General features: G+C 39.0%; 75 protein-coding genes and 1 riboswitch (1 of these 76 cut by a window edge). Of the genes, 51 read left to right on the plus strand and 24 right to left on the minus strand.

Features of this window, described 5'->3' with window-relative positions; translation table 11 throughout:
• On the plus strand, positions 1-627 hold the 3' portion of the coding sequence (locus KK060_RS00465) for an EamA family transporter (RefSeq protein ID WP_254151430.1). 270 nt of this gene lie to the left of the window's left edge; the window shows 627 of its 897 coding nt (coding positions 271-897); the start codon falls outside the window, past its left edge; its stop codon occupies positions 625-627.
• A 3-nt stretch (positions 628-630) separates the two neighbouring features.
• Here the strand turns inward: KK060_RS00465 and KK060_RS00470 are convergent, their stop codons facing one another.
• The 3 genes from KK060_RS00470 to KK060_RS00480 all read right to left on the minus strand — a co-directional run bounded on the left by KK060_RS00470 (position 631) and on the right by KK060_RS00480 (position 4,169).
• A complete protein-coding gene (locus tag KK060_RS00470; protein WP_254151431.1) occupies positions 631-1,734 on the minus strand; it encodes a glycosyltransferase family 2 protein in 1,104 nt (367 codons plus the stop codon).
• A 118-nt stretch (positions 1,735-1,852) separates the two neighbouring features.
• On the minus strand, positions 1,853-2,824 hold the full coding sequence (locus KK060_RS00475) for a glycosyltransferase family 2 protein (RefSeq protein ID WP_254151432.1): 972 nt from the start codon (positions 2,822-2,824) through the stop codon (positions 1,853-1,855).
• Entirely contained in the window at positions 2,811-4,169 is a 1,359-nt protein-coding gene (locus KK060_RS00480) for a homoserine dehydrogenase (protein ID WP_254151433.1), read from the minus strand. The genes KK060_RS00475 and KK060_RS00480 overlap by 14 nt, the downstream gene beginning before the upstream one ends.
• Before the next feature lie 366 nt (positions 4,170-4,535).
• Between KK060_RS00480 and KK060_RS00485 the strand changes: the two genes are divergently transcribed.
• Positions 4,536-5,585, plus strand: a complete 1,050-nt coding sequence (locus KK060_RS00485; RefSeq protein ID WP_254151434.1) for a DUF4407 domain-containing protein — start codon at positions 4,536-4,538, stop codon at positions 5,583-5,585.
• Positions 5,586-5,627: 42 nt separating this feature from the next.
• Here KK060_RS00485 and KK060_RS00490 read toward each other — a convergent pair whose 3' ends face one another.
• Entirely contained in the window at positions 5,628-6,707 is a 1,080-nt protein-coding gene (locus KK060_RS00490; protein ID WP_254151435.1) for a glycoside hydrolase family 18 protein, read from the minus strand.
• Positions 6,708-6,892: 185 nt separating this feature from the next.
• Between KK060_RS00490 and abc-f the strand changes: the two genes are divergently transcribed.
• From abc-f to KK060_RS00525, 7 genes are all read left to right on the plus strand, one after another.
• Entirely contained in the window at positions 6,893-8,767 is a 1,875-nt protein-coding gene (abc-f, locus tag KK060_RS00495; protein ID WP_254151436.1) for a ribosomal protection-like ABC-F family protein, read from the plus strand.
• A 368-nt stretch (positions 8,768-9,135) separates the two neighbouring features.
• Positions 9,136-10,476 (plus strand): T9SS type A sorting domain-containing protein, encoded by a 1,341-nt coding sequence (locus KK060_RS00500; RefSeq protein WP_254151437.1) that lies wholly within the window; start codon positions 9,136-9,138, stop codon positions 10,474-10,476.
• Between the two features lie 1,033 nt (positions 10,477-11,509).
• Complete coding sequence (locus tag KK060_RS00505) at positions 11,510-12,283, plus strand: DUF4184 family protein (protein ID WP_254151438.1); 774 nt, start codon at positions 11,510-11,512, stop codon at positions 12,281-12,283.
• Positions 12,284-12,484: 201 nt separating this feature from the next.
• Complete coding sequence (locus tag KK060_RS00510; protein WP_254151439.1) at positions 12,485-13,708, plus strand: hypothetical protein; 1,224 nt, start codon at positions 12,485-12,487, stop codon at positions 13,706-13,708.
• A 45-nt stretch (positions 13,709-13,753) separates the two neighbouring features.
• Positions 13,754-14,302 (plus strand): condensin complex protein MksE, encoded by a 549-nt coding sequence (locus KK060_RS00515; protein ID WP_254151440.1) that lies wholly within the window; start codon positions 13,754-13,756, stop codon positions 14,300-14,302.
• Positions 14,280-17,957: an ATP-binding protein gene (locus tag KK060_RS00520; RefSeq protein ID WP_254151441.1), complete on the plus strand. Its 3,678-nt coding sequence runs from the start codon at positions 14,280-14,282 to the stop codon at positions 17,955-17,957. Before KK060_RS00515 ends, KK060_RS00520 begins: the two co-directional genes overlap by 23 nt.
• Before the next feature lie 44 nt (positions 17,958-18,001).
• The gene (locus tag KK060_RS00525; protein ID WP_254151442.1) at positions 18,002-19,270 is read left to right on the plus strand and encodes an Hsp70 family protein; all 1,269 of its coding nucleotides are present in this window, start codon (positions 18,002-18,004) and stop codon (positions 19,268-19,270) included.
• A gap of 53 nt (positions 19,271-19,323) precedes the next feature.
• On the opposite strand, the gene rsgA is transcribed toward KK060_RS00525, so the two are convergent.
• The gene (rsgA, locus tag KK060_RS00530; protein ID WP_254151443.1) at positions 19,324-20,385 is read right to left on the minus strand and encodes a ribosome small subunit-dependent GTPase A; all 1,062 of its coding nucleotides are present in this window, start codon (positions 20,383-20,385) and stop codon (positions 19,324-19,326) included.
• A 335-nt stretch (positions 20,386-20,720) separates the two neighbouring features.
• On the opposite strand from rsgA, the gene namA reads away from it, so the two are divergent.
• From namA to KK060_RS00595, 13 genes are all read left to right on the plus strand, one after another.
• The gene (gene namA, locus KK060_RS00535) at positions 20,721-21,788 is read left to right on the plus strand and encodes an NADPH dehydrogenase NamA (RefSeq protein WP_254151444.1); all 1,068 of its coding nucleotides are present in this window, start codon (positions 20,721-20,723) and stop codon (positions 21,786-21,788) included.
• Between the two features lie 84 nt (positions 21,789-21,872).
• Complete coding sequence (gene ade, locus KK060_RS00540; RefSeq protein WP_254151445.1) at positions 21,873-23,492, plus strand: adenine deaminase; 1,620 nt, start codon at positions 21,873-21,875, stop codon at positions 23,490-23,492.
• A 1,016-nt stretch (positions 23,493-24,508) separates the two neighbouring features.
• A complete protein-coding gene (locus KK060_RS00545) occupies positions 24,509-25,009 on the plus strand; it encodes a YfiR family protein (protein WP_254151446.1) in 501 nt (166 codons plus the stop codon).
• Positions 25,010-25,016: 7 nt separating this feature from the next.
• Positions 25,017-26,990 (plus strand): GAF domain-containing protein, encoded by a 1,974-nt coding sequence (locus tag KK060_RS00550; RefSeq protein WP_254151447.1) that lies wholly within the window; start codon positions 25,017-25,019, stop codon positions 26,988-26,990.
• A gap of 187 nt (positions 26,991-27,177) precedes the next feature.
• Positions 27,178-27,753 (plus strand): penicillin-binding protein activator LpoB, encoded by a 576-nt coding sequence (locus KK060_RS00555; protein WP_254151448.1) that lies wholly within the window; start codon positions 27,178-27,180, stop codon positions 27,751-27,753.
• Positions 27,754-27,820: 67 nt separating this feature from the next.
• Positions 27,821-29,230 (plus strand): COG3014 family protein, encoded by a 1,410-nt coding sequence (locus KK060_RS00560; RefSeq protein WP_254151449.1) that lies wholly within the window; start codon positions 27,821-27,823, stop codon positions 29,228-29,230.
• Positions 29,231-29,419: 189 nt separating this feature from the next.
• Positions 29,420-30,469, plus strand: a complete 1,050-nt coding sequence (locus KK060_RS00565; RefSeq protein ID WP_254151450.1) for a hypothetical protein — start codon at positions 29,420-29,422, stop codon at positions 30,467-30,469.
• Between the two features lie 224 nt (positions 30,470-30,693).
• The gene (gene gyrA, locus KK060_RS00570; protein ID WP_254151451.1) at positions 30,694-33,291 is read left to right on the plus strand and encodes a DNA gyrase subunit A; all 2,598 of its coding nucleotides are present in this window, start codon (positions 30,694-30,696) and stop codon (positions 33,289-33,291) included.
• 51 nt (positions 33,292-33,342) lie between these two features.
• Positions 33,343-34,530 carry a tetratricopeptide repeat protein gene (locus KK060_RS00575; protein WP_254151452.1) on the plus strand — a complete coding sequence of 396 codons (1,188 nt, stop codon included), beginning with the start codon at positions 33,343-33,345 and terminating at the stop codon, positions 34,528-34,530.
• Between the two features lie 89 nt (positions 34,531-34,619).
• Entirely contained in the window at positions 34,620-35,663 is a 1,044-nt protein-coding gene (locus KK060_RS00580) for an oxidoreductase (protein WP_254151453.1), read from the plus strand.
• A 111-nt stretch (positions 35,664-35,774) separates the two neighbouring features.
• On the plus strand, positions 35,775-37,130 hold the full coding sequence (locus KK060_RS00585; RefSeq protein WP_254151454.1) for a 3-keto-disaccharide hydrolase: 1,356 nt from the start codon (positions 35,775-35,777) through the stop codon (positions 37,128-37,130).
• 17 nt (positions 37,131-37,147) lie between these two features.
• A complete protein-coding gene (locus KK060_RS00590; RefSeq protein WP_254151455.1) occupies positions 37,148-38,524 on the plus strand; it encodes a Gfo/Idh/MocA family protein in 1,377 nt (458 codons plus the stop codon).
• A 6-nt stretch (positions 38,525-38,530) separates the two neighbouring features.
• Complete coding sequence (locus KK060_RS00595; RefSeq protein WP_254151456.1) at positions 38,531-39,556, plus strand: DUF6807 domain-containing protein; 1,026 nt, start codon at positions 38,531-38,533, stop codon at positions 39,554-39,556.
• Positions 39,557-39,577: 21 nt separating this feature from the next.
• On the opposite strand, the gene KK060_RS00600 is transcribed toward KK060_RS00595, so the two are convergent.
• Complete coding sequence (locus KK060_RS00600; protein WP_254151457.1) at positions 39,578-40,603, minus strand: LacI family DNA-binding transcriptional regulator; 1,026 nt, start codon at positions 40,601-40,603, stop codon at positions 39,578-39,580.
• A gap of 116 nt (positions 40,604-40,719) precedes the next feature.
• Here KK060_RS00600 and KK060_RS00605 point away from each other — a divergent pair, with 116 nt between their 5' ends.
• From KK060_RS00605 to KK060_RS00620, 4 genes are all read left to right on the plus strand, one after another.
• On the plus strand, positions 40,720-41,328 hold the full coding sequence (locus tag KK060_RS00605; protein WP_254151458.1) for an RNA polymerase sigma-70 factor: 609 nt from the start codon (positions 40,720-40,722) through the stop codon (positions 41,326-41,328).
• An 82-nt stretch (positions 41,329-41,410) separates the two neighbouring features.
• Complete coding sequence (locus tag KK060_RS00610) at positions 41,411-41,641, plus strand: hypothetical protein (RefSeq protein WP_254151459.1); 231 nt, start codon at positions 41,411-41,413, stop codon at positions 41,639-41,641.
• 23 nt (positions 41,642-41,664) lie between these two features.
• Complete coding sequence (locus KK060_RS00615; protein WP_254151460.1) at positions 41,665-42,483, plus strand: SDR family oxidoreductase; 819 nt, start codon at positions 41,665-41,667, stop codon at positions 42,481-42,483.
• 239 nt (positions 42,484-42,722) lie between these two features.
• Positions 42,723-43,928 (plus strand): DEAD/DEAH box helicase, encoded by a 1,206-nt coding sequence (locus KK060_RS00620; protein WP_254151461.1) that lies wholly within the window; start codon positions 42,723-42,725, stop codon positions 43,926-43,928.
• Positions 43,929-44,093: 165 nt separating this feature from the next.
• Here the strand turns inward: KK060_RS00620 and KK060_RS00625 are convergent, their stop codons facing one another.
• From KK060_RS00625 to KK060_RS00640, 4 genes are all read right to left on the minus strand, one after another.
• Positions 44,094-44,432, minus strand: a complete 339-nt coding sequence (locus tag KK060_RS00625) for a phage holin family protein (RefSeq protein ID WP_254151462.1) — start codon at positions 44,430-44,432, stop codon at positions 44,094-44,096.
• Positions 44,433-44,440: 8 nt separating this feature from the next.
• Positions 44,441-44,665, minus strand: coding sequence for a YtxH domain-containing protein (locus KK060_RS00630; RefSeq protein WP_254151463.1), 225 nt, complete (start codon positions 44,663-44,665; stop codon positions 44,441-44,443).
• 109 nt (positions 44,666-44,774) lie between these two features.
• On the minus strand, positions 44,775-47,192 hold the full coding sequence (gene tamL, locus KK060_RS00635) for a translocation and assembly module lipoprotein TamL (RefSeq protein ID WP_254151464.1): 2,418 nt from the start codon (positions 47,190-47,192) through the stop codon (positions 44,775-44,777).
• Complete coding sequence (locus KK060_RS00640; protein ID WP_254151465.1) at positions 47,170-52,197, minus strand: translocation/assembly module TamB domain-containing protein; 5,028 nt, start codon at positions 52,195-52,197, stop codon at positions 47,170-47,172. Before KK060_RS00640 ends, tamL begins: the two co-directional genes overlap by 23 nt.
• Before the next feature lie 208 nt (positions 52,198-52,405).
• Between KK060_RS00640 and KK060_RS00645 the strand changes: the two genes are divergently transcribed.
• The 3 genes from KK060_RS00645 to KK060_RS00655 are packed head-to-tail and all read left to right on the plus strand — an operon-like array spanning position 52,406 to position 54,965.
• A complete protein-coding gene (locus KK060_RS00645) occupies positions 52,406-53,158 on the plus strand; it encodes an MlaE family ABC transporter permease (RefSeq protein ID WP_254151466.1) in 753 nt (250 codons plus the stop codon).
• Positions 53,158-53,940 carry an ABC transporter ATP-binding protein gene (locus KK060_RS00650; protein WP_254151467.1) on the plus strand — a complete coding sequence of 261 codons (783 nt, stop codon included), beginning with the start codon at positions 53,158-53,160 and terminating at the stop codon, positions 53,938-53,940. Before KK060_RS00645 ends, KK060_RS00650 begins: the two co-directional genes overlap by 1 nt.
• A gap of 11 nt (positions 53,941-53,951) precedes the next feature.
• On the plus strand, positions 53,952-54,965 hold the full coding sequence (locus KK060_RS00655) for an MlaD family protein (protein ID WP_254151468.1): 1,014 nt from the start codon (positions 53,952-53,954) through the stop codon (positions 54,963-54,965).
• A gap of 856 nt (positions 54,966-55,821) precedes the next feature.
• Here KK060_RS00655 and KK060_RS00660 read toward each other — a convergent pair.
• A complete protein-coding gene (locus KK060_RS00660; protein ID WP_254151469.1) occupies positions 55,822-56,976 on the minus strand; it encodes an AI-2E family transporter in 1,155 nt (384 codons plus the stop codon).
• Between the two features lie 138 nt (positions 56,977-57,114).
• Between KK060_RS00660 and KK060_RS00665 the strand changes: the two genes are divergently transcribed.
• Positions 57,115-57,912 (plus strand): TerC family protein, encoded by a 798-nt coding sequence (locus tag KK060_RS00665; protein WP_254151470.1) that lies wholly within the window; start codon positions 57,115-57,117, stop codon positions 57,910-57,912.
• Between the two features lie 56 nt (positions 57,913-57,968).
• Here KK060_RS00665 and KK060_RS00670 read toward each other — a convergent pair whose 3' ends face one another.
• Entirely contained in the window at positions 57,969-58,268 is a 300-nt protein-coding gene (locus KK060_RS00670; protein ID WP_254151471.1) for a hypothetical protein, read from the minus strand.
• Between the two features lie 48 nt (positions 58,269-58,316).
• Between KK060_RS00670 and KK060_RS00675 the strand changes: the two genes are divergently transcribed.
• The 3 genes from KK060_RS00675 to KK060_RS00685 all read left to right on the plus strand — a co-directional run bounded on the left by KK060_RS00675 (position 58,317) and on the right by KK060_RS00685 (position 60,284).
• Positions 58,317-58,844 (plus strand): DUF4142 domain-containing protein, encoded by a 528-nt coding sequence (locus tag KK060_RS00675; RefSeq protein ID WP_254151472.1) that lies wholly within the window; start codon positions 58,317-58,319, stop codon positions 58,842-58,844.
• 25 nt (positions 58,845-58,869) lie between these two features.
• Positions 58,870-59,757, plus strand: a complete 888-nt coding sequence (locus tag KK060_RS00680) for an SRPBCC family protein (RefSeq protein ID WP_254151473.1) — start codon at positions 58,870-58,872, stop codon at positions 59,755-59,757.
• Between the two features lie 107 nt (positions 59,758-59,864).
• Positions 59,865-60,284: a PRC-barrel domain-containing protein gene (locus tag KK060_RS00685; RefSeq protein WP_254151474.1), complete on the plus strand. Its 420-nt coding sequence runs from the start codon at positions 59,865-59,867 to the stop codon at positions 60,282-60,284.
• A gap of 49 nt (positions 60,285-60,333) precedes the next feature.
• Here KK060_RS00685 and KK060_RS00690 read toward each other — a convergent pair whose 3' ends face one another.
• Entirely contained in the window at positions 60,334-61,068 is a 735-nt protein-coding gene (locus tag KK060_RS00690) for an EcsC family protein (protein WP_254151475.1), read from the minus strand.
• 134 nt (positions 61,069-61,202) lie between these two features.
• Here KK060_RS00690 and KK060_RS00695 point away from each other — a divergent pair, with 134 nt between their 5' ends.
• Positions 61,203-63,515, plus strand: a complete 2,313-nt coding sequence (locus KK060_RS00695) for a penicillin-binding protein 1A (RefSeq protein WP_254151476.1) — start codon at positions 61,203-61,205, stop codon at positions 63,513-63,515.
• 9 nt (positions 63,516-63,524) lie between these two features.
• Here KK060_RS00695 and KK060_RS00700 read toward each other — a convergent pair whose 3' ends face one another.
• A complete protein-coding gene (locus KK060_RS00700) occupies positions 63,525-63,857 on the minus strand; it encodes a hypothetical protein (RefSeq protein WP_254151477.1) in 333 nt (110 codons plus the stop codon).
• 560 nt (positions 63,858-64,417) lie between these two features.
• Between KK060_RS00700 and KK060_RS00705 the strand changes: the two genes are divergently transcribed.
• Positions 64,418-65,083 carry an alpha/beta hydrolase family protein gene (locus KK060_RS00705; protein ID WP_254151478.1) on the plus strand — a complete coding sequence of 222 codons (666 nt, stop codon included), beginning with the start codon at positions 64,418-64,420 and terminating at the stop codon, positions 65,081-65,083.
• 217 nt (positions 65,084-65,300) lie between these two features.
• Complete coding sequence (locus tag KK060_RS00710; RefSeq protein ID WP_254151479.1) at positions 65,301-65,519, plus strand: KGG domain-containing protein; 219 nt, start codon at positions 65,301-65,303, stop codon at positions 65,517-65,519.
• An 80-nt stretch (positions 65,520-65,599) separates the two neighbouring features.
• Here KK060_RS00710 and malQ read toward each other — a convergent pair whose 3' ends face one another.
• Positions 65,600-67,117 (minus strand): 4-alpha-glucanotransferase, encoded by a 1,518-nt coding sequence (gene malQ / locus KK060_RS00715; protein ID WP_254151480.1) that lies wholly within the window; start codon positions 67,115-67,117, stop codon positions 65,600-65,602.
• 15 nt (positions 67,118-67,132) lie between these two features.
• Positions 67,133-69,265, minus strand: a complete 2,133-nt coding sequence (gene glgX / locus KK060_RS00720; RefSeq protein ID WP_254151481.1) for a glycogen debranching protein GlgX — start codon at positions 69,263-69,265, stop codon at positions 67,133-67,135.
• A gap of 136 nt (positions 69,266-69,401) precedes the next feature.
• Here glgX and treZ point away from each other — a divergent pair, with 136 nt between their 5' ends.
• From treZ to KK060_RS00735, 3 genes are all read left to right on the plus strand, one after another.
• Positions 69,402-71,219: a malto-oligosyltrehalose trehalohydrolase gene (treZ, locus tag KK060_RS00725; RefSeq protein ID WP_254151482.1), complete on the plus strand. Its 1,818-nt coding sequence runs from the start codon at positions 69,402-69,404 to the stop codon at positions 71,217-71,219.
• Positions 71,220-71,221: 2 nt separating this feature from the next.
• Positions 71,222-73,909 (plus strand): malto-oligosyltrehalose synthase, encoded by a 2,688-nt coding sequence (gene treY, locus KK060_RS00730; RefSeq protein WP_254151483.1) that lies wholly within the window; start codon positions 71,222-71,224, stop codon positions 73,907-73,909.
• A gap of 101 nt (positions 73,910-74,010) precedes the next feature.
• The gene (locus tag KK060_RS00735) at positions 74,011-74,208 is read left to right on the plus strand and encodes a cold-shock protein (RefSeq protein WP_254151484.1); all 198 of its coding nucleotides are present in this window, start codon (positions 74,011-74,013) and stop codon (positions 74,206-74,208) included.
• Positions 74,209-74,274: 66 nt separating this feature from the next.
• On the opposite strand, the gene KK060_RS00740 is transcribed toward KK060_RS00735, so the two are convergent.
• Positions 74,275-74,685, minus strand: a complete 411-nt coding sequence (locus KK060_RS00740; RefSeq protein ID WP_254151485.1) for an OsmC family protein — start codon at positions 74,683-74,685, stop codon at positions 74,275-74,277.
• A gap of 252 nt (positions 74,686-74,937) precedes the next feature.
• Here KK060_RS00740 and KK060_RS00745 point away from each other — a divergent pair, with 252 nt between their 5' ends.
• On the plus strand, positions 74,938-75,801 hold the full coding sequence (locus tag KK060_RS00745; protein ID WP_254151486.1) for a universal stress protein: 864 nt from the start codon (positions 74,938-74,940) through the stop codon (positions 75,799-75,801).
• Positions 75,802-75,847: 46 nt separating this feature from the next.
• On the opposite strand, the gene KK060_RS00750 is transcribed toward KK060_RS00745, so the two are convergent.
• On the minus strand, positions 75,848-77,488 hold the full coding sequence (locus KK060_RS00750; RefSeq protein ID WP_254151487.1) for an ABC-F family ATP-binding cassette domain-containing protein: 1,641 nt from the start codon (positions 77,486-77,488) through the stop codon (positions 75,848-75,850).
• Positions 77,489-77,503: 15 nt separating this feature from the next.
• Between KK060_RS00750 and KK060_RS00755 the strand changes: the two genes are divergently transcribed.
• From KK060_RS00755 to KK060_RS00765, 3 genes are all read left to right on the plus strand, one after another.
• Positions 77,504-78,130, plus strand: a complete 627-nt coding sequence (locus KK060_RS00755) for a DinB family protein (RefSeq protein ID WP_367397449.1) — start codon at positions 77,504-77,506, stop codon at positions 78,128-78,130.
• Between the two features lie 121 nt (positions 78,131-78,251).
• Entirely contained in the window at positions 78,252-78,422 is a 171-nt protein-coding gene (locus KK060_RS00760) for a flavin reductase (RefSeq protein WP_254151488.1), read from the plus strand.
• Positions 78,423-78,432: 10 nt separating this feature from the next.
• Positions 78,433-78,804 carry a flavin reductase family protein gene (locus tag KK060_RS00765; protein ID WP_254151489.1) on the plus strand — a complete coding sequence of 124 codons (372 nt, stop codon included), beginning with the start codon at positions 78,433-78,435 and terminating at the stop codon, positions 78,802-78,804.
• 44 nt (positions 78,805-78,848) lie between these two features.
• On the opposite strand, the gene KK060_RS00770 is transcribed toward KK060_RS00765, so the two are convergent.
• Positions 78,849-79,772, minus strand: coding sequence for a helix-turn-helix domain-containing protein (locus KK060_RS00770; RefSeq protein WP_254151490.1), 924 nt, complete (start codon positions 79,770-79,772; stop codon positions 78,849-78,851).
• A gap of 9 nt (positions 79,773-79,781) precedes the next feature.
• A complete protein-coding gene (locus KK060_RS00775) occupies positions 79,782-80,666 on the minus strand; it encodes an NmrA family NAD(P)-binding protein (RefSeq protein ID WP_254151491.1) in 885 nt (294 codons plus the stop codon).
• A 288-nt stretch (positions 80,667-80,954) separates the two neighbouring features.
• On the opposite strand from KK060_RS00775, the gene KK060_RS00780 reads away from it, so the two are divergent.
• Together KK060_RS00780 and KK060_RS00785 are read left to right on the plus strand one after the other, a co-directional pair.
• Positions 80,955-81,704: an SDR family NAD(P)-dependent oxidoreductase gene (locus KK060_RS00780; RefSeq protein WP_254151492.1), complete on the plus strand. Its 750-nt coding sequence runs from the start codon at positions 80,955-80,957 to the stop codon at positions 81,702-81,704.
• Positions 81,685-82,368, plus strand: coding sequence for a TetR/AcrR family transcriptional regulator (locus KK060_RS00785; RefSeq protein WP_254151493.1), 684 nt, complete (start codon positions 81,685-81,687; stop codon positions 82,366-82,368). Before KK060_RS00780 ends, KK060_RS00785 begins: the two co-directional genes overlap by 20 nt.
• Positions 82,369-82,450: 82 nt before the next feature.
• Here KK060_RS00785 and KK060_RS00790 read toward each other — a convergent pair whose 3' ends face one another.
• Positions 82,451-82,726 (minus strand): hypothetical protein, encoded by a 276-nt coding sequence (locus tag KK060_RS00790; protein WP_254151494.1) that lies wholly within the window; start codon positions 82,724-82,726, stop codon positions 82,451-82,453.
• 765 nt (positions 82,727-83,491) lie between these two features.
• Between KK060_RS00790 and KK060_RS00795 the strand changes: the two genes are divergently transcribed.
• From KK060_RS00795 to KK060_RS00815, 5 genes are all read left to right on the plus strand, one after another.
• Complete coding sequence (locus KK060_RS00795) at positions 83,492-84,295, plus strand: SDR family NAD(P)-dependent oxidoreductase (protein WP_254151495.1); 804 nt, start codon at positions 83,492-83,494, stop codon at positions 84,293-84,295.
• 152 nt (positions 84,296-84,447) lie between these two features.
• Positions 84,448-84,556, plus strand: a riboswitch (TPP riboswitch).
• A 79-nt stretch (positions 84,557-84,635) separates the two neighbouring features.
• Entirely contained in the window at positions 84,636-85,073 is a 438-nt protein-coding gene (locus KK060_RS00800; RefSeq protein ID WP_254151496.1) for a PRC-barrel domain-containing protein, read from the plus strand.
• A gap of 107 nt (positions 85,074-85,180) precedes the next feature.
• Positions 85,181-85,849 carry a BON domain-containing protein gene (locus KK060_RS00805; RefSeq protein WP_254151497.1) on the plus strand — a complete coding sequence of 223 codons (669 nt, stop codon included), beginning with the start codon at positions 85,181-85,183 and terminating at the stop codon, positions 85,847-85,849.
• A gap of 24 nt (positions 85,850-85,873) precedes the next feature.
• On the plus strand, positions 85,874-86,815 hold the full coding sequence (locus tag KK060_RS00810) for an NADP-dependent oxidoreductase (RefSeq protein ID WP_254151498.1): 942 nt from the start codon (positions 85,874-85,876) through the stop codon (positions 86,813-86,815).
• A gap of 21 nt (positions 86,816-86,836) precedes the next feature.
• Positions 86,837-87,502 (plus strand): phosphoribosyltransferase, encoded by a 666-nt coding sequence (locus KK060_RS00815; protein ID WP_254151499.1) that lies wholly within the window; start codon positions 86,837-86,839, stop codon positions 87,500-87,502.
• 17 nt (positions 87,503-87,519) lie between these two features.
• Here the strand turns inward: KK060_RS00815 and KK060_RS00820 are convergent, their stop codons facing one another.
• Entirely contained in the window at positions 87,520-87,807 is a 288-nt protein-coding gene (locus KK060_RS00820) for a hypothetical protein (protein WP_254151500.1), read from the minus strand.
• Positions 87,808-87,831: 24 nt separating this feature from the next.
• Entirely contained in the window at positions 87,832-88,104 is a 273-nt protein-coding gene (locus tag KK060_RS00825) for a heavy-metal-associated domain-containing protein (RefSeq protein ID WP_254151501.1), read from the minus strand.
• A 519-nt stretch (positions 88,105-88,623) separates the two neighbouring features.
• Here KK060_RS00825 and KK060_RS00830 point away from each other — a divergent pair.
• Positions 88,624-91,125, plus strand: a complete 2,502-nt coding sequence (locus KK060_RS00830; protein ID WP_254151502.1) for a glutaminase family protein — start codon at positions 88,624-88,626, stop codon at positions 91,123-91,125.
• 522 nt (positions 91,126-91,647) lie between these two features.
• Here the strand turns inward: KK060_RS00830 and KK060_RS00835 are convergent.
• The coding region (locus KK060_RS00835; protein WP_254151503.1) for a hypothetical protein at positions 91,648-91,833 on the minus strand (186 nt) is incomplete at its 5' end.

Here is a 91,833-nt window from a genome sequence, read left to right on the forward strand (position 1 = left end):
AATTGGCTCACCTTTATTCATATTGTAAATCATATAAACATCAAGACAGCATCTTTTTCTTACCTTATATGTCCGGTTATAACAGCGGTGCTCGGTTATGTGATTATTAAGGAGAGGCTCACCTCCCTTCAATGGTTATCAGTGGCATTGTGTGCAGTCAGTTGTGCACTAATGGGGCTTAGTTCTTTTGTTGAGTTAGGGTACAGCTTCCTAACCGCATTTACCTATGCACTATATTTGATCACCCAACGTAAGAATCAAGGTTTTGACAGAATGATTATTTTAGGAGTACAAATTCTATTCTCCCTTGTTATTCTCTCTTTCTGTTATCCATTACTTATCCATGCAGTTCCATCGGATCCTAAGTTCTACATCATCATCTTTGTAATTGCAGCTTTTTTTACGGTATTACCCTTATTTTTAAATCTATTTGCGTTGAATAAAATAAATTCGGCGACCATCGGCGTTCTTATGTACTTAAATCCCCTCGTAAATTTTAGTGTTGCCTTTTTCGTATTTAAAGAAACCATTAGTGCGTTACAAGCATTAGGATATACGATTATTGTTATAGCCTTGGTGCTGTTTAACTTGCAAAACATTAAAAAGCTACAGACGTCTTTGAGGTAATACTCAAACGTTTCCTGTAGTGATCTTTTTTTCCGGGATGTATAACCGCCCACTCCATAAAATTGGAAGATTAAACAGATGTCCCACTGCGGCCCAGCAGCTCAAAGTTAAAAACAGCATAAAAGAAACCGGAAATACAATCAATCCCGAAATCGTAAAATTTCCAAGCTTTGGCTGAACAAGCGCAAAACATATTAATGTAAGAAGTAAAGGGATCCAGGAGGTCAACTCGAATGGGAATAGATTTGCTAAGTTTAATGTAAGCAAAGGAAGAAGTGTATAGAAAAATACGGAAGGTTTCAGCTCTCGTATACCAAGCCGTAGAATGCGGAGCCAACCTTTGATAAAAGCCTCAAAAGATTCGTACATTTGAACTTCACACAATTTAACTCCTGCGAACATTGAAAATTTCCCTTTGTTTGCAATTACGAGTTTAGCGAGAGAGGCATCATCAGCAACTTCATTGTGAACTGCGACATGGCCACCAATTTTGTGGTAAAACTCTTTCTCAAGAAGTAAATATTGTCCTAAGGCATAAGGGTGGTCAATACTTATCCTGTCGTACGGAGATGCACCAGCATGAATTAAGCAGAAGAAAGGACCTAATAGCTTTTCCCACCACAGTTTATTAATATGAAAAGGAGGGGCGGAAATCATCTTGCTCTTTGTTTTTTGAAGAAATGCTACTGCTTTTTTCAAGCTATCTGGTTTATGGATAGTGTCAGCATCGGTGAAAAGAATGTATTTGCCCGTGGCACTCATTGCCCCAATATGGCATGCCCAACTTTTACCTACCCATCCGTGTGGCTTAGGGGGTGTGCTGAGTACTTTAACTGGGTATTGTTCTGCAATTTGCCTGGTATGATCAGTTGATCCATCATCAACAACAATGATCTCAACAGCAGGATAATCGAGATGTAGAAGCGAGTCTAGTAGTTTACTGATCTTATTTGCTTCATTTCTGGCAGGAATAATAAGAGATACCGAAAATACTTCCTTAAGTTTCAATGACCTTTTAGAAAACTGGTTAATGATGTAAGGCCAGAAGCGGATCCAAACACCTACCACAGCAACATAAGCTAAAATCTCCGACACATTGTTCTTCATCTGACATCACGTTTGTATATAAATAGTTTGCGAACCAAAATGATGCCTGGTAATATTCAATAAAAAAGGTGCTTGCAAGCTGCAAACACCTCTTCGGTTGGTTTGGGTAATAGTCTCTTTAATTTTGCAATGATGGTTCTTTTTTCACTGTTATATGAGACGTTGGGATTGCCGTATTGTTTACACTACTATCTTCAACATTCTCTTTAAGCCCATGTCTCTTTCTCCAGATCCTGATTTGCTTTCCTTTCTTATTCCAGAATTTTAACATGGCAGGATCCATCTTCATCTTGAGCATCATCTTTCTCAATGGATTAGTAAAAATCCATATCAAGCGTTTGCCTTTAGGAAATGAGTTGATGCTATATTCAGCGCGAATTAACATTGCGGATAATTCCCGGTTAATAAACTCGGGTTCGTTTCTTAGCCTTTCCATATAGAGCGGCTGAGGACCTACATCATGATAATTCTTCTCATCCCACAAAAACTTGAGTCCGGTAACGGATGGAACAATTTCAAACTTCATCCCTTTGTACTGCGCTTGCCTGAAAAAGTCTACTCTTGGATATGAATAAGTTTCGTTTATATTTTTCCAATAGCCTATTTCATTTACTACGTCTTTTCTATGAATAACAGCAGTTGCCTCCGGAGGAATTGGCATGTCAGGTAACAATGGAATATCTGGTCTTGAATAAGTAAATGAATAAACCCATTGTATGATCGAGAAGGCAAAGTGCGCCTGTGTTTTTTCAATGTGGTTTACCAATGCTTCAAGGTGATTAGGCAACCAGATATCGTCGTGGTTCAGATATGCGATATATTTGCCTCTGGCACGTTTTATACCTTCATTGTTCGGCTTGGACTGATATCCAGAATTCTTTGGAAGGTTATACCAGTTAATTCTAGGATCAGTAAAGGATTTCACTACCTTTTCTGTGTGATCAGTACAAGCATCACCAACAATCCATACTTCAAAATTCTTAAACGTTTGCCATAAAATACTTTCAATAGCATACCTTAATGTTTCAGCACGATTGTAAGTGGCTACAACTACGGTTACAAGCGGCTCTGCTGGACTAGTGTTGTGCATATTGTAAATTTTTGTCGATTGTACTTACAAGATCGTCAGAAACTTTAATTCTATCTGATGGCCTTGATTTTACGTTGATTGCATCAAAGTATAATTTAAACGCAGGGTCTTCAGGATTATACTCTACATCGTCCAGGCTGATTCTTTCATTTTGAGCGATATCACGTTTTAGTTTTAATCCATCATTTAATAAAATGGGAAGTCCTGCTTCTTTTTGGTCTCCTAAATTCTCGATTAAGCCATAAGAGTTGTAACCTCCCATACCATCTAAGGTTTCACCCGCCTTAAGGTCTTTCTTTGCATAGGTAAATACATTCGTCTTCATACCATAGATAGGCTGCAACCTTGCAGTATGATCAAGATATGCTTGCGCTACGCATTCCATAGCTTCTAAAGCACCTAGGTGGTACGGTCTGTAGAATAAGTAGAATGGACCAGGGCCCGTGTCAGGAGGGAACCAATCCAAGGTATATTGCATGAATTTATCTTTGGTGTGTCCTATCACAAACACTCCTCCTTTAGGTTCAGCACCCAACAGGTAATCTACCAACGGTGTTTTACCATCCCAAAGTTTTTCAAAGTCATACAGCTTAAAGATATCATGTACTTTGGCAGCTTTATGTCCGTACATTCCAGGAATGGCTGTCCTGCCATTGATTGCATTCGCTAACACAGCCATCTCAACACACAGCTTCGAACCGTCTGTATAGGATGAACACATCTTATGGTCTAGTGATCGCTTGTCAGCTTCGGGGGCAATCTTTGTGGGATTTGTATAAAGATCATGAAAACCTTTAATGTTTCCTGCCATTACTACATCAAATCCCCAAAGGGTTATATCATCGATAAGTTTTTTAATTACAGTAGGCTGGTCTCCGTCTGCACATGTATACACAACGCCTGCATCGTTTGCCATTTCAAGTAACAGAGGTCCATACATCATCTCTGCTTCATAATTCATCATTACAACGTGCTGATGATTATTAATGGCCTTCATAGCATGAACAGCTCCCTGATATACAGCATTTGAAGCTTCTATCATAACATTTATTAACCCACTGGACGATATAATCTCTCCGTTGTCGGTAACAGCAACTCTGCCTCTCTGAATTGCATAATTCAGGTCATCAACGTTGTTCACAATATCATAATCAAAATTCAACCACTTCGCACAATCGATGGCCTTCTTTAAATTAATATCAGCAATGGCAACCGGTTTTATTCCTGGAGTCAAATTGCACTGAAAGACTAAACCTTTTCCGATAGATCCGATTCCAATAATTCCAACTTTAATATCCTTATCCAAGGACATTAACCTGTGCCTGAGGGTGGTCATTTGATTCATAGATTAGTAGATAAATTAGTATTTAACAAAATGTTAGTGAACGAGCGTATGGTGTTGGAGTGTTTGTCGACGGTCATTAAATATTTATGCCCGCTCGTAATTTTCAATAGTTGGTTAAATAGCCGACATAATATTTTCCAATGGGGATTTTTTTGAACAACTGTTAATTCGTCGACACTAAAGACGTTTAGAAGTACGATTTGAGTTACATTAGGCGGCTATAAAGTGCATTTGTGAACAATGCAGTGTACGTCTTCATGACACTTAAAATTTACAGCTTCGCTGAATGTCTTTAAAATCATGTTTTAAAACATGGCATTTATCTTGAGTAGAGCAATACCTTTATAACAAACACGTTAGCAATAAATGCAAAAACTTACCTCTTTCTTCTGGTTCTGTTCAGGCGCAGAAGTTTCACTATTAAAGAAGTGTCCCACAGAAACAAGCAAGTATGTTAGTATTGGTGCTACCGTTTTCTTTACGGGTTTATTTGCGGCACTTGCTGCCGGTTATTCTCTTTATACTGTTTTTGACAACGCATTGACTGCCATTTTTTTTGGCATGTTATGGGGATTAATGATCTTTAATCTCGACAGGTATATCGTTTCAAGTCTACGCAAAGCGGGTAGGGCAGGTAAAGAGTTGCTAATGGCTACACCTCGCATTGTACTTGCCGTGCTGATCTCTATTGTAATTGCTAAACCTCTCGAATTAAAAATTTTTGAAAAGGAGATTAATCCTGAACTGGTGCTAATGGAGCAGGAGAAGTTTGCTCAGCAGGAAGGACAAATTAATTTAAAATACGAACCGAGTCAGGATAGTTTAAAAAACGAAATTACCATACTCAAAGGCGAGATTGAGAAACAGACACTAAAGCGCGATGAACTGGCGCGCATTGCACAGGAGGAGGCAGACGGAACAGGAGGGAGCCGTAAGCGCAATCTTGGGCCAATATATAAAGTGAAAAAAGCGGATGCTGATAAAGCAGAGCAGGAACTAAGATTACTATCAGAGCAAAACAATCAATTGATTGCTCAACTGCAGCGTCAAATCGAAAAAAATAGTGAGTTGATGCAAAAGGAAATAGCATCACTTGACAGATCAAGAATTAATGGTCCTGCTGCTAGAATGGAAGCACTGAACAGGATTACAAAAGAAAGTAGCGCAATATGGCTTGCCCATTGGTTCATTATGCTTCTTTTTATCGCACTCGAAACCTCACCTGTATTTGTCAAACTCGTATCTTCAAGAGGTCCTTATGACAACTTATTGAAAATGGAAGAGCATGGTTTCTATGCGAATGAAGTCGAGTTTCTTGCAAAGACAAATTCTGAAGTCAAGGAAAGATCGTCCAACCTCGGATCTACTGAAGCCGAATTTGTAAACGACAGACTAAACCAGATTTTAAGCAAATAACAAAAAGCGTTATCTTTCGCTTCGATACATTAATTGCCCGTACTACTTCTTAAACTTATATATAGCGTCTAATAGGCCGTCTTTATATGTATCAAGGCTCAATTCCCAGAACATAATGCCGTCAAGTCGTTGATCAATCACATATTGCGTTTTGTGTGTTATTGATTTCACGTCATCAAAGGTTGCGAAGAGTTTTTCAGAAGAGTTATAAGCATAAGGAGCCTTAGCTTTTTCGTCCCAGAAAAAAGTGAAGCCGTTGTCTTTCGAAAGTAGCTTCGGGAATTCCTTAAAGTCTATACTGGTTCTAAATTTTCCTGATTGATACAGTCCGTTGTCTGTTGCAGGCACATTCTCCCAAACACGGGCATAAAATGCAGCGCCTATCACAATTTTATTTCGTGGTACTCCTAACTTTATCAAATACTGAACTGCATTGTCCGTAGATTCGAACTGCTTGTCTCTTGAATATAATGCTGTGTGATGTCCCGTAACTGTAGAGTAACCATTAATTAAATCGTAGGACATAACATTTACCCGATCCATTTCTTTCATTACTTCTTTCCATTCAACAGATTCGACTAAGAATTTTTGAAACCCTCCCGCAGCAAAACTTATTTCATATTGTTTACCGAGCGTTTTTCTTAATTGTTGTGCTAATGCAGTAAAGTTCTTTTTATCCTGAGGTTTATATTTATGTCCAGGATACCCTTCAATGGTAGGATATTCCCAATCTAGGTCTATTCCATCAGTATGAAAGTATTGACTTAACACGAGAACAGATTCGGAAAATTCTTTTCTCGATTTTTCCGTGGAAAACACATCCGAGCACGTAGGGCAACCGCCCCATCCTCCTAGAGATACAATTATTTTAAGTCTTGGATGCTTTTGCTTTAGTGCTACAAGTTTCTGAAGCGTGGTTGAATCTCTTCTGTTGTCTACTGTTAGCTTATTCCCTTTTAAATGGCAAAAGCTAAAAATTATATGTGTTAGCTTGTCAGCGGCGAGGCTGTCAACCTTTTCAGGATTTCCCATATAATACGCTATAACTGTAAAGTTATTCTTTTGGGAAAACGACAGTGTTGATGCTGAAAACAAAATGAGGAACACAAAGATATACTTCATTTATTAGCGGATTTTGGATTTCGGATTTTAACATGCTTATGTTCTTCAATTAACACTTAATTTATTTGATAAGCGGGTGATTTCTTTCAAATTCATGTCACTGTGTTATGTGCACATGAATTTAAAACCACAATATGCTTTTATATGCTTTTTAACCTACCTTTGCGCCTTAAATTTTTACGATAGTGAATTACCTTTCTGCTGAATCTGTTTCCAAAACTTTTAATGATCGCTGGCTCTTTAAAGATATCACCTTAGGTATTTCTCAGGGAGAAAAACTTGCATTAGTAGGTAATAATGGTGTTGGGAAGTCGACGTTACTAAAAATTCTAACCGGCGAAATTCAGCCAGACCAAGGCAAAGTAAGCGTGCGGGAAGGTATCAGAACCGGCTTCTTAATACAACAACCAACAGTTGACAATAACCTTACGGTAAAGGATGTATTGTTTAATGATGATAATGAGATCGCAAAGGTTGTTAAAGAATACGAGGCTTGTCTTCATGATGCTGATACACCTGCTGAAAAAATGCAGGCGGTCCTGGAGCGTATGGAAGACCTTAAGGCATGGGACTATGAATCTAAGGTTCAGGAAGTAATCGGCAAGCTTGGTGTGCCCGATATGGATAAGAAATTTGGTGAGCTTTCAGGCGGGCAAAAGAAGCGCATATTCCTAGCGCAACTGTTGTTGCAGGAACCTGATCTCATCATTATGGATGAACCAACAAACCACTTGGATCTTACGGCTATTGAGTGGCTTGAAACATACCTGTCTGGCCAGAATATTACGCTGATCATGGTGACCCACGATCGCTATTTCCTTGATAATGTCGCTTCAGAGATTATTGAAATAGACCGAGGGCAACTATTCAGATATAAAGGCAATTACGCCTACTTCCTCGAAAAAAAGGCAGAACGTGAAGAAATACTTAAGGCCGAGGTGAGTAAAGCTAGAAACCTTTTGAAGAAGGAACTTGATTGGATGAGAAGGCAACCAAAAGCTCGCGGAACCAAAGCAAAGTATAGAATCGACGCCTTTTATGAACTTCAGGAAAAAGCTAACCAGGACCTTCGTAAGGAAAGGCTTGAGCTTGATATAAAAGAAGCAAGACAAGGAGGGAAAATTCTGGAAGTAGATAAAATCTTTAAGTCTTACGGCAATCAAAAGATCGTTAGCAATTTTTCGTACATATTTAAGAAGCACGATAGAATAGGCGTGGTAGGAAAAAATGGTGTCGGTAAATCGACGTTTCTCGATATGCTCACCGGAAAGCTAAAACCAGATTCAGGAGAGATTATACCAGGTGTTACAACGAAGTTCGGTTATTTTACCCAGGAGGCTATCAGCCTTAATCCTGATAACCGATTGATAGAAGAAGTAAAATCTATTGCAGAATTTATCACGCTGTCAGATGGTACTCAGGTTTCAGCATCCAAGTTTCTTGACTCATTTCTTTTTCCTCCTGAGAAACAGTATAACTATATAAATAAATTAAGTGGTGGAGAAAAGAAGCGCTTACAGCTTCTGAAGCTCCTGGTTACAAATCCAAACTTTCTTATTTTGGATGAACCCACCAATGATTTTGATATTGACACTTTAAACGTACTTGAAGACTTTCTTGAGAAGTTCACCGGGTGTCTCATTCTTGTTTCTCACGATCGCTACTTTATGGATCATCTCGTGGATCAGCTTTTTGTTTTTGAAGGGGATGGAATGATCAGGCAATTCAATGGTAACTATACTGACTATCGTGATTGGGTAGAAGAAGAGGAAGAAAAAGCAGCAAGCAAATCAAAACCATTGTCACCCGTAAATACGGCTCCCCAAGCACAGAAGTCTAATGAGAAGAAGGCAAGCTATAAGGAAAAGCAGGAGTACGAAAAATTGCAGTCTGAAATCACAGATCTCGAGAAAAGGAAAGAGGAGATAACAGAAATGTTTAATAGCGGTAACAACGATCATCAGCAACTTACCAAGTGGTCTGAAGAGATAAAAAGAATAACAGAAGAAATCGATACTAAAACGTTAAGGTGGCTTGAGCTGGCAGAAATAATTGATTAAGCTCAGCTAAATTAATACATGAAAATGTGGTTCAATCCTTTTCGAGCAGTTGGACCACATTTCGCTTTTTCTTTATCCTTGGTCCCCCTAATATTTCCCACATATTCTTATCTAGAGACGAATTCTCATTTATATAAGAAATTTCCCAATTTCAGCTATTTTTTCCAAATTTAGGACTAATTCTTTCTTTGGCTGGGTTGAACATTTGTCTAGTTACTCAGTAAAATAATTTTATTTTAACTTAAAAACGTCAATTAAAGGACCATTTGACGCTTTTTTTTGGGAAGAACTAGACTACAATCTTAATGATTTGTAACCATTTTCTGATTTGGATGGCTTCTTGAACTATACCGGCCAAACAAGCAGAAATGAAAAGTTCTAACATCATCCGCTCCTTTGCCATCATTGCAAGTCTGATTTCCGCTACTTTTTCCTATGGTCAGAATTATACTTCATCAAACAACGGATTATGGACAGCAACATCAAACTGGTCGGGTGGTTCAATTCCTGCAACCTCGGGCCAAAGTTGGGGTACAATTAATATAAACCATAACCTGACTCTAAACGCTGACTATTCCTTTTCCGGGGCTACACTTAACATTGCCTTAGGAAAACAATTGGTGGTGAACGGAGACTTCTCGATTTCAGGAGGTGCAACAGTAAATGTTTATGGAACTTTAGCAATCACTGCTGATGCAATACTTAATGCTAATTTCCGTATCTACCCCGGAGGCTCAGTTAAAATCCATGGAAATACTACAGTAGTAAATTCAACATATCTTACAATCGGTACTAGCGTAGCACCTCCTCCGTATGCTGATTTCGTAGTAATGGGAGGTTTGAGATCTCAATCAAGCGGTGATGTTACTGTAAATCAAAATGCAAGGGTAGCAATTTTTGGAAGCGTAACAGATGACGGAACAGGGGGCACATTGTTCACAGTAAACAATGGAGGGCAAGTATACATTGACGATGGAATTTCCTTTACTGGTGGTGGAAATAAAATTATTAACAACAATACGACAAATCCTTATGGACTTTATCTTAACGGGCCTATTACCAATAATACAGCAAATGGTTCAACTACAACCAACAACAGAGGAAGTAAGGCTACAATGGAAAGCACTAACATACCTTTTACAAATTGGGTAAATTCCATGTCCGTATTACCTGTATCATTACTCTTCTTTCAACAGGCGAATAATATCACTGAATCAGTAATGCTAAGATGGGCAACAGCGATAGAAAAGAATTTCAATTATTTTGTTATTGAAAGATCTACAGATGGAAAGAAATTTGAAGAGATAGCTACTGTTAAGGGAACAGGTAATAGCAAGATAAGAATAGATTACAACTTCGAGGATAATACCCCCATAATTGGAAAGTCGTACTACCGTCTTAAATCAATTGACTTTGATGGTTCTTTTGAATACTTTAACATAGTAGCGGTTAATTTTGAAGGAAGCAGAGATGTAACCGTATCACCTAATCCAAGTAATGGATCGTCAATTAACCTTGTATCAAACTTTAAAGCTTCTTCAGAAGTAAAGGTTCAAATCCTTAATAATGTAGGAACAGTGCTGCACGAAGAAATAATAAATGATTTTAATAACAGAATCAATATCCAGAACGAACTAAAGCCAGGAACCTATTTAGTACGTGTTGCTACTAATGGGTTTGCAAAAGTAATAAGAGTAGTTGTCGATTAGTAACCTTAATGGTGTATTGTTGCCTATCCGATCTTAATTCTTCCTGGTTTGAACTATTACTTATTATAGTTTAACTATACACTTTAAAACGCAGGTATCATTTTATTATTGCTGTGTGCCTTTTTTCTTTGATTTTTGAAGGCAATTTCCTATATTAATAAAGCCTGTCTTATTCGTCAGTGTCAGACATCAAAGCTAAACGATACGTTTTTAAGGGCAATGAAGGAGTGCCGAGAGAGTGCACAAAGAGTGCAGGAAGAGTGTAGCAAACCTGGAAGAACCCTTTACCTCGTCCCGAACTTGCCTATAGGAAAGCCTAATCGAAATTAGATTACTATAGAAAGACAACTCCTTTACAGGAATTTAAAATTCATCATTCGTCCGTATGTAACCCTTTAATTAATTACAATCTTTTTTGTTAAAGATATACTCCGGTCTTAAGAGTATAAATTCCTTTCGGTAATGGGTTATTAAGGACTAATTTCTCGATCGTCAATCGTTATCTCCGTAGCGGCAGCTATATTACTACCTGCAAGGTCCATACGCCTCTGTTCCGCTGTCACTAACCATAAATATCTCATATCCCAGATATGGAGCTTGTTTCGCTAAAAATAGCGACCCTAGGTGGTATTGTAGTCGTTCAGGCTGTTGGTCCTGTATCTGTAGTTAAGCTGTAACTTTTCCCGCCAGGTAAAGGTAGGTCTAATAAGTACCTGTGGTAAGCAAAACAGCTTCCACGATACGTGCATAGTAAAATGATCAGGTAATCAGATACTTAATATAAACTGAAGACTATATAACCGTCTCTCTTATAAAGAAATTCGGGTGCCCGTTATGCATTTTTACTTACGTACTCGTGCATATTCAAAGTAAGAAAGATACAATAAGGTTATCCAAGTTATGTTTAAAGACATAGGCTGTGAGGTAGTTCATTTTTAAGTTTGAAGCATTGCATAGTCTAAAATGAGAAAAACGATACTTTTGTGGTACGGTTTTTCTCATAAACAAAAGGAACCCTGGTAATAGACTAAGTATGCCTTTTACTCCTGCTCATGCAGCAATTGTTCTTCCTTTCGTAAGGAAAAATGCTTCCTATTTGTCAGCTACAGCTTTAATTATCGGAAGTTTTGCTCCCGATTTTGAATACTTCTTTAACTTCACCATTAGGAAAGTTCACGGTCATACAGTGGCTGGGTTATTATATTTCGATCTTCCTACAGTTATACTGCTTTCGTTTTTATTTCATGTTGTCGTGAAGAAGAACCTGCTAAACAACCTTCCTATATTTTTTCAGGAGCGTTTCCAGCCAATGCTTCACCATAATTTTATTGCGTATTTCAAAAGTAACTGGATGCTGTTTTCTGTATCTGCTATCATTGGCTCAGCATCACACATATTTTGGGATAGCTTTACTCATGCCAATGGCTTTTTTGTTCGGCATCTCCCCTGGATTTATGAAAATACGCGCATACCTTTTCGTGGTGTTAATTATACATTGTGGTATGCACTTCAAAATTTAAGTACGGTAGTCGGCCTACTTATCATTATCGTGTTCATAAGAAATATGCCTGTGTCCAAATCTTATTTAACAAAACCCGATTGGAGATATTGGTTTTGGACTGTAATAATTATAGCTATTGTAACTTCCGTACGTTTTGCAATAAAATCTTACAACGGCAATCCTGTTATTGTTATAATCACACTCATATCAGCTTGCTGTATTGCCTTCGTTTTAATGGGCTTATTTTATAACAAGAGTCTTGATAAGGAAGATCATTCAGAATCGCAGATGAAAGAAAGATTTTAAAAATATTCATAGCCTAGCATTTAGTAATTCCTTAATTGCCAGAGAGTAATAAAAACGAGGCGGGCAACGTGATAGTAATTAAATGAAGGCCAAACAAAAACATTTTATCGTACCCGTTTTTCTTCGTAAAATAGTGGGTTTATAGACCACTTACTTCGCAAAATTTGCTCGCAACAGCGTTGTAGTAAACGTTTTATTTAGTTGAAGACTCCGTTAACCATAAAAGATCTTGTAAACCTTCTGTATCAGAACAGAACGGTCATCGAAATGCTTTTTGGAAATAAGGATTCAATCAATAAGTCGGAAATTCTTGCACGTGACGACATGACGGACGAGAAGCTCGAAAAGCTGGTATTGTATGAAATCATTCACGAGAACAATAACATAATTGGTCTTGACGATCGTATCACTACTTTCATCGAAGAGTTTCTTGAAATCGGGGAAGTTACTACAAGTTTCATTAATGATAATATTCAATCACTAAATGAAAATCTAAAGTATTATCGCATAGATAGCAATCCGAAATTCCTCAGGAATATTAAGAGGTCTTTGAAGAGAATCCATTCAACCACGTCACGTGAAGTGATGAAGTTGCATAAGAACATAGATGATACATATAAGAATCAGGATAATTACTTAATTAAGCTTGAGGAGCTAGACAAGTATAAGCGCAAAAGAGATGATATAATTAACCTGATCAAAGAGTCAGAACAAATTATTTCGGAAGCACAAGGATTTTTTAATACGATTGTAGACGCTGAATTAAATTCTATTGTACTTGACCTGCGTTATGTACTTGTTCGTAATCGTGATTATCTGAACGAGATTCAAGCACAGATAATAGATTACATTAACCGAATACAATATCAATCTGAGATCTATAAAAAGATTCAGCGATTGAAAGAGTTAAAAGACTATGAGGAGCTTAAGTACAAAACTAATTTTGTTGATGTAGTAGCAGGTACAAAGGCGCTGATGTTTCAAAAGCGTAATCCGTTGAAGTCTAAGTTGTCGCTTGATTTTCTGCATACAGACCAGGGTTATGCAATTACACAGAAAGTGGCAGCCAAGCTTCACTTGTTAAGGAATAACCATCGTAAACCCGCGGGCAAAATGGCGGCGGGGTTTGATGATAATAATAGAGAAGAGTCTGCTAGCTTAAACATTGCGGGGCTTGTTGATAAGTTCTTGCAAAGCGATATGGATCTTTTTCAGTTTGTTCTTAGCTATAAATTTCCTGAAAAGGTAGGAGAGCTTAGTCTCGAAAAAAGAATATCACTATTTGTCGGTATTTCCATCGACTATGACAGTAAACTTTTTATTAATGGGAGGATTGCAAAGATGGATTATGTAAACGAGAAGAATCAGAAACTGAAGCTAGGGTATGCCATTATAAAGCCAGCAAAAGGCACTAAGGTTAAGTAGTAGATGAGTCTTTATTTGAATGTTGCGTAAGGTTTTAAGTTATATATGAACGTTCCAAAGCAGACACCTGAAATATTCGCGATACTAAGCAGAGGTAATTTTATTTCGTCCAACGGAAGTAAGGGAAAGCTATTCGACGTAATTAGTTATGAAGACAATTACAATATTCTTAAAGAGTTTTTTAGCCATACAGGCTATACACTTGAGCAGGGACATAACTATTTTTATTTCAGCCAACCCGAAGAAGCAAATCTCATTATGGAAAAGAAGCTTGAGCAGTTTGCTTATTACATAGATGTAATGGATTTCTTTTCATCAATGGATACAAAACCTACTGTAGGAACAAGATACCGTGTAACGCAGATTGCCGAGGAGTGTTTTTCGAACGAAAGGTTAAAGCAGAAACTATATGCTTTATCCAGAAGAGAGAAAATGGTTGATAAAGTGGCAGAGATCGCAGGTGATTTGGCACAGGCCGGTTTTTTTGAACAGGAAGATGAAGATACATACAAGGTTATGGACGCCATTCATTACCTGGAAGAGGTTATCTCACTAATAACTATTGAAGACGATGGAGAGCAGAAGAATCCTTAACAGGATTATTTTTATCAATATAGCCAATACTGACTATAGTAGTGTAGAAATAGCAGGTAACACGTGTTTTGTAGGCACAAACAACATGGGTAAAACCACGTTGCAACGCGCTATACTTTTCTTCTACAGCGCCAATACACGTGGGCTTGGAATTTCTTCTTCACAGAAGACATTTGAAGACTATTACTTTCAGTTTCCCAATTCTTATATCATTTATGAAATTGCTACAGAAGAAGGGTTGTTCCATGTAATGGTGTATAGAAATAACAAACTTTTTTACCGTTTTGTAGAGAGTGAGTTTGTACAGGATCATTACATTGTAGATAATGAAGCTCTGCTGCCCAAGGCTGTTGTAGCAAAGTTTAACGAGCACCGTATACACTATAGCGACCAGATTGAAACATTTGAACGTTATCGAAATATCATCTATGGTGCCGATCCCGATAAGAAATACAAGAAGTTTGCCCTGATGAAGGGGAACGCCAACTATCATAACATTCCCCTTGCAATTACTTCCATATTCTTAAGTTCTGAATCTGTAATAAAGGCTGAATTTGTTAAGGAGTGTATCGCTAACTCTATCAGTTCAAAACATACAACGATAGAACTAAAGACTATTGAGCGGCAATTAAGACAGTTCACAGAACGCTATCACGATATCGAAACTTTTTTCAGAAAGGAAAATGCTCAGCGAAGTGACTTAATCAAAGATAATTTCTCCTCTATACAGCAACTTAAAGTTAAGCAGCGTGCCCTTGCTTCAGAGCTAGGTGGTGCTTTAAAATATGCAGCGCTACAGAAGGATACCATTGGCTTGCAAGTAGCGGAAAAGAAGGATCTGTTGGTCGAGCTGGAGTCTGAGTTCAGGGAAAGAGAGATAGCCCATCAGGAACAGAACAAGGAAACCAACCAGGAAATTGGCGCGCTCAAGTCAAAGCTCAAAGAGGCTGATAAGAAGTTAAAAGAGTATGAAGAAAAGGGAATTCACGATTTACTGCGTGAGGCGGAAGAAAAGGAAAAGCTTCAGGTTGAATTACAAGCCAGAGAAACAGAGTACGCGACACTAACTGCTGGCTTTAGTGATGTAGAACAACAGTTCAAGACATTATTTAATGCACTTGAAAATGAACGGAAGGAGTTTGAACACGTGCTCAGCTCGCAAGGCTTGCAATTGGATAAGAAGTACCATGAGGATAAAAATGCATTGCGAGATGCTTATAGAAAAGAAGAAAGTGAATTGAAGGAGAGGCATGCAGTTGATGCTGATCGCATCCGGCAACTTAAGAATCAAAAGGAACTTGATAATAAAGATGCTGAGTTCAGGGAGAAAGAAATAAAACGGAAGAGGTACTTCGATCAGGAGGTTACGATGTTAAAAGGCCATTTGGAGGAGATCTCAAGAAGGAAGTTTGAGCGTACGTCTGCATTGGCAGTTAGAAATAATAACATAGATTCACTTCGAAAAGAAGGCGATCACATACGAGAAAAAAATCGCATTACTTCAGAGCAATATATTGAAAGGAACAAACAGGAGATTGCAGTACTCGAAGAGAAGATTAAAACTATTGATGAAAAACTTTCAGTACATCAGCATGCATTGTTTGGTTATCTGCAAGATAATTATCCTAATTGGTTTGAAACCATAGGAAAGGTGGTTAACGAAGAGCTGCTTTTTAATAAAGAGTTAAATCCCAAGCTTATCAAAAAGGGTATAGAATCGTTGTACGGTATTCAGCTTGATCTCTCTCATGTTAAAGTGTATTCAAAGACACTCGAAGAATATGAACAAGAGAGGACGGGCTTACGCGAACAAATCGTGGCACTGAATCATGCCTTCCTTGAATTCAGAGAAGAGCAGACGAGGGAAGAGCAAAGCAAGTTGGCGTCTATAGGGAAAAAGACTGCACAACTGAAAAGCGAAATAACACAGCTTGAGTATGAGGCAGCCCAGGATGAGCAAAAAGAGAAGCAATATAATCTTGACCTTCACGAGTGGCAGCGAAAAGGAGAGGAGCAAAGAGAAAAAGATGCGGTACAAATTTACACTTATCGAGATAACCTCGACAAAGAGATAAACGAGCTGAGACACCAGCTTTCTGAGCTTGAATCTATATTAAAAAAGGGTTTGTCTGATCTGCAGGAGTCGTTCAACGAAAAACTAGCAAAGCTTAATAAAACATTCGACAAGGAAATTGAAAAGATCCGCGACCAGAAGGAAGAGAAGTTAGGGGAGTTTGACGAGCGCAAGGCACAACTTCAGAAGGAAAAGTCAGCGGTACTGAAAAAGAAGGGCATTGATGATACGCGTATTAAAAAACTGAAAAAGGATATCGATGAGATAAAAACAGCATTACGAAATCTCGATAAGCATGCAGAACTTCTCAACGACTACAGAAAAGATAAGCGTGAGCTGTTTGACCACATGGATGATTTCCGCAAGGAGAAAGAAAGGTTAGACGCACAGATCAAACAGTCGGATGCTTTATTTGCACAGGAGCGTGAGTTGTTTAGTAAGCGAAAGAAGCAAATGGAAGATGAAACACGTGCGCTTGCTGAATCACTCAAGAAGTACGTTGATGGATTGGAGCATTTTGAGAGGCACTTTCGTGACAGAACATTATATGATCGTTTGCGCCATATCATTGATCCAGCGCCTGCTGAGTATGCAGAGGCTGGTATAATAGGTCTATGTTCGCAGCTGTTGGCAAACGACACTGAATTTCACAATCAGTTTGAGAAGTTCAGAAACAATGTGAGTGAATTTGCTGGAAGATTCCGTCCTGATAACCACCTTAACTTTAAGATCAACCCCGGAGCGGGAGAAGGCGAGTATGAGCGGTTTGCTGCCTACCTCCAGGACTTCTACAATGAAAACAAAATTCAGATTTCAATAGCTGAAGTAGCTAAAAGCCACGGTATGCTCATCGACGCGATATCCAGCAAGATGAAGGCGTTGACTGAGCATAAGGGAAGGATTAATAAAATGATCAATAAAATGGAAGCCGATTTTAGTAAGGCTTCTTTTGAAGGGTCTAAGCTTATCGAATACATCAAACTTAAATCTGAAGACAGTGAGAACAAAGTATTGCGTAAGCTTCAGAAGATCACTGAATTCAGGGAGCAGAATCCGTTCCTTTACGGTGAGGCAAACCTGTTCAATACGAATAACAAAGCCAAGAGTGAGATCGACAAGAAATCAGTTGAACTTTTGAATGACCTTCAGAAGACTATAAGCGAAGAGAAGAACGAAGAAATCCGTGTACAGGATCTTTTTGAGTTGCGCTTCAGGATAAAAGAAGGCAAGAACGATACGGGCTGGATTGAGAAGATAGATAAAGTAGGTTCTACCGGTACTGACATGCTTGTAAAAGCAGTAATCTACATCACCTTACTCAATGTATTTATTAAAGAGTCTACTGAGAAAACAGCGAGAAACTTTAGTGTACATTGTATTATTGATGAAGTAGGGCAGATATCAGCACCATATCTTAAGGAGCTTATAAACTTTGCTGAAGAAAGAAATATTTGTCTCATCAATGGACTTCCAAATGAAAGTAAGTTGGAAACACATTACAACTATACTTACAAGTTTAGGAAAGACGCTAACGGATTTGTGAAAGTAGTGCCATTGTTGACTATGAGTATTGAACCGTAACATGCTGATGTTTTCTGGTTGTTATAGTCTATGTTTTTTAATTAATGATTAATAATCCAATGACCATCTCCTGCGGAATAGATTTCGGGACGTCAAATTCAAGTATAGCAATAGCACAAGATGGAATAATAAACCTGGTGCCGGTTGAAGATGATCATGTAACTATACCAAGTGCTTTATTCTTTCCTCGCAAGCAGAGCAATCCGGTATTTGGAAGAGCTGCAGCCAAAATGTTCTTCGACAAGAAGGAAGGCCGCTACATGCGTAGCTTAAAACGTGTTTTAGGTACAGCATTGATGAAGAATGGAACCTCCATTAACGGGAAGGCCGTTAAGTTTGAAAAGATCATCAGTGCCTTTCTTCAAAATATACATGACAAGGCCAACGCTCAGGCTGGTGAGGACATTGGAAATGTAGTTATGGGGCGGCCAGTGCATTTCATTGATAATGACCCTGAAGGTGATAAAAGAGCACAAAACGAACTCGAAATTATAGCCAAATCGGTTGGGTTTAAAAATGTTTATTTTCAGTACGAACCGATAGCTGCTGCCTTTGCCCACGAGGTTAAGATAGCGGCAGAGAAGCTTGCCATTGTTGCAGACCTTGGTGGTGGTACATCTGACTTTACCATCATTCGCCTTTCTAATAAATACATCGCTAAAACTGAAAGAACTTCTGACATTCTCGCAAATACCGGTGTGCGGGTTGGCGGTAATGATTTTGATAAGGATATCAGTTTAACGTCCATCATGCCAGAGCTGGGATACAAGAGCACTTTTGGAGAGAAAAACCTGGAAGTTCCTGTTAAGCTCTATCATGACCTTGCTGAATGGAGTAAAGTTAACTTTCTGTATACGCCGAAGATCATCACGCAAGCACGCCAGTTGCTTCATCAGTCACACGATAAAAAACGCTTCGCGAGAATAATCACAGTACTCGAAAAAGAGATGGGACATGCATTACTTGCTTCTGCTGAGGAAACTAAGATAGCCCTTACCTCAGACGAGGAACATGCTGCAAATCTTGATTTTCTTGAAAGAGATTTCTTCGTTAATATTACTCGTCAGCGATTTGAAGATGCCATTCAATATGAAATAGAAAAAATATCGAACTCGGCCGTTGACTGTATTAAACAAGCTGGGATAAAGGAGGGAGATATTCAATTCGTTATCCTTACCGGAGGTTCTACAGAAGTACCCGCAATTCAAAGTTTATTCAGAGAGCTTTTTCCAAATGCTTCCATAGCGGATGACAATAAATTATCCAGCGTTGGACTGGGGTTGGCTTACGACAGTTACAGAAGATTCAAATAGGCTACATAATAAATAGAGATGCAAGCAACTTGCTTACATCTCTAGATGTGTAATTAGTATTTATTTCTCTTTCTGTAATCTTTAGCCTCCCTGGTTATCTTCCCAAACTGTTTGTTAAGCCTTTTCTTATCTTCTATCCGAATCTCAAATCTTCTCTGCTCTTTCAAAAGTTTGACATAGCTTTCATATATCTCCAAAGGAAGTGCCCCCATATTTACTGCGTCCTTCACAGCACAGGCTTCTTCGTTTAAATGTCTACAATCGGAATATCGGCATTGAGCTGATAACGCTTCCAGTGCAGGGAATAACGAGTTTGTATTTACACCTTCTTCAGAGGTCAGTCCAAATTCACGCATGCCCGGAGTGTCGATCAGCAAGCTTCCATTAGGAAGTAGGAAAAGATCACGTGTTGTAGTGGTGTGTTTTCCTTTACTATTAGCCTTGCTTGTTGCATTCGTTTTTTGCATTTCATTATTCGTAAGACTGTTGATTAAAGAACTTTTACCTACGCCCGAGGAACCAATTAAAATGTAGGTTTTTGCTTCTTTCAGCGAATTCAAAATCCTATCAATTCCGAGACCGGTTAGAGTACTGCAAAAGAAGATTTCGCAGTTCCGTTGTAGTTTTAACACTTCTTCTTCGTACAATCGCATATTTTCTACAAGATCTGCTTTATTTAGAATAACTATTGGTGTGATGTTACATGCTACTACTTGCGTCAAATATCTTTCTAAACGCATAATATTATAATCTCTGTCCAGCCCTTGAACAATAAAAGCATAGTCAACATTGGCAGCCAATATTTGCTTCTCTGTTTTATTTCCGGGAGTTTTTCTTGACATAGAATTTTTGCGGGGAAGTATATCAATAATGTATCCTGACTTATCATAATCCAGGAAATAAACCCAATCCCCGACTTTAGGTAAATCCTCATTTTCACTTCCGTATAAAAGTTTTCCGGAGAGCTCTGTTTCTAGTTCCCCGTTCTCTGTCATTAGATAGTATTTAAATCCTTTAATAGAAATAACTCTACCTATAGAATGATCTTGTTGATGATATAAATTGAATTTCTCCTGATGGAATGAGTTCCAGCCGTATTTTTTAAGTGATGACATTAATTAAAAAATTAAAGGGTGTTGAAATGGCTACGTTAGAACATAGCTTTTACAACATTGTTGTTAAACAATAATTAAAGAGGAAAGAATTGATAAACTGCAGCAGTAATTAGGCTGCAGACACTACAATCATTCCGGCAGGAAAACGATATGAAGATTGTGAAGTCATATTAACAGAAGCAAAAGTAATAAAAATTATTTCAACATAAGATGCATTCTGCATCTAAAAGGTTTTCTGTTGGCTGAGTCCATTTTTCTTGAGGTATTTTCATGCTTTCTATTACTAATGGAATTTTAATTTAATTTGCTGCGTCTTTGTTTAAACGCTATCATTTATGTCTAAACTTTTCGAAACACTTCAGATAAAATCAGTCACATTAAAAAATCGTATCGTAGTCTCGCCCATGTGCCAGTACTCGGCAGTAGACGGCTTTGCCAACGATTGGCATCTGGTGCATTTAGGTAGCAGGGCGGTAGGTGGAGTTGCCCTTATTATCCAGGAGGCCACAGCTGTTTCTCCTGAGGGGCGTATCACTCCAGATGATCTGGGGCTTTGGAAAGATGAACACAAAGAAAAGCTTAAGAGTATAACTGCATTTATACATTCTCAAAACTGTTTGTTTGGGGTACAACTGGCACATGCCGGCCGTAAGGCAAGTCATTCTTCTCCATGGAAGGGCAGTAAGTTGTTAAAAGCAAATGAAGGTGGCTGGCAAAATGTTGCCCCTTCCGCAATTGCTTTCGGTGATGAAACTCCTCCTGCAGCATTAACAAAAGAAGGTATCCAAAAAGTTATAGATGACTTTAAAAAGGCAACGTCAAGAGCTTTAGAAGTTGGATATGATGTTATTGAAATTCATGCTGCTCACGGGTATTTGCTTCATGAATTCCTTTCTCCGTTGGTGAATAAAAGAGAAGATGAATATGGAGGATCTTTTGAGAACCGCACAAGACTATTACTACAAGTTGTTGATGGTGTTAAACAAGTGTGGCCGCAGGATAAACCTTTATTTGTAAGGATCTCTGCTTCCGATTGGGCGGAAGGTGGCTGGGATATAGATGAGTCTGTTCAGCTTGTTAAGACATTAAAGCAAAAAGGTGTAGATGTAATTGATTGCTCTTCAGGAGGGGCAGTAAAGCATCAGAAGATTTCAATAGGGCCGGGCTACCAGGTTCCTTTTGCTGAACGTATTAAAAAAGAAACACAAATAACTACAGGTGCCGTTGGGTTGATCACCACGCCGGAACAAGCAGAAGAGATTTTAACATCAGGAAAAGCAGACTTCATACTTTTAGCGAGGGAATCACTGCGCAATCCTTACTTTCCTATGCATGCCGCCAGTGTGCTTAAGGATGACATTAAATGGCCAGTACAATACGAGCGCGCAAAGTTGCATCCTTAATGAGGACAACAAAGTATGGGGTGGCATGTAATAGTTATGGTGTAAATAGATCGTTTAAACAGTACATCTAAACAGTTTATCGCATTGAAAATTTCAGGTCACATCATTGATATACTTGCACGAAGGATATTTAAAGGAGAAGTTGAGTTTGAGCATGGCGTTATCGTTTCTGTTAAGGAAAAGGACAACGTAGAAGATCTGTACTTGCTTCCAGGATTTATAGATGCCCACGTGCACATAGAGAGCTCAATGCTTGTGCCTTCAGAATTTGCAAGGATGGCCGTAGTGCATGGTACTGTTGCCACAATTTCTGACCCACATGAGATTGGTAATGTGCTGGGTGTAGGGGGTGTCAATTACATGATAGAAAATGGAAAGCAGGTACCCTTTAAATTTCATTTCGGTGCACCCAGCTGTGTGCCTGCTACGGGTTTTGAAACTGCGGGAGCTGCTATTGGTAAAGAAGAAGTTGATGCCCTTTTAAGGCAACCGGAAATCTATTACCTGGCTGAAATGATGAACTGGCCTGGCGTTCTGTTCAACGATGCATTGGTGAAAGAAAAGATCGCGTTAGCGCATAAATACAATAAGCCTGTTGATGGACATGCACCAGGATTAAAAGGTGAGCAAGCCAGGCAGTACGCCGCTGCAGGAATTACAACAGACCATGAGTGCTTTACTGCTGAAGAGGCGCTTGATAAGCTGAAGTATGGCATGAAGATTCTGATCAGGGAAGGAAGTGCAGCAAGAAATTTTGAAGCGTTGTATCATCTCATCGATCAGTATGAAAATGAAATTATGTTCTGCTCCGACGATAAGCACCCCGATAGTCTTGAAGAAGGGCATATTAATACATTGGTGAAAAGAGCCCTCGCAGGAGGAATGGATTTATTTAAAGTGTTAAAAGCTGCGTGCATCAATCCCATACATCATTATAAAATGAACGTCGGCATGTTACGTGTGGGTGATCCTGCTGACTTTATTGTAATTAACAATCCTGATCAGTTTGATGTGTTGAAGACTTATGTAAATGGTGTACTGGTAGCGGAAGATGGGATGACTAAAATAGAAAGGGTTAATATTCCTGTAGTTAATAATTTTTCAACAAACCCTAAGAAGGCTACTGACTTCGCTCTTCATGCTAATGATAAATCTATAAGAGTAATTGAGGCACTGGATGGGCAACTGATAACCAATGAACTTGTTGTTGATCCGAAAATTGAAAACGGATTTGTTGTTTCTGATATAGAACAAGACATTCTTAAAATTATTGTTGTTAACAGATACCACGATGCACAACCATCAACAGGTTTCATTAAAAATTTTCGCCTCCGCTCAGGAGCAATAGCTTCTTCCGTTGCTCACGACTCTCATAATATTATTGTTGTAGGTGTTGATGATGACGCTATCGCGAAAGCAGTAAACATGATTATTCAATCAAAAGGAGGCGTTGCTGCTGTAACTGAACAAAATTCTATGTTTGTACCACTGCCAGTTGCCGGTCTTATGTCTGTTGAAGATGGTTATAAAGTAGCACAGGATTACAAAAGCATCAACAAGTTCGCGAAAGACATGGGATGTACACTTCGCGCTCCATTCATGACGTTGTCTTTTATGGCCTTGTTGGTAATACCATCATTGAAACTGAGTGACAAGGGTTTGTTTGATGGAAACACTTTCCAGTTTAAGGGTGTACTAGTATAGTAACACAGTACCGAGTTCCTCCAATCGAAAATAATCCGCATGTAACGTATTTCCGTTCTCATTGTAACACCAAGGATTTCTTCTGTCCAAGAAAGGACCTCCAATCTTATTGTTTTTTACGTCTTCTCACAGCGTGTTTGCTTATAGTTTACGCATACGTCACGTTTTAAAAGCCTTATAAAGGTTTGGGCGGACATTTCCTGTTGCACCAACTCGAACGGTTTAAAGCACCTACAAGGTGACTATCAAATGTATAACCTTAGTGTTTGTTTGCTCAAAGCACCTGGTTCAGCACATCTTATTCCCATTTGAATGGGGTAAAAGCTCTATTTCCCGCGGAATCAACAAGTATGTTTCTTATAGATAACCTGAAGATAATTCGTAGATAACCCGTATCTTATAAGGTACGGGTTATCTACGGCTTATGTACGGGTTATATACGGGTTATCTACGGATTATCTAGGTCTGATCATGGTCTGAAATAGGGCCCATTGCTGTGAGAAGCATAAAATTTGCGGTTCTGGCAATTCAAGGGCTAGAGCCAAAAAAACAGGAGGGGAGCTAAGGGGTAAACCATCAAAACTTTTGTTTCTGGCTTTGAGGAGTTTCCTGTTGAAGAATGAAGCTGGTCTTTTACGGGAAGAAAGCGGCGAATGAAGGAGTGCGTTTCTCCAACATTCTTGTTTGAATACACATCGCTCTTAGTTAAGAATGCAAGATCAGGAAGGACGTAAGTCGTGTTGGGAACTAGGTGTATTGTAATACTTTGATATTGAGTGTGTCAACTTTTGGAAGGAAATTTGTTATGTCCAGTCCGGCGTTTAGGTTATCAAAATCCTTTTGAGTATTTAATCTGATTGGGTAAATTGAAACCAATGTTTGAACGCAATAAAAATGACTAAAGCAGGTAGTATAAGCCGGATGTTAGAAATAGGTTAATTTTCAACGTTTTTAGCATATAAAGGCTTTATTTTTGTTTTGGTTTATTAAGAAACACTTAATCAATGAACCCCACCATGAAAAAAAGTGTACTTCTGGTTTTTTTTGCTTTGGCTGCAACAATGGCCACTGCCCAGAACCATAAACTTCACACCGTATTCATATACTCTTTTACGAGGTACGTGATATGGCCTGATGCCTACAACCAGGGTGATTTTGAAATTCTGGTTTTTGGAGATACCCCGATGGCAAATGCGCTAAAGGAAATGGCGCAATCCAAAAAAGTAGGTGAAAGATCTATTAAAATCACAAAAATCAACAGTGCTTCAGAGATCAGGAAATGTAACATGGTTGTTATCCCGGAAGGAAAGTCGGGGATATTGAATGATGTTATCACGAAAGTAAACAACCAATCTATTTTAATAATTACGGAAGAGCCAGGCATGGCATCTAAGGGAAGTAATATCAATTTTATTGAAAGAGATGGAAAACTTGCTTTTGAATTAAACCAGGGGGCATTAACACGTCAGAATCTTAAAGTTGCCAACGAGCTTTCGAGGTTGGCGATCATTATTTAAACTAGTTATGGAAGAAAGACAAAATAAGAAGTTTCGGTTTAGGCTTACAATAGGTAATAAGATTATTGGAAGCTTCGTTATCCTGATTGCACTTTTCATCGTTGTTGTTTCAATTATTTTTGGCAACGGTAACAGTATTGATAACGTAGTGAAGGGATCAAGAGATATTTACAGACCTTCTAAAGATGCCGTTAATGAATTTATTTTAATTGTTACAAAGTCCAGGATGCTGGTAACCAATTGGGTTTATCTTCAGACAAACTCAGAAGATAAAAGTGCCCTTCGCCAGCTTCAGGATACTGATTACCCTGCACTTCGCAAGCGTATTCAAAATCTTTCAAAGAATTGGGATGAGGATCAGAGGCTTCGTATGGATACAGTTTTCAACGACTTTGATTCATTGATCACAATTCAGCGTGAATCTATCATGGCTAACCTTCAGAGTTTTGAGAATTATGAAGATCCTACCATCAAGTTTATGGCTGAAAACTCAATCGAAAGTGAAGTTATTCCACTTACGAATGCCCTTATTGGTAAGTTAAGCATAATTGCTAAAAAGCAAAGTGATATTACTGAACAGTCAGATACTGAAGTAATTGCTTCGATAACAACGTTGAAGACGCTTACCGTTATCTTAGGTGGTGTGTTCCTTGCTATCGCGCTTATTAGTGCAATTTACCTGGTGATTTCAGTTACTAAGCCTGTTGCCTTCTTAAAAGCAATTGTTGTAAAACTTGGTCGCGGTGAGCTTGTTGAAGAAAAACGCGCTAAGTTTAATAATGACGAGATTGGTGATATGGCAGTGGCCATGGATAGTCTTGTAAGTGGATTAAAGGCAACCACATTGTTTGCTGAAAATATTGGTAATGGAAATTATAACACTGACTTTAAGCCGCTTAGTGAGCACGATGTGTTAGGTAATGCACTTATAAACATGCGTGATAACCTTGCCAAAGTTGCTGAAGATGATAAAAAGAGGAACTGGGCTACTGAAGGTCTTGCGAAGTTTGGTGAAATACTACGTACCAATAACAGCGACCTGATGAAGCTGGCTGACGAGATTATCAGCAGTTTGGTTAAGTACCTGAAAGCAAACCAGGGCGCCCTTTACATTATGGATGATAGTGGTGATGCTGAAGAGGCTACCATGTCAATGAAAGCTTGTTATGCATGGGATAAGAAGAAGTTTCTTAACCACAAGATATACCGAGGAGAGGGACTTGCAGGACAAGCATGGCAGGAAGGAGATATTATTTATCTGACAGACGTACCTCAAAGTTATATTAAGATTACCTCAGGTCTGGGTGATGCAAATCCTACCAGTGTATTGATCGTTCCGCTTAAAGTAAATGATCAAATCTATGGTGTTGTTGAAATTGCATCTTTCAACTTATTCCAGGACCATGAAATGGAATTTGTACAGAAGATTGCAGAAAGTATTGCTTCTACAATATCTTCTGTGAAGATCAATGCGAAAACGCAGAAGCTTCTTGAAGAATCTCAAGAGATGACCGAGCAGATGCGTGCGCAGGAAGAAGAGATGCGTCAGAACATGGAAGAGCTTCAGGCAACGCAGGAAGAGATGCAGCGCAGCCAGGGCGAAACAGAAAGCACTATGCTTGCAATAGATGGCGCATTAGCGGTAGCAGATTACGCCACTGACGGAACGTTAACAAAAGCAAATAGTAACTTCCTAGACATATATGGTTATGCGCAGGACGAAGTAGTGGGAGAGCACCATAGAATTCTGGTTACTAAAGAAGAGAAGAACAACGAAGAGTATCGTCAGTTCTGGCGTGACTTAGCATCTGGCTATCCTAAAAAAGGTACCTTCAGAAGGATAAACAGAAAAGGGGAGATCATTCAAGTTCACTCCAGCTTCTCACCGGTTAAGAACAGAGGCGGTGATGTTATCAAGATCATGGAGATCACTTATGAGATCAAAACCAGCAAAGTATTGAACGACCTTCAGACAGTTTAGTTGATTATGAAAATTCCGAAAAGGGTTTGCTTCGAGGCAAACCTTTTTCATTTTATAGAAGCCTGGGCTGTAACATAAAAGTATGTCAGCCGTTATAAGAATGGTTAAAAAACCACTAACGGATTTCTTGTTGTAATATTTCGAGTATTTCGGCAAGATTTTTGAGTTTCGATCACAAACTTCTACTATGATAAGATTTCTATTTGTTGCTCTCCTGGCTACTTCCTTTGCTTGCCAAACACGTAAGGTGACCAGAATTGATCCCTCTACAGAAATAGACTTGAGCGGCCGTTGGAATGATACCGACTCGCGGAAGGTGGCAGATCAAATGATCTACGACCTATTCGATTCTGATAAATTTAAAGATTATAGCAAGCAGTTAGGCAGGAAGCCTGTTATTGTAATGGGGCTTATCCGAAATAAAACCTCTGAACACATTGATGCTGAAAACTTTGTAAAGAAGTTTGAGTACGTTATCCATAATTCTAACGCGGCGGATATTGTTGAATCCGATGAGTTTCGTGATAAACTGAGAGTTGAGCGTACACAACAACAGGATTTTGCTGACCCGGCAACAGCAAAGTTATTTGGGAAAGAGCTTGGGGCAGACATCATGTTATTTGGCGAAATCACTTCAGAGGTTGACACCTACAATAAAAGGCGTGTTGTTAACTATATCACTACGTTATTTCTTACAGACATAGAAACCAACAGGCGTGTTTGGTACGGACAGAACGAGATAAAAAAGTATGTGAAGAACTAGAATAGGGGGAGTCTTAGATAAAATTGTCCTTGTTTTAGTAACGATAAAATAGAAAGCTTATTAAGGAATGAGAACCACGACATTTACTTCCGTACGTCTTATGCGCATCTCATTTCTTTTTCTCTTATGCTGTACTTCGTGCGCTACTTACTATCAGCAGAATTATAATTTCAACTCGGAGTTTGAGAAGGGCGATTTAAAAAAAGCACTTCAAACGTTACAGTCTTCTGAAAAGCAGGGAGCGAGTAAAAGCAGATTCATCTATTATGTAAATAACGGATTGCTACTCTCCATCCTTGGCAAGTATGAAGAAAGTAATTCGTATTTTGAAAAGGCCTTTCTTTTTGGAGAGGATTACAGAATCAATTACCTGGATGAAGCAGCCTCTTTTTTTACCAATCCGCATGCAGTAACTTATAAGGGCGAAGATCATGAGCACCTGATGCTGCTGTATTTTAAAGCGCTTAACTTTTTGAAAATGAATCGCCCGGAAGATGCCCTTGTAGAATGTCGGAGATTAAACATCAGGCTCAACCAGTTGAGTGATAGGTACAGCTCAGAAAAAAAGTATCAGCGCGATGCGTTTGTACATACGCTTATGGGTATTATATACCAGTCTACCAAAGATTTTAACAATGCTTTTATTGCTTACAGAAACGCGGTTGAGATTTATGAGAATGATTATGCAACCATGTTTGGGTTGACTGTACCAGAGCAGTTAAAAAAGGATCTGTTGAATACTGCGTGGTGGACAGGTTTTAAAGATGAGTTTGAGAGATTTAAAACCAAATTCAACATGCCTGATTATGAGCCAGTGCAACCCGAGGCCGAGCTTGTTTTCTTTTGGCATAATGGCTTGGCACCCGTGAAGAGTGAATGGAGCATTAACTTTGTTATAACACACCACGATGACTTCGTAGTGTTTTCAAACGATGATATGGGCGTTTCTTTTCCTTTCCAGGTTGAGAAGAAGAAAGACCGGTCAGACGTGGCGAGTCTTGAGGTATTTCGCGTAGCATTTCCAAAGTATGTAGAAAGGCCATCATATTTTCATAATGCAAAGTTGGAGATGGACAGCATGAGCTTCCCGCTTGAGCAGACTGAGAATATAAGCAAGATAGCTTTTTATAGCCTTCAACAACGCATGATGCAGGAATTTGGGAAGGGCTTGCTTCGTGCTGCGATGAAGAAAGTGACAGAACACAGTGTTAGAAAAGAAGACGAAACAATTGGGGCTTTAATAGGTCTGGTAAATGCTATGACGGAGAAGGCGGATACCAGAAACTGGCAAACCCTTCCGCATGCTATTTACTACTCGCGTGTGCCTCTTAAAGAGGGGGAAAACAATGTTAAATTTGTTCTGGACGATAAGACAGACTATAGTTTCACGTATAAGGCTTCAAGAAATCAAACCCTCTTTCATACCTTTTCATCTCTTGAGACATCTTCCGTCCCTTACAGGCTCGTCGGAAACTGAGAGGAAGGAAGATATGCCTTACTTTTATAAAAAGCGTCTGGTTCCGTGAATCGTGCAATAATTTAGTTGGCTATGCAGTTATAGTACATGTTGAGAACAGGTGGAAACACCCTGTTTTTAGGATCGGATTATTTTTTGCATTAAATTTAACCTTAAAATGCCTTTAAATTAAGGCTAAGAGCTAAAGTAGTGAGACCTAGGCACTCTATCTTTCTGCGTTTAATTATTCTGGCTTTGCTTGCTAGTTTCATTAGCAACCGGTCTTCTGCTCAGTATAAAAAGGAGCAGGATGCCACTATTCCTTTAGATTACTTTTATATTGAAAAGCAGAACACGGGTGCCTTGCGTAATCTTCTGTCTAAAGTGCATTGGGGGTTAAGTACGGGTTATGCCAGCACTGCCTTTAAACATGACCTTGCCGGTTTTGGAATAAGACAACGCACGTCTTCGTCTTTGCCTGAGATTTTCAATTCGGGAAATACTTCGGCCGCTTACTCGAACTGGATTAATAATGTTGTTCCTTCGGATACAATTATAACTTCCCCTGTTTTTGCTGTTGATTCAGATACTACGGCTTTGGGTTTCAGAAGTAGCACCTCCAGCATTCTGCTTAAGGCTACTGTTCATGTAGAAATAAATCGGTTTAGAATTGGGGGAGGATATTCGTTTGACTATACCCGCATTGGTGATTTTAAACCCACTGCCTTTAAGGATGACATAAATCCTTATTCCCTTGAGAAAAAAGGGATTTTTATGAAGCACTATTTTGCCATGATTGGCGCCAGTGTCTATCGCTATTATGATTATCTTTTTGTGGTCGATGCCAATATAGGTGGTTATAGTATGGGCAAATCATTTAACAAAAGCCTGATGCAGAAAGGCGTATACATTAACCTGGGTGTTACTATTGAGAGAGAAATGTCGGAGTACTTTAAATTATTTGTAAGACCATCTTATGAAATCAAAGGTTATAAGTTGAGCATACCGGAAACCAACCAGGAGATATCGCATCGCTTAAATGCCTTTTACGTTAACATAGGCGCTACTTATCGTCTTCCTGAAATAAGGAGGTGCTTCTTAAAATCCTGTCATGCCCAGATTAACCATGCACATGGCAATAAAATATACCGGAGCCGCAGGCATCCTATCTACAAAAAGCAGAACCCTCACTATGGGGAGAACTACCCTAACCTTCTAAAGTATAAGGGTAAGAATAAAAACAAGCTTAATCCCTATTAACATTACCGGAAGGGGTCTGGCGCCCGTGTAAATCGAACATTTTTGAAGGTATTTTCTGACCCTCCGTATTCGGGAAAAAGTAAGCAGTTACTGTTTAAATCAATTACAGTGCTTAGGCAAAATTAAGGTGTATAATCCTTGAAGTTTAGACTTTAAACTTTGAACTTTTTGCTATCTTGCACGGCTTCAAAAACAGCGATTTTTCTATAAAAATTACATAAATAATGGCAGAAGAAACAGGTGGAGTGCCACCAGGCAGGCAGAGTATAATTCCTATCAATATTGAAGACGAAATGAGAGGTGCCTACATCGATTATTCGATGTCGGTAATCGTATCCAGGGCACTTCCTGACGTTCGCGATGGGTTAAAACCCGTGCACCGAAGAGTGCTTTATGGGATGCTCGAACTGGGGGTAAATTATAACAAACCCTATAAAAAATCTGCGAGGATTGTAGGGGAAGTTTTAGGTAAATATCACCCGCATGGTGATGCTTCTGTTTATGATACCATGGTGCGTATGGCTCAAGACTGGTCTTTGCGCTATACTTTGGTTGACGGCCAGGGTAACTTTGGATCTATAGATGGAGACTCAGCTGCTGCCATGCGTTATACAGAAGCAAGGCTTCGGAGAATTGCCGAAGAGATGCTTGCTGACATTAATAAAGATACTGTAGATTTTCAGGGCAACTTTGACGACTCGCTGAAAGAGCCTACGGTACTACCTGCAAAATTGCCGAACCTTCTCCTAAACGGATCTTCAGGTATTGCCGTTGGTATGGCTACCAATATGGCTCCTCACAATTTAAGGGAAGTTGTAGATGGTATTGTTGCCTACATTGATAACAGAGATATTACCATTCCTGAGCTGATGAAATACATTGTCGCTCCGGATTTTCCTACAGGTGGTATCATCTATGGTACCTCTGGCATTCAGGAGGCCTTCCTTACTGGCCGTGGTAGAATTGTAATGCGGGCAAAAGCTGAGATCGTTACAAACGCTAATGGCAAAGATCAGATTGTAGTTACAGAGATTCCGTACATGGTTAACAAAGCCATGATGATCGAGAAGACTGCAGCCCTCGTTAACGAGAAAAAGATAGAAGGCATATCAGATATCCGCGATGAATCTGACCGTGAAGGATATCGCGTAGTATATGACCTGAAGCGTGATGCCATCCCTAATATTGTATTAAATAACCTTTTCAAATACACACAGCTTCAGACGTCTTTCGGGGTAAACAACGTTGCCCTGGTGAAGGGTCGGCCGCAAACGCTGAACCTGAAGGATCTGATCAAATACTTTGTAGATCACAGGCATGAGGTTATTGTAAGAAGAACAAAGTTTGAGCTTGCAGAAGCTGAGCGAAGAGCCCACATTCTTGAAGGATATCTTATTGCGCTTGATCATCTTGATGAAGTGATCGCCTTAATCAGAAGTTCAGCAGATCCCGATATTGCCAGAACTGGTCTTATGGAAAGGTTCGGCCTATCAGAAATACAGGCGAAAGCAATCCTTGATATGCGTTTGCAGCGTCTCACCGGCCTGGAACGGGATAAGATTCAGCAGGAATACAAGGAGGTAAAAGCCCTTATTGATAGACTTAATGACATTCTTGCAAATGAGCATCTCCGTATGCAAATCATTAAGGATGAGCTCATAGAAATAAGAGATCGCTATGGTGATGAGCGCAGAACACAAATAGTTCACAGCGATGATGACATCACTGTTGAGGATATGATCCCGAATGAAGAGATGGTAATCACCATTTCAAATCAGGGATATATTAAACGCACTGTCCTTTCGGAATATAGAACACAAGGCAGGGGAGGCGTTGGTTCCAAGGGCGTAAGCACCAAAGATGACGATTTCACAGAGCATTTGTTCGTTGCTCAGGCGCATAATTACCTGCTTATCTTTACAGATATGGGTAAGGTGTATTGGAAGAAGGCATATGAGATTCCGGAAGGAAACAAAACTTCCAAGGGAAGGGCCATTCAAAACCTTATCAACATAGAGCCTGGGGACACAGTAAGATCTATCATCAATGTAAAGAACCTTCAGGACGAGGATTACACCAATAATAATTACGTAATCCTTTGTACAGAAAAAGGTATTATCAAGAAGACATCGCTTGAAGCGTATTCAAGACCACGTGCAGGTGGTATTACTGCCATTACCATACACGAAGGAGACCGCCTCATCAATGCTTCAATGACCAATGGAAATAATCATATCATTATAGCAAAAAGTGAGGGGAACGCCATTCACTTTAACGAATCGCAGGTACGCCCAATGGGAAGGACTGCAGCAGGTGTAAGGGGTGTTACCCTTGATTCGGATAATGATAAGGTAATTGGCATGGTTTGTATATCAAGAGAAGATGCGAACCTGCTGGTTGTATCGGAGAATGGTTATGGTAAACGGTCATTAATAGATGATTACAGGATAACAAATCGTGGGGGTAAGGGCGTAAAAACGCTTAACATTACAGAGAAGACTGGCAAAATTGTTGCGATTAAGGAGGTTGTGGATGAAGACGACCTGATGATAATAAACCGCTCAGGCATTACAATTCGCATTAAAGTAAGTGAACTTCGCGTAATGGGCCGTGCTACGCAGGGTGTTCGCTTGATTAAATTAAATGATGACGACAGAATTTCGTCCGTTGAAAAGATTCAGAATATTGAAGTTGAAATCAAGAACGAGTCAGAAGCTGGTCAAATAACTAGTATTCTTCCGGCTGCTGAATCGGGGAATGATTCCCCAGATATTGATGAAAATACGGACAGTTCTGAGGGTGGGGAAGAGAACAATGAATAGGAGTAAATTAAAAACTACTTAATATAAACCTATAAACTTAATTATATCATAATGAAACGTATAACACTTTTAATGTTGATGCTGGCAGGTTTTGCATTGCATGCTCAAAAACAGGCAAAACCTAATTTAAATAAAGCACTCAACCTTTATCGTGAGGGGAAATTAGCTGAAGCCAAAGAAATATTAGATGCTGCCACTACTTATGAAAAGACGATGAACGATGGCAAGACCTGGTATTATCGCGGTCTGGTTTACGCAGCATTGGATACAACTTCAAATGCCCAATTAAAATCCCTTGATCCGGATCCTTTAAAAGTTGCTATAGAATCTTTTGCTAAGGCAGATCAAATGGCTGGAAAAAGTGAATACTTTATCACCGGGAAAGACGGAGTTCTGCCAATAACAAAGACAACACAGATTCAAACATTGGCTAACTATTATCTGAACAAAGGAGCTCAACTTTATCAGGATGAAAAACTTGAGGAGGCATTAGCAAACTTCGAAAAGACACAAGCCGTTTACCCTCAAGATACAACAGCTTTCTTCTATGGTGGTTTTGTTGCAAATTCTTTAGAGCAGCATGACAAGGCTATCGCTAACTTTGAAAAGTATATTGAATTAGGTGGAAAATCTCCTGACGCTTATTCTTTGTTGATCAATATTAACAGTGGCCCTAAAGAAAATAAGGAGAAAGCTTTGGAGTATGTTCGTAAGGCTAAACAAGTCTTCCCTGCTAATTCAGACTTCCCTAAAGTTGAAATAGGTTTGTTAATAGATCTTAACAAAGTTGAAGAAGCTAAAAGCGGTCTTGAGAATGCGGTAAAATCTGAACCTGATAACAAGATCTATCATTTCTACCTTGGTTATGTAAACTCTAAATTAGAGAAGTGGGATGATGCGAAGAAGAATTTTGAGGCTGCATTAAAAGTAGATCCAGCATACTTTGATGCTCAATACTATCTTGCTCAGATTTATCTTATAGAAGCTGACAAAGTAAGAAGTCAGTTGAAGAATTTAGGCATATCAGCCGCTGACAAGAAGAAACAAGCTGAACTTGATAAGGAGCTAGTAAACAAATTTAAAGTAGCCCTTCCTTATTGGGAAAAAGCTGAGCAGCTTAAAGGAGATGATGTAGATGTACTTGATCGCTTAAAAACAATCTACTATTATCTGGGCGATGATAAGAACCAGAAGCGTGTTGAAGCAAAGCTTAAGACACTAGGTGCTGAAGGTGAATAATTAATTCGTATAAAGCATTAAAAGGCCATCCTGATAAAACGGGATGGCTTTTTTGTTTTATAAAGTTATATTAAAGCAAATATTAAGATATGAATGTGAAGCCCCTTAGCACTGCGTTACTTTCTTATGGTATGTCGGGTGAGATTTTTCATGCTCCTTTGCTTAATACACATCCTGGTTTTTCAATCAGTGCAGTATATCAGCGCAACGCGTCGAAGCAATATATTCCAGGTCTTAATGTTGTCCATTCGTTAGAGCAGATTCTTCAGGATCCAACAATAGATTTAGTAATAGTAAATACGCCTAACCATACACATTTTCAATTTGCGTCAGAGGCATTAAAGGCAGGAAAGCATGTTATTGTCGAGAAGCCATTTACGGTAAGTGTATCAGAGGCAGATAAACTTATTATGTTGGCTCAAAAGCAAGGTAAGCTTCTCTCTGTTTTTCAAAACAGAAGGTGGGACGGCGACTTTCTTACCGTGCAACGTATATTACAAGACAAGATGCTGGGACGTGTCGTTGAATTTGAAGCACATTACGATAGATACCGGAATTATATTGAACCGAATACATGGAAAGAAGAAGAGGCGCCCGGTACAGGAATACTTTACAACTTAGGTTCGCATATGCTTGATCAGGTTATTGTTCTTTTCGGTATGCCCGCTTATGTAGATGCACGCATTGGTACGCAAAGAACAGGGGGAAAGGTAGACGATTATTATGATATAAGACTTGAATATTCAAGTCTGAATGTGATCGTTAAGTCAAGCTACCTTGTTCGTGAGCCGGTTCCCAGGTATACTATTCATGGCACGAAGGGTTCTTTTATAAAGTATGGTATTGACCCCCAGGAGCAGGACTTAAAGGAAAAGAAGGTGCCGGGAAGTGAAGGATGGGGAAAAGAAGACAGACGCTGGTGGGGTAAAATCAATACCGAGTACGGAGATATAAGGATAGAGGGTGACTTCGAGACCGTTCCCGGTAACTATCTTGCCTTTTATGATAATATCTTTGAAGCAATACGTTCGGGTGTGCCGCTTATGGTAAAACCTGAGCAAGCAAGAGGTGTCATCTACCTCATCGAATGTTGTATCGAAAGCAGTAAGACACGTAAAGCAATTAAGGTTTGATTGCGAAAAAGTAGCCATTGCTTATTAGCTTGGTAATATTTCCCGGCTTGCCATGTAAGGGTAAGCGCATATTAAAACGTCATCTTTTTATAATGTAATTAATATTTGTTCATGCGAGGTAAAGTAAAATTTTCAATTCTTGTTCTGCTATGTTTTGTGGCGTTGAAGTCTAACGGACAGCAATGGACTAACTTATTTAACAACAAAGACCTTAAAGGGTGGAAACAACTTAATGGAAAAGCATTGTATGAGGTTAAAAATGGAGAGATCATTGGTACTACGGTTTTTAACGAACCAAATTCTTTTCTCGTAACCGAGGCAAATTATGGCGACTTTATTCTTGAACTGGAGTTTAAACTGGATGCAGAGATGAATTCGGGTATTCAGTTCAGAAGTGAGAGTAAAGCCGAATATCAGAATGGAAGAGTTCATGGATATCAGATGGAAGTTGATCCATCGTCGCGGGCATGGACAGGTGGTATTTACGATGAGGCAAGACGTGAATGGCTTTATACTATGGAATATAATCCTGAAGGCAAGAAAGCCTATAAGAAGAATGGATGGAATAAGGCAAGGATTGAGTGTATTGGTAATGTAATAAGGACATGGATTAACGGAATACCAACAGCTCACCTGGTAGATGATATGACTCCGAAGGGGTTTATAGCATTACAAGTTCATTCGATAGGGAAGCAAGAGGAAGCTGGGCAGAAGATCCGTTGGAGAAATATCAGGATACAGACACAGAATCTGAAAGCCAGCCCTTTAGATAATATTTTTGTTATGAACTTGGTGCCCAATACTATTTCTGAACAAGAGAAAACTCATAATGTAAGGTTACTGTGGGATGGTACAACCACAAAAGGTTGGAGAGGTGCTTATAAGGATACGTTCCCACAAAGGGGATGGGAAATAAAAGATGGGATATTAAGTGTTGTAAAATCTGCAGGAGCAGAGTCTGCAAATGGCGGGGATATTGTGACAGAGGGAGAATACTCATTCTTTGACCTTCAGTTTGAATTTAAACTTACCGAGGGAGCAAATAGCGGGGTAAAATATTTTGTAACTGAAAAAGAAGGAAATACAGGTTCAGCAATAGGTTTGGAATACCAGATTCTCGATGATGAAAGGCACCCTGATGCAAAAATGGGAGTAGTAGGAAATCGAACATTAGCTTCTTTATATGATCTTATTCCATCCGTTAAAATTAAACGAGGACTACATAAGATCGGGGAATGGAATAATGGACGAATAGTAGTCTATCCGGACAACCGTGTCGAACATTGGTTGAATGGCTATAAGGTTGTTGAGTATCAAAGAGGCGGACCAATTTACCAAGCATTGGTAGCAAGAAGCAAGTATGCTCAGTGGGAGAAGTTTGGAATGGCTGAGAAAGGACGTATTCTATTGCAAGATCATGGCGATCAGGTTTCATTCCGCAGCATAAAAATTAAAGAATTGAAATAGTTTCTAATTACCCAATTATGGAAGACATTAAAGATCAAAATAACACCAGACGTGATTTTATTAAGAAGTCAGTATTGGCTACTGCGGGAGCATATTTAGGATCGCTTTCATTTAGCCCAAAAAGTTATGCTAACATTCTTGGTGCAAATGATAAAGTAAGAATCGGCGTTGTTGGATTTTCTGATCGTTTTAAAACTTCACTCTTGCCTGCATTCAAGGCTAGTTACCAGGAGTTAAACTTCGATATTGTAGCTGTATCTGATATTTGGAAAGTAAGGAGGGAAGAAGGACAGCTGTATTTGAAAGAGCAATTTGCTCATGATATTAAAGCCTTCAGGAACAACGAAGAATTATATGATTCGAAATCAGTAGATGCCGTAATAATCAGTACAGCAGATTTTCAGCATGCGCTGCATGCAATAGAGGCCGTTAAGGCAGGATGTGATGCTTATGTCGAAAAGCCTTTTGCAGAGACAATGGAGGATAATCGTGCTGCGCTGAAGGCTATTAAAGAGTCAAAGCGAATAATTCAGATAGGATCGCAAAGAAGAAGCGGCACCAATTATCACGCCGCTGCAGACTTTATTAAAAGTGGTAAGTTTGGACCTATAACTATGGTAGAACTTACATGGAACGTTAACCAACCGGGACGTTGGCGACGCCCGGGGCTTGTTGAAAAAATGCGAGAGGCAGATACTGATTGGAAGCGTTTCTTAATGAACAGGCCTTTTGAAGCTTTTGATGCACGTAAGCATCTTGAATATCGGTTATTCTGGCCATATTCCTCAGGGCAACCAGGGCAGTGGATGAGCCATCAGATTGATACAGTACATTGGTTCACGGGATTAAAACATCCTCGTAGTGTAGTTGCCAATGGAGGGATTTACATGTGGAGGGATGGCAGGAAGAACTGGGATACAATGACAGCCGTGTTTGATTATGGTCCAGCAGATGATTTGACATCTGGTTTCCAGGTAACCTTTGCTTCCAGGATGCATAATGGAGATGAAAATCCTAAAGAGATTTATTACTCCAATGGTGGAGAGTTGAATCTTAATACCAATATGGTGACTCCAACTGGCGGGCTTCAGCTGCATCATGCACAAGCGATGAATATGCAGGCTAATCTTTTGCCTACACAAAGTCTCGCTGCTAATTCTGTGAAAACTGTTTCATCTGCTAATACAGGAGGGGATGTTACTACTACAGCACATATGCGGAATTGGATGGAATGTGTTAGAAGCAAAAAGGAAACAAATGCACCTGTTGAAGCAGGTTATTCTCATTCTATTGCCTGTATTATGACGAATGCAGCTGCAAGAACAGGAGAAAAGGTTGTGTTTGATGAGAAGAAACAGGAAGTTATGGCTGGAAATAAAGTGTTTAAGTATTAAGAAACTGTGAGAAGCATCATCGTAATATTTCTTCTCCTAAAGGTATTACCTACTCATGCGCAGAAGGGGTTCTCATTTGTTGATAGAGAAATTCAAAAGAAGGTTGATATTCTTCACAATGGAAAGCTTATTACTTCCTATTGTTATTTTGACTCTACAGAGAAGCCCATTCTTTTTCCTGTAAAGACCCTTAATGGTGTTACTATAACCAGGGGTTATCCGATTGCGCCGAGAGCTGGAGAAAGGACAGATCATCCCCACCATACAGGTATCTGGTTTAATTACGAGAGCGTAAATGGGCTAGATTTTTGGAACAATAGTTTTGCCATTCCTGAGGAGCGTAAACATCGGTATGGGTCTATACGCCATGTCAGTATCCTTGATAAGTCTATTAAAAAAGAAAGGGCATTTCTTAAAACTAAGTCTAACTGGGTAGATCAGAAGGGTAATGTTCTGCTGGAAGAGATTACAGAGTTTACATTTAGTAATAAGAATGGAGTTTTGGTAATTGATCGTGCAGCAACACTTACGGCTAAAATGAGTGAAGTAGTTTTTAAAGATGTTAAGGATGGAATGATTGCCATAAGGGTAGCCAGAGAGTTAGAGATGCCCTCTTTACAACAGGATAAGTTCGTTGATGCTATGGGAAATGTGACAGACGTACCTCTATTGAATAATAAAGGCGTTACAGGTGTTTATATAAATAAAGAAGGTGTAAAAGGTGATGACGTTTGGGGTAAACGTTCTGCATGGACTTATTTAACAGGTGAAAAAGAAGGCGTAACAATTAGCATCGGTATAATCGATCATCCAAAAAATATTGGTTACCCTACCTACTGGCATGCGCGAGGTTATGGGTTATTTGCTGCCAATCCGTTAGGACAAAAGGTTTTTAGTAATGGCAAAGAAGAAATGAGTCTTAGACTGACAGAGAATAAGTCCATTACCTTTAAATATAGATTTGCTATTAAGGAAGGATCGGTCATTAAGGCCGAGGAAATGAATCAATTATCAAGTGATTTTTTGAAGTAACATATTCTACCCTTTGCTATCTTAAAGTTGTGGTTGTTTTTGTGTTGACTCACGAATAATTAATTTGCTTTTTACAATCCGCTTTTCTGGTTTTAATTCAGGGTGACGAATTTGATTTATTAAAACTTCTGCTGCAGCCATTCCTATGTCATAAGCGGGATGGTCAATACTACTCAGAGAGGGTTCGACAAAACGGGAAATGTTTTCATTATTGAATCCAAGTATAGCAATGTCATCAGGAATTCGAAGTCCGCTTTTTTTCAGGATGTGCATCATCTCTACAGCAGCGAAATCATTAATGGCAAATACAGCATCCGGTCGTTGCGGTAGATTCAGCAGATAGCGTGTGTATTCTTCAACCTTATCACTTTTATAACTTGAATGTATAATGTAAGAGTCTTGTACCTCAATGTTATGTTGTTTTAAGGCGTCCAGGTAGCCGTGCAATCTGTTCTTACTATTATTCAAATGGTGAGGACCAGCAACGTAAGCGATCCGTTTACAACCTTGAGAAATAAGATGATTTGTACCTTCGAATGCAATTTCGTGGTTATTGGTAATGATCTGAGAAGTTTCAAGGTCTTCTGAAATCCTGTCAAAAAACACCATAGGAATACCCTTTTGCTGGAGCGCAGCGAAGTGTTCAGATTGATCAGTCTCATGTGATACGGAAATGATAACGCCATCTACTCTTCCGGACATAAGTGAGTGGATATTCTTCTTTTCGATGATGTAGGATTCATCGGATTGGCAGATCATAACGTTCATTCCTGCCATGTCAGCACGTTTTTGAATACCACCTGTAGCACGAGCAAAAAAGCCATTAACTGTTTCTGGAATGATTACTCCAATTGTATTGGTTCTTTGTTGCTTTAGATTTATAGCTAAAGCATTAGGTTCATAATTAAGAGATCTTGCCAGTTCAATTATCTTCTTCTTTGTGTCAGGGTGAATATCAGTGCGACCACATAAGGCGCGGGATACAGTTGATTTTGATATACCCAATGTTTTGGCAATATCCTTAATTGTGACAAGTTTCTTTTCCATTCATCAAAGATATCCTTTTATACCATATCCCGGGAACGGTCTCGAAAATTTTTGTTGTTACCGAATAGATTTTATGAAATAAAATGCTGAAAATTATACATATCAAACGATAAAGTATGAGTTTACACGTATCATTAGCTCGTTTACAGGCACACCCTAGTGAAGTTAAATTCCCGGGAAATACTCCGGTTCAAAACGATATGGAGTCACTGTTTAACAGGGTGATTGGCAATAGTGATTATGATGCCTTTCAAATGTTGTTCTTGAAAATGTATTCACCATTGTGTCAATTCTGTGTAAAATTTGTAGGTGTAAACGAGGTAGCGGAAGAACTTGTTAGTGATGTGTTTTATACGATCTGGAAAAACCGAGACCGCATCATTGTAGCGTCGCCCAAGGCTTATCTGTTTACAGCAGTGCGCAATAGGGGTTATGACTACTTGAGAAAAGTAAAAAGATCTGAGTGGTGTGATTTAGAGAGAGCATCGGATGTAACGGATAGTAAGGACAGCGGGGATGGTTTAATTGAAAAAGAGCTGATCGAACAAATCGACTGCGCAGTGGCAAGTCTTCCTAAACAATGTCGTTTGATATTTGAATTAAGCAGAGATCATGGAATGAAGTACAAGGAAATAGCCTCTATGCTTAATATTGGTGTAAAGACAGTCGAAACTCAAATTGGGCGAGCCTTAAAGCATCTGCGTAAAACCATACCTATTAATTAGGTATTCTAAAAAATCTATTAATATTTCTTTTGGATTAAGGGTAATACCCTGCAACTTCGTCTTTTCTATGTATCAAGTGCAGATGAAAAGACTAACAAATCATCAATGGTCCCTGCTGGGGAAATATCTAAAAGATGAAGCTACGCCTGCCGATCTGGTACAAATCGAAACTTTGTTTGAACAATTTCCGGGATTAAAAGAAGAGGTATTACATTTGAATGTAAAACCAAATAATCAGAGCACTTCGGACTTTGATGCTGAGAGGGCTCTGAAGAAAATGCATGAGCGCTTTAAAAGAGAAAATTTAATATAACCTCTAAAATCCACATCTAATCAATGAAAAAAGATTTATTCAACATTCAGGGACAAACTGCGATTATAACAGGAGGAACCGGTGTACTTGGAAGTGCAATGGCTCAAGGTTTAGCCGATGCAGGAGTTAACACCGTTATTCTAGGAAGACGAAAGGATGCAGGTGAAGAAGTTGTAAAAGCAATTGAATCGAAAGGTAAGAAAGCTTCATTTATCCAAGCTGACGTTTTAAGCGAGGCGGATCTGCTTGCTGCTAAAGAACAAGTCCTTAAAACGTTTGGAAGTATTGATATTCTCTTAAATGCAGCCGGAGGTAATATGGCCGGAGCAGTGATAGCTCCCGAAAAAACTTTCTTCGATTTACAAATGTCCGAATTTGAGAAGGTTGTTGACCTTAATTTAACAGGTACAGTTTTACCTACTAAGATCTTTTCTGAAGAGATGGCAAAAAGAAAGAAAGGGGTTGTAATTAACATTGCTTCCATGGCATCATATAGACCGATTACACGTGTTGTTGGTTACGCTGCCGCAAAGGCTGCCGTGATGAACTTCACAGAATGGCTTGCTATTGAAATGGCTAAAAAGTTTGGAGAGGGTATTCGTGTAAATGGTATTGCTCCCGGATTCTTCCTCACAGAACAAAACAGATCACTTCTTACTAATCCTGATGGAAGTTATACCGCGAGGGGAGAAGCAGCGATACGCCACACGCCATTTGGAAGATTTGGAGCTCCCGATGAATTAATAGGTGCATTGTTATTCCTATGTTCTGATGCTTCTAAATTCGTAACAGGGGTTACTATTCCTGTAGATGGTGGTTTCAACGTGTTTTGTGGGGTTTAGCCCTCTTATATTCCTTTTAAAGTTATCCAATCTATAAAATCTGCTAGGTCATTGAATAGCAGATTTTTTTATTTAAAAAGCTGTCCTTGGGTACTTTACATGCCCGAGATCTGAATACGAGATAAACTTTTATTCATAATATTAAGTTATTAACACGCATCCATACTGCATTTAATAAATTAGCGGTATCTTTATTTGTATTATAGTGGCTTCAGGCCGCATTTTTTTAAGCAATTACAGTGACTTTTAGAGATTTTGATTTTGACGAGCGATTGCTCGAAGGCCTTGATGCCATAGGTTTTGATAAACCCACCCCAATTCAGGAAAAAACCATTCCGCTTGCTTTAGCAGGACATGATCTGATTGCCTGTGCCCAAACCGGTACAGGGAAGACAGCTGCCTATATTCTTCCTATTATTAATAAATTAATTAAAACAGAAAATAGGCATCTCAATACGTTAATTATTGCACCTACACGAGAGCTCGCATTACAAATTGATCAACAGGTTGAAGGCCTGGGATATTTTGTTGGTGTAAGCTCAATCTCAATTTTTGGAGGTAACGACGGCGCCACCTGGGATCAGCAGCGCAAAGCGATGGAAAGTGGTGCTGATATAATTATTGCCACACCAGGAAGGCTAATTTCGTTTATTGCATCTGGTAAAATTGATTTTAGCCATCTTGAACATTTAATTCTAGATGAGGCAGACCGAATGCTGGACATGGGATTCTATGATGATATTGTTCGGATTATCAGTTCGCTTCCTAAGAAAAGACAAACATTGCTCTTCTCAGCGACAATGCCTCCTAAAATCAGAGCACTCGCGTCTAAAATATTAACCAATCCACAAGAAGTAAATATCGCGGTATCAAAACCTGCGGAAGGTATTCAGCAGCAAGCCTATGTGGTTTATGATGCTCAGAAGCCAACGTTATTAAGACATATACTTTCCAGTTCTGATGACCAAAGCATTATCATCTTTTCAAACTCAAAGGAGAATGTAAAGAAGCTGGGTTATGAGATTTCAAAAGCTGGCGTATCAGTTAAAGCGTTTCATTCAGATCTTGAACAAAGTGAACGTGAGGCGATATTAAATCAATTCAGGAACAGACAACTTCAGGTTCTTATTGGTACTGATATCCTTGCCAGGGGAATTGATGTTGAGGGGATAGGACTTGTTATTAATTATGAGACCCCTTTGGACGCCGAAGATTATATCCATAGAATTGGAAGAACTGCGCGTGCGCAAAAAACAGGGACAGCGATTACGTTTATTAATGAGAAGGATCAGAACAAGTTTGTTCGAATAGAAAAATTGATAGGTAAAGAAATATCTAAACTTCCATTACCTACAGAAATTGGAGAGGGGCCAGTCTTTAATCCTGTATTGAAGAAAAGCAGACCTTTTAACAAAAGAAGAAACTTCAAAAAAAAGACCAAATAGAGGTAAACCGTGAGAACATTAGATAAGAGACGCAGTAAGTATAACTTCTGTTTTATGTAATGTTTTTTGGTGTGTTAAACGGCCCATCAACACCTTGCCATAAACATTACGTCGTTTTCGCAAAAGCTAGACAAACTTCGTCTCCACCAGATATTCCTTCGAAAACTATAACGTTTCTCTTAGTTGATTTTTTGTGTGTTCCATTTTGTGCTTATCGTTGGCATTCCAGATGTACATGATTACACCGACGATTAAATAGAAACCTGCTACAATTGCAAACCCTGCAAACTCGTTGTTCATTGATTGATTAATTGCGACTGCTGCAGTAATACTAATGAATAACAAGAATAACAAAGAGCAGAAAACTACTACTGCCATTTTAAGAAGGCTTGCCATTGCTTCCTGCGCATCTTCTTTGATATTTTCTTTGAGGTGCTTTACTTCCTGCTTCGCGTAACGGAAGGGAGCTATAACAGCACCTGCTGCTTTATAGAATAAATCCATTGCCATAGTTATGATGATAAAGTATAACGTTCTACAGGATCAACGGAAGTGGTTGAAACAAGCCCATCTTCCTGTAATTTTTTGAGTTGTTTTTTGGCCAGAGCCTGATCAATCATACGATCAGCTTCTTCTCTGATTCTTCTCCGGGTAACTCTTCCCGACTCCGGTGCAATCAATAATCCAAGGACGACACCCATCCCAATTCCTAAAACAAACATAAAACTCGTCTTCATGTTTCTGCACTTTTGAATATTATTACTTATTAACGTACACAATACGTCATAATAATTGTATGCCGACTTGGGAGGAAAACTTTACACACCATAAAAAATCTATGTGAAATTAGAATGGATAACCAATGGCAATATTCAATATAAGGTTATCACCTCTCCATTGGCTGCTTCCAAAGTCGATTTTGTCAAATACCCACCTTTCCCCGGCAGGTTCCCATGGCTTCCGCAACGGGAAGGCTAAGTCAAAACGAAGTACGAAGAAGTTGAAATCAAAACGAAGACCAACACCGGTACCTACTGCCAGTTCATTCAGAAATTGGCTTCTTTTGAATTGCCCTCCCGGCCTGCTAGTATCATTTCTAATTAACCATATATTACCTGCATCTACAAATAGTGCTGTTTTGATTGTTTTGGTAAGATCATATCTGTACTCCACATTACCTTCAATCTTAATATCACCGCGTTGATCAATAAAGAAGTTTCTTACTGTCTCTTCATTTTCACCTTCACCGTCACCTTGTGTTGGTGGGTTTACAATCGTCTCATCGTTTAAAACGTAATAAGTACCAGGACCAATGGTGCGGGCTGGAAATGCCCTTAAGCTTGTTGAGCCTCCAATTGCAAATTGCTTTATGTAAGGCATTGTTACTGAATTTCCATACGCGTACCCAACACCGGCGTTAAGCCTTGTAACGATCATATTCTTTTCGTCCATTTGCCAGTAGTACCGCGCGTCGATTTCACCTCTGGAAAACTGGGAATATGTTGACCCTAGTATTTTTTCACCTTCGTTATTGACGTCCTGCTTGAAATTCTCGCCTTGTAAAGCGTGAATTATATTTCCAGCAAGATCCGCGCGGAATGTGAAAAAGAAATGAGATGGTTCGTAAGTTTGCTCGCGATATTTCTCAGTACGTTCCTGGTTGAGTTGTGTATTTAGCGTATAGACATAGCGTAACCCTGGGATGAATTGATTGTCAAATGATCGACGCAGAAAAGGATTTTTATCTAGTATAGCGTTAAAGTCATCAGAAATACCCGAAGTTTGAACAAAACTTAAATCTATAGGATAGAACTCATGACTTTTGAGTGTATTTTCCCTCCAGGTGTATCCATAAGATAGATTGAAAGAGTTTAAGCTAAAGTAGTTTATACGCTGTTGAATCCGGGTGGCTAATGTTACGTGAGTTGAAGGCAGGTAACGTCTTCCTGCATAGTTAATATTGAAAGGCACAATTAACCGTGGTGCTGATAATTTAGCTTCGCCTCCTAATTCCAATGCATTAAGTGGCGTTTGCTGCTTCCTGCTAATTTGTACTTCATAACCTGACGAAAGTGTAATGTCTAAACGCTCGGACCCACCAAATGCATTTCTATTTGTGAAAGTGACATTTAATCCAGGGCCTACGAAGTTGTTTGATTTAGAAGTAGCCTGAAATTCTGCCCTGATGGATTTTTTTAAAAAAGGAGTGAGGTAAATATTTGCATCAAGCGTGGCGGAGTCTTGTTTAGATTCCAAAAATTTGATGTTTACAAATTTAAAGGCTCCTAACGTCATTAAGTGACTGATCGTATACTCCCGATCTATGGTTCTATAGGTATTTCCTTCTTTGAGGTTAATAACTCTGGTAATTGTATGAGGCCTGAAAATGTGATCACGGTCAAAATAATTGTATCCATCTACTCTCGTTGAGTCAAACCTTAATTGTGTGGTGTCTGAGGTTAGGTTGTAGTTGGGAAATACATTTATCTGTCCGAGTTTATACTTTCTTTTAGCTTTTGCAGGAACACCGCTTTCAAGCATTAGTGTAAGGTCCACTTTATTTCTTCCTACCGTACTATCAGCTTCAAATATCAGGTGCCGGTCGTCAAAATAATAGAAGCCTGCATTTTCCATTGCTTCTTCCAATCTTGTAAGTTCAGCTTGTAAGCGATCGAGGTTATAACGTTGCCTTCGCTTGAGGTAAGAGTCTTTCATTACTGAATCAATATTGGCGAACAACGTATCCATTTTCGGTGTTTCTATTTTTCTTAACCTATAGGGGCGATGCACATAGGCGGTAAAGAGTACTGATCCTTTTTTACCATCTATTTCAGTTTTTGACTCTACCTCTGATTGAAAATAACCATTATTGATAAGATGACCCTTTAATAGGTTAGCCGTTTTTTCAGGGTTTACATCGCTCATGTATACCGGTGCCTGTCCTATTTTATTTTTTATAAAGCGCTTTAAGCCTTTTTTAGGTTCTCCCATTTTGTAGTACACCCATAACGCAGGGCGCATCCCAAATATGGATGTATTTGGTTTTGGATTTACATTATTATATAATAGTTCCTTTATCTTGTTCTGCGCCCTCACTCTTCCTGAAGGAATCAGTTTTACTTCTGACTTCGTGTAGAGTACCTGGTTTTCAGGTACCAGCTTCAATGCGCTGCAACCAGAAAAAAAAACACTGATAATTACATATAATACTGGACTTAGTATATGGGACTTAACAGATACACTACTTCTTATTTTCTTTTTCATTTGCTTTAAACAACTCACTTAATGTATTGTAATCTTTTATATAAATAAGTCCGGCACCTGTTTCAGTCAGCTCTCCATCTACAATATCATAGTTGCTGTTTCTAAAACCTGTGATTCTAATTCGGCCATCATCGGTGAGCATATATTCCAATGCTAAATCACCAATGTAGTCAGAGGCTTTACGATTACTGTTATCGCCTTCTACATCTACATTGCCAGCTACCTTTACTGTCAGTTTATCATTAAGCAGACTTTTTGATAAACCAAGCTCAAGTTCAGTGTTGTTTTCTGCTTGCCCCGAGCTGTAGTCTTCCTGCGATTTTACATCAAAACTCAGTTCTACACCACGGACGTTTTGCGAGAGGCGATTGAGCTGACTGGTTAATATTTTGCTTACGCTGGAGCGCGCAGTACCTTCAAGACCGCCACCGCCAGCTTCACTTTCCAAGGGATTATCAGAAATAAAGCGCTTAAGAATAAGCAGTGCAAATACTTGTTTATTTAAATCTGATTCTCTCGTGTTAACATCCTGAAGTTTAGAGTAAACAACACCATTCAATGCGTTTCTATCCTTCTCAAGCATATCGAGTCGGAAACTAATCTCTGGCTTCAGCAGCTGCCCTTGGATGTTGAGGTAGACTTGAAATGGGAATTTTTGTTTGTACTGATTCATCAGTGTCTGGTTGCCTGCGGGAATCTGCACTGCTACTAAATCAATAGGAGAGGTCTCAACTTCGAAGATGGCACTGAGGTCCATGTCAGCATTTAATGGATCTCCTGTAAAGGTAAGGGTGCTACCTCTTGCTACAGAAAACTCGCGCTTTACAAACTTGTAGAATGAGAGGCTGTACTTTCCTTCTGTTATCTCATATCTGCCCGTTAAATCCATATTACCAGTAGGATCCATTTCCAGTGTCAGCGTTGCATTTCCTTTTAATCCAGAAAGCTGATCTCCCGTGGTTGGATCAATAATAACATTAAAAGTTTCTTTGTCTGTTAATTCAATTTGTGCCGTCAGATTAATTCCTGTGAAAGTAGACTTCACAGTGTCTGCCGGGTTGATTGATTTCATGAAAGGATCGTTACTGAAAGTTTTGTCTTTAAAGCGTACAATACCTTGTTGTTCCATAACACCTGCTTCAGTTTGAGGTACTATGTATGTTAGATTGCTTTCGTCACTTAGTCCTATCCGAACATCAAGATTGGGTTGATCCATATTTCCGCGGATGCGTATTACTGCATCTACATCTATTTTTCCATAGAATAAATCGTTATCCTTTTCAGTAGTATTCAGGAGTCTGAAATTAGTGGAGGTGAAGTCTAAGTTAAAAGCGAAATTTTTATAATCCGTAGTCTGAATCATTCCATCCAATACAGCTGTATTTTTTCTTTCATCCTGTAATTCAAAGCTATCAAAGGAAATTCCCTGAGGGGTTAAACCAATAGTTTCATTTTTCAAGCTAAAGGCAGTTTTTACATAAGTGGAGTAGAAGGACATGTCTCGGAGATTGAGTGATCCATTTATTTTTGGTGCTTGCGGGGTACCTTCAATTTTTATATCACCTGTAAGAAAGCCTTTTAAGTCTTTAAGCTGGCCCATGGTTAAAGGTTCAACAGTTGTAAGGTTGAACCTTTCAATAGTAGTAATAACGTTCATGGACGGCTGATCACCCGTTATATAATACCCATTAGCATTCAGGTTGTTCTCTTTGCTTCTAACACCAAACTTTAAGTCAAACCGCTCAGCGCTTTTTCTTCCAACAGCCAGCGAGATATCTCCCCAGGGTATATTAGCAATGTTAAAGTTCCGTATGCCGACGTCAGCAGTAAAGGTCATGTCGGCTGTATCAGGAACGATGTTAATATCGCCATGAAGTAACCCTGTGATGGTTTTATTTTGTGCTACCATGCTTACAAGGTGTTCGAGATTTAGTTCACGAAAACCTACAAATAGGGTAGAAGCTGCATCCTTTTTAGAGTCGATAATTATTTGTTCTTTTCCTTTTTGTATTATTACATTGTGAGCAAGCAGTTTTGGACCACCAAATTGGAAGTAGTTGTCTTCCGGTACAGACCAATCTGTATAGTTTAGCTTCACCTGGTTAGGAAGTAATTTGAATTGATATTTGTCTTTCAGACTCTGAAAAGTGCCGCCAATCAGGTATTTGGTCTGATCCAATGAATCGAGAATAACAAGATTAGTCAATATTGAATTATTAGCTACCGTGCCATTGAACTCCAGCCCATCAATGCGCATTGAGTCCAGGTTAATTTGATCTACAATAACATTGTAGTTGAGGGCACTGCGATCTGAGTTGGCGCTGATGAGAAAGGACTTCACGCCAATATTTGCGTATTGTATCTTCGAGAAATCAATCTTCATGTCCAGCTGTCTGGCTTCACTATCAAACTCACCGCGTATTTCTCCAGGAACAAATGATGTAAGCTCTGGCAGGAGAACATCGGTAAGCAGCTCTGTTTTTTTGAGCTTTAAATTAAACCTGAAGTTTTGTGGGCCTGAATCTTTCTCTGATTTTTTATCTGCGACAAGCGCTGTATCCTTAAGTGAGTAATAGGTTCCAAAGAATTCCTGCAACACATCACCCATTTCAAAAATGTTAAAGGTACCAGCAAATTTTCCTGAGAGAAGATCGGATTCAATTGCAAGTTCGGAACGTCCTTTCTGGTCGATGGAGGCGAAGAGGAGAGAGTCAATTGCATACAGGGTCTCTCCGTTAAATACGGCTACTTTTCTTAGTCCAAAATTTCCGTTTAATGATTTGAAGTCTGGCGTGGCCATCTTGGTACTTAAAATTCCCCGCGCCTTTAATGGCCTTTCGGCAAGGTTCAACGCTTTAAAGTCGGCGTTTTTTAAGTCGAACGTTATGTTAAATCGCGGAACTTCATTCTTGTAATTAAGATCTGCGGCCAGAACGAAGTCGAGGTTTTTATCCTGAAGTTTTGCCGTGCCGTTGTAGACATTCTGGTTTATCTTGCCATCAACTACAAAGTTTGCGTAGTGGTATCCTTTGAAGTCGAAGCTTTTTACATTTGCTTTTACAGTACCATTCATTTCTTCAGGTGACAAGCCTTGAGCATCGGCATTTGCCTCCAGATTTAGCTTGCCTATAGTTTCTGGTTGTTTAAGAATTTTTCCGACGTTAAGTTCTTTTACGTTCAGGCTTGCGTTATAGCCTCTACTAGCGGAGGCTGAGTCGAGATTTAGTTTGCCTTTAAAATCTATTTCTCCCACGCTGCTGGTAAGTATGGTATTAAAGTTTGACTTAGTCATGGAGCCGGCATAGGTGCCATGAAGATTTATCCATTCGGGAAGATCAATTGAGGATGGTATCAGTGGGTCTGGAAGTATTCTGCCGATATCATTTTTTGTTGTATAGAACTTGTCGAGAAAGATGTCCATCTTTAACTTACCTGCATCAGGAAGCCCTGTAATTGTTCCTTTTGTTCTCAGATAGGTATCAGCGAAAGCTCTTAATGTGAGATGATCTATTTTGATGTTATTAACTGCTCCGTTTACAGAAGCATCTATGAACACTTTTGATGCTGATGTTATTTTTAATGGAAGGCTATCCTTTAGCATTGGGTTAAAGTAGAGAAGGTCTCTTAAGCCTACTGAGGTATTATTAATGTTAGCGTTAATAGTAGCTCGTGGGTAATCGTCTGCTATAGTTTCTAAGGAAGCAAACGTGGCATCGGCATTCATTTCAAATCGACTGTTTCCCGTGAGTAAAAGCAAATCGTTGATAATCACGCCGTCTTCTCTTAGATTAAGTCCTGCCTTGAAACTCTCAATCATAAAACCACTGCGCTCACGAAAGGCGAGGTTATTTAAATCGCATTTCACTTTGGTACCATCAAGGGCAATATCTTCTGCATCTATCTCCAGGCCAGAGATCCAAAGGTGATTGAAATCCATTGCACCCGATGTTTGGCTCTTGGTGAAATCATAGAACTGGATACTGTTTCCTGATAGTTCAAGAGAGCTTAGTGTAACTTTCCATGGCGTGCTTTTTTCGGCTTGCTTTTCACGTGCAGGCTCAGGGTCATACTGATTTTTGGTGTTAACAACAGCAACGGGACGCTGGTGATAAGAGATGAAAGTATTTTCGAGCAGGAAGTTGTCGAGGTCAATTATCTGTCCCTTTAAGTCAACCTTGTCTGTTTCTAATGATGACCGCCCCAGGTCCATTCGAATGAGTTGGCCGAGTGCCTGTTGATGGAAGTTTGCGTGAATGTTTTCAAGGTTTACTTGTCCTACACCTATATCATAAGTAATTGGTTGATTTTCCTCTGCTACTTCCTCAGTAACTTCCGGTTGTTTGGTTTGCAGTACGCTTGCTGTAGTATTTTCAAGATTAATTTCATCTACAACTATTCTCATTCGGTCGAGATCGAACTCATCCATTGAAACTTCGAAGAGCCCAAGGTTGAGATCTGCAATATTACCTGTGAGCAGATCGTGGTACCTGGCTTTGATGTTCTGCAGCGTGATGTCTTCTATGGAGAATTTCCATCCAGGCGCATCTTGTTGTGTCGTATCTGGCACCGATGTAGAGTCGCTTACGAAAGCGTTAAGTATATAAGTAAAGTTGTAGGCGCTGTCGGCTTCGGGTCTGCTTATGTAAGCTTTGGTATTTTCAAGCGTAAGGTCATTAAGTTGAATCTCCTTTCGGGTTAATGCCCAAAGATCAGTATCAATGTCCAACCTACCCATGTATAGGAGTGTATCCCTTTTCTTATCTTCCAGGTATAACCCTTCAACAACAATTGTTTTAGGAAATCTAATGCTTACTTTTTGAAGCGAAACTTCTGTTCCTATTTTCTTTTCCAGAAAAGAAATTGCTTCCTGTGTTATTTTTGTTTGAATTGGTGGAAGCTGAATAAGTAATGTTATCGTTGCAAGTAGTAGTACGATTGAAAAAAATATCCATCCAAAAATCTTAAGAATCTTAACAAAGATTCTTTTTGTGTTGTGCTCCTTCATTGAATGCCCCTCTTGGCTAAATCAACAAAGGTTAATCAAAATCTCATGCCTGATTAATCATGTCGGTAAACAGACATAATCAATCTATTCGGTCAGTGTGTACTAAATTCTACAAGGAGGCTTTCAAACAGTTATATCGTTCCACTAACATGTAACTTACCTGCTGGCACATGAATAGATTCCTAAAGAGCTATTCATTCTAAGTTCGATGGATATAAAAAAAGGTTTAGTACAAGTAGCTGAAGTATCTACTTTTACCAAGAGGGTATTTCGGGATTTTTTCTTCCCCCCGTATGAGGTGAAAGAGATCATCCGGCAATGTTTTATGATGGGAAACAAGTCGTTGTTTCTAATAACGTTTACTTCATTTTTAGTTGGGATTGTTTTTACAAAACAATCAAGGCCCTCACTTGCGTCGTTCGGTGCCGAATCGTGGCTACCGTCGCTCGTTGCTCAAGCTGTAGTGAGATCCCTGGGGCCACTTGTAACAGGATTAATCTGTGCAGGCAAACTTGGATCTAATATAGGAGCGGAGCTTGGGAGTATGCAGGTAACTGAGCAGATTGATGCGATGGAGGTATCTGGTACACGACCTTTCTCTTACCTGGTTGTGAGCCGCATTACTGCTACAACATTGATGCTTCCCCTTCTTGTGGTATATTCGGATATACTTTCGTTGCTGGGATCATTTCTAACAGTGAACATCTATAACAACACGAGCTTCCAACTCTTTTTTAATGAAGTAGCTGTTAATATCACTTATACTGATATTTTCTCTTCTTTAATTAAGTCAGCCTTTTTTGGGTTCGCAATTGGATTAGTCGGATGTTATTCAGGATATCATTCCGATAAAGGTACTACAGGCGTTGGAAAGGCTGCTAATACTTCAGTGGTTGTTTCGATGATGCTGATCTTTGTTATAGACCTGCTGTCCATTCAATTTATAAATCTCTTCCGCTGATGTTAGCAACAAAATCAAATAACGCACCAGCTATTGAGCAATCACGAACGGACAACGTAGTTGTTTCTATTCGTAATTTGAAGAAGGCATTTGGTGACAGAGAAATATTAAACGGTGTTGACCTCGATCTCCACGAGAGTGAGAACCTTGTCATACTTGGCAGATCTGGCACAGGTAAGTCAGTTCTTATCAAGTGCATGGTGGGTTTAATCGTACCGGACTCAGGTCAGATAAACGTGCTTGGCCGTGACGTGTTTACGTTGAGTGCAAGGGAAATGAATGAGCTAAGATTGCAAATCGGCTTTTCATTTCAAGGCAGTGCACTTTACGATGCAATGACAGTAAGAGAAAACCTGGAATTTCCGCTGAAACGTAACCTTGGAATATTTGAAAAGAGAAAGCTTGACGAGATGGTAATGACAGCCCTTGATGATGTTGGACTTGCACATGCGGTCGATCAATGGCCGGCAGAGCTTTCGGGCGGTATGAAGAAGCGGATAGGTATAGCGAGAACACTTATCCTCAAACCTAAGATCATGTTATATGATGAGCCTACGGCAGGATTGGATCCAATAACTTCAATGGAAATTAATGAACTGATACTCTCAGTAAGAGAAAAATATAAGACATCCTCCATTATTATCACACACGATATCAGCAGTGCGAGAACCACTTCAGATAGAATTATCGGACTTATTAATGGTAAAAATAAAATAGAAGGAACATTTGAAGAACTAAAAAATGCAAGGGATCCGGATCTGGAACCATTTTTTAAATATTAAAAGAAATCATTATGGAACGTAAAGAGATAGCGCAGCAAGTTAAAGTAGGAGCTTTTGTTCTGGGCGGACTGGCATTGTTTATAATTTCAGTCTTTTATGTTGGTGCCGAAAATAATATACTAACAAGAACCTTCGATATATCGGCAGTATTTAAAAATGTTGAAGGTTTAAAAGAAGGAGATAATGTGTGGTTCTCTGGCGTAAAGGTTGGAACTGTAACCGATGTTCGTATTATGTCTCCTGGTAAGGTAGTAGTTCGGTTGGCGTTGAAGAACAATCAGCACGAATTTATTTCTAAAGATGCAACTGCCTCTGTAGGATCAGACGGGCTGGTAGGTAACAAAATAGTAGTGATCAGGCCGGGCAATATTAATAACGGTGTGGTTGAAGACGGTGATACCATTAATACACTGTCACCCGCCGATACACAGGAGTTAATAAATATTGCGAAAGATGTAGGTGAAAATACACGTTCCCTTACTTCAGATTTGCAGTTAATTGCAAAACGCGTAAATGATGGCCAGGGTATAATAGGAGAGTTGTTTAAAGACGGAGCACTTGCCAAAGATCTGAGAGATGCAGTTGCAAGCTTGAAGAAGACCGGTGATAATTCAGTAAGGGTTTCTTCTGAACTTAACTCACTATTGGCGGAGTTGCGTACAGGCGATGGTCTGTTGCCAACACTGATTCATGATACCAGCTATGCAGATACATTTACACAAGCTTTAGCAAATGTTAGAGAAGTGAGTAAGAATGCTGAGGTAGTTGCCCAAAACCTTGGAAGCCTCGCCGAAAAAATGAACAACGAAAATAACGCATTAAACGTGTTACTCGGAGATTCTGCTTTTGCCTCTAAATTACAAACCACCATGGTGAATGCAGAGCAGGCTTCTGCGAAGCTTGATCAGAACATGGAAGCACTACAGCACAATTTCCTGCTCAGAGGTTATTTTAGAAAGCAGGAGAAACGCAAAAAGAAAGAAGCTGAGGCTGCATCGTCTGCTTCCTCTAAAGGCGGGGAATAAGTAAGTAATAAATATAATTAAGGTTAGCTTTCTTGCGAGGGCTAACTTTTTATTTACATATCCATTTTATCTAAATTTTAAAGTGCAATTTCCTTTACGATTACCACCTTACTGTGTTCTATCAAGAGAGCCTTTATAACACAGTGTCATACCCGGTGCGCATGTAGCCAGCAATGGCTGCGGCATAGGCATTAGGAACACATAGCTTTTTAGCCTTCTGCCGATAGTAAGCTTTTTTTCTCGGATAGGTAAGTAGTTGTTTAGCAAATCTTGATGCCTCCTTAAACTTAACTCTGGTAGTTTGTTGTGATTCGCTCTGCTTTTTAGGAAAAGATGGTTTTGACGCATGATGGTAGGCTTACCTATTTGCCCTAAACATGATTTTCCCTAAAGAGCCTCGCACCTTCAATAATGGAATTTGTTTCTATTCTAGTCATAGTCCTTTTTTTCGGGAAACTTAACTTACAGTTTTGACAAATAGTGTCAAAAACCAGGCGCTTCAGGATTTTTATTGCAGAGGTATAAGTAAATTGTGTTTAAGGAAATGGTAGCAATAAGTGTTTTAAGTGTTTGTTCCGCATTCTCTCCACTTTTTCTGCTCTTATGCTCCACTTTCTGAAGATAACCAGAATTAAGAAAAAGTACTGTGGAAATGTTAGAAAGACGAGTTGTGCAATGATTGAAATGGATCTTTAAGATATTAAAAGGGTTTTGAGAAAGAGCGTAGAATTCTTATTTTATTGCTTTATGTGGTTATTGATGATTGCTACGATGCCAACGCTTGATTAGCATTTGTTACCTGTTCTAAATAGTAAAATTAACCCTCTTGGAACCTATGTGAGATAAGTTGCGTGTGTTATTTATTGTGTAGTTCCTTCTGCTTGTTGTGCCTTTGTCTTGATCTTTCTTTAGCGCGACTAATTGCTCTTCTCACAGGATTTTTTCGGTCTTCTTCTGCTGTGGTTTCATCCCCAATTAAAAGAGCCCATGGTTTAAGATGGTCAACCCGTTCAAATATCAATTTCATAACCGCAAGTGCTGGTATTGCCAGAAACATGCCTGCGATGCCGGCCAATGCTCCACTGATAACAACACCAAGAATAATGGCTAGGGCATTTAGCTTTACTTTATTGCCTACAATTAATGGCATGAGTATGTTGTTGTCAATCAGCTGAACGCCACTAAGAATTGCAACTACCCATATTGCGTCGACCGGATTTTGAGAAGACATTAGTGTAACGATCATGCAGAAGATGTTTGCTATAAGCATACCGATGTATGGTACAATGTTCAGTATGGCAGAAAGCAGTGCAAGGAATACGGCGTACTTAATACCCAGGATAAAAAATCCGACGGTATTAAGTGCGAATACTATACAAAGCTCGATAAGAAGGCCAGTAATATATTGTTGTGATATTACCTGAGACTCGTGTAGTACGTCACTAACCTTTTCTTTATTTCCATCTTTGAAGATCTCAATCATAAAACGTTTGATCATGTCTTTATGATATAGAATGAGAAAAGTGTATATAGGTAAAAAGATCACATAAGATATTACTTCTGTTAATGTAACAAAAGTTCTACCAATTAACTGAGGGCTCTGTGTCTTCATCTTTTCAGCTGTATCGCTTAAGTATTCTTTCTGCGCACGCATTCCTATATTAAAGTTTTCAAATACCCATTGGTGCGCAGACCAAAGAAGTTGATTAAATCTCTTTTCCATCGCAGGAAAATCTGCAAGGAAGTTTGCAATCTGGGTTGAAAAGAAATAGACGACAATGCCAAGGATGCTTAGCGATACAAGAAGCGATAAAACGATGGAGGGTATTTTGCCTACACCCAATCTTTTAAGGAATTTTGTTATTGGTAGTAGAAGGGTGGCAAGTAGTATGGCAAAGAAGAATGGCATTATAATTCCCTTGGCCAGGTAAATGCCAGCGGCTAAAACTGCGATACTAATAATGGTTAAACCAAATCGTAAGAAGAAGGGTGATTCCTGTGGATCGCTCATAGGATACTCCCGCTAAAAAGATATGCCACCTTGTGTAAATTCATCTACACGGTTTCGGTAGATATTACGGATGTTCTGATTCAATATTCTTGTTTATGTATATGGTATAATCTTTACTCTTATTTAATAAAAACATTTATGGCAGAGCTGTTGACTACCGAGGGAATAGTAAGTCTTTTAACCCTAACGTTCCTTGAAATTGTATTAGGAATAGATAATATCATATTTATTTCAATAACATCAGATCGGCTACCGGAAAAGGATCAAAAGAAGGCACGAACCTTAGGAATATTGCTAGCCTTGTTTGTAAGAGTTGGGTTGCTGATGACAATAAGTTGGATCATCGGTCTTAAAGATCCATTTATTACTTTCGGTGAATTTGAATTAAGCTTCCGTGATCTTATTCTGATTCTTGGCGGTCTATTTCTCTTGGGAAAGAGCTCGTCGGAGATACACGCTAAACTGGAAGGAGAAAATGAAGAGCATAGCTTTTCAAAGAAGCTTACGTTAAATTCAGCAATCATTCAAATTGTACTATTGGATGTGGTATTCTCTTTTGATTCGATTTTAACGGCTGTTGGGCTGGTAGATAGCATTGTAATTATGGTTATAGCAATTGTTATAGCCTTAGGAGTAATGTTAGCGTTCGCAAATAATATCAGTGCTTTTATCAATAAACATCCAGCGATGAAGTTGCTTGCCATATCTTTTTTAATGATGATAGGTCTTGTACTGGTTGTTGAGGGCTTTCATGTTCATGTACCTAAAGGATACATTTATTTTTCGATGGCTTTTGCTTTAGGTGTTGAGTTTTTGAATATGAAGATCAGGAAACGTCAACAACCTGTAGCGCTTAAGAATCCAACCATGAGAGAAAACATAAAGATATCAGCAGACGATAGGGATCCTGTAAAAAGAAAACATAGAAACAATTAAAACTTAATTACATTATGAAGAATCCATTCTTATTATTATTTGCGATAATGCTATTCTCAATGACAAGTTGTGAAGTTATTGGGGATATATTCGGTGCTGGTTTTTACACAGGCATGTTCGTAGTAGTTGCTGTTATTGTTCTTATTATTTGGCTTGTAGTCAGAATGGGGCGACGTAGGTAGGACGTGCTTTACTTCAGTTCTTGTGTAATTACCTACCCAGGCCTTTCCTTTACCTGAATGTGGCTTTTTTGAAGTTGCTTTGGCAACTTTTTTCTTATCGAGATAAAACGTAATACAACTACATTTCTGTTTACTTGAGCCAAACCATGCCTGACGCTTGCAACAGTTAAGCATACAATTTTAAATGGTTTGCGAAAATAATGTAAAACAAATTTAAATTGTATGAAACTGAAGGGTATGATGATGGTAACGAGCCTTATGGCTCTGTCTTTTTGCTGGGTAGGATGTGATGATGATGACGATGATGACTCACTATCGCAACAAGACAAAACTTTTATTGAACAGGTATCAATGGGGAACAGAGCCGAAATAGAATTAGGCCAGCTTGCCGCTACCAACTCAACAACGGCTGATGTACGCAACTTTGGCTTAAGCATGGCGTCTGAACATCAGACAGCGCAAGATGAGCTACGTGAGCTTGCAGATGATAAAGATGCTACATTTAAAAATGAACTTGATGCAGAGCATCAGGCATTAAAGACCCGCTTATCATCTTTAACTGGTTATCAGTTTGATACTGCTTATATAAACAGCCAGGTTCGCGATCACCAGAAAACGCTCACCATTTTTAACACACAGATAAGTTCAGGAAAAGATCGACAGGTTAAAGATTATGCGAACAAATATCAGCCGCATATTCAAATGCACTTTAATGAAGCCACTGAAATTAAGAATTCATTAGGTCAATAAAATCACTTGAAAACCAACCCTAAAAATGATGGAACCAGGAGTAATGACAGACACAATGGGTGAAAGCGATGTAAGCATGCTTACACCCGCAACAGGATCCAGTAATATTAACGTTGGGTCGACTGAGCGAATTGCCTCTGTACTACTAGGCGCAGCAGCTACTGTATATGGATTAAGAAATCTAGGTTCATTAAGTGGAATTGCTATGACCATAGCAGGAGGGATGCTTGTTTACAGAGGTGCCTCGGGGTACTGTATGATAAACAATGCCATCGGAAGAAACACGGCCAGTAGGAAGACACCAGCAATGGAGGTGAGGGGCACGTTCACTGTCAACAAACCAAGAGCAGAAGTTTACGCTTATTGGAGGCATCTTGAAAATCTGCCTCAGTTCATGAAGCATCTTGAAAATGTTACCGTGAAAGATCAAATTCATTCAACATGGGTAGCGCGTATACCGGGGGGAGTTGGATCAGTAACATGGGAATCTGAAATTACAGAAGACAGACCAGGAGAATTAATAACATGGTCTTCATTACCTGGTTCAACAGTTGATAATGCAGGCGAAGTTCGGTTTCAGGATGCACCCGATAATATGGGCACCGAGATTAGAGTAAAGATCACCTATAGATTGCCAGCAGGAGATGTTGGGACTATTGCCGCAAAATTGTTTAGCCCTGTGGTAGAGAATATGATAAAAGAAGATTTAAGAGGCTTCAAAAGTATTCTTGAAACAGGTGAAGTTCCAACCGTGGTGGACCAGTTGTTGGGCAGCGAGCCTGATAAAAGTAAGGTTAGGAAAACAAAACAATCTCAATCTAAAAAGAGAACAACTGATTATACTACAAGTGACTCACCTATCGACCAAAACACTATTCAGACTTTCGAAAACAATATGTTAGAAAGGGATTGACAGGTTGAGTTAACTAGTATTTCTTAAGAGGGATTGCAACATGCGAATCAGCAAAACAATCCCTTAGAGATATCGCACTTATCAGTAGGGACAAAAAAGGAGGAGTTATGAGTATGTTAGATAAATCATATGAGGTAGATAACCAAACAGGAACGAATCAGGAAGGACCTGATGCCAATCGCCCGTTACGAAGGCTTACTGCAACTTCAATTATAGGCGATAAGATTGAAAATCCCGAAGGAGACGATCTTGGAAGAATTGACAATCTCATGATTAATGTAAGGTCAGGTAAAATAGACTATGTTGTGATAGAGTATGGTTCTTTTCTTGGCTTAGGTGGAAAGCTCTTTGCGATACCATTTAGTGAGCTACGTCCGGCCCCTGGCCGCAACGTTTTCATACTCGATCGCGATGAAGAATATTTGAAAAATTCTCCCGGGTTTGATCAAACACATTGGCCCGACACTAATGACCATACTTATTATGGTGATGTAGATTTATACTGGGGTTATTCTGCAGTTCCTTAACTTCTTTAAGAACATTTTCTTAGGAGGCTGTCTTACCGGGCAGCCTCTTTTATTTTACTTCCTGCATTAACCGGATGCGATAAGCATTCATGGCTGTTGTTCCAAGTTTATCTGTTAGCTTGTGGTTTACAACAGCTCCCACCGCTGCGCCTATTCCCGGCACAAGTTGCAATAGCTTTGCAATATCAATGTAGTCTCGATATTCCTGTTGAAATTTCAACCAATCGAAACCATGAATATCTTCAGGAAGCCGTTTCTCGTATTTTTCCCAATCATTAATTAATTCAAAAACACTATTCCTGTGACTTTGGCTTGAAAAGGTAAGCTCGAAGATGTAAAGGATATAAATCCGCTCTTTGAGATTTCGTACATCATATCCATATAATGAGGCAATTTCGAATAGCATTTTCATTTTCAACGCAAGCCAGATTGGGAAGTCAGCGAGCCCTAACAGAATACCGCCGGCACCTGTTACCGCGCCTTCTGCTGCCGCTGTGTTTCTATAAAATTTTATCCTTTCTAATACCCTTAATTCTCTTTGTTCCAAGGTCCGGTCATTAACCACTTTTGCTGTGGTGAATGTAGCTCCAAAAATAACAGCCCTTGTCATCTGTTTTATAGCAGTAGTAAAAGCATTATGGATTTTTTCGGGTATCAGGCTATTAATTCTGACTTGAATTTTTTTGGCCACGTTTTCTGCAAAGCCTGGAGGCTTTTCCATACGGCATTTCCACATGCTCAATTCAAGTGATGCTTTTTCCTGATATGTCATTTCACGCCCCATCGAAAGAAGTTTAACAATGCGGATGCCAGCAACTTGTAGAAGTTTAGCGTCTTTTAGGCAGCCTTAAAGCTGCTTTGGCCTAAAAGCTGGCAGCCGGAACAGAATTTTATGTTGTATGCGAATTAATAATATTTATGAATTTTAGTTGGCAGAGAATTAAGAACGGAATTAAAACATTATATCCAAGAAAAGACACTCTCAACATAATTACACGCACAGCGCTGTACGGATTAATAGGAGTACTGGGTTTTGCCTTGGTGCTTGTTACACTTGTATGGATAGGATTTTTTGGTCAATTGCCATCTAAAAGTGATTTGAAGGAAATTCAACATCCATTGGCTAGTGAAGTATATAGTTCTGATAGTGTTTTGCTGGGAAAGTACTATATACAGGATCGATCTCCTGTTGAGGGAAAAGATATACCTGAATCTTTAAAAAAGACACTTGTCGCAACTGAAGATGTGCGCTTTTACCGACATCATGGCATTGATGTAAAAAGTCTTGGACGTGTTTTAGTGAAAAGCATCCTGCTTCAAAACGAATCTTCGGGAGGTGGAAGTACTTTAACGCAACAGCTTGCTAAGAATCTGTTTCCCCGGAAGTCATACGGGTTTCTTTCATTGCCTATTAATAAGGTCAGGGAATATATTATTGCATGGAGAATCGAGAACGTATATTCGAAAGATGAGATTATTGTTCTGTACTTGAATACCATCCCTTTTGCTGACAATACATATGGAATTAAAACTGCAGCAGAAAGGTTCTTTTCTGTTCCTGTAAAATCCCTTACCTGGGATCAGTCTGCCGTGCTTGTAGGAATGTTAAAGGCAACGCACCGTTATAACCCACGTCTTTTTCCTGAGCGCGCTTTGCAGCGTAGAAATGTGGTATTGGCTCAAGTTGCTAAGTATGATTACATAACTGACTTAGAGAAAAAAGCGTTACAGTCAAAACCGCTAGGGCTTCGTTATAGTCATACTGCGTCACATAATATTGGATTGGCACCCTATTTCAGGGCTTACATTCAAAGAGAATTACTTCAATGGTGCAAGGAGAACAAGAAAAAAGATGGTACTCCTTACAATTTATATAAAGATGGTTTGAAAATATACACCACTATCGATTCGCGCATGCAGGCATATGCAGAGTCAGCAGTGCAAGTTCAAATGAAGGCCCTTCAAGCAAAATTTAAAGGGCAAATTAGCAGAAAGCATATTGATGGCATCGCGAAATCTGTTCTCAAAAACTCGAAGCAATTTCAATTGCTGAAAAATGAAGGGCTATCTGAGAAACAGATTATGGACAAGCTCAACAAACCAGTGAAGACTAAAATATTTACCTGGGAAGGAGAGAAGGAAGCTACAATCAGCACATTTGATTCGATAAAACATCACTTACAATTTCTTCAGGCTGGCTTAATTGCAATGGAGCCGCATACAGGTGATGTCAAAGTTTGGGTAGGTGGGATAAATCATCAGTACTTCAAGTACGATCATGTTCGTGAAAGTACAAAACGCCAGGTAGGCTCAACGTTTAAACCTATTTTATATGCTGCAGCACTTGAAAAAGGAATAGGCCCGTGCTCGTATATCTCAGCCAGGAAAACAGTTTATACTAACATGGATGATTGGTCTCCTGAAAACACAAGTGATGAGACTTATGAGATGAAGTACTCCATGGAAGGAGGACTTGCAGGATCAGTAAATACAGTATCGGTTAAGCTGTTGGAAAAGACAGGAATAAATAATGCAATTGTAACTGCAAGAAAGATGGGAATTAACAGTGATCTTCCTGCAGTGCCTTCAATAGCATTAGGCACTCCCTCCATTTCTGTCATGGAGATGGTCGGTGCTTATAGTGTGCTGGCCAATGGCGGGCTTTATGTAAATCGGAAATATCTTACCGCTATTATCGACAGAAAAGGTCGTGTTCTTGAGGATTTTGACAATGACTTAAAACCAGAACGTGCAATTTCGAAGGAAACCTCACAGATGATGGTACATATGCTGAAAAGCGTAGTTTCTGAGGGTACAGCTTCTTCATTAAGGTCTCGGTATGGATTGACGAACGATATTGCCGGTAAGACTGGTACCACGCAATCTAATGTAGATGGTTGGTTTATTGCGATCATGCCTAAGCTTGTAGTAGGAGCGTGGGTGGGGGCAGATGACCCAAGAATGCATTTTAGAAGTACATCGCTTGGTCAAGGTTCAGCAACAGCGCTACCTATTGTTGCACGCTTCGTTCAAAAGGCAAACGAAGATAAAAAGCTTAAAGAAATTATGCAGTCGCGGTTTGCACCACTGCCGGAACATCTCTTATCGCAGTTAGACTGTAAGCCATCAAAGTCTAACCTCAATATCTTTGAAAAGATCTTTAAGAAAAAGAAGAAGGTTAAAATAACTAAGTTTAAAGGAGCAAAGCGGAAGGGAGATTCAGGGAAATAAAAAAAGAGCCTATGCTACGGCTCTTTTGGCTTCTTCAATTAATGCTAAATCTTCTGCGGTAAGTTCGATAGATCGGTCCTTCCTGTTCTGTGCTTCAATAAACGCCTCAAGACTAGGATAGAACTTGAGCCTGTATTTCCATACCAGTTTGCTTCCGATCGCTTCTTTAAATTCTCTTAAAGCAATCTTTTCGTCTACCCAATAGAGGTCATGTACCTCGCCAACAGTATACACAGTGCCTGTGTATCCTGGCATTACTTTTAGGTTGCTGTCGACTATCTTTTCTCTGACTTCTTCTCTGAAATCTGACTTACCTGTGATATATAAAGTTGTCCAACCCATGGTTAGTGTTATACAATTTCTAAATTTGCAGAACGTGAAGTGTTAAATTTTATATAGAGATTCGTTCGCCTAATAATATTTCTTCTATTACTCTTTCTTTAAAAAATAGATACAAATTGTATCTGCGAAACATATGCGTTAAAAATCTTCACGTGTATAAATACGCATCTCGTGGTGCGAAGTTACATAGTTAGAACTAATAATTAGAGGTGCAGTCACAGCGTTGTAAGATTATATTATTGCAATCGTTAGCAAATATTTAATTCGTGTTAACCTTTCTTTTAACCTGATTTACAGCCGCTTAATGACACGCAAGCATACTTTTTAAACCTTAGACATCTTGTGATGCAGATAAGTAAATGAAGAGCGAATCAATGTTTGTTGCGTATCAACGTTGAAGCACTTTATAGTTACAATTAACACCATTACTACAGTTGTTATTTTCCGAGGAGCGCTGTGTATCAAAAAGAGATCATCAATTAATACTATGTTATCAAAGCAGAAATTCAATCTAAGCTTAGTTTTGTACGTTATAATAATTAGTATTTAACTTTTACGATATGGAAATCAAACCCCTTCAAGTTAATATTAGTGATTCAATCGGAGCAGTGTCTGCAGAGATTACACTACCTAGAGAAATGCGAGTAGTGATGACACTAGCCCACGGCGCAGGTGCAGGTATGAATCATTCATTTATGGTGAAGTTAACAAAAGCTTTGGCAGAAGAGCATATTGGAACCGTAAGATTTAATTTTCCTTATATGGAAAAGGGTAAGAAGATACCTGACATTGCCGTGGTGGCAGAGAAAACTGTTCAAGAAATTTTAAAGCATGTATCATCATTGTATAGTCATATCCCTATCGTTGCATCAGGAAAATCCTTTGGGGGGCGAATGACGTCTCAACTGTTAGCAAAGAATCCATTACCATTTGTGAAGGCGATTGTATTTTTTGGATTTCCCTTGCACCCTTCAGGTAAACCGGGAACGCAGAGAGCAGAACACTTGAAAGAAGTTAAAATACCAAAATTATTTTTACAGGGAACCAACGACCTTCTTGCAGAGTTTAGTTTAGTGAGTAGGGTGTGTGATGAATTGATTAATACTACATTGATTCCTATTGAGAATGCAGATCATTCTTTTAAAATAAGGAACAAAGACGCCATTGTTGACTTGTCGAGAAAAACGTCTGAATGGTTATACGGTTCAAATATTTTGTCTGCGTAAACGTTCCGTTAGTACTTCAGGCAATATCCTTGAATAGGGCAAAGTGATGAATACAGTCCTCAATTTGTACCTTGATGTTTATCATAATCAACATTTTACATCGTTTATAAAAGGTAACCAGCACGGCACCTTATTTTTTATTAGACGGATGACTTTATAATTAAATTAAAGCACAACAAAAAAGATTAATGTTCAACTATAATGAAGGGAGTAGAGTATGGAATCTAAAGAAGGCAATTCTAGCAGAACCGCGAATCGCGGATTCGCTTCTATGGATCCTGAACAGCAACGCGCTATCGCCAGAAAAGGTGGGGAGGCAGTGAGCCGTAACAGGGAGCACATGGCACAGATCGGAAGAAAAGGTGGAGAAGCTAGCGGAGCTAATCGCAAGAGTAAAGCAGCTAACCGTTCTAATGAGAACGCACAGCAAGGCTGATTTGTAGGCTTATGGTATAATAAGAGGTTGTAGTAATACAACCTCTTATTGTTTTAATATAATTCTAATCTTTAATTTGTTTAGATTCTGTTGTAAAGCATTATCCATTCAGCAAGTTCTTCCGCTAGCGCTTTAGAAATCTGATTATTCTTTAATCGCCAAAGCCAGTTGTTGTCAACAGATGCGGGGGTGTTAATTCTTGCAGTTTCATCCAGTCCTAAGATGTCCTGCATGGGTATTATGGCAATGTTTGCAACGGAAGCATAGGCTAACCTGGTAAGTTCAATGTGAATATTATGTTCATTCACCTTTTTACCAAGGTAAAAGTTTATATTTTTTTGTTCTGTCTTACCAATATCCTTTCTGTACCAACCCCTTGTAGTGTTATTATCGTGCGTTCCTGAGTACACAATAAAATTAGGTGTATAGTTATGAGGTATATAAGAAGATTGCCCTACGTTGTCACTAAATGCGAATTGGAGGATCTTCATACCCGGAAACTTGTACTTATCCCGAAGGTTGTAAACAGGTTCATTAATATCTCCCAGATCTTCTGCTATAAACGGTAGATGTCCTAACTCTTTTTTTACAGTATTAAAGAAATCAGATCCAGGACCACGTTTCCATTGGCCATTCTTTGCTGTCTTCTCAGAGGCGGGAACTTCCCAATAATCGGCGAATGCCCTGAAGTGATCAAGTCTTACGACATCAAAAAGTTCTATATTCTTTTTAAGTCGTTGAATCCACCAATCGTACTTATTTTGTTTTAATACCTTCCAATTAAATACAGGCATTCCCCATAGTTGGCCATCTTCATTAAAGTAGTCTGGTGGAACCCCCGCAATTCCTTTAGCATTAAGATCGTTGTCTAATGAAAAGATATCAGGATGAGACCAAACATCAGAAGAGTCATAACTCACATAAAAAGGAAGGTCACCAAAAAGCAGGATATTAAACTTTTCGCAATGGGCTTTAAGTTCTGCCCATTGCTTAATGAAAATGTATTGTAGCCACTTGATGTAATCGATAGTTCCTTTATTGTCTTCCTTTATTTTCTTCAGGGAAGCACTCTTTCTAAATTTAAACTCATCGGGCCATTCATACCAAGGCTTTCCTTTAAACTGCTGCTTCAAAGTGGTGTACAGCGCAAAATCGTTTAACCAAGATGCCTCTCTTTTCACGAAGGTTTCAAAAGCGTTTAACTCCTTCTTTTTACGCACAAAACTATTGTATGCTTTTTTAAGAAGTTTTGCTTTCACAACTTCGGCTTCTTCAAAGTTTACTTTACCACTGTTTTTTACTGCTGCTTGGTCAAGGTCATTTTGCGATAGCAAACCATCCTCCATTAACTTGTCAGGACTAATCAGTAATGTGTTGCATGCAATACTGGAGTTTGCGCTGTAGGGAGAATACCCTTGTGCCTTCTCTATAGGACTAAGCGGCAGTAACTGCCAATATGTTTGTTTAGATTGGTTCAGGAAATCAATAAATTTATGTGCTTCAGGTCCTATATCTCCAATGCCATACGGAGATGGCAATGAAGTTATATGAAGCAAAATCCCAGCGCTTCTTTTATCAAAAGGTTTTTTGCTTTCCATTTTAAGTAGTAATAGTTAAGCTTTGTCTAACGGATGATGCAAAATGATAATTGAACGACCTTCAACAACGATATTCTGTTCGGGGCCATACTTTTCTTCAGAACCTCCGATTATATTCTTATGTGTATCCAGTATCTTATACCATTCCTTCCCATATTTTGAAGGAGGAAGTTTATATTCAAGAGCTTCATGATGCGCATTGAATATTACATAGAAGTGATCATCTGCTATCTGCTCTCCTTTACTGCCTACAGCATGCAAGCCCTTCCCATTAAGAAATACGGCTAAGGATTTTGCAAATGAATTATTCCAATGTTCTTCTGTCATTTCTGTGCCTTCAGGAAGAAACCATGCGATGTCTTCTACTCCTACACCCTTAATTGGTTGACCTTGAAACCAACGTCTTCTGCAGAATACAGCATGGTTTTTTCTAAGTTCAATCAACTTCTGGGTAAACTCCAATAACTGTGCGTCTGCTTTTGACCAATCTAACCATGAAATTTCGTTATCCTGGCAATACGCATTATTGTTTCCGTTTTGAGAACGACTTATTTCATCACCTGCAACAATCATCGGCACACCCTGAGATATAAACAATGTGGTTAAAAAGTTCCGTTTTTGCTTTTGCCTTAGTTCTATAATAGCAGGATCATCAGTTGGACCTTCGGCACCACAATTCCAAGATCTGTTATGGCTCTCACCATCCTGGTTGTTTTCACCATTGGCATCGTTATGCTTCTCGTTATAAGAAACAAGATCATGAAGTGTGAAGCCATCATGTGCAGTAATGAAGTTTATACTTGCAGTAGGTCGCCGGTAGTCACCCTGATATAAGTCCGGGCTTCCGGTGAAGCGCGCTGCAAATTCTCCCAACATACTATCCGCCCCGCGCCAGTAGTCTCTGACACAATCGCGATACTTACCATTCCATTCAGACCAACCTGGAGGGAAATTACCAACCTGATATCCACCTTCACCAATGTCCCAAGGTTCGGCAATGAGTTTTACCTGAGAAATGATCGGATCCTGGTGGATGATGTCGAAGAAAGAACTTAAGCGGTCAACCTCATGAAGTTCGCGGGCAAGTGTTGCCGCCAAGTCAAACCTAAAGCCATCTACCTGCATTACTTGTATCCAGTAACGGAGGCTGTCCATCATTAAACGAAGTACGTTCGGAAGATTGGCGTTTAGGGTATTACCAGTTCCTGTATAATCCATATAATATCGTTTGTCTTCTGTTAAACGATAATAGGATGCATTATCAATACCTTTAAAGGATAGGGTTGGCCCCATGTGATTTCCTTCTCCCGTATGGTTATACACAACGTCAAGTATAACTTCAATACCAGCGCGGTGAAGCTCCTTTACCATATTTTTGAACTCCTCTACCTGGCAACCAGTTGTTCTGCAACTTGAGTATCTGATATCCGGTGCAAAGAAGCCAATTGAGTTATAGCCCCAATAGTTAGTTAAACCTTTTTCCTTTAAATGTCTGTCAGCAACAAAATGATGGACAGGCATTAATTCAACTGCAGTTACCCCCAATTTTTTCAGATAGTCAATAGTTACGGGGTGGGCAAGCGCTGCATAAGATCCCTTAATTCCATCAGGTATTTGGGGATGTAGTTGAGTAAAACCTTTTACATGTGTTTCATAGATTACTGACCTATGATAAGGTATTTTGGGTTGTTTAACTCCTTCCCAGTCAAACCTGTCGTCAATGACAACACTCTTCGGTACAAAGGGAGCGCTATCCAATTTGCTAAAACTCAAATCCTCATCTGGATGACCTATTTCATAGCTGAACAAAGCATCACTCCAGTCGATCGTTCCGGATATCGCTTTTGCATAAGGATCAATCAAAAGTTTGTTGGGATTAAATCGATGTCCTTGTGTAGGTTCATAAGGTCCATGTACACGGTAACCATAAAGTTGACCGGGTTTACAATCAGGAATATAGCAATGCCATATCTGATGTGTGCGCTCTTTTATCTTTAATCGTCTTGATTCGGATTTACTTTCTTCATTATCGAAGAAACATAATTCTACTGCTGTAGCATTCTCAGCAAAAAGGGCAAAGTTTACTCCATTGCCGTCATAGGTCGCGCCTAGCGGATAAGGACTGCCGGGATAAATATTAGTGCTCAAAGGTTAAGATTATAAATGTTGAACACGAGACCAAAGTAAAAATCTGTGCCCTTCAGGCGGTGTATATCGTTTACTTCCGGGTGCTGCTGTTTACAAATGGCATGTAATTTTAAAATCTAAAAGAAAAACGTAATCGATGAATTACATAGCTAAGCCTGTTGGTTCTTTCTATAAAGATAGTGCATGTGAGTTTGTTGTCTGGGCACCCCAGCGCGAACAAGTAAGTTTAATAATTAATGATAAGACATATCCATTAAGAAAAGATGATTTAGGATATTGGTCTGCTACCATCAAAGAAGCTGGTCCGGGAACTCAATATAAATACCAGCTTGATGGAGATAAGATATTGCCAGATCCGGCTTCCCGTGCTCAAACCCAAGGTGTTCATGGTCCATCATCTGTAGTGGATCCCGAATTCAACTGGAATGACTCCGATTGGATGGGAATACCGTTAGGTGAAATGATCATGTATGAATTACACGTTGGTACATTTACGAAGGAAGGAACGTTTGCATCCATTATTCCTAAACTTCCATATCTGAAGGATCTGGGGGTTAATGCAATAGAGCTGATGCCTGTTGCTCAGTTTCCCGGATCACGAAACTGGGGTTATGACGGTGTCTATCCGTTTGCCGTTCAGGATAGTTATGGAGGAGTAAAAGGTTTAAAGGAACTTGTAAATGAATGTCACCGGCAAGGTATCGCGGTTGTACAAGATGTTGTTTATAATCACTTAGGCCCTGAGGGCAATTATTTATCTGAATATGGGCCTTACTTTACCGATAAGTATAAAACAAACTGGGGCAAGGCCATTAATTATGATGATGCCTGGTGTGACGGTGTTCGCAGCTACTATTGGCAAAATGCGCTGATGTGGCTGGATGAATTTCATATTGATGGTTTGCGATTAGATGCTGTTCATGCGATATGGGATGTGAGCTCAAAACATTTCATTGATGAATTGCGAATGAAAGTGAGACAGCTCGAGCAAGAAACAGGTAGAAAAAAAGTGTTGATCGCAGAGTTTGATCTGAATAACCCTAGATATATCAGTTCACCTGAAAAAGGAGGTTACGGTTTAGATGGCCAGTGGGTAGATGAATTTCATCACGCACTTCGCTCTTTAATAACCGAAGATTATAGCGGCTATTATGAGGACTTTGGAACTGCTAAACATCTTGCAAAAGCATTTAAAGATTCCTATGTGTATACTGGTGAATATTCGAAGCATCGAAAGAAGTTCTTCGGCTCATATCCTGAAACTAATACCTTCGATCAATTCGTAGTCTTTTCTCAGAATCACGATCAGGTTGGAAACAGGATGCTGGGCGACCGGCTCACGCATAACATATCTTACGAAGCCTTAAAGCTTGCCGCAGCAGCTGTTATACTATCTCCCTATGTTCCTATGCTTTTTATGGGTGAAGAGTATGGAGAGAAAAATCCGTTTCAATATTTCATAAGTCATACAGATAAAGAGCTGGTTGAACTGGTAAGAAAAGGAAGAAAAGAAGAGTTCTCTTATTTTAAATGGGAAGGTGAAGTACCAGATCCTCAAGGAGAGGAAACGTTTAAACAATGTATTCTTTCCTGGAACTATGAAAAAGATGAGAAGTCGAACACGCTTCTTTCATTTTATAAAAGGCTCATTTCTATAAGAAAAGGAAGCAGGGCATTACAGAATAAGCAACGGCAGTCATTAAATATTTTATTTGTTGATGACGCCACAAAAGTAATTGCACTGCAGAGACAATCTGATAACGAGAGGATGCTTCTTGCTTTTAACTTCAATAAGGCACAACAAACGTTCAATAATTCAGAAAAATTTAAGCTTAAAAAATTATTTGATTCATCTTCTAAAGAATGGCTTGGGCCAGGAGAGATAACCTCCTCAGATGAATCAGCTTCAATCAAACTAAATCCAGAATCAGTATTGATTTTCGAAATTCAATAAAAATGAAAGTACCATCATCTACCTATAGAATACAACTTCATAAAGATTTTACCTTTAAACAACTGGGGGAAATTATAGATTACCTCCAAACGCTTGGCATCTCAACCGTTTATGCTGCTCCCATATTAAGGTCAAGACCGGGAAGTATGCATGGATATGATGTTGTAGATCCACATACAATAGATCCTGAAGTAGGGCGGGAGGCAGAGTTTAAAAGCCTCTCTTCTACATTAAAAACTAAACAAATGACATGGCTTCAGGACATTGTTCCAAACCATATGGCTTTTGACGTAAAGAATAAAAGGCTTATGGATGTGCTTGAGCGGGGTAACTTCTCACCATATTATAATTATTTTGACATTAACTGGAATCATCCTGATACCGAGCTTAAAGGCAAGGTGTGTGTGCCTTTTCTCGGAAAGACATTACAAGACTGTGTCAAGGATAAGGAAGTTAAGGTGGGATTTTCAGGGAAAGGGTTTACTGTCGATTATTATGATACAAGTTACCCTTTGTCTGTCTCAGCGTTTCAGCAAATAACCACCAATCCAGATCTGAGAGCCGTACTAAAGCAATACGTAGATGAAGCTAAAAAATCTACATCGCTTGATGAATGGCTTCAATACAAGAAGAAATGGATTAACGATGTAAAGGATAATGATGCTTTAGTTAAAAATGTTGAAGCAGAATGCGCAAGAATTAATAATAGCGAAGATTGTCTTCAGGCGGTATTTCAATCGCAGTTCTACCTTCTTGAGTTCTGGAAGAATTCAGAAAAACGGATTAACTATAGAAGGTTTTTTACAGTGAATGAACTGATTTGCCTTCGTATGGAAGATAAGGCTGTATTCGATGAATATCATCAGTTTCTAAACGGTCTTTATAAAGACGATTATATACAAGGTGTTCGGATTGATCATATTGATGGATTGCAAGATCCTACTGCTTATGTTAATAATCTGCGTCAGCTTTTGGGTAAAGATTGCTATATCATCGCGGAGAAAATTCTTGAAGCAAAGGAAGATATGCCAAATTATTGGCCGATAGAAGGTACTAGCGGTTACGAGTTTCTTTCGTATGTGAGCCAGTTGATAACAGATAGACAGGGGGGTAGAAAACTCGTGGATTTTTATAGTTCACTCTTTCCTGATCTTCCGCCTTACAATAAGCTCGTGTATGAGAATAAGAAACTTATTCTCGAAAATTACATGGGAGGTGAGTGGGAAAACCTGATCCAGTTATTTTTTGAGTTAAACTTACAAGGCAACCTCGAAAGAGAACGTCTTAAACAGGGCCTTGCATACCTTATGTTATGTCTTCCTGTTTACAGGATATATCCTGATAAACTTCCTTTAGAGGGAAAAGAATTAGAGGTACTTGAAGAAGCTTTTGCAAAAGCACGGCAGGCATCTAAAGAGTATAATCAGGAGCTTAATCACTTCCATGCCTTGATTACGAAACCTATCAATGATAAAACACAAGAGCAAAACATCCTTCGCTTTACAAAGCGTTTAATGCAATTTACAGGGCCTTTAACAGCAAAAGGTGTTGAAGATACTACATTCTATGTATATAATCCGTTGATCTCGCATGATGAGGTAGGGGATGCTCCATCAACTCTGGGCATATCCATACAGACATATCACGCCAAGATGGTAAACAGGCAGAAGTCAACACCGTTATCACTCAATGCTACAGCTACGCATGACACGAAACGGGGAGAAGATGCCCGCCTGAGACTGAATATACTAAGTGAACTTCCTGAAGTATGGATGAAACAAGTAAAGGAATGGATGGCTCTTAATAAAGAACTTCATGAAAATATTGACGGCGTACAAGCCCCATCAATAAATGATGAGTATTTTATTTATCAAACTATTATTGGCGGCTTTCCGGAAGATTTTGTTGTTACAGAAGAGTTCATTAAGCGCGTACAAGAATATTTGATTAAAGCAGTACGCGAGGCTAAGGTAAATAGCAACTGGTCTGCTCCAAATGAAGCGTATGAAAATGCGTGTTTAAAATTTATTGAAACTATCTTAAGTGAGTCACATGCATTTCTAAAAGCCTTTGTTCCATTTGAAGAAGTTATTGTTAAATATGCGCATATCTATGCACTTTGCCAGACACTAATAAAGATTACTTCTCCTGGTATACCCGATATTTATCAGGGATGCGAGCTGTGGGATTTGAGCTTTGTGGATCCGGATAACAGGAGACCGGTAGATTATAAGAAAAGAATTTCGATTTTAAATGAGATAGTAGAAAAAGAAAAGGAAGGAGCAGCAACTTTGTTCCCATTCCTGAAGTCGAAACGCAGAGAGGGGTATGAAAAGCTATTTGTAACCTGGAAGTCGCTTAATTTCAGAAAGCAGGTTAATGAAGTGTTCACAAAAGGGGAGTACATTCCACTTGAAGTGGGGGGTAAAGATGCGATCGTAATGGCCTTTGCGCGAGTATACCAAGGCCGCTGGGCAATTATAGCGGTACCTCTTGCGCTTGCTAAAAATAGTGAATTGGAGCAACCTTATGCAGATGATCTTAATGAACAACGATACATAGCACTACCAATTGGGGCACCTGCTGAATGGAAAAATGTGTTTACCGGGGAATCTATTAAAAGTGACAAGAAGTTGACTATTTTCGACGTTTTCAAAGATTTCCCTGTTGCTTTGTTAATTAATATATAATTTTTTTATACTTCTCGAACGCTTTTAGTGAATGAGTGGTTGTATAGTCAGTCAATAGTAATATCTTTGACAATTATTAATTATCACCATTATTATCACAAATGAAAGAAGGAGTAGTAAAGTTCTTCAATGAATCCAAGGGATTTGGTTTTGTTAGAGAAACAGCAACGGGCAAAGAATACTTTGTTCACGTAACAGGTCTTTTGGTAGACAACATCTATGAAAACGATGAAGTCACTTTTGAACTGAAAGAAGGAAAAAAAGGATTGAATGCAGTTAACGTAAGATTAGCTAAATAATATAGATCATCAATTTTCCATTTAAACCCTCTGGTACTCCCAGAGGGTTTTTTATTATCAATAAACTTAAAGAAGTGTAGCTTCTAATTTTATTGAAGTATTTAAAAGCTTTGAAATAGGACAGTTTTTCTCTGCATCTTCAGCACAAGCCTGGAACTTCTCTTTGCTAATCCCCGGTACTTTTGCCTGTAATTTTAAAAGCGATTCAGTAATAGCCCCATTCTCGAAATTTATAAAGCATTCTGTATTTATTTCGTCGGCAGTAAATCCCGCCTCGTTTAAAACAAAACTTAACTTCATGCTAAAGCATCCTGCATGGGCTGCAGCAATTAGCTCTTCAGGGTTTGTTCCTTTACCTTCTGCAAAACGTGTGTTAAAAGAATACTGCGTTTTGTCCAGGACGGTGCTTTGCGTTGTAAGGGTTCCGTTACCTTCTTTTCCGGAGCCTTTCCAGATGGCTGTTGCTTTTCTTTTCATGTATTAGAATATTTTAGGTTAACTTCATTGCATTTAACAATGTTGCTAGCTTTAAGCGAAGCACACATTGTAAACGCATTCTGTATAAGCGTAAAATTAATAATCTATAGCATTATTGAAGCTTGGTAACAAATAATTCATCTCGCCTCATGTAGAATAAGAACCACATAAACAAGGATTTATAACTTGAGGTTATTAAATGCTAACGAGTGAAACAGCAGGCTCAAATTTTTCTATTTGCTATCGTGTGCTATGAAAAAAATACTTGTACCTACTGACCTCTCGTCTATTGCAGAACTGGGTTTAAAACTGGCAACTGAAATAGCTAAGCCCTGCCGTGCCACTATTTATCTCGTCAATTTTATAAAACATCCATTAGGGGTGACTTTTGCTGCCACTGGGGATCTAACGATAAAAGATGATACCGAGCAAGAGGTCTATACGGTAGAAATATTGAAGATGGTAAAAGAAAGGTTGGAGGAGATTGCAAATCAATACCGCCGCGAGGGGTTTACTATTGAAACAGCAGTTGTAGATAATGAGTTTAAATCAGGTATTGATGAATACTTAAAAGCTGAAGCTATTGATCTTGTGGTAATGGGAACATCGGGTCAGGAGAATGCGAAAGAAGTATTTACAGGGAACCATACAGAACAGGCGATAAAGGTATCAGCCTGTCCTGTGCTTTCAGTACGCGATGGATTTGAATCTACGTATTTCAATAACCTGGTAGTAGGGGTAAATGTTATCCCGGATCTTCAACTTGCAGATGGTTTGAGAAGTATTACATTGGTAAGTGAATGTTTCAATTCAAAGATACACCTTGTCCATGTAAGGGATAAGGCCTCTGATTCTACCTTATTATTGGATGAATACTTCAATCGTATAGCTCAGATTGCCCAGCTTACAAATTATGTGATTCGCATTATTGACGCAGATGACACGGCGGATGGATTACTAAACTATGCACAGGAGGTAAAGGCCGGACTAATAGCCATTATTAAAAATAGTAAGGAAGGTATCTTTAGGATTTTCTCAAATCATCTCTCGGATAGGATTGTAAAAGAGCAAGGCGGGCCTGTAATAACGGTTAACCTTAACAATACAAATGATTGATCAGTTTAGAAGCAGAAGCATAACTTCTGCCTCTAAATATGTTACTCTACTTTGCTGTTCTTTCAATTTCACGAAGATTCTCCATCTTTTTATTTTTTAGGAACCCATTGATATCCTCGAAGTGCTCCTTAATTCGCTTATTCCCAAATTCAAATACCTTTTCTGCAAGACCATCAAGAAAATCACGATCGTGAGAAACCAGAATAATGGTACCATCAAATGCTTTTAATGCATCCTTAAGAATATCTTTAGTCTTTATATCAAGATGGTTAGTTGGTTCATCAAGAATAAGAAGATTTACAGGTTGAAGAAGTAATTTTATCATGGCAAGACGAGTCCTCTCACCACCTGATAAAAACTTGACTTTCTTTTCGATGGTATCACCACTAAACATGAAGGCACCGAGAATGTCGCGTATCTTGGTTCTCATGTCTCCTTCCGTGATGTAATCGATGGTTTGATATACTGTTAATTCCTCATCCAGTAATGACGCCTGGTTTTGTGCAAAATAGCCGATCATGCAGTTATGCCCTAGTTGGAGTTTACCTTCAAAATCAGTTTCGCCCATAATGGCTTTTACCAGTGTTGACTTACCTTCACCGTTTTTACCAACAAAGGCTATCTTTTCACCCCTGGCAATTGTAAGCGATGCATCTTTAAAAACAACATGGTCACCATATTTTTTGGTGAGACCTTCAATAGTTACCGGATAACTACCCGAGCGTGGGGCAGGAGGGAATTTAAGGTTAAGAGCAGAAGTGTCTACCTCGTCTACTTCAATGATCTCCATTTTCTCGAGCATTTTTACCCGTGATTGAACCTGGAGCGTTTTAGAGTAAGTACCTTTAAACCGTTCTATAAAAGCCTGTATGTCTGCAATTTCTTTTTGCTGATCATCGTATTGCTTTTGTTGTTGTTCGCGTCTCTCTTTTCTGAGTTGAAGGTATTGGGTATACTTAACCTTGTAGTCATAGATCCGTCCCATTGTAACTTCAATGGTTCTGTTTGTAACGTTTTCAACAAAAGCTTTATCGTGAGAGATTATAATAACAGCTTTGGCATTGTTGATCAGGAAATCTTCAAGCCACTGAATTGATTCAATATCCAAGTGGTTTGTTGGCTCATCGAGAAGGATGAGATCAGGTTTTTGAAGCAGTATCTTGGCAAGCTCAATTCGCATACGCCATCCACCACTGAATTCATTGGTGGGCCGGCCGAAATCAGAACGCGAAAAGCCTAAACCCTTTAGTGTCTTTTCAACTTCAGCATCGAAATTGATTTCTTCTATCGAATAATATTTCTCGCTCAGTTCAGATACTTTTTCAATGATTTGAGCATATTCATCTGATTCATAGTCGGTTCTGGTTTCCAGTTGATGGTTTAATTCATCCATCTCCTTTTTCATGTTAAGTATTTTAGAGAAGGCTTTTGAGGCCTCTTCAAATACGGTCGCATTATCTTCCATGAGCAGGTGCTGGGGAAGATAGGCTATAACAGAATCTTTAGGAGCTGAAACCTTGCCCCGGGTAGGTTTATTTACACCAGCAATAATCTTAAGAAGGGTTGATTTACCAGCGCCGTTTTTGCCCATTAGGGCTATCTTATCGTTTTCGTTGATGTTAAAGGTAATGTTGCTAAAAAGAGCCGAACCGTTAAACTCCACGGTTACTGCATCGACTGATATCATGTTGCTTAAAAATAAGTGGCAAAGATATTTATTAAATTTCGCACTGCCTCAACCGGGGTCTACTTTGATATGAATAGTGACGATTTAAATAGCACCGAAATCCAAAAACGGTATAACATAGATAAATCAGAGGTTTGGCAAAGAGGGCCAATAGAGGGCGTACCAGGCCTTTTGCAGCCAGTAGCACATGCATTATTACAATCAATCGAAGATGTTGAAGCTTGCCTGAATAATTTTTCTTCAGACCTCCTATGGATTAAACCTTTAGATATGGCGTCCGTAGGCTTTCATCTTCAGCATCTTACGGGTGTAGTCGATAGGCTTTTTACCTATGCCCGAGGAGAACGTCTATTGGATGACCAACTAAACGCATTGGCTTCTGAAGGTAAACCGCCTTTTGATGGATGTCTGGCACAGCATCTAATCGCAAAATTCAAGACACAAGTAGGAAAAGCAATAACACAGTTAAAAACAACTAATGAAACAACACTGACGGAAGTCAGGGGTGTAGGCAGAAAGCAAATTCCGTCTACTGTAATTGGGCTTCTTTTTCATGCTGCAGAGCATGCACAACGCCATGTGGGCCAATTGCTGGTGACTTCCAAATTAGTCTCCGAATATTCGAAAAGCATAGGTCAATAAACAGGCTAAGCCAACGAGGTTTAATGTCACGTCCTGCTTTTTAATGAATCTGTAAAGTCCAATGCCGGGTATAAATTTTACGACACCTTCTTATTGCATCACCAAAACAGTAAAAAGGCTCATGAAAAATTATCCATTAAATCAGGTAAACAGGTTGTTGGAACCAGGCCCGATTGTATTGGTAACAACCTTTTACAATGAAAAGCCGAATATCATGACAATGGGATTCCACATGATGATTCAGCATGACCCTCCGTTAATTGGTGCGGTCATCGGCCCTTTGGGATTATAGCTATAAAGCCTTGAAAGAAACCAATGAATGTGTTATCGCAATTCCAGGAGCAGACCTGGCAGAGAAAGTTGTTGACATCGGAAATTGTTCAGGAGAGGATACAGATAAATTTGGAAAATTCAGGTTAACTGCGAAAGAAGCGCGCCATGTCAAAGCACCTTTGATAGGGCAATGTATTGCAAATATTGAATGTAAGGTGGTGGATTCACGTATGGTAAGTCAATATAACCTTTTTATTCTTGGGGCTGTTAAGGCGTGGTCCAATTCGGACAGAAAGGAACAACGGACGATGCACCACCATGGTGACGGCACTTTTAAAATTGATGGTAGAACGATAGACTTACGCGAGCGAATGGTTAAGTGGCGGGAATTAGTAGATTAATGAAATACGCCTACAAGTGTCTTTTTGTCTATTGAAGATATTTTTTAATTATTGAAAGACTGTCTGAATTCGAGTGGTGATTGTTTGGTTTTCGTTTTAAAGAGCTTACTAAAGGACTGCGGGTATTCAAAACCGAGTTCAAATGCAATTTCATTAACAGTTAGGCTGGTAGTTGATAACTTTTCTTTTGCCTTTTCGATTAATTTCTCATGAATATGGTGCTGGGTACTTTTGCCAGTTAATACTTTTAGTAATGTGCTTAAATAGTTAGGAGACAAGTTTAATTCATCTGCTATAAACTGAACAGTAGGCAGGCCAGCGCTTATTAAATCTTTGTTGTTAAAATAGTCTTCAAGAAGTATCTCTAACCTTTCTAAAACCTGGTGATTGGTGATCTTTCTGGTAATAAATTGCCTTCGATAAAACCGTTGAGCATAGTTTAGTAGTGTTTCAATCTGAGAAATAACAATAGCCTGACTGAATTCATCTATATTAGAATGGTACTCTTGTCTTATATTTTGGATGATGTTGTTTAAAGTTGTTTCTTCTTTTTCAGAAAGAAATAGGGCTTCGTTTACCTCATAGTCAAAATACTCGTATTTTTTTATATTCTTCGCAAGCGCAGTATTCCATAGAAAGTCAGGGTGGATAAGCAATATCCACCCTGTATGTTGAGGTACTACGTTATTGTTTCGCGAAACACTGAAAACCTGGTGGGGTGCCATAAAAAACAGAACACCGTTATCAAAATCATATTGCTGCTGACCATACCTTATTTTGTAATTTGTAGTTCTTTTCATTGAAATTGAATAAAAATCCAATGTCCAGCTTTCGAAATCCCTTTCGCTATTGTATCCGATAAGACTATAGTCAACCACACTGATTAATGGATGCTCAGGTTGTGGTAACCCTCGCAGTTGATGAAATTGGGTAATGGTTTTGATACGAACGGGCGTGGTGTTTTTCATGATCGCCATTTATTTACTGTGATATATCTCAGAAAACTCATTTGCATAATCTTCAAGCTTTACTTTCGCAAGAGCAGGTTTATTCTGTTCAAAGTGTTCGCTTAGCCTGCCCGTATGTAACGCTTCTCCCAACTCAACGAGATTGAGTGCTACGTTTTCCGGCATACTTCTTTCAAGTAGCGCTTTCAGAACCTGGTCTTTAGGTAAGGCAATCCATTTTAATGTTGGAATGCCTATAGCATTTCCAAGTACTTCAGCTACTTCGCTGCAGGTTCTTTCATCGCTACTAACATAACGAATTGCTTTGAAATTGTTGCCAGTTTCAATCTCTTCGGCAATTGCTTCAGCTATATCTGCCGGCGATACCATCGGTAGTTTATCCTCACCGCCATATACAGCCCCAATAAACCCTACTGCTTTTATCATGTGAATAAACGCAAGTAAATTATAATAGAAATAGGTTGGTCTGATGTGAGTTAGTTGAATCTTTGGAATTGAATTTAAAATTTGCTCGCAGCGATATGAGCCGTTTATAAGACCTGTTCCTGATGGTAGATGTGCACCATAACTGCTTAAGTGAATAACTCTCTTTACTTCAGATTGTCTGATTGCTGCAGCATAGTTGTTTCCTTGGCTCTCATAGTATGTAAGTTGATTAGCATGGCCGAAGTTTGGAGGAATCATACAATATACGGCGTCTGAACCCCTAAAGACCGTGCTCAAAAAGTTGATGTCATCTACTTTGCCAATCGCAGCAGTGGCTCCGAGGCGTTCAATTTCTTTAACTCTTTCCGCACTACTACTGATGATTGTTACATCATGTCCATGTTTAATTAATTGTTGGGAAAGTGGTCTGCTAATGTTTCCTAACGACCCTGTAAGTGCTATTTTCATATTTACGTTTTCTTACAAAGTTGGGCTCATATAAAAGAAATAGTGTTTTTAAATCTAAGATAGTTGTAGTCAAATCTAAGATCTTCAGTTTCTTCTATTAAAATGACTAATTACTTGTATAGTGACTTGCGTTGTCCTTGTAATCTTTAGTTGCTTTATTGATATACTCTTTCCCTGCTATTATATTAAATCGAGAAAAACTTATTTGGAATGTTCGTTCCGTTTTATATACATTTGTGGAACAATCGTTCCGGAATAGAAGTGGTTTTAACTTAAAACGAAAAACAAATGAAATTGAAAGACAAAGTCGCAGTTATTACTGGCGGAAGCTTGGGTATTGGTTTTGCTACAGCAAAACAATTTATTACAGAAGGAGCAAAAGTTGTTATCACAGGTCGCAATCAAAAAGTGCTTGATGACGCAGTAAAAAGTTTAGGTGAGGATGCAGTCGGTGTTCGCTCTGATGCTTCGAACTTAGATGACATAAGCAAACTTGCTGAGCAAGTAAAGTCTCTATTTGGAAAAGTAAACATACTGGTTGTAAACGCAGGTGTATCTTCAATGGAACCGGTGGGACAAATCACGGAAGAAACCTTCCATAGAATAATGGATCTTAATTTTAAGGGAGCTGTGTTTACAACGGAAAAGTTTATTCCGATTCTTTCTGAAGGAGCCTCTGTCATTCATATATCTTCCGTAAGTGCTTTTGCTGTAGCTCCGGGAACGGCAATTTACGCTGCCAGCAAGGCCGCATTAAATGCTTACAGCAGGACTGCTGCCATAGAATTAGCCGCAAAAAACATCCGTGTAAATGCTATTAATCCTGCTATGACAGAAACCGAAATGGTAAATAAAAGTGAGGGACTAAAAGATCTTCATGCATTTTTCAAAAATAAGATGCCGTTTAAGCGATATGCAGAGCCTTCAGAGGTAGCGAAACTCGCAGTTTTTCTCGCTTCTGACGATGCTTCATTTATTTCAGGTGCAGAATACACCATTGACGGTGCAGTAACGGTGAATGAGCCATTCAGAGCATAATTTTTTTTATCTAAATACGGAACGAACGTTCCGTATTTCTTATTTTTGTGAAGGATTAAAATCGCGTCGCAGGGTTTTTATGGCAAGAGCAAAAGTATTTGACGAGCAGTTTATTTTAGACAAAGCAATGAATTTGTTTTGGCAGAAGGGGTATAACGGCACTTCAGCACAAGATCTAGTTGATGGTCTGGGGATAAGTCGCTCAAGTATGTATGATACCTTTGGTGACAAGCACTCTCTTTTCGTAATGGCATTAAAACAGTATCAAAAAGAACGGATAGACCCTGTGATAAAGCAGGCTGCTACTGTAACTGACGTTGAAGGTTACATTCGGGATATTTTTGAATTTGTTAAAGGAGAAGCGCTCCAGGAGGATAGGGGAAAAGGGTGTTTTTTTGTTAATTCTGCTGTGGAGTTAGCACCGGTTGATGAAGAAGTTGCCGACATTTTAAACACTATCATGTATGACTTTGAAAACGCAATTTGCAGTGTCATTAAAAAGGGTCAGGGGTTAGGTATATTTACCAATCAATATGCTGCCCGTTCTCTGGCAAGGTTTATCTTTAACTCTTTGAACGGCTTGCGTGTTACATCTAAGTTTGATGCGAATAAAAAGATGTTCGATGATATCGTCAATGTCTGTCTGTACGCTTTGAAGGCTTAGAGGAAGATTCAGAGTAGGAGTTTACCAGCTACTCTGCTCATTCATCTTTATGACGTTTTTCATGTAGGCATTTACATCTGGATTATTTTACATTCATACTTGATAAAATATCATAGAGTTCCTTTTTCACTCGTTCATTAATATCATTTAATTTCATAGCCACCTCTTCGTTACACTTCTGCTTATTAATACTTCCTGTTTCAAGCAGGCTTATAATCTCATGCTGTTTTTTCATAATAGAAATTAAATAGAGATTGTTTGTGATGGCATATTGCAATAACTGCGCTGACATCATTGCAGGATCTATTTTAAATTCTTTTCCCCCGAAGTCATTGTTCAGCGTCTCATCAATGTTCATGTTCTTTATGGATTAATTCATAAAGGTATATAAAGATTTTTATCTTCTTTAAATGCACTTTCGCACACGGAGATGAACTATTTCGAGAGTAAATCTCCGAGAATTACCTTATCTGGAGGCTGATTAACGGTGTAAACATCCTTTATTTTCATAGTCCTAACCAATTTGTTGCATCCTTAAATTCTGTTTTAAAGGTTACGTCCTGCAAATCGCCCTTACCTCTCTACCCACCCAAACCCCTGTTAGTTACCTGTTTTACCAACAGATAACCCGTAGATAACCCGTATATAATCCGTAGATAACCCGTATATAACCCGTAGATAACCCGTACCTCTAAGAGACGGATTATCTACGGGTCATGTACCTGATATCTTTAAATAATATACCGTTGAAACCGAGGTCAGATTAACCTTGTCTACGGCTCAATGTGTGGTTATTTGTATGTTATATGGGGTGCTAATGGCTTATAAGGGCTATAATGGCTACATTAATAGGTAGAGTATAGCAGAACAGGGTCGAAAATAGCTTCAGTATTAAACGCCTCGAAAGAACAACAGAAGACGCTTCGGAGAGAAGAAACCCCTGAGAATAAGAGTATTGAAGAAAGAAATTACAACTCACATTTTTCGTGTCTAAGTATTACTTCAAGCAATGGTTGAAAACGTTAAGAATAATTGGATACTGTTATTGTTGTTATGGAAGTAACAGCAAATAAACGGGCATGTTTTTTTCGACCTTCCTTGTTCAAACTTAAAATTTTAGCACATGAAGAACGATAAACAACAATATGCTCTTGTGACAGGAGGTACAAGTGGCATTGGGTATGAGCTGGCTAAACTTCTTGCAAAAGATGGTTATAATTTAGTTATTGTAGCACGTACTCAAAGTGATTTACAAAGAGTTGCTAATGAGTTTACACAACAGTTTGGCGTGCAAGTAGACACTGTTTCCATCGATCTTTTCAATCCTGAAAATGCATTTGCGCTATATCATCAAATTGAATCAAAAAACATTAAGATTGATATTTTGGTTAATGACGCCGGGCAAGGAGAGTATGGTGAATTTCTTGATACAGATATCCGAAAGGAATTAAATATCATCGACTTAAACATTTCAAGTTTGGTTGTGCTAACGAAGTTATTTGTAAAAGATATGGTTGCTCGCGGAAGCGGAAGAATCCTTAACCTGTCTTCCATAGCATCTAAGACACCAGGACCATGGCAGTCAGTATATCACGGTACAAAAGCATTTGTGCAGTCATTTACAGAAGCTATCCGAAGCGAGTTGAAAGATTCAGGTGTTACCGTGACTTCGCTACTACCCGGTGCAACAGATACCAATTTCTTTGTGAAGGCTGGTATGGAAAATTCAAAGATGGTGCAGGAGACAAAACTCTCTGATCCAGCAGAGGTGGCGCGAGATGGATACAAAGCTTTAATGAGTGGTGATGATATGGTTGTTTCCGGCTTGAAAAATAAATTGCAAGTTGGAATGGCTAATGTTACACCTGATGCAAAGGCAGCTGATATGATGAAAAAACAGCAGGAGCCTGTTTCACAAGATCACTAGTAATGGCGCGCTTGTTTTGATTGTGATGCATGCTTGCTTCAAGTGGTGAATGACACGGACATTTACACTCCTGCTCTACAATTTAGAAGCGTAAATACTTGAGAAATTGTAGTAAAACCAGAAGGCACGGTTTTTAAACATGTAGGAGCGTTGATCTTTTACAGGAGTGGTATTAACAAATGAAAATTTGAATCTTACCTGAGAACAAATCCTAAACTTGATCTGGGTAATACCAGCGAAAGGAGAAAAGGTTAACTGTTAGAGGCTGTTTTATTATTCAATAATAAGGCAGCCTCTTTAACTTTTATTTATTTCTATGTAGAACTTAAAAAAACAACTTATGGCTACTACGCAGCATACCTATGAAGTCGACAATAAAACCGGAATAAATCATGAGGGGCAGCAGCCGAATATTCCGGTAAGAAGATTAACAGCTACTTCTATAATCGGTGACAGAGTTGAAAACTATTCAGGAGAAGATTTAGGTACTATTAATAACCTGATGGTAAATGTACAAACAGGTGGCATAGAATATGCCGTCATAGAATTTGGATCATTTATTGGAATAGGCGGCAAACTCTTCGCCATTCCTTTTCAAGAACTACAGGTTGATCCCAAACGTCAGATATTCTTGCTAAATCGCGATAAAGATTACTTAAAGCAATCACCCGGGTTTGATAAAGACCATTGGCCAGATACCAATGATCATCAGCGCTCTGATTACTTCAATGACGTTAATACTTACTATAATAAAACGCCTGTTTTTCCAGTGCACTAGTTCTGTTAGATTAAGAAGTAAGCCGCGTTTTTCGCGGCTTCTTTTTTATTGGGATTTTGTGGTATTATTTTTTGGGTTCGTTAAGTAATATTTTTCATCAAGGTGTTATGAGGGACAGAACGGATAGAGATAGCGGCAGCGTTGGTAGCGATCAAGACAGTAAATACCCGGCTGATGGCCACAATGGGGGATACGGAAGTTTCCATCGGCGACGTCCGTACCGTTACGGCGAGGATCAAGGTTACAGTACCGGAAACTCTGCCGGGTATCCGGAAGGTGGTAATAAAGCCGATCCTGGAAACTATAGCAGTTATAGTACTTATAGCAGAGGTACTGACTATGGTCCTGGAGCCTATGGTCATAATAATTCTCCTGGTAACGATTATGGTTCTTTTGATTATAAAAATAATCCAGGGGCTGTAAGGTATAATGAGCATTCAAATCAATTTGATCCTCAGGATTATCCATCCTTTACAAATCAATTCAATCGATCAAATACTAAGACAGGATTACACAAAGGAAAGGGGCCTCGTGGATATACGCGTTCAGACGAAAGGGTACTGGAGGAAATTAATGAGCGTATTACGGAAGATCCATATATCGATGCACTTGAAGTAACGGTCGCAGTACAAGGGGGCGAAGTAATTTTAACTGGTAGTGTTAGTGATCGCGCTGAAAAGCGTAGGGCGGAAGACATAGCTGAATCGGTATCTGGTGTTACACATGTTGAGAACAGGCTAAGAGTAATTTCAGGTTCAGTTCGAAATGATAGTTAAAGATATTTAATTAAATGACTCTCTATGAAAGCAGTACTTGCACATGAATTTGGCGGGCCGGAAGTGTTGAAGGTTGAGGATATTGATAAACCTATACCTCATGAAAATGAAATCTTGATTGAAGTGCATGCTTCAAGTCTTAATCCTGTTGATGCAAAATCACTCGAGGAGAACTCCAGATACAAAGATAAGATCCACTTTCCTGTTATACCTGGTATGGACATAGCAGGAGTTGTTGAAATGGTTGGAGAAGGGGTTAATAATATTCAAAAGGGAGACAAAGTTTTTGGTCAGGCAGGTGTTCTGAGAAATGGCTCTGGTGCATTTGCAGAATATGCTGTTACATCTGAAGACGCAATTGCACTAATTCCTTCGAACATAAACTTTGCAGAGGCTGCAGCGCTGCCCTTGGCAGCAGCGAGTGCTTATCAGGCACTTGTTGAATATATGAATCTACAGCGGGGACAAAAATTACTTATACATGGAGGTTCAGGTGGTATTGGGTCTTTTGCTATTCAGTTAGCAAAGCATCTGGGTGCATATGTGGTATCCACAGCGTCAGGTGAGGGTATTGAGTTTGTAAAACATCAAGGAGCAGATGAGGTAATTGATTATAAGAATGGGGATTTCACCAGCTTGAGAGATTTTGACGCTGTTCTTGATACTATTGGTGGAGACACTTATAAGAAGTCATTTGGTATTTTAAAGAAGGGAGGAATTATCGTTTCAATGCTTTCTAAGCCCGATGAAGAATTGATGGAGAAATACCAGGTGAAGGCGATTCTTGAGATGACACGAATGGATCGTAAAGTCTTGTGGGTGATTGCAAGATTGGTGGAAGAGGGGGTTTTTAAAGTAAACATAGCAAAGAAATTTTCATTGGATGAAACTCCTAAAGCTTATAGAGCAAAAGATGAAGAAAAGATTTTAGGAAAAATAGTGATTGAAGTAGAACACCAGGAGTAGTAAAACATAGAAGCATTGGTCATGGCAGAAAGAAAAGTCTTTGTTGATAGGAGGGATGCAGGATTTGAAGTGGGAAAACTTCTTGAATCAAAGTATAAAGATCGAAATGCGTTGGTACTGGGTATACCTCGAGGCGGCGTAGTAGTAGCGTATGAAGTAGCGAATGTTTTGAATGGAGAACTCTCCGTAGTGGTAACAAAGAAGTTACCTCATCCACTTCAGAAAGAACTTGCGATAGGTGCCGCAGCAGAAGATGGTTCTGTTTTTATGACGTCTTATGGAAATGATATAAGTCTTGAAATAAAGCGAAAAGTGCTTGCAGAACAAATTAATGAAATCAAGAACAGAATACAACGATTTCGCAGGGGCAAACCGTTGTCAGAAATGAGAGACCGAATCGTTATTTTAGTTGATGATGGGATCGCTACTGGTTCTACAATTGTTCCGGCTATTAAATTATGCAAATCTAAAAAAGCTGCCAAAGTTATCGTAGCTGCTCCTGTTTCAGCGAAACACTATGTCTCGGAAATCAATTCACTGGCTGATGAAGTTGTGATAGCCGTTCAACCAAACAGTTTTCACGCAGTAGCACAAGTGTATGACGATTTTCATAATCTCAGTGACAAGGAGGTAATAGAACTTTTAGACAATTATGGGCGCAAGTCGATGAAGCAGTTTATCCATTAGCGAGTATATAGGAAATGTTATAATGGTAACTGTATTTTAACAGTATTGCTTTCGTTGCCTCTGTTATCATCTTCAAAAACCACTTTATATTCAATGTGCACCGGTTTTATAAAAGTTTCTGAGTCGACAAATGGTGCCCTTGCATTCTTTACAATTTGCAGCCAGTTATCATCATTAACTTTTCTGTAGATAGTAACATATTCAAGACATTCTTTTTTAAAGAAGAGTTTTCTGTCCTCACCAATCAATTCGATCTCCAGCTGATGTTGAGAGGTTAAGGGAAGTATAGTCTTAATTTCTGTCATAACTAGTTTCTTTGTGTGTCAACTTTATGCTATTGCCTCGTCGCTACCTTCGCGTTGGCCATAGGCTGGCCGCTCACCTACAAATTTGTATCCGACTTTGTTAACTGCAGCCTTTATGTTATCAATAGTTACTTTATGCGGGTCATATTCAACGGACACACTTGCAGAGCTTAAGTCAGCTTTTGCATGCTGTACACCATCAATGCTCCCAATAACTTTTGATATAGTTCTTTCGCAGCCCGCACATGTCATTCCTTCTATTAAATAAGATTCTTTTTTTGTTTTAACAGCTTCCATAAATAATTACGTTGTCTAATTACGGAGAAGATATCTAAAAACGTTCCCATGAAGACTAACTAATGTGCTTCGATCACTATTTTATCATTATAATTTTCTTACGGCAATTCAACAAGATTCACAGTTTGTTGTACTAACAGACATTAGTTACAAGTTATAAGGGCGCAGGATGAGACATATAGTTTAAATAACTATAAGCATGGCTTATTTAATATTAGGTTCTAATTGTTTCCGCTTATACCACTAGTAGACCAAGCGTGGAAAATAATTCCAAGACAGCGGTCTAAATTGTATTACTTCCTTCTCTTTTAGGAGGCATTGTTAACATTGACCACTTTTATTAAAATGTAGTTAGAAGTAATACTGGATATTATCTGTATAATTCTTTCGTAATAGTAGTGTTTTACTTTAGGTTCTGTTTAAATTTACCTCTCTGGAAAGGTGAGTGAAGAATGAAGAATGATATACGTTAAGCAAGAAACATTTAATTATTATATATAAACTTAACCAGCTATTCGAATGCATTTTAGAGAGCGCAAGAGAGTTATATACAGTATACTGTTATTAACTTTTTGTTTTTCAGTCGCAAGATCACAGCAAGTTACTTTACGCGCGCCTGCTTATCCGCTAGTTACAATAGATCCTTATACATCCGCGTGGGCTTTTTCCGACAATCTTTATGATGATGTTGTCAGACATTGGACTGGCAAGCCACATTCTCTTATTGGTGTCATTCGTGTGGATGGTACCAGTTATCGCTTTCTTGGAAAGGTAGAACCACCACTAAGTATGATCGCTCCAACTGCTGCGATAGAGAAGTGGTCTGGTAAATATACTTTTGAGAAGCCGGAAGATGGTTGGAATACTTTAAGCTATAACGATGCTAAATGGAAAACCGGAAGCGCTGCCTTTGGTACCAAAGATATGCCTTATTTAAAAACCAAGTGGGAAACAAAAGATATTTGGGTAAGAAGAGAAGTTTCGATAAGTAAGGAGAATATCGATGACGAACTCTATATTGAATATTCACATGATGATAATTTTGAGCTTTATGTGAATGGAGTAAAAATCGTTGACACTGGGTTTGCTTGGAAAAGCAATGTCAGGGTTTTGTTGCCTGAAGAAGCACGTAAAACCCTTCGCCCAGGAAAAAATATTATTGCTGCCCATTGCCATAACGCCAGGGGTGGTGCTTATGTAGATTTTGGGTTGTTCAAAAGAACACCCAATGTAGAACTGTTTGACAAGGCAGCCTCACAAAAATCAGTTTCCATTTCAGCGACACAAACATTCTATGAATTTGAGTGCGGTGATGTAGATCTCAAGGTGAAGTTTATATCACCACTACTACCTGATGATCTAAATCTTCTCTCTCGACCTGTAAACTATATCACATACGAAGTTGTATCTAAAGATAACAAATCGCATGATGTAGAGGTGTATTTTGAAGCACTGCCTGAATGGGCCGTACACTCACAGCAACAACCCGTAGAGGCGCAACAACTTGATGCGGGTAACCTGGTTCTTCTAAAAACGGGAACACGGGCACAAAATATCCTGGGAAGAAAAGGTGACGATGTGCGCATCGACTGGGGGTACTTCTATCTTGGCGGTGAGAAGTCACAAGAAAATACCTTTGCTATCGGCGACTACGCTATTAGAAATGATTTCGTGAAAAATGGAAGTGTAACCAGTAATGGAGGTGGAAAAGAAACACCTGTACTTAGTTATGTCCAAAAACTAGGCAAAGTTGATGATAAATCTAAAACCGGTAAGCTATTAATTGGTTATGACGACTTGTATTCTATTCAATATTTCGGAAAGAACCTTCAGGCTTGGTGGAAAGAGAACGGAAAGTACAACATCACTGATGCCTTTCAACAGGCATTGAAAGACTATAAAATGGTAACTGAGAAGTGCGCAGTATTTGACAACAACTTATTAAACGCAGCTACCAAGTCAGGTGGAAAAGAGTATGCAGCATTATGTGTGTTGGCTTTCCGTCAGGCAATAGCAGCACATAAACTTGTGAGAGGAAAAAATAATGAAGTGCTTTTTCTTTCTAAAGAGAATTTTAGTAACGGGTCAGTAGCTACTGTAGATGTAACATATCCATCTGCACCGCTATTTTTAATATACAATCCTACGCTATTAAAAGGAATGCTAAATCCTATTTTCTATTATAGCGAAAGTGGTAAATGGAAAAAACCTTTTCCTGCGCATGATGTAGGTACTTATCCCATAGCAAATGGCCAAACTTATGGAGAGGACATGCCTGTTGAAGAATCTGGTAATATGCTTATACTAACTGCGGCGATAGCAGTGGCAGAAGGTAATGCCAACTATGCTTCAGAGCATTGGAAGGTATTGACTGTATGGGCTGAGTACTTGCGCAGTAAAGGGTTTGATCCGGGAAATCAATTATGTACAGACGACTTTGCGGGCCATATTGCTCGTAATGCAAATCTTTCTGTTAAAGCAATTCTTGGGTTAGCTTCTTATGCCAGAGTTGCCGGTATGCTTGGAAAACAAGATGTTGAAAAAGAGTACCATGCACTCGCAAAAGAGATGGCTGAAAAATGGATAAATCTTGCCAAAGATGACGACCACTTCTCTCTTACTTTTGAAAATCCAGGTACGTGGAGTCAAAAATATAATCTTGTGTGGGATAAAATCCTGGAGTATGATATCTTCCCCAAATCCGTAGCACAAAAGGAAATAGACTATTATTTGACAAAGCAAAACAAATACGGCTTACCGTTAGATAGCCGTAGGTCTTATACTAAATCTGATTGGATTATTTGGACGGCAACACTGAGTGACGATGCTAAAACTTTTGAGAAGTTTATCTCGCCATTATACGATTATGTTACAGAGACTCCTTCACGCGGGCCGCTTAGTGATTGGCATGAGACCCTTGATGGTACAGTCATCAATTTTAGGGCTCGTTCAGTGGTTGGAGGTTACTTTATAAAATTATTAGCAGACCAGCCGCTGAATAAGTTAAGCGTCAATCCATAATTTTTATTGAATTCTATTAAAGCTAAGAAACTGATGTTTCTTAGCTTTTATTTTGTTCTTTATTGATTAAACAAAAGAAATAACAACATTTGAATGTTTAAGTAAAGAGTTTGTAGTAAGTCTCCGATTTGGCATTATTTCGTTTTTATGATTTATTAGGAAATCCTAAAAAATATTGATACGTAGTGCTTGCGTATTATCTTATTCTTAATACTTTTGCGTCCCTGATTTGCTGATGAACAAAATGCAGTCAGGAAAAGGAAGTTAAAATTATAGCAGTTTTGAACTGAAAAGCGAAAAAATTGTTTTTAACCTTCGGAAGCCAGTGGTAGATTGGTTTTGTACGTTTAGTGAATAAGTTAAAACTACACATGCTTTTTGAGCTTATCGGTGAGCTGAGTAGTTTGTAATTTAGCTCTCTTATGTAAGAGCTTCTTACCAGCCTTCACAGTTCCTGTGAATATTAATAGCTGAATTAGTAAAAGTTATATAATCCGGGAACGGATTTAAAACTTAATTGGTTTAGAATCCGGTGATTTGAAACTGGGGTTTGATTAAAACCACTATGATCTTGAAATGAGATCGAACGTTCTTTGAATGGATGATAATTGATAGCGGACCCCATGATATAGATATCATGGTTAAATTCTGAAAAGAAAAAGAAATCGGGAGCCACGAGATAGAATCGATAGAGGTTTTATCGGGAAA

The sequence above is a fragment of the Chryseosolibacter indicum genome (assembly GCF_018598585.1).
In the GTDB taxonomy this organism is placed as follows: domain Bacteria; phylum Bacteroidota; class Bacteroidia; order Cytophagales; family Cyclobacteriaceae; genus Chryseosolibacter; species Chryseosolibacter indicus.

Coding starts and splice junctions, on each gene's coding strand:
- KK060_RS00710 (WP_254151479.1), top strand. CDS start 65,301: ATGGAATCTAAAGAAGGCAATTCTAGCAGAACCGCGAATCGCGGATTC.
- KK060_RS00670 (WP_254151471.1), bottom strand. CDS start 58,268: ATGCTTAACTGTTGCAAGCGTCAGGCATGGTTTGGCTCAAGTAAACAG.
- KK060_RS00675 (WP_254151472.1), top strand. CDS start 58,317: ATGAAACTGAAGGGTATGATGATGGTAACGAGCCTTATGGCTCTGTCT.
- KK060_RS00745 (WP_254151486.1), top strand. CDS start 74,938: ATGAAAAAAATACTTGTACCTACTGACCTCTCGTCTATTGCAGAACTG.
- KK060_RS00655 (WP_254151468.1), top strand. CDS start 53,952: ATGGAACGTAAAGAGATAGCGCAGCAAGTTAAAGTAGGAGCTTTTGTT.
- treY (WP_254151483.1), top strand. CDS start 71,222: ATGAAAGTACCATCATCTACCTATAGAATACAACTTCATAAAGATTTT.
- KK060_RS00600 (WP_254151457.1), bottom strand. CDS start 40,603: ATGGAAAAGAAACTTGTCACAATTAAGGATATTGCCAAAACATTGGGT.
- KK060_RS00695 (WP_254151476.1), top strand. CDS start 61,203: ATGAATTTTAGTTGGCAGAGAATTAAGAACGGAATTAAAACATTATAT.
- KK060_RS00520 (WP_254151441.1), top strand. CDS start 14,280: ATGGAGAGCAGAAGAATCCTTAACAGGATTATTTTTATCAATATAGCC.
- KK060_RS00690 (WP_254151475.1), bottom strand. CDS start 61,068: ATGGGGCGTGAAATGACATATCAGGAAAAAGCATCACTTGAATTGAGC.
- KK060_RS00780 (WP_254151492.1), top strand. CDS start 80,955: ATGAAATTGAAAGACAAAGTCGCAGTTATTACTGGCGGAAGCTTGGGT.
- KK060_RS00555 (WP_254151448.1), top strand. CDS start 27,178: ATGATAAGATTTCTATTTGTTGCTCTCCTGGCTACTTCCTTTGCTTGC.
- KK060_RS00825 (WP_254151501.1), bottom strand. CDS start 88,104: ATGGAAGCTGTTAAAACAAAAAAAGAATCTTATTTAATAGAAGGAATG.
- KK060_RS00705 (WP_254151478.1), top strand. CDS start 64,418: ATGGAAATCAAACCCCTTCAAGTTAATATTAGTGATTCAATCGGAGCA.
- KK060_RS00560 (WP_254151449.1), top strand. CDS start 27,821: ATGAGAACCACGACATTTACTTCCGTACGTCTTATGCGCATCTCATTT.
- KK060_RS00605 (WP_254151458.1), top strand. CDS start 40,720: ATGAGTTTACACGTATCATTAGCTCGTTTACAGGCACACCCTAGTGAA.
- KK060_RS00790 (WP_254151494.1), bottom strand. CDS start 82,726: ATGAACATTGATGAGACGCTGAACAATGACTTCGGGGGAAAAGAATTT.
- KK060_RS00770 (WP_254151490.1), bottom strand. CDS start 79,772: ATGAAAAACACCACGCCCGTTCGTATCAAAACCATTACCCAATTTCAT.
- malQ (WP_254151480.1), bottom strand. CDS start 67,117: ATGGAAAGCAAAAAACCTTTTGATAAAAGAAGCGCTGGGATTTTGCTT.
- KK060_RS00680 (WP_254151473.1), top strand. CDS start 58,870: ATGATGGAACCAGGAGTAATGACAGACACAATGGGTGAAAGCGATGTA.
- KK060_RS00810 (WP_254151498.1), top strand. CDS start 85,874: ATGAAAGCAGTACTTGCACATGAATTTGGCGGGCCGGAAGTGTTGAAG.
- KK060_RS00815 (WP_254151499.1), top strand. CDS start 86,837: ATGGCAGAAAGAAAAGTCTTTGTTGATAGGAGGGATGCAGGATTTGAA.
- KK060_RS00625 (WP_254151462.1), bottom strand. CDS start 44,432: ATGGATTTATTCTATAAAGCAGCAGGTGCTGTTATAGCTCCCTTCCGT.
- tamL (WP_254151464.1), bottom strand. CDS start 47,192: ATGAAAAAGAAAATAAGAAGTAGTGTATCTGTTAAGTCCCATATACTA.
- KK060_RS00500 (WP_254151437.1), top strand. CDS start 9,136: ATGAAAAGTTCTAACATCATCCGCTCCTTTGCCATCATTGCAAGTCTG.
- KK060_RS00585 (WP_254151454.1), top strand. CDS start 35,775: ATGCGAGGTAAAGTAAAATTTTCAATTCTTGTTCTGCTATGTTTTGTG.
- KK060_RS00750 (WP_254151487.1), bottom strand. CDS start 77,488: ATGATATCAGTCGATGCAGTAACCGTGGAGTTTAACGGTTCGGCTCTT.
- KK060_RS00615 (WP_254151460.1), top strand. CDS start 41,665: ATGAAAAAAGATTTATTCAACATTCAGGGACAAACTGCGATTATAACA.
- rsgA (WP_254151443.1), bottom strand. CDS start 20,385: ATGTCATCACTTAAAAAATACGGCTGGAACTCATTCCATCAGGAGAAA.
- KK060_RS00795 (WP_254151495.1), top strand. CDS start 83,492: ATGAAGAACGATAAACAACAATATGCTCTTGTGACAGGAGGTACAAGT.
- KK060_RS00760 (WP_254151488.1), top strand. CDS start 78,252: ATGAAAAATTATCCATTAAATCAGGTAAACAGGTTGTTGGAACCAGGC.
- KK060_RS00470 (WP_254151431.1), bottom strand. CDS start 1,734: ATGAAGAACAATGTGTCGGAGATTTTAGCTTATGTTGCTGTGGTAGGT.
- KK060_RS00800 (WP_254151496.1), top strand. CDS start 84,636: ATGGCTACTACGCAGCATACCTATGAAGTCGACAATAAAACCGGAATA.
- KK060_RS00775 (WP_254151491.1), bottom strand. CDS start 80,666: ATGAAAATAGCACTTACAGGGTCGTTAGGAAACATTAGCAGACCACTT.
- gyrA (WP_254151451.1), top strand. CDS start 30,694: ATGGCAGAAGAAACAGGTGGAGTGCCACCAGGCAGGCAGAGTATAATT.
- KK060_RS00820 (WP_254151500.1), bottom strand. CDS start 87,807: ATGACAGAAATTAAGACTATACTTCCCTTAACCTCTCAACATCAGCTG.
- KK060_RS00830 (WP_254151502.1), top strand. CDS start 88,624: ATGCATTTTAGAGAGCGCAAGAGAGTTATATACAGTATACTGTTATTA.
- treZ (WP_254151482.1), top strand. CDS start 69,402: ATGAATTACATAGCTAAGCCTGTTGGTTCTTTCTATAAAGATAGTGCA.
- KK060_RS00665 (WP_254151470.1), top strand. CDS start 57,115: ATGGCAGAGCTGTTGACTACCGAGGGAATAGTAAGTCTTTTAACCCTA.
- KK060_RS00735 (WP_254151484.1), top strand. CDS start 74,011: ATGAAAGAAGGAGTAGTAAAGTTCTTCAATGAATCCAAGGGATTTGGT.
- namA (WP_254151444.1), top strand. CDS start 20,721: ATGTCTAAACTTTTCGAAACACTTCAGATAAAATCAGTCACATTAAAA.
- KK060_RS00505 (WP_254151438.1), top strand. CDS start 11,510: ATGCCTTTTACTCCTGCTCATGCAGCAATTGTTCTTCCTTTCGTAAGG.
- KK060_RS00660 (WP_254151469.1), bottom strand. CDS start 56,976: ATGAGCGATCCACAGGAATCACCCTTCTTCTTACGATTTGGTTTAACC.
- KK060_RS00740 (WP_254151485.1), bottom strand. CDS start 74,685: ATGAAAAGAAAAGCAACAGCCATCTGGAAAGGCTCCGGAAAAGAAGGT.
- KK060_RS00475 (WP_254151432.1), bottom strand. CDS start 2,824: ATGCACAACACTAGTCCAGCAGAGCCGCTTGTAACCGTAGTTGTAGCC.
- KK060_RS00610 (WP_254151459.1), top strand. CDS start 41,411: ATGAAAAGACTAACAAATCATCAATGGTCCCTGCTGGGGAAATATCTA.
- KK060_RS00550 (WP_254151447.1), top strand. CDS start 25,017: ATGGAAGAAAGACAAAATAAGAAGTTTCGGTTTAGGCTTACAATAGGT.
- KK060_RS00590 (WP_254151455.1), top strand. CDS start 37,148: ATGGAAGACATTAAAGATCAAAATAACACCAGACGTGATTTTATTAAG.
- KK060_RS00805 (WP_254151497.1), top strand. CDS start 85,181: ATGAGGGACAGAACGGATAGAGATAGCGGCAGCGTTGGTAGCGATCAA.
- KK060_RS00580 (WP_254151453.1), top strand. CDS start 34,620: ATGAATGTGAAGCCCCTTAGCACTGCGTTACTTTCTTATGGTATGTCG.
- KK060_RS00480 (WP_254151433.1), bottom strand. CDS start 4,169: ATGAATCAAATGACCACCCTCAGGCACAGGTTAATGTCCTTGGATAAG.
- KK060_RS00525 (WP_254151442.1), top strand. CDS start 18,002: ATGATTAATAATCCAATGACCATCTCCTGCGGAATAGATTTCGGGACG.
- KK060_RS00650 (WP_254151467.1), top strand. CDS start 53,158: ATGTTAGCAACAAAATCAAATAACGCACCAGCTATTGAGCAATCACGA.
- KK060_RS00630 (WP_254151463.1), bottom strand. CDS start 44,665: ATGAAGACGAGTTTTATGTTTGTTTTAGGAATTGGGATGGGTGTCGTC.
- KK060_RS00640 (WP_254151465.1), bottom strand. CDS start 52,197: ATGAAGGAGCACAACACAAAAAGAATCTTTGTTAAGATTCTTAAGATT.
- KK060_RS00485 (WP_254151434.1), top strand. CDS start 4,536: ATGCAAAAACTTACCTCTTTCTTCTGGTTCTGTTCAGGCGCAGAAGTT.
- KK060_RS00545 (WP_254151446.1), top strand. CDS start 24,509: ATGAAAAAAAGTGTACTTCTGGTTTTTTTTGCTTTGGCTGCAACAATG.
- KK060_RS00575 (WP_254151452.1), top strand. CDS start 33,343: ATGAAACGTATAACACTTTTAATGTTGATGCTGGCAGGTTTTGCATTG.
- KK060_RS00490 (WP_254151435.1), bottom strand. CDS start 6,707: ATGAAGTATATCTTTGTGTTCCTCATTTTGTTTTCAGCATCAACACTG.
- KK060_RS00700 (WP_254151477.1), bottom strand. CDS start 63,857: ATGGGTTGGACAACTTTATATATCACAGGTAAGTCAGATTTCAGAGAA.
- KK060_RS00785 (WP_254151493.1), top strand. CDS start 81,685: ATGAGCCATTCAGAGCATAATTTTTTTTATCTAAATACGGAACGAACG.
- KK060_RS00685 (WP_254151474.1), top strand. CDS start 59,865: ATGAGTATGTTAGATAAATCATATGAGGTAGATAACCAAACAGGAACG.
- KK060_RS00515 (WP_254151440.1), top strand. CDS start 13,754: ATGAACGTTCCAAAGCAGACACCTGAAATATTCGCGATACTAAGCAGA.
- KK060_RS00645 (WP_254151466.1), top strand. CDS start 52,406: ATGGATATAAAAAAAGGTTTAGTACAAGTAGCTGAAGTATCTACTTTT.